The organism is Paenibacillus sp. AN1007 (assembly GCF_040702995.1).
Lineage (GTDB): Bacteria > Bacillota > Bacilli > Paenibacillales > Paenibacillaceae > Paenibacillus.
On the sequence record NZ_CP159992.1, the window covers coordinates 360,857 to 476,199 of the forward strand.

A 115,343-nucleotide genomic window follows, 5' to 3' on the forward strand; every position below is an offset into this window, starting at 1 on the left:
ATGACTTTGTTATGTGAAGAGACGTTTCGTCAAGGGCTGCTCTGTACGACAGAGGCAGATTATCAAATTTTGATCAGCAAAAAATATAAAGTGTCAATTCTGACCAAATCCCCATCCAAAACAGCGGTGGACCTTTCCCACAATCGTAAAAAGCAGTATGTGCTGGAAGAAGGCGTTCCCGTTTCCTTCCTCGTTGAACTCGGAATTATGAATGAAGAGGGACGTGTACTTGCGCGCAAGTATGATAAGTTCAGGCAGATTAACCGTTTCCTTGAGATGGTGCAGGATGTTATTCCTCACCTGCCAGAAGGGCGTCCGCTGACCATCGTCGATTTTGGCTGCGGCAAGTCCTATCTGACCTTTGCCCTCTATCATTATTTGTCTGTACAGCAGCGTCGTTCGCTCAAGATTATCGGTCTTGATTTAAAGGCTGATGTCATTGAACGCTGTAATGATCTGGCTAGACGTCTGCACTATGGTGATCTGAAATTTCTCGTGGGTGACATTGCGGATTATGATGAACTGAATGAAGTGGATATGGTGGTTACTCTCCATGCTTGTGATACCGCTACAGATGCGGCTCTGGAGAAAGCTGTGCGCTGGGGGGCTTCCGTTATTCTTTCGGTGCCTTGCTGTCAGCATGAGCTGTATGACCAGGTTGAATCTTCGGTAATGAATCCGCTGCTGTCCCACGGCATTCTGAAAGAACGTTTCTCGGCACTGGCAACAGATGCGATTCGCGCCAAACTGCTCGATTTAATGGGATATAAGACACAGCTGCTCGAATTTATTGACTTGGAGAATACACCTAAAAACATTTTGATTCGCGCCGTACGTGGTCAGGCGGGTCAAGTGAGTGAGATGTGGGATGAATACACTGCATTCCGCGATTTCATCCATGCCGATCCTTATTTGGAGCGCGCCTGTGCAGACCTGCTTCCGGTTGAGGGAAGCAAGTCCGGAGGAAAAGTAGACAGGGAAAACTTGGAGCGATCTGCCAAGTGCAGCCTCCACTGATCTTGTATTGGGAATGTGATCGATGAGCAAAGGTTGATAAAGATTGAGTAGTAAAACGAGAAGTCGAAGCATCTACCGCATAAGTGGTCTGCAAATGTGAGGAAAAGGACATGCTGGTAAAAGGGTCGTTTAACTCGATGCCAGATCAAAAACAGAGAATTAATGAAATGATGTATCATTAATTCATGAGTGACAGGTCAACGCATAAGTAAAAATGTGTATCTGGAATATCCAATGCGTTGGTGCCGAGTTATTTAATGCTGTTAAATGTGAATATCTTGAATGTGATCTGTGTATGCCTGAATCAGTCAGAGGACAATCAGCATCGGCTGGTACTGTGGAGCATAATTCACAGTGCCAGCTCAGCTGAAAAAAGACAGAAGGACCCGTAATGAGGGTCTTTCTGTCTTTTTTATTGTTTTTGATGAAGAAAGGAGGAGGTGTGGAGTGGAGGAAAAAGAGAAAGTGAATGAAGAAGCAAAAAAAGATAGCAGCAGAGGGGGCGCAGGTCAGCAGGAACTGTTTTATCAGAATGGTGGTCAGGCAGAAGGCAGAGGTTTGGCAGGCCGCTCATGTCAACCCGGACGGTTGGATGAATTACCGGAATACGGGTGCTATTTGGCACATGACTGCAATACATATAACGATACAGCCGGTCCACACAGCCTATGGGTCACAGGACGGGTATCAGATACATCCAGCCGCTGGAGCAGGACGAAGGAAAAGAAAAGCAGGACAGATATGAACCGATCCAATTGGACGGCAGTCTTAGGTATGGGCACCTTGGTTGTATTGCTCGCAGGATGTTTGCGTAGAGGGTTATTCTTTTCGGCTGATGTATACCCCGTTATTTTGATGACCGCGGTCATCGTGAGCATTTCGCTGGTAATGTACATAGAGGGAATGCTGGAAACACAGCCTGCCGGCATGGACATGATACGCTTAGAATTCATGAGGCCGGAAAATCCGCAATTTATCCAGGTGTTATTTCCTTTGGTAGTCATGATGTGTTATGCGGTACATGCCTTGGCCGGCTCGGTAAGTACGCAGGGCAGCATCGATGAAATGCTGCGCTGGAGCCTGCTTGCGATGTTTGCCCTGCTCGCTGCGCTGCTGGCAGCGAGCAGGAATGGTGTGCGGTGGATTGCCTTGGGCTGGCAGCTGGCAGGCGGCCTGCTTGTGCTGAGCGGTATTCTTGCCGTGTGCGGTGTGATGCCGCTGCCTTACGGGATCATGCGCACAGCGGACCCGGAGATCAGCTCCGCCGGCGCTCGGCTCGGCGGATTGCTGCAGTACCCCAATGCGTACGGTGCCGTCGCCTGCATGTACGCATTGGAGCGGCTGACGGCAGCCGCGGGTGTGCTGGCCGGCCGGGCGGTCCCGGCACGCCGGCTCATCGCGGCGGTGCTGCCGCTTATGCCCGCGCAAGCCGCGCTCCTGCTGAGCGAGTCGCGCGGCGCTTGGCTTGCGGCCGGCTGTGCCGCGGCCGCCGCCTTGGCTCTGCAGCGGCGCGGTGCCCGCCTGCCGCTGCTGCTGGCCTTGGCCGCGCCCCTGGCATGCGCGGCCTGGCTGTACCGCCAGCTGGCTGCTGCCCAGCTGGCGCCTGCACCTGTGCCCGGCCTGCTGGCACTGGCCGGGGCATGGGCAGCTGCGCTGCTCGGCACGCTGCTGCTGTGCCGTCTCTGGCACAGCCGCGCCCGTGCTGGCCGCGCCGCTGCCTTGGCGACTACCGTGCTGGCGTGCATCGCCGCTGCACTTATGGCCGCAGCCTCCACCGCCGATCGCTTCGCGGCGGGTGTCGGCACAGGGGCATCCCGCCTGCAGATGTGGCGGGATGCCCTGCAGCTGTGGACCGAGGCCGCATGGCTCGGCCACGGGGGAAACACATGGCGCAGCATGTTCCGCGCCATTCAGTCCTCGCCGTATGTCGGCGGCGAGGTTCACAGCGGGCTGCTCGACCTGGCCCTGGATACGGGCCTGCTCGGCATCGCGCTGATTGCAGGGTGGATGCTCTTCACCCTGCACAGCATGCGACGCTTCGCACCGCGCCTGCTGCCGGCTGTACTTGTCTTTGCCCTGCATGGGGCTGTGGACTTCGACTGGAGCTATGCGCTCAGCTGGATGCTTTTCATCTGGCTTACGGCATGGGCCGCTGCGCTGAGAAGAGAAACAGAGGTAGCGGCACTCTACCCGTACGCGTTCATTAATGGCAGTGTGTCTGCTGCAGCTCCTGCTCCAAAGTCTCTTGTAGATACAGCTTGTGCAGGCTCGATCAATGATGCAGCTTCGCAGCCTGTGAATGCGCTGCAGCAATCTAAGCGATACTCGTACCACCTTACCTTACAAGCAATCCGTTTAAGGCTGGTCCTTGTCCATGCTTCCATTCAAAATTACATCCGTCCCTGTATCCAACTTCTTTCCAGCCCTGCATCACGCCCAATCAGGCGGTATACGGCGGAGTTTCTGCTCGCATGCTGGCTTGGGGGGACCGTCTGGATTACAGCGCATTACATGTGGGCAGCTATACAGTATCGTCAAGCAATTGCGGAGCCAATGGAGACTTCAACAAGTGTCGAATATTTTAAATCAGCATATCACTTGAATCCAGCCCGGCCTGATTTGGCGATTTCCTTTGCGCGAACACTGCCTTATGCAGAAGCTCATTCCATTTTACTGAACGGCTTGTCCTATTCGCCGCAAGATCCTGATCTTTATTTGGAGCTTGGGAAACGGGCATCACAATCAGGCCAAGGGAAACAGGCGGGGACATATTTTATCAAAGCCATCTCCTTAAATCGTTATGAGCAGGAAATTTATAGGGCGGCGGTGCACGAGATGGAACAGATCGCGATGCATGAAATTTCCCATGGAAGAGCCCGGCAGGCGCAGCAGACCGCTGCCGTGGGGGCGCAGATCTACGAGCAGTATAAAAATCTGGCAGCACAGGTCAATGCGGAATATATACGCAGTGATCGTCATTTCCAACTGGACAGTTCTTCTGCCTTATCGGGTGAGAACCTGCGCAGCATTGCTGCAGGTACCTTAATCAAAAATAAGCCTTACAAATCAATTAGATCGTGCATTCGCTGCAATTCACAGAACTGAAATGGCGAGCTGGACCCTGTATGTATTTGAACCTGCTTACCTGCCCGAGCTGCATTTGTTTTGGGATATCATTCGGTGATAACTCCCGATACGTAACGTTCCATGGTCTCTGGCTTTCCCTTTACGATTCATGGTCAAGATATGCTTTGAACAGGCTGACGAGGGAAAACACTGCCCGCCTGTTCCGGTCTTCTTTTTACAGACGATAACCGCCAAAGGCATGTTTGAAGGCTTCATTAAGGGATTCAACCTCTACATCCCACAGTGCCGCAATTTCTGCGCTGACTTCGGTATTCCACCATTCGCACAGTTTTTTACGGTCGCTGCGGTTTTCTCCAATCCAGAGCAGGTTTCCGATGACTTTGGCGTAGTATCGCTCCTCGGCCTGCTTCATGCGTTCTGGCGAAATGTACAATTTCAGCCTTTTGGCTGTACGATACAATTCCTTGCTGCAGGCACGGCGAATGCCTCGGGCAGAAGGAAGGTTTTGACCGGATTGCTTATGTTTGACCGGGGGAGATCCGGGTACAGATTTGAATGACATGTGCTCACGCTCCTCTCCCCATACCATATGCGAATCAGCGGCTGCGGGATACTGTCCCTGTCTCTCAAGTAGCCACGTTCAGGGGCCTGTGATAAAATAAGGACGAACTCCCATGGTGCGGCAGGGCACCGTCATTAAGGAAAAAGAGAGAGGGTTGAGATGGACGTTATTCATAACATTGTCAGCCAATTATTCGACTGGATTCAAAGTCTCGGATACTTCGGCATCATGCTCGGATTAATGCTGGAAGTCATTCCAAGTGAAATTGTGCTGGCATATGGCGGTTTTCTCGTTTCCCAGCATCACATTAATTTCTTCGGTGCGATGATTTTTGGTACAATAGGCGGGGTGCTGGCTCAGCTGTTTATTTACTGGATCGGCCGTTATGGCGGCAGACCTGTGCTTGAACGATACGGTAAATACATACTGATCCAGAAAAAACATATCGATCATTCCGAAGAATGGTTTCGCAAGTATGGTACGGGGGTTATTTTTACAGCGCGGTTTATCCCGGTCGTAAGACATGCGATTTCGATTCCTGCGGGCATCACCAAAATGCACACAGGCAAATTCATTCTGCTCACTACACTCGCTGTTATACCTTGGACTGCATTGTTTATATATTTAGGGATGATTCTCGGAGATCAGTGGAAGCATGTAGATGAGAAAGCGGCACCGTATATTACACCGATTCTGCTTGTTGCGCTTGCTCTTATGATTATTTATTTTGTTATTAAATGGATGAATGTACGTAAAAAGAGAGGAAGTGTGAAGTAATGTCTAAACCTAACTTGTCTCACAAATTCGGAAAAGGCCTGCCTCCGAAGGAATTTATCGCAAGTATGACCAAAAATCAAAGCGAATTTCAATCGAACTATGACAGCTTTGTCTGGGCAAGCGAAGAGGATCGTGAATTTTTTGAGAGTCTGAATCATCGTGACGACCTTCGTGTGCTGATTTTGGCAGCGGATTGGTGTGGTGATGTCGTTCGCAATATTCCGGTTGTATTTCAGGCTTTGGAAATTTCCGGCATCCCGACGGAAGTGCTGATTATGGAGAATCACCCGGAAGTAATGGATGAGTTCCTTACGATGGGCGGACGTTCGGTGCCGATTGTGATCTTTGCAGATACAGGCGGACACGTGCTTGGTCAATGGGGACCCCGTCCGCAGCATGTACAAGAAGTGATGGTGGAGTTCAAACGTCTTAATCCTGACCGTGAAGCTGCAGATTATCAGGACAATATGGCAGAGGCACGCAAAGAGATTCTGAAACGTTACGGTGAAGGAACGGAGTCTCATGCAGTTATCATTCGTGAACTGCGTGAACTGATTTCGGGGCTGTAATTCATATGCTGAACATTCGTACATTTACGCTCGGGCCGCTGCAAACCAACGCCTACCTGTTACAGGGAGAGGACCCGAGTAAAGCTGTTATTGTTGATCCGGGTATGAACCCTGGCCCGCTGCTCAAAGCAATTCAGGATTTGGAGATCGAGGCGATTCTTCTGACCCATGCTCATTTTGATCATATTGGTGGTGTCGAAGAGATTCGTAAGCTGAAGGGATGCCCTGTATATTTGCATGATCTGGAAAGTGACTGGCTGACTACAGCCAAGCTGAACGGATCATTGAATTGGCCGCAGGTAACACCACCGATCGCTGCCGCTCCGGCAGAATTTGCTCTGGATGAGGGTCAGAAGCTGGAGCTGATTGGTCATACGTTTCAGGTGTACCATACCCCTGGACATTCTCCAGGCAGTGTAAGTTTGTTATGCGGGGATGATCTGTTTGCTGGAGATGTACTATTCCGGATGGGCGTAGGTAGAACAGACCTGACAGGTGGACGTGAACGTGATTTGGTGGATTCCATTCAGAACAAGCTGTACCGGTTCCCCGATGAGGTTAAAGTATATCCGGGTCACGGTCCCAAAACGACAATAGGGTACGAGAAACAAAACAACCCTTATGTTCCGGCAATATGATTCGACAGAATATGTGAATTAAGTCTGGACAAGTGTCGGATTTTTCATTAGAATAGCAATTAGTTGTTACAAGCGTTAAGGCATCACTTAACTAAAGCGTTGAATAGATACACCCAAACTCGCGAAGCACGCAGACTGTGGTCCATACCCGGTTTGCGTTCTTTTTTTGTTTTCAGCCGTTTTTCGGCAGAAATCGTAATTATAAAGGCCCAAAATAAGCAGCGCCAGCGAAAGAACATAACAGTGAAGGTTTACATAATAGTTACAGAACAAGAGAACGATTAATTCTAGGTGAACGAGAGTGAGGGAGATCGATGTGGAGAAAATAAACACGTTTCAGCCGAAGCAGCCGCCGGAGTATACATGTCTTGATGATCGACGAATCGAACTGCATTCCGTCATACGTTCCATGATTAAGGAAACAGCTTATCAGAAAGATTACATATGGAATACCAGTCCGATTCATATTTGCAGCCCTGATTCAGCTCATACTGACTCAAGCGGGTCAGTTTTACAAAATAAAAATGCAGATCATTTGGAACCGTTTGATTTAAAAACGGACATGGCGAACAGAGCCCGCAGGCTGCGGCAAAATGTGTGGAACAGCCGTGTGTTGAAAAACGGGGCCCGGAACCAGCGGTGGTTCGACAAACTGCAGGATTACCGAAATGGAGTCTGATTGCCCGAGAAATTGTCGTATGCATTTAATTATTTTTACAAAGATTGAATCCTCAATTGAACGTTTCGGTGGAGCCTGTCGTATAACCTTAAGATTGAGCAGGAAGTGGGTGATCATCATGATGAAAACAGCCGAACTGGAGGAAGTGCGAAGAGCGGCAGAGGGAGACGACAGTGCACTTGCGGCCTTATTGCAGCGCCATTACTCGTTTGTTTATAAATACTTGGTTAAAGTCACGATGGACCCTAACCTCGCTGAAGAGATTGTGCAGGATACGATGGTTCGCTGCATGGAAAACATTCGGCGTTATGATGGTCGTTCAGCGTTTTCCTCATGGATGATCACCATTGCAACCCGGATTTACATTGATCGAACCAGGCGAAGGAAAAGAGAACAGAACTGGCTTGAGCTGATTCGTCATCAGGCGATCCGCCGTTTTCGCTGGCAGCTCGAAAGTCGAAATGAGGAATGGACGGATGTGATGGATGCGATGACGAGGCTTACGCCTGAGCATCGCATTGGTGTGCTGCTGAAACATTATTACGGGTATGGATACGAGGAAATCGGGGAGATGCTGGGCATTCCAGCCGGAACAGCAAAGTCACGGACAGCTTATGGCCTCCGCCAATTGAGAAAGGAGCTGGAATAGAATGAGCAGGCCGAATAATACATCGGAGCAGGAAGTGGTACAGCGATTGCAGCAGTCTATGAAGGCGCTGGACGATGTCTGCGAACCGGCAGATATTCCTTCGCTGGCAGCACTTGAATCTCGTGCCAGAGAGCAAAGACGTATGAAGCGCAGAACCAATATAATTGAAATTCTTTTCTTCTGGCTCACTGCACTGATGGTAATTACTTTGGGTGTGTTGTTATTTCTTTCTTCTCCTGCCGTATACTTGGGGATACAAGTGCTGAGTACAATCATTGCCTTCATTGCAGCGGCGTTCTGGTTTATCCGGCAGCGGAAGGAGGCGGCGCGCCATGAATAAACTTCACTATTCATTGAGCGAAATTCATCCGGTAATGCTGGTGATGCTTGCGCTGCTGCTTTTGTTTCAAGGCACATGGATGTTTCAAGATGCACGTAGTCGCGGCCGCTTTCCTTGGTTATGGGGATTGTGGGGTATTACCAGCGTGCCCGGACCTCTGATGATTTATTGGTTGGTTGTGATTCGTACAGACCGTAAACGACACAGGCGGAAGTAAACATAACAGATGATATGGGAACGAGCAGCTGCGGTTGCGAATATCTTCAGAAAGATTTTGCACAAATATGTTGTTTAAATCTAGTATTCCTAGACATCGCTATTCTTTTCTAGTAGACTATACAAATAAATAATAATGATAGACTACCAGGAGGTTAGACGATGCTGCGATTAGGAGAGAAGGTTGTCATCGTCGCGGATGCGTTTGAGCAGAATCTTCCTGTGGGGGAATATGGATACATCATCGCTTATGACCGGAATCCGGACAATGCGTTCGATTACGTGCTTCGAGTGCCGCTGGTTAATCGGAATTTTTTCGTTCCATCCGGCGACGTCGATCTGGAAGAGGTTCTGCTGAAGCAGGAAGCTGAGCGGGTCGAGCGAGAAGCGTTGATAGATTACGCCCTTGCGACACATAATGAGAGACTGTTTCATCAATTGATGAATGGTGAGCCTCAAGCTGTGGAAGAAGAAGAGGAAACCGCGAATGATGTCATGTCCCAGGCGGATTTTATAAAGCAGGTTAATCTGCGTGCATGGATTTAAACATTAGAATGTTCAGGAGTCGGCTGATGCCGGCTCCTTTTTTGCATTTGCATTGAATTGTCGAACTATCTCACCTATAATTAGAAAAGTTATCTTGAGACTTTAGCCCGTTAAACGAACGCCTTGTTTTCAGTGGATGGTCTCAGGCACAGAACGAATGAAGGAGGCATCCGGTAATGAGTATTTCGAATAATGACGTTCAGCATGTGGCCAAGCTGGCCCGGCTTAATCTGACTGCTGAAGAAGAACAGACGCTGACAGGTCAGCTGAACGCGATCTTAAAATATGCAGAGAAGCTGAATGAACTGGACACGACAAACATTGAGCCAACAACTCACGTTTTGCATGTCAGCAACGTGATGCGTGAAGACGAAACCAAGGAAAGCCTGTCCATAGAACAGGTGATGCATAACGCACCAGAAGAAGAAGACGGGCAGTTTAAAGTGCCTGCTGTTATGGAATAACGGACAATTGGAAGGAGGACAAGTACTGTGAGTTTATTTGAACAATCGCTGCCTGAGTTACATAACAAGCTGCACGCCAAGGAGCTGTCGGTCAGCGATCTGGTGAATCAGGCTTATCAGAATATTGGTGCGCATGATGACAAAGTGAAAGCTTATTTGACATTGGACGAGGAGAACGCCCGCGCCCGCGCCCGTCAGCTGGATGACCGTCTTGTCAGCGGTGAGAAGAAAGGTTTGCTCTTTGGTTTACCTGTAGGCATTAAGGATAACATCGTGACGAACGGACTTCGCACGACCTGTGGAAGTCAATTCCTTCGCAATTTCGACCCGGTGTATGATGCAACGGTTGTCGAGAAGCTTAAGGCAGCGGATACAGTAACCCTGGGTAAACTTAATATGGACGAATTTGCCATGGGCGGTTCCAACGAGAATTCCAGCTTCTCCCCTGTGCATAATCCTTGGGCACTTGATCGTGTCCCAGGTGGTTCCTCAGGTGGATCTGCTGCAGCGGTTGCTGCGGGAGAAGCGTACTTCACACTTGGATCAGACACGGGCGGTTCTATTCGTCAGCCTGCTTCCTATTGCGGAATCGTCGGTTTAAAGCCTACTTATGGACTGGTTTCCCGTTTTGGCTTGGTGGCCTTTGCATCATCCCTCGACCAAATCGGACCACTGACCAAAAATGTAGAAGATTCTGCTTATGTGTTGCAAGCCATTGCCGGTTATGATGCTAAAGATTCGACATCTGCCAAGGTAGATATTCCGGATTACTTGAGCGGACTGACAGGGGATGTCAAAGGATTGCGTATTGCCGTACCGAAGGAATACATCGGTGAAGGTGTAGACCCGCAAGTAAAAGAGAAAGTTCTTGCTGCACTGAACGTGCTGGAGGGACTTGGAGCGACATGGGAAGAGGTATCCTTGCCGCATACCGAATATGCAGTAGCTACCTATTATCTGCTCGCTTCTTCTGAGGCGTCTTCCAACTTGGCTCGTTTTGACGGTGTACGTTACGGTGTGCGTGCGGACAATCCGGAGAATTTGCTGGATCTGTACCACCAGTCCAGAAGTCAGGGCTTTGGTCCGGAAGTAAAACGACGTATTATGCTCGGAACCTATGCACTCAGCTCCGGTTACTATGATGCGTATTATTTGAAAGCTCAAAAAGTGCGCACACTGATCAAACAGGATTTTGATGATGTTTTTGCCAAGTATGATGTCATTATTGGGCCTACTGCTCCTACAACGGCATTTAAGCTGGGTTCTCAAGTGGACAACCCGCTTACGATGTATCTGAATGACATTTTGACGATTCCAGTCAGCCTAGCGGGTGTTCCGGCGATCAGCATTCCTTGCGGATTTGCAGATGGTCTGCCTGTTGGCTTGCAGATTATTGGTAAAGCTTTTGACGAAACAACCGTACTGCGCGTCGCGCATGCGTACGAACAAAATACAGCATTCCACAAGCAGCGTCCGCAGCTGTAGACTGCCCGGAACGGAGGTAAATGAGAAATGTCCGCATCTAAATATGAAACGGTCGTTGGACTTGAAGTCCACGTGGAGCTGCATACCAACTCCAAAATTTTCTGCGGCTGCTCCACCGCTTTTGGAGCCCCGCCCAATACACACACCTGCCCGGTATGTCTCGGACATCCGGGCGTACTGCCAGTCCTGAATCGTCAGGCTGTGGATTATGCAATGAAAGCAGCTATGGCCCTCAACTGCACGATTGCTGATGTCAGCAAGTTTGATCGCAAAAACTACTTTTACCCTGACTCACCAAAGGCGTATCAAATTTCGCAATTTGATCAGCCGATCGGTGAGAATGGCTGGATCGATATTGAAGTCAATGGCGAGACGAAACGGATCGGCATTACCCGGCTGCATCTGGAAGAAGACGCCGGAAAGCTCACACACGTGGATGGCAGTTATGCATCACTTGTGGATTTCAACCGTGTAGGAACTCCGCTGGTGGAGATTGTATCCGAACCGGAAATTTCTTCCCCGGAAGAAGCACGTGCGTATTTGGAAAAACTGCGTGCCATTATGCAGTACTGCGACGTATCGGACGTGAAGATGGAAGAAGGTTCACTGCGTTGTGACGCCAACATCAGCTTGCGTCCGATTGGACAAGAGAAGCTGGGCACTCGTGCAGAGCTGAAAAACATGAACTCCTTCCGCGGTGTACAGCGCGGTTTGGAATATGAGCAGTACCGTCAGGCTGAAATTCTCGATGACGGCGGAGAAGTGGTTCAGGAGACACGCCGCTGGGACGAGTCTCAGGGTAAAACGCTGTCGATGCGCGGGAAAGAACAAGCGCATGATTATCGTTATTTCCCAGACCCGGATCTCGTAAAGCTGCATATTGATGCCGAATGGAAGGAACGCATCCGTGCCTCTATTCCCGAGCTGCCAGATCAGCGTAAAGCCCGGTATACATCAGATTATGGCCTGCCGAGTTATGATGCCGAGGTTATCACTTCCTCCAAAGCCATTGCAGATCTGTTTGAAGACAGTCTGAAATATACGCAGGATGCCAAATCCGTCTCCAACTGGATTATGGGTGACTTGTTGGGTTATCTCAACACTAATAACCTCGAGGTAACACAGGTTCCTTTGACAGGCCAAGGACTCGGCGAGATGATCGGCTTGCTGGAGAAGGGAACCATTAACAGTAAAATCGCCAAAACGGTATTCAAGGAAATGCTGGAGAGCGGCAAGCTTCCGCAGCAGATCGTTGAAGAGAAAGGCCTTGTGCAGATCAGTGACGAGGGAGCGATCCTTGCCATTGTAGAGCAGGTCGTTGCAAACAACCCGCAATCGGTTGAGGATTATAAGGCCGGTAAACAAAAAGCCATCGGTTTCCTCGTAGGTCAGGTGATGAAAGAAAGTAAAGGCAAGGCAAATCCAGCCCTCGCCAATCAACTGCTTGCAGATGTACTGAACCGCTAATCCTTCCGGTGAGGCCGGACAGAAAGAGGCTCGTCCCTGTGACAGCCTCTTTTTTGATATAAAATACTCAGAAGTCCGTTATTCATTTAACGGTTGATCCAGCCTGATGCGAGGAGCTGCTTAACGATGAAAATTCAATCGTTGTCACTGCATGATGAAGACATGTTAGCCCAGTTGTGGAGGCTGCAGCATATGGCTTACCGACTGGAAGCCAAGATTATCGGATTTCAAGACATTCCGCCTCTCCTGGATACGATGGAAACCCTGCAGCACTGCGGAGAAACATTCTACGGAAGTGTTGATGAGCAGGATGGAGAGCTCCTTGGCGCTGTAGCTGTAATGGAGGAAGAGCGGGACACACTAACGATTACTCGTATGATGGTACATCCCAACCATTTCCGCAAGGGGATAGCCGCATCGTTAATGGAGCACGTTTTCAAAGAACATCCTAATCTGTCTCGGTACATCGTTTCCACAGGAACGCTTAATACAGCTGCTGTAAATTTGTATACGAAGTTCGGATTTGAGCCTGTGGAAGCAGCACAGATTGCACCTGGAGTGGAATTAACAACATTTCATAAGAATAGGCTTTAAGCATGTGAACAACTTAGAGGAGGAACTACGACGTTGAGCAATCCTTGGTTTATTGATGAATGGCATATTTTGCTTCGTTTACTGTTGGCAATGCTGCTTGGCGGACTGGTCGGTCTGGAACGTGAGAGATCGAACCATGCAGCCGGGCTTCGAACGCACATTCTGGTTTGTCTGGGGTCTGCACTGATTATGATGCTGTCTATTTATGGATTTAAAGATTTTGCACATGAATTAAATGTACGGATTGACCCGGCGCGTCTTGCTACAGCGGTCATAACCGGTGTCGGATTTTTGGGTGCAGGAACGATTCTTTTCACAGGAAAATCGATCACCGGGCTCACAACGGCTGCTTCGATATGGGTGGTTGCCGCGATTGGTCTTGCTGCGGGTGCAGGATTCTTCTTTGCTTCCATCGTTTCGACCGTGCTCGTCCTTTTAAATCTATGGGTGTTTAACAAATTAGAACTGAGATATCTGCGCGGCAGCAATCTGCATGTCATTACCCTCCACACGTTGTCTGAGCCAGGGACACTAGAGAAGGTATCGTCTTTTATGGAGCAGGAGAAGATCAAAATCCGTAAAATTACAGTGAATGAGCAGGATTTGGCTTTTGCAGAAGTAACCTCTGTTGAACGAAAAATAGAAATTGTGCTGCACGTTCAAGTGCCGCATGAATTTAAAACGATACAGATTGTCTCCAAACTAAGACAGTGGGAACACATGACCAAAGTGTCGATTGAATAAAGGAAATCATAACCCTCCGAGTACAGGAATGGCGGAGGGTTTTTCTTAATATCCATTTTTATTCCAGTTACTCTTCTGGCGCTTTAGGGTACTATCTAACCAAATGCATGATGAGGGGAATCGGTCATTTTCCGATGGAAGGAGCATGTTATGAAGAAGCGTCATCCGGGCAGCAAAGGAACGGGAAAAACGAGACAAACAAGAAAGCATAGAAAGCCCAAAACGGTACAGAAAAAAACACATAAGTTTATTGCCGGGCTGCTGAGTGCCATCATCCCAGGTTTGGGACATATCTATTTACGTCTGTATATGCGGGGGTTGACTTTTATACTGCTGGTATTACTTGATTTGTCTGCTCTTTTGTATTTCTCGTCCATTGGCATACAGATAAATGTACCTCTGTTAATTTTGCTGGCTCTCTGTATTCCGGTCATTTATTTCTACAATGTCTATGATGTGCTGCAGTCGGCTGATTGGGTGATGATGCGCAGGCGCCGGGCTGTAACCCAAGCAAATACGGACAAGCCGCTGTCTGGTGAGCGTTCTGAACGGGAACGAGTGATGGTGTGGGAGCGAGGCATTTCGTTTGGGCTCTTGTTAATTGTGGGAGGATCACTGATGGTGCTGTTTTTCCGGAAACCACGCTGGTTTCAAGAGATTATTGCGATGTACGGCGGATATGCTTTTGCAGTGCTGATGATCGCAGGCGGCTTGCTGCTGTTTGGCCGGGAATTCTGGGTTATGCTGCGCAGGAAGAGAACATAGGGAACGGATAGGGATGGAAGGAGGGAAAGGAATGAACCTTAAAATCCGGGTTGGACGTTTTACGGCTGCAGTCTTGATCGCGGTCATTGGTGTATTGCTCATATTGGATAAACAGTGGGGGACGGACTACCTCTACGAAATAGTGGATTGGTGGCCATTTTTACTTGTGGCACTTGGTGTGGAATGGATTATTTTATTCCTATGGACACGTAGAAGAGGCAGTCGAGATTCAGATCGTTCAGCCCAGTCGGATGAACGTCAAAAGATTCGTTTCAGACCGGATGCCAAAGGCATTCTGACGTCTTTAATTTTGACGGCTTCTGTATTTATTGTGACTGAACAGGATCACTACATGCATCTATGGAACCGGGTTAGTCTGAATTTGGGGGCTGCTTCAATGGACTACAGTCAGGCTGCCGGATACAAGGAAGAGAAAGAAACGATTGGAGTACCTGTTGGTATGGATACTTCGAACATCGTCGTTGAAGGTGTGAACGGAGATATTTCGCTGCAGCGCGGAGATACGGATGAGATTCAAGTGAAAACTGTTGTATGGGTAGACCAAACGTCTGATGTGCAGGCCAAGGCGGTCGCGGCAGCTTCTTTTGTAGAGGCCGAAGGGACCAAGGTCATTCATATTAAAGCGACAGGCAAAGCGTATGGTGAAAATGAAAAAACGCAGCCGCGTATGAATATGACAGTTATCGTTCCAGACGACCGCCGCTTCAATCTCGATATTCGGACATCCAATGGCGCGATATTGTTGAATCGTCCTGAAGCCATTAGTACCATCTTTGCCGAGACGGGCAACGGGCGAATTCGTATTACGAATGCGGTCGGCGATATTAAGGGCAAAACACTGAATGGCGACGTGATCATTGCCAAGGCGATCGGGAATGTGGACATGGACAGCAACCGCGGGGATATGAAGGCACGTGGCGTTTCGGGAGATGTGAATTTGACTACACAAGTAGGCAGTATCAGCATTACTGACTCATTTGGTGAGTTCACAGCTGATACCCGGAACGGCAATATTACGCTGGATGGTGCCAATCTGGGCGTTAAAGCTCAGTCCCTCAATGGCAGTATTAACATCGTCTCTACCAAAGTTGGCGGAGATTGGGATGTGTACAGTGCAGTTGGAGCAATTAACGTTATGATCCCCGAGCGCGGTGATTATAGTTTGACCGGCTCCAGCAGTTACGGTGATTTGCGGACGGATATGCCGTTTAACGTCAAAAACAAAACGATTGAAGGGCAGCTTGGTGAAGGAGAATACACAATTAAAATTGAAGGAAACAGTGATCTTGCAGTGCAGCGTAATCCTGACGTTCCCGTACCTGAAACGAATCGCATCGAAACAAGCGAAACGAATGCGGATGGGCAGCAGGAGACGGATGGAGGGACAAATCCCCAAGGGAACACAACGGAAGTTCCCACATCGCCGCGTTGACAATAAACTTGCAATCGCCGTACAATAAATATACACTGGCAAGGTTACATGACGTGAAAGAGCGTGTTTCGTTGTGAACGGCCGGAAATAACACTCTGTATGGAGGGTGGAGAGATCCCTTTTTCAAGCAGAGAAAGAAAGGTAAGGCGGTGGGCTTTATGGCAACACGTGTCCAACATGCGTTGGAGCAGCTCAAAACGACCGGTGTCCGTATTACACCCCAGCGTCATGCCATATTAAACTATCTGATGGAATCGATGGGGCATCCGACAGCCGATGAGATTTACCGGGCACTTGAACCCCAATTTCCAAGTATGAGCGTGGCGACAGTATATAACAATCTGAAAATGTTTCTGGAAGCAGGTATGGTCCGGGAACTGACCTACGGAGATAATTCAAGCCGTTTTGATGCCAATGTCACGGATCATTATCATGTGATATGTGATCAATGCGGCAAGATTGAAGACTTCAGCTATCCTTCGTTAAAGAGTGTTGAGCTTCAGGCAGAATCGAGTACGGGATTTGAAGTACATGGTCACCGATTGGAAGTATATGGTGTGTGCAAAAGTTGCAGGAACCAATAGAGATGATTTACAATATTGACGTGTGGAATTCAGTATGGATTCTTCACGTTTTTTATTTATAAAGGTATTGGAAGCAGGCGGCCTTATGGTTAATCAATAGTTTTGGGATCTTACTATCATGAATGGAATTTACGGAGGTAGTCGTTTGGGTAGAAAAAGTATATATACGCGTCGTAAACGACGTTCATTTTGGCCGGGATTGCTTGGAGCCTTTCTCGTGGCTGGCGGAGCTTATTGGCTGATTACCAGCGTTTGGTTGAATAAAGTCTATGAAGACCCGGATTGGCTCGGTAGAAATCAGCCTATTTTTGTAGATGGACAGCTTATGGATGAGGAAGCTTCAGGTAAAGGTGAGCAGCTTAAACTGCCTGTAAAAGTACTCCAGGAAACGATTGATCCAGGCATACGATATGAGCCGGATTCAGGTGATATTATTATTGCTTCTCCGGAGCGCGTGCTTCATATGAAAGAAGGCAGCAACCAAGCTGAACTGAATCATCGAGATTATCCGCTGAATGTAAAGCCGGAGGTAAAGTCTAATGAAGCGTATATTCCCCTTCAACCGCTGAAGGAGGTATACGGGCTGGCCGTTCAGGAGGACCCAACAACAGGAGCCGTTATTTTGATGCGGGGTGGAGACACGATCCAATACGCAGCTGTAGATACCTTGTCATCGAAAGAAGATCAAACCGTCCCGTTGTATAAGCGTGGAGCTGAGTCTTCACCTATACTTACAGATATGCAGCAGAACACAAGAGTAAGGGTATGGCAGACGGGGAAAGATCAGAGTTTTGTGCAGATGGATAATGGATATGCCGGATATGTAGATAATGATCATCTCGTTCTGGGCGAGAAAAAGACGCTGGACACACCGAAGTTTACACCCACTGCGGCGGAGAAAAAGTGGAAAAACAAACCTGTGAATCTGGTATGGGAAGCTGTATACAATCGTCAGCCTGACGTAAGTTCCATTGGGAAAATGCCTGGGGTTAATGTAGTAAGCCCAACATGGTTCCATATTACAGATGGGAATGGGACAGTGAAAAGCAAAGGGAATGCATCTTATGTGAACTGGGCCCATCGTTCTGGAATGGAAGTATGGGGGTTAATGGACAACAGTTTTGATCCGGAAATCACCAAGGAGGCGCTATCTACTTACGCTAAGCGTACACACATCATTGAACAGATGCTGGACTATGCCGGAACGTTCCGGCTGGACGGTATAAATATCGATTTTGAGAATGTGCATACCGAAGATGGACCGAATGTGACTCAGTTTGTACGTGAAATGAAGGCGATGGCCCGTATTCATGGATTGATGTTATCTGTGGATGTTACGCCAAAATCGAATAGCGAAATGTGGTCTGCCTTTTTAGATCGTCGCGGATTAGGCGCGTTTGCCGATTATATCGTGGTGATGGCGTATGACGAGCACTGGGCTGCCAGTCCAAAAGCTGGCTCGGTAGCCTCACTCCCTTGGACGGAGTCTTCGATGCGGCGCATACTAGAAGAAGATGACGTTCCTTCGGACAAGCTGATTATGGCTGTACCTTTGTACACACGGATTTGGACCGAGAAAGCGAATGAACAGGGAGAGATCAAGGTATCCTCCAAAGCAGTAGGTATGAACAGCGTTCAAGAACTGATTCGGGAAAAGAAGCTGAAACCTGTACTGGATCAGGCAAGCGGACAAAACTATGTGGAGTACAAGGAAGACGGTGCCGTCAAAAAGATCTGGATTGAAGATGTGGTATCCCTGCAAGCGCGGGTGGAGCTTATTGCTTCGTTAAGACTCGGGGGTGTGGCTGCGTGGAACAGAAGTTTTGCCAATGCCTCGGCATGGGAAACACTCAAACAAGCAGGTTACTCTAAATAATTTTTGAACTCATCATACACATCATTGGCAGTATGGAAAAAGCCCCGGTAGTGGATACCGGGGCTTTTTATGTTACAACTGCTGTGCCAGTGTGCATTGATAACGGATACGCTTACAGGATGTAAATTGCGCATCATGTGCATTGCTGGATACCCTGCAGCCGATCTGGAGGGAAGTTCAGACATCAAGTTGTGGGTCGATGAAAAACAGGACAGTGGAAGAAATACAAAAACGGGATTTCAGAGTGAAGCGCAGTTACTTGGAAGTTGCGGCGGGTGGACTAGATGCCTCCAAAGGTTGACTCATCGTGTTTGCTTTGTTTGGATCCATCGTCAGAATCGTATGACAAAACATGCAGCGATCCGTTTTACCCAGCATTTTGGTTAACTTGCCGCATTCCGGACAATCGACCTGTACAGCACTGGTTGAAAGCATGCCAGCCCAGAAATAAATGATTAAACTGCCAAGCATGGCAATAAGGCCAATTACGAGGCCGATGGCAGCAATGACCTTTCCGGCATGTCCCCAGAACACAATTCCTGCCGTCCCGAGTATCATTAGACCCATCCCTAACATGGTTAACAGTAATCCCCAAGTGCGAAAAGCATTAATTTTAGCTGATTTAAAAATCATGAAAAATGCTCCTATCGTATGAGTAGTATTGGACCCGAAAAAGAAGGAAACGCTGTACTTCATGTAGAATTACATTATAACTGACTTGGCGACATTCTGCCATGAATTGTATAAATTGTATGGAGGGAATCGTGGAATTAAAGAACCTTGCTTTTTTGTCTGAACAGTCGGAAGAGACAGGGGCAGTTGGGGCTATCGCTTATTCCCACCCGGGAGAGCGATTCCACGGCTCCCTGATTCAGGATTTTGACTTGCTTGTACTAATTGTGCATAACACAGATCAGCCTATGTCAATCGTCGAACACTACAGATATGGGGATCTTCGTTATCAGTTGATCTATGCAAGCCGTTCCGATCTGCAGACGACGGCAGTTACCGGAGAACATTATAATCTCATGCAGTGTCTGATAGAAGGAGAGATCATCTGGGAAACGGATCATGAGATTAGTTATCTGCGGGAGGAACTGTCTTCATTCGGAAATGAGCTGCGTGAACAAAAGCTGTTTCATGAGTTTACCCGTTTTTTGAAAATGTACGTTGAAGCAAAACGCCATATACAGCAGGGGCATGTTGTGGACGCTTATTATGATGCACTTGAGGCATTGGGAAATTGGGCAAGGATCGTGCTTATTGAGCAGGGGATATATCCCGATCATGCCGTCTGGACTCATGTTGAGCAGTTGGATCGCGCTTTGTGGAAACTGTACCAGGAGCTGACGGTAAGTTCGGAGACGTTGGAGCAGCGTGTTGAGCTGGTACTGCTTGCCTGTGAATTTTCCGTTATGTCCAAAATGGGAGAATGCTCCGAGCTTCTGCTGCGTGTAATAAGAAGTCGCAAAGAGCCATGGAGCATTAATGAGCTTGTCCATCATCCTCAATTAAGGTTTGTTCGTAATGACCTGCCTTTGATTCTTCGTAAGCTGGTGTTTCGTTCTATTGTAAAAGAATCAGCAGGTTGGCCTTCTCTGGAAGGAGAAGGACGGGAAATACGTTATTGGATGGAGACCTGAACCACTCCATTGATCGAATATGTGAAGCTGTGTATAAAGGAGGGGAAACCTTCCTTTTTTGTTTATTTAATAATTTATATATTTAGTGTTGACTCTAGTTATCGTAATATGGTACATTATATTTCGTTCCCCAAATGAGTTGATTCGTGAAAATGATAAAACACATTTGGATGCGGAATGAAGAAAATTAAGTTTTAAAAAAGAATTTTTTAAAAAAGTTCTTGACGAAAACAAACGAAATGTGTTACATTATTCAAGTCGCCGCTGAAACGCGGTAAGACAATGAAGAGGTAAACAAATCATGTTTGATCTTTGAAAACTGAACAACGAGTGAGTAACGATCTTGCTTGCAAGATCGACGCTGAGAAATCGGTATACGTCTTCGGACTGTATGATTTCGAAAGTGAAAATGAGATTTTTAATCTCGTCAGATTCAAAATGAGCTATTCGCTCTTTTCAATACCCCGATGGGTTCCGCAGCGTTTAACCACGCTGACGAAATTCATCTTTATTGGAGAGTTTGATCCTGGCTCAGGACGAACGCTGGCGGCATGCCTAATACATGCAAGTCGAGCGGACTTGAAGAGAAGCTTGCTTCTCGGATGGTTAGCGGCGGACGGGTGAGTAACACGTAGGCAACCTGCCCTCAAGCTTGGGACAACTACCGGAAACGGTAGCTAATACCGAATACTTGTTTTCTTCGCCTGAAGGAAACTGGAAAGGCGGAGCAATCTGTCACTTGGGGATGGGCCTGCGGCGCATTAGCTAGTTGGTGAGGTAACGGCTCACCAAGGCGACGATGCGTAGCCGACCTGAGAGGGTGATCGGCCACACTGGGACTGAGACACGGCCCAGACTCCTACGGGAGGCAGCAGTAGGGAATCTTCCGCAATGGGCGAAAGCCTGACGGAGCAATGCCGCGTGAGTGATGAAGGTTTTCGGATCGTAAAGCTCTGTTGCCAGGGAAGAACGCTTGGGAGAGTAACTGCTCTCAAGGTGACGGTACCTGAGAAGAAAGCCCCGGCTAACTACGTGCCAGCAGCCGCGGTAATACGTAGGGGGCAAGCGTTGTCCGGAATTATTGGGCGTAAAGCGCGCGCAGGCGGTCATGTAAGTCTGGTGTTTAATCCCGGGGCTCAACCCCGGATCGCACTGGAAACTGCGTGACTTGAGTGCAGAAGAGGAGAGTGGAATTCCACGTGTAGCGGTGAAATGCGTAGAGATGTGGAGGAACACCAGTGGCGAAGGCGACTCTCTGGGCTGTAACTGACGCTGAGGCGCGAAAGCGTGGGGAGCAAACAGGATTAGATACCCTGGTAGTCCACGCCGTAAACGATGAATGCTAGGTGTTAGGGGTTTCGATACCCTTGGTGCCGAAGTTAACACATTAAGCATTCCGCCTGGGGAGTACGGTCGCAAGACTGAAACTCAAAGGAATTGACGGGGACCCGCACAAGCAGTGGAGTATGTGGTTTAATTCGAAGCAACGCGAAGAACCTTACCAGGTCTTGACATCCAACTAACGAGGCAGAGATGCGTTAGGTGCCCTTCGGGGAAAGTTGAGACAGGTGGTGCATGGTTGTCGTCAGCTCGTGTCGTGAGATGTTGGGTTAAGTCCCGCAACGAGCGCAACCCTTGATCTTAGTTGCCAGCACTTCGGGTGGGCACTCTAAGGTGACTGCCGGTGACAAACCGGAGGAAGGTGGGGATGACGTCAAATCATCATGCCCCTTATGACCTGGGCTACACACGTACTACAATGGCCGGTACAACGGGCAGTGAAGCCGCGAGGTGGAACCAATCCTAAAAAGCCGGTCTCAGTTCGGATTGCAGGCTGCAACTCGCCTGCATGAAGTCGGAATTGCTAGTAATCGCGGATCAGCATGCCGCGGTGAATACGTTCCCGGGTCTTGTACACACCGCCCGTCACACCACGAGAGTTTATAACACCCGAAGTCGGTGGGGTAACCGCAAGGAGCCAGCCGCCGAAGGTGGGATAGATGATTGGGGTGAAGTCGTAACAAGGTAGCCGTATCGGAAGGTGCGGCTGGATCACCTCCTTTCTATGGAGAATCGTCTTCTGCAATGAAGACATTCAAATTTAAAATCTAGCCAGGTCGGCTAGTTGCTCACTCGTTGCTCAGTTTTGAGAGCTCAAACTCTCAATCATCTCGTTTTTTCGACGGACACCGATGGTGAACGGCCCGAAGAAACCGATTTGTTCTTTGAAAACTAGATATCGAAACGAAACAAACGCGAATTAGAACATTCCTTTTAGGGATGAATGCTGGCTCGGTTCAAGTAACCGAACAACAATCATCCGAGCTGAACTTGTGTCAACAAGTGAAAGTGTTTTTAAGGTAGATTGCTGGAGCGAGTGATCGAAATGGAGCGACTTTTGGCTTTGAACGAAGTTCAAAACAAGGGAAGCGACAGCTCGAACACGAGCGACTTGGTTAAGCTGCTAAGAGCACACGGAGGATGCCTAGGCGCTAGGAGCCGATGAAGGACGTGGCGAACAACGATACTGCCTCGGGGAGCTGTAAGCAAGCTTTGATCCGGGGATGTCCGAATGGGGAAACCCAGCTGGGGTAATATCCAGTTACTCACAACTGAATACATAGGTTGTGCAGAGGCATACCAGGGGAACTGAAACATCTAAGTACCCTGAGGAAGAGAAAACAATAGTGATTCCGTCAGTAGCGGCGAGCGAACGCGGAGAAGCCCAAACCAAAGAGCTTGCTCTTTGGGGTTGTGGGACGTCTCACATGGAGTTACAAAGGAGTCAGTTAAACGAAGAGGTCTGGAAAGGCCCGCCAAAGAAGGTAAAAGCCCTGTAATTGAAAGTTGATTCTCTCCGAGACGGATCCCGAGTAGTGCGGGGCACGTGAAACCCCGTATGAATCCGGCAGGACCATCTGCCAAGGCTAAATACTTCCTAGCGACCGATAGTGAAGCAGTACCGTGAGGGAAAGGTGAAAAGCACCCCGGAAGGGGAGTGAAATAGAACCTGAAACCGTGTGCTTACAAAAAGTCAGAGCCCTATGTTGCGAACTTGTTCGTCAACAGGGTGATGGCGTGCCTTTTGTAGAATGAACCGGCGAGTTACGTTCCCGTGCAAGGTTAAGGTGAAGAGCCGGAGCCGCAGCGAAAGCGAGTCTGAATAGGGCGAATAAGTACGTGGACGTAGACCCGAAACCGGGTGATCTACCCCTGTCCAGGGTGAAGGTGCGGTAACACGCACTGGAGGCCCGAACCCACGCACGTTGAAAAGTGCGGGGATGAGGTGGGGGTAGCGGAGAAATTCCAATCGAACTCGGAGATAGCTGGTTCTCCCCGAAATAGCTTTAGGGCTAGCCTCGGAAAACAGAGTCGTGGAGGTAGAGCACTGATTGGGTGCGGGGCCCGCAAGGGTTACCAAGCTCAGTCAAACTCCGAATGCCATAGACTTACTTCCGGGAGTCAGACAGTGAGTGCTAAGATCCATTGTCAAAAGGGAAACAGCCCAGACCATCAGCTAAGGTCCCCAAGTGTGTGTTAAGTGGGAAAGGATGTGGAGTTGCACAGACAACCAGGATGTTGGCTTAGAAGCAGCCATCATTGAAAGAGTGCGTAATAGCTCACTGGTCGAGTGACTCTGCGCCGAAAATGTAACGGGGCTAAACACACCACCGAAGCTATGGCTTGATGCTTGCATCAGGGGTAGGGGAGCGTTGTATAAGGGTTGAAGGTGTACCGTAAGGAGCGCTGGACATTATACAAGTGAGAATGCCGGTATGAGTAACGAAAAGATCAGTGAGAATCTGATCCGCCGAAAGCCTAAGGGTTCCTGAGGAAGGCTCGTCCGCTCAGGGTAAGTCGGGACCTAAGGCGAGGCCGAAAGGCGTAGTCGAAGGACAACAGGTCGAAATTCCTGTACCACCGTAAATCGTTACGAGCGATGGGGGGACGCAGTAGGGTAGTGACGCAGGCTGATGGATGCCTGTCCAAGCAGTGAGGCTGATGTGTAGGCAAATCCGCACATCGTAAGGCTGAGCTGTGATGGGGAGTGAAAATTACAGTAGCGAAGGTCATGATCTCACACTGCCAAGAAAAGCCTCTAGCCAGATGAAGGTGCCCGTACCGCAAACCGACACAGGTAGGCGAGAAGAGAATTCTAAGGCGCGCGGAAGAACTCTCGTTAAGGAACTCGGCAAAATGACCCCGTAACTTCGGGAGAAGGGGTGCCCCGGTAGTGTGAATAGCACGAGGGGGCCGCAGTGAAAAGGCCCAAGCGACTGTTTAGCAAAAACACAGGTCTGTGCGAAGCCGTAAGGCGAAGTATACGGGCTGACGCCTGCCCGGTGCTGGAAGGTTAAGGGGAGTGGTTAGGAGCAATCCGAAGCTGTGAACCGAAGCCCCAGTAAACGGCGGCCGTAACTATAACGGTCCTAAGGTAGCGAAATTCCTTGTCAGGTAAATTCTGACCCGCACGAATGGCGTAACGACTTGGGCGCTGTCTCAACGAGAGATCCGGTGAAATTTTAATACCTGTGAAGATGCAGGTTACCCGCGACAAGACGGAAAGACCCCATGGAGCTTTACTGCAGCTTGATATTGAATTTGGGTACGATCTGTACAGGATAGGTGGGAGCCTTTGAAGCATGAGCGCCAGCTTGTGTGGAGGCACCGTTGGGATACCACCCTGATCGTATCTAGGTTCTAACCTGGTGCCCTTAGCGGGTACGGGGACAGTGTCAGGTGGGCAGTTTGACTGGGGCGGTCGCCTCCTAAAGAGTAACGGAGGCGCCCAAAGGTTCCCTCAGAATGGTTGGAAATCATTCGAAGAGTGCAAAGGCATAAGGGAGCTTGACTGCGAGACCTACAAGTCGAGCAGGGACGAAAGTCGGGCTTAGTGATCCGGTGGTACCGCATGGAAGGGCCATCGCTCAACGGATAAAAGCTACCCTGGGGATAACAGGCTTATCTCCCCCAAGAGTCCACATCGACGGGGAGGTTTGGCACCTCGATGTCGGCTCATCGCATCCTGGGGCTGAAGTAGGTCCCAAGGGTTGGGCTGTTCGCCCATTAAAGCGGTACGCGAGCTGGGTTCAGAACGTCGTGAGACAGTTCGGTCCCTATCTGTCGTGGGCGTAGGAAATTTGAGAGGAGCTGTCCTTAGTACGAGAGGACCGGGATGGACGTACCGCTGGTGTACCAGTTGTTCCGCCAGGAGCACCGCTGGGTAGCTATGTACGGACGGGATAAGCGCTGAAAGCATCTAAGCGTGAAGCCCCCCTCAAGATGAGATTTCCCAGTATGTAAGACCCCTTGAAGACGACGAGGTAGATAGGCTGGGGGTGGAAGTGCAGCAATGCATGGAGCTGACCAGTACTAATCGGTCGAGGGCTTATCCAATAGCAGGTTTTGAGTCGCGTGAGTTTCGTTTCGAATCTAGTTTTCAGAGAACAACACTCTGAAACATATTCCCTGATAGCTCAGTTGGTAGAGCACTCGACTGTTAATCGAGTTGTCACAGGTTCGAGTCCTGTTCGGGGAGCCATGGAGAGGTGTCCGAGCTGGCCGAAGGAGCACGATTGGAAATCGTGTAGGCGTCACAAGCGTCTCGAGGGTTCGAATCCCTCTCTCTCCGCCACAATCTTTTTAGCAAGGCCCGTTGGTCAAGGGGTTAAGACACCTCCCTTTCACGGAGGTAACAGGGGTTCGAATCCCCTACGGGTCATAGTTATCTTAATAACTAAAGCTTGAGATGAGAGAAGCATCTCATCAAAAAAAGACTTGATTTTAATATCAGGTTTGTGGTAAGATCATAAATGTGTTATTCGGAGGCTTAGCTCAGCTGGGAGAGCATCTGCCTTACAAGCAGAGGGTCGGGGGTTCGATCCCCTCAGCCTCCACCATATAATATTTATAATGACGCGGGGTGGAGCAGCCCGGTAGCTCGTCGGGCTCATAACCCGAAGGCCGCAGGTTCAAATCCTGCCCCCGCAATTTAACTTTCCTAACCGAAAGTGATCTGGAACCGTGGTGTAGTTGGCCTAACATGCCTGCCTGTCACGCAGGAGATCGCGGGTTCGAATCCCGTCGGTTCCGCCATTTAAGATTTAACATGAGGGAAGCTGTTCACTAGATCTGCTGTATGGCACTGATGCCCTAGATAAGGTGTAGCAACTCAAGCTTTAACTTTATTGCGGCTCGGTAGCTCAGTCGGTAGAGCAGAGGACTGAAAATCCTCGTGTCGGCGGTTCGATTCCGTCCCGAGCCACCTTTATAGAAAACTTAATATGCCGGTGTAGCTCAACTGGTAGAGCAACTGACTTGTAATCAGTAGGTTGGGGGTTCAAGTCCTCTCGCCGGCACCATGTAATCCTGGAGGATTAGCGAAGTGGCCAAACGCATCAGACTGTAAATCTGCTCCCGTACGGGTTCGGTGGTTCGAATCCATCATCCTCCACCAGTTTTTAGGGGCATAGTTTAAAGGTAGAACAACGGTCTCCAAAACCGTTGGTGTGGGTTCAATTCCTGCTGCCCCTGCCAATTATAATTTAATGAATGTATTCTATATGGCGATCGTGGCGAAGTGGTTAACGCACCGGTTTGTGGATCCGGCATTCGGGGGTTCAATTCCCCTCGATCGCCCCTTTGTTATCTAATGGGGATTAGCCAAGCGGTAAGGCAACGGACTTTGACTCCGTCATGCATAGGTTCAAATCCTATATCCCCAGCCATTACGCGGACGTGGCTCAGCGGTAGAGCATCGCCTTGCCAAGGCGAGGGTCGCGGGTTCGATTCCCGTCGTCCGCTCCATAATAAGGCGCCATAGCCAAGTGGTAAGGCACAGCTCTGCAAAAGCTTTATCCCCAGTTCGAATCTGGGTGGCGCCTCCAGCATATTTTTAGTATATGCACACAGCAAAATAAGCCGGCGTGGCGGAATGGCAGACGCGCTCGACTCAAAATCGAGTGGGAAACCGTGGAGGTTCGAGTCCTCTCGCCGGTATTAATAAAAGAGTTCATTAGAGACTATCTCTAATGAACTCTTTTTTATTATGGCTTTAGCCAGTTGAGTGCGTGAAACGCGCGAAACAAAAAACCACCCGCTATGCGGGTGGAGGGATGAAGGGTTTGACCATTATGACCATTCCAATACAATTGAGATGTTCAGGCTCAAAAAGAAAGGAATGGTCATTCATGGCAACCAAGAGCTACAGCCTAGCTCACACAAAGTGGATGTGTAAGTACCACATTGTGTTCACCCCGAAGTATAGACGGAAAGAAATCTATAATCAAGTGAGAAGAGATTTAATCGAAATCTTTAAACGTTTGTGCAAGTACAAAGGAGTCGAAATCATAGAAGGTCACATGATGCCCGATCATGTCCATATGTTAGTAGCCATCCCTCCAAAAATTGCGGTCTCCACGTTTATGGGATATCTAAAGGGAAAAAGTTCGCTCAAGATCTTCGAAAAACATGCCCAGCTTAAGTATAAATACGGAAATCGAAAATTTTGGGCCGAAGGGTACTATGTGAGCACAGTGGGTCTAAATGAAGCAACCGTAAGAAAGTATATTCGTGAGCAAGAAGCACATGATCAGGCGGTAGATAAGCTGAGTGTAAAAGAATACGAAGATCCATTCAGCAGTAATCGAAGCAAAAAGAAGTAAAACCAGTTTACTGGTAAGTGAAAGAGACAAATTACACTGAGCCTGAACAGCCCTGCTGTCAGGCTAGCGTCTTTAGGCGCAGTTTGGCAACAGGGGGTTATACCCCAAGAGCAAACCACCCGTTGGACGGGTGGTCCTGATTTGGTTTTAGTACCTGATTCAATTAGGTCGTATGAACATAAAATTGCTATGGGGTTCAGGGTACTATTGTGAAATTTTAAAAGTCTCGACTAGATGATGGAAATGATTTTATTGGAGGTCTGCCCACACTTGAAAATCGAACTGATGAAGTTCTTATAGATGCCTTATACTTGCATTTTTCGGACGAAGCAAGATCGCTATTAGTTGTGAAAGAGAAATAAGTTTTATCAACCATACCTGTTCATTTAAATATTTTATTTAGAAAGATGATGGAAAATATTTAAATAAATAATAATATATTGTATAATATGAAATAAGAACGACACGTTTTAAAATTTGGTTTTTGTTGTCGATAAATCCTTCACCATGAGTGCCTCATTAATTCCTTTCACAACAAGATGTACTTGCTGCTCTTCATCATCTCATGAACTTCGAAGCGCAATTTTAGTTTGGTCCGGATATCTTTGAAGTATCAAAACGGAGGTATACCTTAATGCAAGGTAACATGTTATATCATAAGTATTTGAAACCGATGTCCGAATATTATGGGAAGATGGAGATTAGTGACAAGGCATATACCTATGAACTAGATGAAGTTCCAGATACATATACATTGAAAACAGAAATTGATTCTGTATGGAAGTATTACCACTTCAAAGGGGAAAATATACCAGATCAAGGTTGGAAAATTCACATAACAGCATTATTAGAGGAATGTCAGGATGTTCTAAAGAAGGTTGCACGGATATGCATAGAGATTAATATTGATTTCAAGCATTTAAAGGATAGACAAAGCTTCTTTGAACTGAATTCAAAAAATGCGAATCGCGCTTCTTCCGGTAAGTTTATAACAATCTATCCTAGGAGCAATGAAGTATTCCTTGAATTGTTAGAAACACTTTCCTTAGCTACTCAAGACTTTAAGAAAGGACCTTATATTCTTAGTGATAAGAGATGGAAAACCAGCAATGTATTTTATAGGTATGGAGGATTTAGACGTATACTCAATGAATCCGGTCAACATTGTATCAGGGATAAGAAAGGTAATTTAATTGAGGATCAAAGGACTCCCTTTTATCATGTTCCTGACTTTGTGAAGGATTTCGACGATTATCTCAATTCTATTAATAATTCAGGAGATATGAAGACTGAAAATTTAGCAAGGTATAAGATTGAAGCAGCAATCAGCTATAGTAACGCTGGCGGAGTGTATCTCGCTACTCGAAAAAAGGATGATTTGAAGGTTATTATTAAGGAAGCCAGACCAAATGCTGGTTTAGATGGGGTTGCTCAGGACGCATTAACAAGGCAAAAAAAAGAGTATGATGCTCTGAGCAAGCTTAAAGATGTATCTGGCGTTGTCAATATAATCGATTATTTTAAGGAATGGGAGCATTATTTTTTAGTTGAGGAATTTATTGAAGGACAAGATTTAAGGAAATGGCTTGCGCAAAAATTCCCCTATTTCGGTAATAAGGATGATCTGAGAAACCACGCGAATCACGTTAAGAAGATATTGCTGCAGATATTCGCCATAATAGACGAATTGCATAGTCATGGTGTAGCTATGGGTGATTTGCAACCAGCGAATATAATGCTAGCTGAGGATCTGACCGTTAGTATCATTGATTTTGAAACCGCTGCTCCTGTACATTCTGAAGAAAAGATGAGTATGGGCACACTTGGATTTGTATCTCGGGAGATGAAGGTTAGTGGTGCACGAGATTGGTTTGCTTTAAAAAGGCTCTCCAGGAATTTAGCTCTTCCTGTCTTGACCTCAGAGGATTTAGAAGGATATCTTCAATATAACCATCTCAGTTGGATTAGAGAAAATTATGAAGCTCCCTTTTATAATTTCATTTTAGATATGCAGGATAAATGTGATCAAAGAATCAATGCTTACCAAAAGTATAGCCCTAAAGATATTGATTTGAATGATCGGACAATTGACCTCAACGTAAATTCTATCTTAAGTAAGTTAATATGTGGCGTTCAAGATAACTTAACAAGTGATGAAAGGCTCATTAATGGTGACATCCGACAATTTGAGATGATTGATGGGAAATATAACTTCTTAACTGGAGGAAGCGGCGCGGCCTTTACTCTACATAAAAATAACATCAGCACGATTGAAATAGATAATTGGATAGAAAATTATTTATTAGAGAATGTATCACAAATTGAAGACAATGGATTATTAACAGGGAAAACAGGAACTTGGGCTTTACTTTATGATAAAGGCTGCAAAGAAACGGTATTATATGAATTAAAACTTCTTAGAGACAATATTCATCAATCAAACATTTCTTTACGGTCAGGTCTTTCAGGAATTGGATTGTTCGTGATTAGTTTATATCTTGAAACTGGTAATAGTGAACATTTGCAATTTGCTAAAGAGATAGAAGAATTAATTGAAATTAATAGAGTCAAGGCTGGATCGTTAAAATTTAATGATTGGATGGCAGTGGAGATAGGCGCAATTGATGGATTATCTGGTGTATCTCTGTTCTATTCTGCACTTTATTCAGTTACCTATGATCAGAAATATTTGAATCAGGCGGAGTCATTGATCCAAGAAGATCTGGAAAAAACCCAAAAAGATAATGCGACGGGTGTATTACAAACTTTGGACAAAAGAAATCGCCTATTACCATACCTTTCAGGCGGATCTATTGGAATTGCACTATCTATATGGTACTTAAATCATGTGAGTGGACAAGATCTTTATAGAGAAGAGATGGATGCTATTTTACAATTATCAAAGACAATTTCCACAATCAGTGGAGGCCTATTTGATGGAGCAGGCAGCTTCCTATTACTTCCTCCCATGGTGAAGTGCGTTGAGCAGCGCAAGAAAATGATCAGCGAAATTCTAAATTTACTTAATATATTCTTAATTGAGAAGAATGGATATTATGTATACCCAGGACAATTTTCGTATAGATTAGCCGATGATATTTATACAGGAAGCTCAGGTATAATATTAGCACTAATGGGGATTGTCAAAGAAAACCCCGTTTACTGGATGCCTTTGGTAAATTCAGATGAATTTCTGGAAAGAACAAAATTCAACAACATGGGGATTCCGCTGAACATGATTGCAGAATGAATGCCTTAAATTCGAAATAGGAGGTGAGAGGATGAATGAAGTCTTGGAACTGCAAAAATTAGCACATGAAGCAGATGGTAAAGGTGATACGGTAGAAGCAATGATCACAACAACAATCGGACCGATAACTACTGTTATCACAACAAATTCCACAATCAGTATTCATAACTGCTAGATGTAAATCTTAAATTCTAAAAAATGGAATCAAATCTAAGAGGTACTTTTCACAGGAATCACATCTGTTAATAAATCCGTTAAACCAAAGAATACAAAAATATACTAATAGCGCTTATGAATCTCCGCGCTATACTGAGGCTGGATTAAAACCCAGCCTTTATTATTGTAAAGAGTTGTTTTTTTAAAAGGCTAGTATTGTTACTATCGTGTATGCTGATTTTTTTAATATGGATCTTAACTGATACGACTACAGCTAATTCATCTTTTCCCGAGAGTGCACTCACTGGATAAAACTAAGAAAGTTTATGAAATTAATCCTTCAAAAGTATTATCGGTAAACAAGATGGAAAACAGGCCTCAATTGTTCAACCTTTCTTACAGAAAGTATGGAGTGGAGCAAGTCACTCCCTATCATTTATAACAGTGCAGCTCTCAGCTCACCTACGAATTGATATTTAGCGATACGAACAAACGGCTGTGAATGAGCTCACTTTTATTAAGCATGTATATGGTCGACCCGATGTTCATCCTAAAGCCATTGGGCTGAGCATAGGTTTTCTGAAACAGCACTCTTGAGGATTCCATATCTCATAGGTTGTTTTTTTTTACATTTAAATTCATCCTCACCCGATTTGAAGTTAGTTAGGTTATTGATGCGCATGATGAAAGGATATTATTGAAGCATTGCGTGAGAGAAATTTTTATTCACACTGGATAAGGGTTGACGTATATACTGATTAGGTCTATTGTAGATATATTAAGTCTATAATATAAAAGGAAGTGAAGAAGCTGACAACTCGACCGTTTACAGCAAACGCAGATATGCTATTTGACCTCGATGTGTGGGAACAAGCGTGGAAGGACCGACCAAGAAGTTCAAGATATAAGCCCAAAAGTGCCCCGTTTGATACAGAGGAAGCCTTCGAGCGATGGGCGAGGAATTATCATGACCAGTCGTTTACGGAGGAAGGCAGAGATCGTTCAGCACGCATCATGGGCTGGATTGAGAATCAGGGAGTCACATTTGAGGGGGCTTCGATATTGGACGTGGGAGCAGCTTCTGGTATATTTACGATCCCATTTGCAGCAAAAGGGGCTTCGGTCACGGCAGTTGAACCATCCCCGCTGCTTGTCTCGCTAATGAAGGAAACCATCCCCGCTGACTTGGAAAAAGACATCACGATTGTATGTGAGCGATTTGAAGAAATATCGATACAGGATAAAGGCTGGGAGAAGCAGTATGATATCGTGTTTGCGTCGATGTGTCCGGCCATGTCGGATTGGGAAACAATTGAGCAGGCCATTAACTGTGCCCGAAAGTATGTGTATATCAGTTTGATCGCAGGTGCCAAAGAGCATACGCTTATGGATGAGCTGAGAGTGGTGCTTGGTGTGCATGCTCCTTACAAGGCAGGCGATATGGCATTCCTCCAGCAGCTGCTTTACCTTAAGGGATATTCATATACGATGATTATTACAAGAGAAGTAAACGATTTTGAGATTCGGACAGAGGAATTGATCCAAAAACTGCCTGAATGGCTGCATACCTATGAAATGCCAACGGATGCAGCAGCATTAAATAAAGCTGAAAAATACATCCGTGACACTTACCCAGACGGCGTGGTCTCCTTCTCGCGAGGAGCAAGGTTTGGTAAAATGCTGATACAGCTTGAACAAGCTCATATGAAAACAGTGCCTCCAGTCCAAAGGTAATGCAGCTTCCAGCATATGGCGTCCTATTCCTGATTCATGACTTGGTTGGTCTGCGGCATGCCTGAAACTGGCATGAGGCCCTAAATCCATGATTCTGATGAGTAATAACAAATATCTCTTGCGATAGAACACTAACCTCTCACAGCCCGTTCAGAATGTTTCTTATGCTCCCGGTACCTCCCGGGAGTCATTCCCTCCCACTTTCTAAAGGAACGAATGAAGTTTTGCGGATTTGTATAACGAAGCCGTTCGGCAATTTCCTTTACTGTCCAGTCACTTTCGTCCAGCCACTTTTTTGCAATGTTTAACCGGTATCTGGTTAAATATTCGCTGAAAGAAGCCCCGGTCTCTCTCCGGAAAACGCTGCTTAGATAGTTGGCATTGTAATGAAGCCGTATCGCACATTCATCGAGCGTGAGGTCTTTGTCATAATCCTGCTGGATGATGGCGATGATCTTCTCTGAAATGTGCTGATATTGTGCGTACTGCCTTTCTTTGAAAATGTGAATGATTGGCAGAATCACCTGATGATTAAACCAATGCTCGATCTCAGCTGCATATTGCAAAACGTGAAGCTCACGGAAAAGAGAACGGTGACCTTGACAGATTTGTCCGAACGGAATACCGGATTCCTGAGCCAACTGCAGGATACGTGTCAACAGCCGCATCAGAGCGGTCTGATACTCTCCCGGAGCACATTCCATTGAAAAGAGGGTGTTGAGCATCTCGGTCAGTTGTATGGCGGCAGCGGTCTCGTCCGCCTGTTGAATCGACTGAAGCAGTGAATATTCAAGTGTCTCCGGATAAATCATTAGCCACGCTGTTGAAGCGAGGTCATGCTGTTCGTATTGAATAATAATGCCTGTCCCAAGCCGCAGCCGATGTGTCAATGCTTCCATCGCTTCATTGTATGCCTGAGGAATATGGTTCATTAAAAGGTGTGGCTGGCTCAGGCCGATACTGACCTTCAAGTCCAGCACCTCATGTATCTGCTGCTGCAGCTGTTCGGTCAGCAGCAGAAGCTGCTTACAGAACGTCGTCTTATCTCCTTCATTTGTGCCCACCACCGTTACAATATTTTGCTCCACAACAATGGGGAGCATTTGTTGTTCAGGTTTAATGCTTTCCTGAAGTATGTTTTGAAGCGCAAATAAAAGAAGAGATCGATCTTCCATCGTATATCTTTTGTGATTCAAAAGTTCAGGCTGTATTACAGCAACGGCAGTATGCTTCCATGCCTCAAGCTGTAAGGTATAACCTTGTTCACGTAATGAGTCATGTAAAGTATTCAAGTGGATCCTGCCTTGAAGCAGCTGCATCATAAAGTACGTGCGAATCTGGCCCTGCTGCTGATTTAATGTCGATTCCAACTGGGAACGAGCATTGGATAACCGAGTGACACCCAATCGAATCTGTTCCAGCTCATCGGGTTGTTTCACTATTTTTTGATTCGGCAGAACGGTATGCCCATTCCCGATAATGATCATATTCTCGCCTAATTGAGCAAGAATGCGCCTGATAGGGGCGAGCATTCGTCTAGAGCCCAGCCATGCGAGCAGCAGCGAAATCAAGAGCAGTGCTGTACTGAGATACAGCGTCTGGAACCCGATCTCGATATATTCCTTGGTCAGTGTGTTCTCAGGGGAGATGAGAATATATGTCCAGCCCTTTAGTGTAGGAGAACTGTAAGTTATCGAATAATCTGTATTGGCAAACCGCACTTCACGCTCGGCAAACGCTTCTGAATAAGTTACAGGTGTTAACATTTTAATGGTTTCACCGTTTGTTTGATCCTCCATACTTATAGCAGATAAAGGTTGTCCAATATAGGATGCATCCGGGTGAGTGATGATCCGCTGCTCTCGATTTATAATGATTAAACGAGAAGAAGCAAATTCAGTTGCGGCAGATTGTCCCAGCGGATTTTGCATGAAACATGCCGGAATTCCGGCGACCAGCGCTGCATTGGAAGATTCTTTTACATCAGGAATAGTTCTTGCAAGCGTAATATGATAATTGCAAGCTGGGTCGGAAGCCTGCTCACTGGAGATGCGCTGCTCGTTATCCTTCTCATTATTAAATATGGACGAGGGTGCAAGCTGCCATCCAGAGGTTAATGTGTCTGCAACCAGCTCTTTCATCGGGAGGGATAACGGAAAGCGGGTGTTAGCATAGAAGCCGACATGATCAATAAGCCAATCTTGAGACTGGTTGACCAGTATAATATCCAGCAAAGGTTCCCATGACTTCATATGCTGAAACTCTGTCTGTATCACGTCCGCCCGCAGCCGGCCAATCCGCTGATCCGGATTCGGGGCCGAGAGGGAACGGAGTGTGATTGGAGAGCGTACAGCTTGATCCAACATATAACTAACCGCAGCGAGCTTATGTTCCACATTGGACTGCAGCTGTTCAAGCAGCTGCTGATTGGTTTGTGTTCGATGCAGCTCACTTTGGTTGGAAGAGTAAATGAAAGCAGCAATTCCCGTCAACAGGATCGGCACGATACTTAACAGCAGCCCGAAGATAATCATTTTCTGAAGATAACTTATTGTTCGCACAGGTCCACTCCTTGATTCCTTGATGTGATAGAGGTTTCTTCTATATTTTAGTAAACGCTTTCAATTAGAACAATCTAAATTTTGTTTATTTGGATAAAAAAGTAATTATCGAAACAAAAAACATGTGATGTACGTCGTTAGAGAGACAACGGCGTTTTTCCTACTAAGCTGACGGCCTTCCGTGAAGGGACATCGGTTTATGGGTAATAATCAGTATCCGAAGGGCTTTATCATGGTGCGAATATACCGGGTCTGGCCTACGGACAGTCCAAGGTCCAAGCGGATCCCCGACCTGAGTCTAGGTTCAAAAACCGTCCGCAGTCTGTTTTGAAAAGTCGCAGAATCCCCTAGAATAAGGACATAAGGTTAAACAAGAAACACAGCAGCAAACAAGCAAGTCAGAAACAAATGATTGATTCAACCGATGCAGGAATGAAGTGAACAACAAGCAGGATGAAGTTGATAATTAAAATGCTAACGGGAAGGGCGGTGAACAACAATTATGAGAATGAACAAGGGAAATGGCTGGGCAATCGTACTGATTGCACTTGGTGTACTGCTTCTCTTCGGAAAGTTAACACCTCTGCTTGGACATCTGATGGGTTACCTGATTCCGGTGGTGATGATTGCACTGGGGTATTACGGAGTTAAGCGAGGAAACGTAACGCTGGGATGGATCGTTCTAATCATCGGTATCGTATCTCTGCTGGGTAAACTTTCTTGGCTGATGGGACCAATTATCGCAATTGGATTGATTATCTTCGGTGTCTCGATGCTGAGCAGCAATCGCAATCCTCGTCGCCGCTATTGAGCAAGGCTACGATCAAGTAAAAGGAGGGACAGAACATAATGAGTGTATTTCGTCGAATGCGGGATATTACCGTAGCTAGTCTGAACGAACATCTGGAGCAAAGTCAGGACCCCGTTAAACTGATTGATCAGTTCCTGGTCTCGACCCGCCAAGACATTGGAGAAGCAGAGAAGCTTCGACACCAATATGCAAGCCATACAAGACAGATGAAACAGCAGGCAGATCAAGCTGCCGCAATGGTTAGCAAACGAGAAGAACAGGCATCCATGGCTTTGAAGGCAGGTGAGGAACATCTCGCCAAGCTGGCCCTGCAGGAGAAAATTCTCCATGAGGAAAAAATGGATCAATACAATGAATTGTACACACAGAGTGCTGCAGCACTGCAGGAACTCGATGATCAGATCAATCAATTGAAGGCAGAGTATCAGAATGTGTACAGCAAACGCCAGTATTATTACGCTCGTATGCAGACGATCCAGCTGCAGCAGCGAATGAATCAGCGAGGAAACTACAGTGGCCAGAACGTGCCCGGTATCTTTAACAAGCTGGATGATCAAGTCTCCGATTTGGAGTATGAGGCACAGAGTCTCCGGGATATCCGGCGAATGGGTCAGGATGATTCGGGATTATCCGGAAGCATGTCATCCTCTGCACTGGACAAAGAGCTGGAGCGCTTGAAGCAAAAGCTCAATAACGATAAAAAGGAGTAGTCACATGAATAAATTATACCGCTCAACGCGTAACCGTATGCTGACAGGTTTGATCGGCGGCATATCTGAAAATCTTGGATTTAGTACCACGCTGCTTCGGATCATTTTCTTCATCAGCATCTTCGCAACGGGTGGTACATCTCTATTCATCTACTTCATCGCGGCATTGGTCGTACCCAAAGAACCACACTACGCAGATCCATACGTATATGGTTCCGATCACAGAAGAGGTTATAAGTAAACGAAAGGAGTAAGCACATGAGCAAACTATACCGCTCAACGCGTGACCGAATGATGACCGGTCTAATCGGCGGCATATCCGAAGCGATTGGAATGGACTCTACGCTGCTGCGGATCATCTTCGTCATCAGTATCTTTGCAACCGGGGGCACAACATTGTTAATTTACTTCATCGCCGCTCTCGTGGTACCGAAAGAGCCGTTTCCGCCATATGATCCATATGGTTACGGCCCAGGTACCGGCCCTGGCAGAGGGTATGGCGGTTATGACCATCAGGCACCAAGAGATCCTTTTAACAACAGTCAACATCAACCGGGTCCCGGCTTTGGACCTGGCCCTGGATACAACAGCAGACCGCAGCCCGGCCCGCGTCCCTATGATAACAATGCTTATGGAACAGGAAGCCAGCACGAAAGTGAACTGGATTCCATGATGAAAGATATTGAGAAGAAGGCACTGAAAAAAGAGGTTGAAGAGCTTCGCCAAAAACTATCTCGTTACGAGAAGGGAGAAAAGTAAAATGGGAGTATTTAAACGAATTAAGGATATGACAAAGGCATCTGTAAATGATATGTTGGATAAGGTTGAAGATCCGATTGTAATGTTGAACCAGTATCTGCGTGACATGGAGGCCGAGATTCATGAGGCTGAGGTTACTGTGGCTAAACAGATGGCTAATGAGCGTCGTATGAAACAGCGTCTGGATGAAGCAGAACGAACTTCGGTACAGCGCGAGTCTCAAGCTGAAGCTGCTCTGACGAACGGTCAGGAAGAAGTAGCCCGCAAATTGCTGGAAGAGAAAATCTATTTTGATCAAAAAATTGAGGAGTACCGTGAACTGCATGCTCAATCGGAAGCACAAGCGAAAGATCTGCTGCAGCAGCTGCACGACATGAAAGACGAGTTCTACAAAATGCGCAACAAACGCAATGAGCTTGTATCCCGCGCACAGATGGCCAAAGCCAAGAAACAAATGTCTTCGATCAACAGTCTGCATTCCATCGAAAGCGGAAGTGCCTCCCTTGGATTCCACCGCATGGAAGAGAAGATCATGCAGCTTGAAGCTGAGGCTGACGTAGCACGTGCACCATACCGTAATACAGGATCGACATATACGAATCCGGTTGATCTGGAGAAACAGTTCAAAGTAGATCAGCAGCTTCAGGCTCTGAAAAACAAAATGGGCAGTGGTTCCAAAAACGAAGCAGGCGATACTTCTAAAGAATAACTGTTCGCTTGGTAGACAATATGATATTCTATAGATCGTGTATTATGTACGATTCGTAGAGCAAAAGTTAAGCCATACAGGATGTTATGCCTGCTATGGCTTTTCCGTCGAATGAAGATGATAAACTCACAGAGGAGGTGCGGCAGCCATGAGTAAACGAAGTCACTGGATTGCAGTCATCATTATTGTGGTTGGTTTTTTGATGCTGTTTAACCGAAATATGAACCTGCTGACGGCTGCCGCACTCGTTCTGTTAACATTGGGAATGCTTCAGGTTCGAAAAGGGGAAACACATAAAGGTTATCGTTATCTCGGTGTTGGCGCTGCGCTGCTGCTGCTGGATAACTTGATGATTGTATTTCTAATTGTACTAGCATCTCTGGCTTATTTTTATTCCAAGAACAAAAAGATTCATCTGAAGGAAGGCGTCATGAAAAAACAAAATTTCATGGCTCGATATTACTGGGATCAGTCCTCCTGGAGGCTGCGCAGTATGAGTCTGTGGCACGCCATTGGCGAGGTCAATGCAGATCTGTCTCTTTCCATTCCTGAGGAGAAACATACCATTGTGCTGCTTCAGGGTGTAATGGGGAATGTGCGTCTGACGCTGCCTGAAGATTACGGGGTAGAGATTGAGGCATCAGTACTGTTTGGCCGAATTAATCTGCTGGGCGAGCAGGATAGCGGCATGATGAATAATTTGGTTTGGAGAACACCTGGGTACGAATCCAGTGAACATAAAGTAAAATTTGTAATTTCTTATATTGTTGGCGACCTTAACATTCATAATCCGTAGTAATAAGAAACGTTGAAGAAAAGGAGGAATCCCGGATGAGGGACAGAAAACATACCGATATGGTTACCCGAAGCATGCGCGAAGGGATCCTCCTTGTATTCATTGTGTTTGCGGTCATTTTATATGTATTGTATACATATGGTTACCTGGCTCCATTTGCAGGCTGGCGTCATCTGATTCAATCAGGGCTGGCGCTTCTGCTGCTGCTGATTGGAATCGGTGCCGTCTTCGGATTTTATCAGAGCTATAGGGTCAAACGAAGGCTTGAATTATTAACGGAGACTCTGCTGCAGTGGGAAAAGGGATCCCTTTCCCGTACCGTGCCCGACCTCGGTCAGGATGATGTAGGCCGGCTTAGCGAACAGCTTGGCCGAATCGGCAAAAAGTGGGAAGATCAGGTATCTTCTCTCCAAAGGTTATCGACCAACAATGCACAGCTGGCTGAACAAGCGAGAATTACAGCAATCGTCGAGGAAAGACAGCGGCTGGCAAGGGAACTGCATGATGCGGTATCACAGCAGCTGTTTGCGATCTCGATGACAGCCACGGCGGTAGGCCGAAAGATGGAGAAGGATTTTGAACGAGCACAGCGTCAGGTTGCCTTGATTGAGGAAATGGCTTCAGTAGCCCAGTCCGAGATGAGGGCGCTGCTGCTGCATCTGCGGCCGGTCTATCTGGAAGGCAAACATCTGGAGCAGGGGCTGCGTGATCTGGTGATGGAACTGAAGACCAAAGTGCCGATGGAGATCGTGCTGGAGATGGATGAAGATATTCATTTGGTCAAAGGGATTGAAAATCATCTATTCCGGATCATTCAGGAAGCGATGTCGAATACGCTTCGTCACGCGAAAGCGGAGAAAATGGAGATTCGACTGCAGCGCCGGATGGATGCAGTTCGCGTATTGATTCGGGATGATGGACAGGGATTTGATCTGGATGATCAGAAGCAGGCTTCTTATGGATTGGCAAATATGCGTGAACGTGTTACGGAAATCGGGGGAGCAATTCAATTCGTGACAGCACCTGGCAAAGGAACACGAATTGAGATCACAATCCCTGTGATGAACGATGAAAGCGAGGTAGAACATGTCAATGGAACCGGAAATCGAAACGGAGACGGAAGCGGAAACATCGATCAGAGTACTGCTCGTGGATGATCATGAGATGGTGCGTATAGGCCTTGCCGCTGTGCTGGATACCGAAGACGGTATCGAAGTGATCGGCGAAGCTGGAAGTGGAGAGGAAGGCATTCGGCTTGCTCAGGAATATAAGCCGGATGTGGTACTGATGGACCTGGTTATGGATGGCATGGACGGCATTGAAGCTACTCGCCAAGTACTCAAAATTAACCCGGAATGTAAAGTCATTGTGCTGACCAGTTATCTGGACGATGAGAAAATGTATCCGGTTATTGAAGCGGGTGCTTTCAGTTATCTGCTCAAAACATCCAGAGCTAATGAGGTGGCTGATGCAATACGGGCAGCTGCTCGGGGACAGTCCGTTCTGGAGTCGCAGGTTGCGTCCAAAATGATGAACCGGTTTAGACAGCCGCAGGCCGCAGCACCTTTACATGAGGAGTTGACTGATCGGGAGATGGATGTGCTGCGTTTGCTGGCACAAGGCAAGTCCAATCAGGATATTGCGGATGAACTGATCATCGGAATTAAGACGGTGAAGTTCCATGTAACGAATCTGCTTGCGAAACTGGGGGTAGACGACCGGACACAAGCAGCGATCTATGCCTATAAGAATGGACTAGCGGAGTGAAGAAAGCTTGAAATATAAAGGAATATGCAGTGTGGATGTAATAGAAAGCTCGGTCTGCCTAAACTGGCGGAAGAGCTTTTTTTGTTGTGCCAAAATACATAAGCTTGTGTAGGGGTATAGGTCCAGTTGGAAGAGGGCATGCTGTTGATAGATTCATAGAATGAGAGAAAGAAATGGGGGAGTTCATTTGTTAAGTCGTTGGATGAATACAGCCATTATTGCGACAGCTATTATAATTTTAATCGGGGTTACACAGGTATATACAGAGAATGCGGCGGCAGGAAGGAGCTTATCCAAAGCGGCAGGACTGGAGCAGCTGCTGCATACAGCGGATGATGTGATAGAGCATGCAGATCAATGGGTAATTAAATGGCAAGCTGAAGGTAAAGGTGATGCTCGCGCCCAAGCGGCAAAGCTTGCTGTTAGCTTGGGGCTGGCAGATCCTGTTCAGATTCTTCAAACCGGGCACCATGTGTATCGCAGTGAGGGCACGGTCGGAGTCTCCGGGTCTGCTGTAGAGGTGTTGTTAAATGCGGCAGATACAGAGGAAGATCGATATTATATCATCGTTCAGCTGTTGGGTGGAAAGAAACTGGATCGTCAGAGGCTGCTGACGCTGCATGAGCAGGTGGGAGAAATAATGGCTGAATCCGGATTGCAAGCAAGCTGGAATATGTCTGTGCAGGGAATGCTGCCTACCAAGGATGCATCCAAGGCATCTATGGGTGATGCAGATAAAAAGACTGGTGAACCGTTTGCGGGGATTGAAGCAAAGCTCTTCCGTGAGCTGCACATGATGGAAGTGGAGCGTTATGAGGATACAGACACGAAAAGTGTTTCGTATCAGGCGGCTGAGCTGCCCCTGCAAGTTCAAAGTGGTCCGCATATGTTAAATATGCAGCTTGCCGTACATCAGATCAGTGGGCAGGGGGATACTCGGGTAACTGTAGGTTTTCCCGTCATTACGATTGAATATTGAATGATGGGGGTAGCGATACAGGTAATGATAGAAATAATGCTGCAGCATGTAGTGCATTCAATCTGGTGGATATGCTAAAATGGCATCACATCGAAGAAGGAACTTACTGGTAATTATCAGTTGGTTGTCAGAGGCTGAGCATCTCATTACATAGTTCGGGAAGCGGATCAGGAAGGTCTTCCCGGAAGAAAGAGGGACCTACATGGACATTAAACAGATGCAAAATGATGTGCAGACACCTGGTGCAGTTTTTTTCATTTTTGGAGCAACGGGCGATTTGGCCCGCCGGAAGTTGTTTCCGGCCATCTACAGTTTATACCGTGAGGGCAAGCTTGCCGAAGACTTTGCGGTTATTGGCGCAGCGCGCCGTCCGAGGTCCCAGGAACAATTCCGGGACGATCTGCTGGAATCCATCCAGGAATTCTGCCGTTATCCGGCGGGGGATTCAGAGGAATGGAATGCTTTTGCCGAGCATTTTGAATACAAATCATTGGATATTAACAACGTGGAGGGGTTCCGGGAGCTACGGGAGCAGACCGAACGGCTGGAAGCCAAATTCAAGACACCGGGAAATCGGCTCTTTTATCTGGCTCTGGCACCGGAGTTATTTGGCAGTGTGTCCTACAGTTTGAGAGATGGCGGTATGCTGGAGGGTGAGGGATGGAATCGTCTGGTGATTGAGAAGCCATTTGGATATGATCTGCCCTCGGCCGAGAAGCTGAACGCACAGATCCGCGAGGTATTTAAGGAAGAGGAAATCTATCGGATTGATCACTATCTGGGCAAGGAAATGGTACAAAATATCGAGGTAATCCGCTTCGGGAATGCCTTTTTTGAACCGCTCTGGAACAATAAACATATCGCCAACGTTCAGATTACATTAGGTGAGACGGTTGGGGTGGAAGAGCGAGGCGGGTATTATGACCATTCCGGTGCACTGCGTGATATGGGACAAAATCATATGCTGCAGATGCTGACCATGATTGCGATGGAACCGCCAAGTCGTCTGTTCCCGGAGGATATCCGCGATGAGAAGGTGAAGGTGCTTCGTTCCCTGCGGGAGTTTACCTCCGATGAAGATGTACGTAACAACGTTGTACGGGCTCAGTATACGGAAGGGGAATACCGAGGCAAACAGCTTCCGGGATATCGTCAGGAAGACAAGGTTGATCCGGAGTCGAATACGGAGACTTATTTTGCTGCACGCGTATTTGTAGACAACTTCCGCTGGGCTGGTGTTCCTTTTTACATTCGGACAGGCAAACGTCTACCGGTGAAAACGACGGAGATCGTGGTTGAGTTCAAATCGATGCCGAATAACGTATACCTCGGGAAAAAATATAAGCTGGAGCCGAATCTGCTGGTGATTCGGGTAAATCCGATGGAAGGCATTTATATCAAGATCAATGCCAAAAAGCCGGGCTCGGATTCCGAGATTCAGCCCTTGGCAATGGATTTCTGCCAGAGCTGCATGATTGGAATCAACTCGCCCGAAGCTTATGAGCGCCTGCTGCATGATGCAGCAGAAGGCGACTCCACGTATTTCACCCGATGGGATGAAGTGGCGACAGCCTGGTCTTTTGTCGACCGGATTGCTGCCGCTTGGGGGCGGAATCAGGGCGAGCTGCACACGTATCCAGCAGGAACGTGGGGGCCTGAAGCAACAGCCAAGCTGCTGGAGCAGGACGGTTTCCACTGGTGGCCGGTGAATGGGCAGGATGAAGATAGTGTCGTTTGGCATGTGAATGGTTAAGAGCATGAGGAAATTAACCATAAGAGAATTCAAAAATTAGGGGCTAAATACTGCTTTTCAGGGGAGGGTATCTTTGAAGGACTCTGTGTAAATCTCCCTTTAGATTAACTATATGCTTTGGAAATGAGCCTTGGAAAATCGCATGAAAGATGCGGTTTTTCGGGCTTTTTCAGTTGAGATTGATTGGCGATTCACGGATGGACTAAAGGTTACATAAGAAGGAAATAAATAATTAAAATTAAGTTGTTGACAAAAAGTAAGTGAATAACTTATACTCAACACATGAGTTAAAGAGCTGCGCAAATGACCTGCTGCGTTCGGACAAAAAACATCAGAATCTGAAACAGGGGAACATTCATGAGATAAAAGGTAAACCAGTGAAGGGGTTTGCGAGCAGATAGAATCATGAAAAAAATTTCGCATAATATCTTTAATCTAAGAATACTATTTTGTAAATATCGAATGGAGGAAAAAGAAATGATGTTGGATGTAGGGTTGTTGTTGATTCGTTTGGTAATTGGTTTGTCATTTATGGCACACGGAGCACAGAAGCTGTTTGGGTGGTTCGGGGGTTACGGGATCAAAGGGACAGGCGGCTGGTTTGAATCGATGGGCATGAAACCTGGCGCGGTAGTTGCTTTGCTGGCAGGGCTTGCCGAATTCGGCGGCGGGTTGCTATTGGCTCTGGGCCTGCTGACGCCGGTAGGCGGCGTTCTGATTGCACTGACGATGGTGATTGCTATCGTGAAAGTACATGGCGCTAACGGGTACTGGTCTACACAGAACGGATTCGAGTATAACCTCGCCATCCTTGTGGTGGGTGCAGCTCTGGCTCTGACAGGCGGCGGGCAATATGCGCTGGATGCACTGATTTTCTAAAATCGAATGATCAGTAAAGAATGAGAGGAACCTGGATGCCAGCTGCATGGCAGAAGGGTTCTTTTTTTGCGAAGAAAAGTGTTGAATTGGTGGAACGTAATCGGTTATTTTCGGCACAGATTATGGTACAATAGGAGAGTTGAATTGAGAACGAGTGAAGAAACATGAATGGAAGCACCGATCTGAAAGGATGAACTCCATTGTAAATGTGTAAAATGAATTTATCGTGTACCCCTGAAGATGAGGAATACATGCGAGTTTATAATCAACCGGCTTAGCCGGGTGGCATAAAGTTTAACGTATTAAAGTTATACCAAGAGAACCTATGGACCGGCGCTGACCGGATTAACGTGAACGAACGAATGAAAGGGATAGACGCTATGAGCAAAGCTGCAAATAACATTCTTCAACAAGAAGTGGACAAACGTCGGACGTTTGCCATTATCTCTCACCCCGATGCGGGTAAAACGACTTTGACCGAGAAGCTGCTGTTGTTCGGGGGCGCGATTCGCCTTGCAGGAACGGTTAAAGCCCGGAAAGCGAGTAAACACGCGACAAGTGACTGGATGGAAATCGAGAAACAGCGGGGGATCTCGGTTACGTCTTCCGTGATGCAGTTCGATTATCTGGGTCATCGGGTTAACATTCTGGATACACCGGGCCACCAAGACTTCAGTGAAGATACGTACCGCACACTGACGGCTGCCGACAGCGCGGTCATGCTGATTGACGTGGCAAAGGGTGTCGAAGCACAGACCATTAAATTGTTCCAGGTATGCGCGAAGCGCGGTATTCCCATTTTTACGTTTATCAACAAGCTTGATCGTGAAGGACAAAGTCCGTTTGATCTGATGGAAGAACTGGAGAACGTACTGGGTATTCGCTCCGTTCCAATGAACTGGCCGATTGGTACAGGGCGCGATCTGTGCGGTGTATATGACCGGATGAAAAATCAAGTGGAATTGTTCCAGGGTGACGATCACTCGACCATCAAAGTACAGAAGGTAGATGGTTATAAAGATCCGATTATTCGCGAGATGGCAGGCGAGTACCTTCATGATCAGCTGTGTCAGGAGCTTGAGCTTCTGGATGTCGCGGGTGACCCGTTTGATATGGAAAAGGTACAAAAGGGTGAACTGACACCGATTTTCTTCGGCAGTGCCATTAACAATTTCGGTGTACAGACGTTCCTTGAGAACTTCCTGGAGCTGGCTCCGAAGCCAGAACCGCGCCGCAGTACAGCGGGCGAGATTGAGCCGACGAATGAGAAATTCACCGGATATGTATTTAAAATTCAGGCAAATATGAACCCTGCGCACCGCGACCGAATCGCGTTCCTGCGGATTGTATCGGGCAAGTTCGAACGCGGCATGAGCGTTAAGCATAACCGCGTAGGTAAAGAAATCAAGCTGTCTCAGCCGCAGCAGTTCCTGGCTCAGGATCGGGATATTGTTGAAGAGGCGTATGCAGGCGACATTATCGGTCTGTTTGATCCGGGCATTTTCCGGATTGGAGATTCACTTAGTCAGAGCAGTGAAGTGGTATTTGATGAGCTGCCAACGTTTTCGCCAGAGATTTTTGCCAAAGTAACGGTTAAAAATGCACTGAAACACAAACAGTATCAAAAAGGGATCGATCAACTCACGGAGGAAGGTACCATTCAGGTGTTTAACACGGTGAGCTTTGATGAGACCATCCTGGGCGTAGTCGGTCAGCTCCAGTTCGAAGTATTTGAATACCGAATGAAGGGTGAGTACGGGGTAGATGTGCAAGCTGCAGCGGATGCAGTACCAGTTTGCCCGCTGGATCGTGGACGAGAACTTAGACCCGAGCAAATTCCGGATTAACTCAGCTCTGGTAAAGGATAAAAAAGGAAATTACGTTGTACTCTTCGAGAATGAATATGCGATGAGAACAGCAATGGACAAAAACCCGACAGCGAAGTTTCTGGAAACGGCGCCTTAATGTCAGCTTGATATAATGAAATCCCTCCGCCGGTTGGTGGAGGGATTGTTTGCTTTTACCCTTACCTATTTGGCGGGATTGATCCTGCCGGGTTAGGGGAGCTTTTTTGCAGACGGAACAAACGGTGTGATGGTCACTTCACCCGCTATGCTTCGATTATCGAAGGGGTTGAACGGGAATGGTGTGCAGATGCTCCTGCGCAATTTGAATCAGCTCATCCTGCTTGGCAGGTTCGGTGTTTTTCCAGATCATTTCAAAAATGGCGCCAAGTCCGGGCAGTGCTGCTTCGGGTCCATCCACGGAACCTTCAATCATCTCCCGGAGCTGGTCATCACTTTTATCATGAACCTTATGAACAATCGCTTCACGCAGGCTTAATGTAATGGGCATCGCAATTCCCTCCTCGGTTTATTCGGCTGCTGTATTACTGTTCCCTGTGAGGGGCGAGCGCATTCAAGTTTCTCCGTCTTTGTGGTATACTACGAAGGATTATTTACGCTGGCATCGTACTGAGAGCAGGTGCGCCATGCCGTAATGCAGCGGGAGGTTAAATACCCTGATGGCAAAGAAACAATATGCCGTAATTGGCATGGGACGATTCGGATCAAGTGTAGCGAATGCACTAAGCGGCATGGGATTTGACGTGCTCGCCATTGATGCGAACGAGCAGCGGACCCAGGAGATGTCCAATGTGGTGACCCATGCGGTATCGGCCGATTCAACAGACGAAGAAGCGCTGCGGGCGCTTGGCATACGGAATTTTGACGTTGTGGTTGTAGCCATTGGCGAGGATATTCAGGCGAGTATTCTGACAACGCTGATTTTGAAAGATATGGGTGTACCTGTACTGATCGTGAAAGCGCAGAATGAGCTGCATGGCAAGGTGCTGCAGAAGATCGGTGCGGATAAAGTGATCTACCCGGAACGGGATATGGGTCTGCGTGTAGCGCACCACCTGACGTCACCCAACATTTTGGATTACATTGAATTATCTGAGGATTACAGCATTCTGGAGATGAGAGCGTCCGAGCAGATGATTGGCAAAAACCTGCTGGAGCTGAACATTCGTGCCCGATTTGGCTGTAACGTCATGGCGATCAAGAGCAGGGGTTCAATGAACATCTCCCCTTATGCCGAGGATCGGATTGCAGACGGGGATGTGCTGGTAATTGTTGGACACAAAGATCATCTGACCAAGCTGGAGCTGGCCTATCCGAAATGATAATGAACAAACGTCATTTCGCGGATGGAGAGCAGGGTTTCACGCAGTTTGTGAGCAGAGTGCTTTTAGTTGACTAATAAGCCTCAAGTGGGAAGGATGGAACGATGGATATTGTATCACCGCAAAATACACGTGTAAAAGAATGGGCACAGCTGCTCGAGAAAAAGCATCGGACCCGTCAACATAAATATGTAATCGAAGGTATTCATCTTGTACAGGAAGCGCTGCGCGCCGGGGCTGATCTGGAGTGTATCGTATATGACGGGGAACAGGGGGTACCCGTTGAACTGTCTGGTCTGGAGAATCCATTGAAGCGAGTTGAGTGGGTTAGCGTGTCTCCTGCCGTTATTGCCAAATGTACGGATACGATGACACCTCAGCCTGTATTTGCAATTGTACGCAAAAGCAAAGAGCCGCTGCAGAGCCTGATTGCGGAGCCGCAGGGACTCGTTGTTGTACTGGATGGTGTGCAGGACCCCGGCAACGTGGGCACGATTATTCGCAGTGCGGATGCAGCCGGAGCAGCGGGGGTTGTTCTTGGTGCTGGTTGTGCGGATGTATATAATCCCAAAACAATTCGATCAACGATGGGTTCACTTTTTCATTTGCCCATTGTGGAGGGAGAATTGCAGTCGCTGCTTCCTGAGGCAAAAGCCGCAGGTGTGAGGCTGGTCAGCACCTCTTTGCAGGCAGCGTATTCGTGCTACAGTTATGATTTTACCCAGCCGGTGTGGCTTGTCATTGGCAATGAAGGCAAAGGCATCTCAGGCACCACGGCACAGCTCGTCGATGACGCAATTACGATTCCGATGCAGGGACAAGCCGAGTCGCTCAACGCTGCGATGGCGGCCACAATTTTGCTGTTTGAGGCGATGCGGCAGCGGATGGGGTAAAGAGTCGATGATGTTTTAAAGTATGGGCATGTTCAGTAAATCGGGCCGTTTCCGGTCTTTTAGCTGTTTTAGAAGGGGTTCCGTTTTCAGGACAGAATGTAAATGTACGGTTTCGAAACAAAAAACTAGACAGAGATTAATATTGGGTTGTTTTATTTCCTACTCATTTCACTTTATTTAATAGGCTTAGTGAGGAGGGAGATAGGAATGGATAATCTAATTCAATGGCGCACCAGACATCACTCATTAAAAATAGAGCTGCTAAGACTTAGCAGCAAAATTTTAGAATCAAATAATCCAGACGACATATTATTTTATCAAGAACTGTGTGAAAAGTATGCTTATCATTTGAAAAAGATAGAAAATGAGTGCTTCCAAGCTGTAGGAGTCAAGATGTGTTCGTGCAGCTTTAACCCTGAAAACTGTAGTTAAATAACAGCCCTTCCTTCAGTGGAAGGGTTTTTATGTGGTTATTATTTGACAAGGAAACATCACTTTCCTATTACAGTACAATTTAAAAGGCCTATTAGAACGGAGGAGGATGGAACAGAGAACATGGTTACTGGTTTTGATGTAAAAACGCTTACTGGAATGATTCTGTAATTCTATTTTACCTTTACCTAACAAAGCAGCCTACTCAAGGTTGTTTTTTTTTCTTTATTCTCACTTTGTATTCTAGAGGGATTCTCATGCATTCTATCCCATCTAATAGATGAAGGAGTGATTTTTCTTGAATGATGGCACTGGGGAAATAGTTCTAATTCCAAATACTACTGCTTCAATATATGAGGACAGTGATGAAATCCCATATGGTGTAAAAATGGTGGGTGCGCTCAATTATTGGAATCAAGGATTTACGGGGAAAGATGTTGTTGTTGCAGTTATTGATACGGGATGTCAGATGGATCATCCGGACCTAAGGAACAGCATTATAGCAGGGAGAAACTTTACGCCAGATTTTGGAGGGGACGTTGGTAATTACGGAGACACACTGTTCCATGGTACTCACGTTGCTGGTATTATCGCGGGTTCTCTTAATGATGAAGGTATTGTTGGAGTAGCACCTGATGCCAAACTGCTGATTCTTAAGGCTATTTCTGAGAGCGGTGAGGGAACATACGATAATCTGATTAAGGCAATCGACTACGCTGTACAGTGGAGAGGGGACACTGGCCAAAGAGTACGAATAATCACCATGTCACTAGGGGGAAGCAAGAACCATAGGGGGCTGTATGAAGCCATAATGCGTGCGATTGATGAGAATTCTGGTGATTTGTGCTTCAGGTAATTCAGGAGACAATGACTTAGATACGGACGAGTTTATGTACCCAGGATACTACGAGGAAGTTGTACAGGTCGGTGCAGTAGATTCGGATCGTTTATTGGCCCCATTTTCGAACTCAAACGATCAGATTGATTTATATGCACCTGGGGTGGGGGTGATATCAACCATTCCAAAATCGCGATATGCCGAGATGTCCGGGACCTCAATGGCGGCTCCTCATGCTGCAGGAGCTGCTGCTCTATTAATCAACAAGTTTGAGCTGCTCACATCAAGACAGATGTCGGAATCCGAACTATATGAGGCTCTTAGGCAAAATACAGATCAGTTTGGTGATGCAGCATATGTCTGGTACAGCAGGTTTACACATGTTGAACATCCGGAGAACATTGAACAAGTGATCGGTGTCATTGTTGAAGATGGTGTAGAAAAGCAATATGAGATTGTTAATGATTCCGTACAGATGATTAACGAAGCAAAGGTAATTGATACAGCTGCGAAGGAAGAGGCGATTACACCACAAGATAACTGCTTTATTCATGGCAATTGGTGTGGGCCTGGTTGCAGTGGTCCAAGCGCACCAGTTGATGCAACAGATCGCTGCTGCATGTACCATGATAAGTGTTATGAAACCAACGGGTATTTCAGCTGTGAGTGTGATTCAAACGTTCTGGCATGCTTGAGAGGAGTCTCAGGTTTTGCAGCGGGGATCGTTAGAGCTTACTTTATTGCTGCACAAGTGGCCGGTGCGTGTTCTTGAGATTAGTCGAATAAACTCATTATGATGTTTAGTGAAATGACCGAATCCTTAAGTAGGATTCGGTCATTTCACTTCGATTAATTTATGGACCTAAGATCAAGGTGCCGAAAAACATATACAAGGGGAACAGTAACAGCGCCAATATATTGAAGATAATAAGTGTAGTATCTGTCTTCGTATGACCTCTCTTTTGTGCAAAATAAACGGCCAATAAGCCTATGGGCGGGAGGATAAATGTTGATTTGATACCGATACCGTCAAGAAATTGATCATAATGAATAAATAAGCCATCCATACAAAACAGAACAACGGCTGCAAGGAATGCTGCACCAGATACAACGCGTAATTTATTTGAACTCAAGTCTGAATCACATCCATTCACCTAATTTAATGTGAAATTAAATTGAAGTACTAGAACAATATATATAGATTTTACCATTATTTCAAATAAGATAAAAGAAAGCGTTTGATATCATTTGACAATCCGAAGCGGATGTCAAATATGCCAGTGATCTATGGGGAATTTGATGTTTATTAAACCGTTGGCGTATTTCGGATAATTTGAATTGATAAAGGTTTTAATTTCCATCAGTGATCGACCGATACCAAACGTGTTGAGAAGTTAGTCCATCATCTGTTTTTTAACTCACTTCCCCGATCTGTATGGAACACTAGATTTGGCCTAAATCACCTTTTAGCCAGTCTTTTTTTTGAAGCAAAGACTCGAATACCTTCAAGATAATGGAACCTGTCGCAGGATGGGAGATTATTATCTTGGAGGTGTTTTCATTTAAAATGCAAATATGAAATTAAATCGAACGATATCTAATGTTTAAACCAATATACAGTGTAAGGAGAAAGGGGATGGAAAATGAGTGAAGAGAACGAGTACATAACATTAGTGAGGCAGACCTTGGCTGGCGACCATGAAGCTTATGGAGAATTATATGAGAAAACAGTGACGGATGTATACCGCGCGGTTCGCTTTCTGGTTCGTGATGTGGCTGATGCGGATGATCTGGTGCAGGAGATTTACATTCAGGCCTATGGATCTCTGGCACGATATGATACGGGGCGTTCTTTTCGGTCATGGTTAATGGGAGTCAGCATGCGGCAGGTCAAAAATTACCGCCGTAGGAAAATGATGCAGTTCAGGTTCAAGCAGCGGATTGAACAGTTGGATAAAGATACAGGGAGGGAAGTAGATTTTTCATCACAGCTCGTCCGTAGATTATCGAATCAATCTTTACTGGAGCACGTCCAGCGGCTTCCTTACAAGCTGCAGCAGGTGGTCACCCTGCATTACTTGAACGAGTATACACAAGAAGAAGTCGCTGACATTTTAAATATCCCGCTGGGTACAGTCAAATCCCGAATTCACGCAGCACTTACCAAGCTAAGACAGAAGCATCAGCTGCATTCCGAACTTGCGAGAAAGGTGGATCATGCGAATGAAATTGGATAAACAGTTACGGTCGGCGTATCAGGAGGAAACGAAGAATTGGAACATCGGTGAGGGGGTTAAACTGAACGTGATGAAGGCTGTTCAGAAGAATGCGTCTGGCGTACGCAGTATCAGAAAGTGGCGGGTGACTATAATACTTGCGGCAGTACTTCTTATTCCCACAGGAGCCTATGCGGGGTATACATATCTTGCAGATGGAATATATGGTTCACAGGACAGGGTTACCTCTCTTGGTGGGAATACAGCGGATTACGAGCGGTTGGAAGCTAAGCTGCAGCAGGCAAAGGCTCATTTTACGGAAAACGAATTTGATTTGTACATGGGGCTGCTCAAACAATTTGGACAAATGGCATTCATTCACGCTGACGCTCAAGGTAAGATGAATCCAGAACAATGGAGTACAGCAGAACAGGAAAAGTTTAAAGGGTTAGCGGCTGAACTCCAACCGTTCTTTGATAAGCTGGAATCGCTGGAAAATAAGTCTTCCAGAGCTATACCGGTTTCACCGAGGCTGATGGACGAGGATACGTTCTGGACGGATCAGTTTGCAAAGGCAGAACAGCAGTTTACGAAGGAGCAGTATGCTGGCTTTAAATCAGTCCATGAACAGATGAAAAAGTATGAAACGATCACGAAAGACCCGGATGGCAATTATTACATGGATCGTTTGTCCGAGAGTCAAAGGTCTGATTGGGATCAATTAACAGAGCGGATGAGTGTATATTTGGAAAATCTGGGTCTAGATGTACGCTGATGCACAAAGAACAAAGAACTAACCTAAACCTGATCTCTTCCTCTCATCCTCAGTCTATACTGGTGCGGTGTGGTACCAACTACATTTCGAAATACTTTGCAAAAATAAGAGGGACTGGAGATGCCGACACGGTGGCCAATCTCGGGAATGGATAAGGAGGTACGGCCAAGCAGCACACAGGCTTGACGAATTCGTGCGGCCTGGGCATATGCAATGATGCTGGTGCCGGTTGCTTTTTTAAACAAATGAGACAAGTGATATACGGACAGATGCAGTTCATCTGCAACATGTTCTAAGCGAAAAGCTTCCGCATAATGCTGCTCAACCCACTGCATAGCTGCTTCGGCATGGGGGTCGATGATTCCTGATGGACCTGCTGCAGCGTTTGACGAGTACTGATCCAGGGGATGAGCTGCTGTTCTCCATAACCAGCGAAGCTGCGTCAGTACATCCAGTACAAAAAGGCAGGCATCTTCAGAGGCTTCGTAGGGTAACAAGTCCGGATACTGTACGCCGAAATGTTCCAAATGTTGAACCAGTTGAGAGTCTGGCAGCAGAGAGAGTGGCTGTATGGAGTGCTGCTCGCTGAGAAGGTGTTGAGTAAAATGATGCGTGGCGGTGAAGTGCGGCCAATATTCATGCAGCAGGTCAAGCTCCACCATAAGAACGGTGCGAACGAACGGGTGATCTTTCGATACTTGGATCTGCACATGATGCAGCTGGAAGGGCCGGAAAATCATGAGCATCCCTGGTTCCAGTGGAAAAACATGTCCCTCGGTTATTAATTGTCCGTAACCGTCATGGATATAGGTTAATTCCAACTGAGAGTGTGCGTGAAATACTTCACGAAAAGCGGTATAGGTTGTACGTCGGCACATCAAGCGGAATTGTTCGGCATGGATATGAGACATGTTATGTCACCTCCCTTTGATCGCAAGATGTTTCTATTTTATCACAGAATAAGCGCATAAAAGCGCTTTATTCTGAGGTAAGGTGAAGAGACCAAAGGAGGAATGATGATGATTAAAGCAGCTGTTATTGGCGCTGGTGCGATCAGCAGTGCACATATTGAAGCATATATGAAATTCCCGGAGCGATGCCAAATCACTGCTGTGGTTGATTTGTACGTTGAAAAAGCTCAAAAACGAGTCGATGAATATGGACTCCTGAATACGGAAGCGGCTGCGGATTATCACGATCTGCTGGAGGCCGATATTGACCTTGTATCGATCTGTACACCTCCGTATACCCATGCTTCCATCGCATGTGAATTCTTGAGGGCAGGCAAGCATGTTTTGGTGGAAAAACCGATGGCTTCTTCATTGGAAGAAGCAGACCAGATGCTGAAAGCAGCGCAGGAGAGCGGCAAACTGTTGTCTATTGTTGCCCAAAATCGGTTTACCACTCCTATGATGAAGCTTAAAAATGTGCTGGACAGCAAGCTAATGGGTCCTATTCTCCATGTTCAGGTAGACTCTTACTGGTGGCGGGGGCATAGCTATTATGATTTGTGGTGGCGTGGGACCTGGGAAAAGGAAGGCGGAGGATGTACACTTAATCATGCGGTGCATCACATCGATGCCCTGCTCTGGATGATGGGGCCGCCCATCGAAGTACAGGCGATGATGGCCAACACGGCACATGATAATGCCGAGGTGGAGGATATTTCGATGGCAATGCTTCGATTCGGCCAAGGAGCAGTTGGTATGATAACAAGTTCCGTAATCCATCACGGAGAGGAGCAGCAGATCATTTTCCAAGGGAAAGAAGCTCGGGTGTCTGCACCTTGGAGAGTGACTGCATCGATTTCACGCAGCAATGGATTTCCCGAACCTAATTCGAAGCTTAAGCAGCAGCTTCAGCAGCTGTTTGATGAACTGCCTGAAGTCCTGCATTCTGGTCATGCCGGGCAGGTTGACAATGTACTGCATGCCGTAGAGAAAGGAACGCCGCTTATTGTCGATGGAGAGAGTGGGCGTAATACCTTGGAATTAATCATCGCCATCTATAAGTCAGCAAGTATAGGGGAGAAAGTGGCTTTACCCATACGATCAGACGACGTGTTTTATTCCAGAGAAAGTATGATGAAGCATGCTGTTCATTTTTATGAGAAAAAACTATCTGTTGAAAATTTTGATGACATGGGTATTACGCTTGGACGCAGCTTGGATACAGAATAGAATGAGACAGATCACTTTATATGACGCGAAGCATCATGAACAGGGAATGAAGATGTGAAGATTGATTAAGAGGCCGCTGTATCTACAGAACAGCGGTTTTTTAATATGTTGGAACAATAAGAAAGTAATGCTCTTCATGCATGATTGCTAAGGAGGAATATCATTATGAAATGATGTTGAGGTGATCTATATTTTTATGGATAGGGCAAGCAGTGATCAATGAGAACTTTCGAAGTAGAACGTAGAGGTGAAGAAGGATGAATACTAATTTAGTAGATCCCTACGAATTAAACATACGCAAAGCTCTCGATAAGATTTTACCCGGTGCATATGATAACATTGAAAAAATAGGGGGGGTTCCAACCGAAATCAGAAAGAATATACTTGAGATATTAATTAAGTATGCATGCGAGAGTCAGAATGTAACTGCGATTATGTTAGCAAGGGATCGAATAAAGAAGATACCTTCGAGCTGTTTATCCTGCATTTTTTTGGAAGCATCGGATGCAGTAATTGATTTTCAAGACGAGTGGGAGTACCGCAGATTGTTAGAATTAGTAAAAGAAGCCGTACCAGATTTGCTTACATTATTTATTGATCGAGGTTACTCTCAAAGGAGATTGAAGTACGAGAAGCGGCAGAAGATTTTCTTTAATTGATGTCCTGATAGGAGTGGTTAAAATGACTAAACAATCGGAAGCATTTATGCGTCAAATGTTAGAGTTTCTACCATCAACAGAGGCGTCCTACACAGAATCCGTTGTATTTAACGGTGAGGTGCTGGAAACGGTTATAATTGAGGATGTTTTTATGCCTGTAATCATTGAACTTATAAGACAGGAAGAAAATATCGATCTAATAGAACAAATTTTTGAATATTTTGAAGAAGTTTCGAATGATGAAGACGCTCACTTGATAAATATATTTTCAATCACGGCATTGGAGATTCTCGGTAACGAAGAAACCATTTTACGAACTGCCCAGAAATACATGGGACCTAGAACGAAAGAGCTTCAAAAAGAGGCAGATCGAGCTTTGGGAAGAAAAGTCTAGCTGCATAGACTGCAGCGAAACGGAATAGAAGGGGATTCCCTTGATCTATAGTTTATTTTTTGGAGAAAAATAGAGGATGGGCAGCAGATGTTGAAGGTAAGAAAGTTCAAGCTATGATGTTGAAGGTAAGAAAGTTCAAGCTATTTTGAATAATCAAAAGTGGAGGGAACAAAGGTGAGTTCTTCTAATAGTGGTGACATTAAGGTTTTTTTATTGACTTTGGAAAAAAATTCATATCCAATGAGTGCTTGTAACGAGGATGATATTACGAAATTAAAAAACTTGAGCCCAACCCAAAAACTTCCCTTAACCTATGTGGAGTTTATGTCTAAGGCAGGTAATGGTATTCATTTTCTGAAAGGTACCCACTATACGATGAAGGTTATATCCGAACTTAAGGAGTGGGCAGTTGAACTTCTGGATGAAAATAATTTCTCGCGAAAATTAACGAACAATCAGTTTGTATTTATGATGCATCAGGGATACATGTTCTGGTACTTTAATTTGGATGAAGGAGATAATCCACCAGTGTATCATTATGATGAATGTATAGATAATCTGACTGAATTCAGAAAGGTTAGTGATACGCTCTCAGAGTTTTTGATGTCATGGTATGACTAAAACATACCCAAAATACATGAAACCATATATGGAATGATTATTCTTATTACATAACAAATCCCAAGTGCCAAGTTGAAGCATTTGGGATTTTTTAAAACAAAGTATTGTATCGGTGACCCATTGAAAAAAATCTACAGCCACTTCTCCGCCCATCGCTCCACAGCGCTTAAAGCTCGCCCCAGCTCGGTTCCTTTACGAGAAAGCATATACTCTGTTCGAACGGGACGTTCCGTAATTACATGCCGGACGACCAATCCCTCTTCTTCCAATTCCTTCATACGCTCATTAAGTACACGTTTGCTCAAATCGGGAATATAAGCATGAATTTCACTGAAACGTTTGGGTTCCTCCATCAATGCATGGATAATTAAAGCTACCCATTTTCGGCCAATGATCTGATAAGATTGTTCCACCTTCTCGCATATTTGCTTGGCATTCTCATCATCGTTCATAACAGTACTCCTTTGGTTTAGTGTTACTTGTAATATACTTAGTATACTTATTGTAACCTTCTTGTCCACAGTGTATATGTATGAAATGTCACATTCCAATTGCTATTAAACTTACCACATAAAGCGTTAACATTCAACTGAACCCCTGTAAACACTGGAGTTCACAGCTTTGACACGAATGTTGACGAATTGTGACGACGGGTGTAATATGGGTAACGTTAATTCTAGTGGTTACAATTTATAACCTCGATAAAATAAAGGATCGTGGTTGTGGAGAGAAGGAATGTTCCCATGGTTGGATTCGGGCAGTATATATGAACGGAGGCAAGGCGGGCAGCATACCCACTTATTCCGTCTTTTGTCATGCTTGGATTTGACCATTTTGCAACATCATATACTATACTGCACAGATCATAGGAGGCACTCCAATGGATGCAATGACATTTGTCCTGTTCGGGGCAACAGGCGATTTAGCCAAACGTAAAATTTACCCTGCATTATACAATCTGTACGTAGATCAGAAAATGCCGAAGGCGTTCTCCGTCATCGGACTCGGACGTCGCGAACTGTCGGATGCAGATTTTCAGGCCAATGTAGAAAAGTCACTGCAGGAATTCTCCCGTCAAAAACCGGAGGAAGCTTCACAAGTGCGTGATTTTATCGGAGCTTTCCGTTACTGCTCGCTGAACAACACCAAGATTGAAGATTATAATCGACTGCTTCAACTTGTACAGAAGCGTGAGCAGGAACTGAATATTCCGGAAAATCGCATGTTCTACATGTCGGTGGCACCCGAGTTTTTTGAGCCAATCGCGCTGAACATTCAGGAAAGCGGCCTGGGCAGTACGAAAGGCTGGAAGAAACTTATCATTGAAAAGCCATTTGGACATGATTTGCAATCCGCTCGTGAACTGAACGAGAAGCTGAGCAATACGTTTGCGGAAGAAGAGATTTATCGCATTGATCACTTCCTCGGCAAACCGATGGTGCAGAACATCGAAACACTGACGTATGCCAATCCGGTCATTCAGGCACTTTGGTCTAACCGTTACATTGCTAATGTACAGATCACGGCGAGTGAAACTGTAGGGGTTGAGGAACGAGCTGCATATTACGATCAAAGCGGCGCGCTGCGTGACATGTTCCAGAACCATATGCTGCAGCTGTTGATGATGATTGCACTGCATCTGCCAAAACGCTGCACACCGCAGGAAATTCAATATAAAAAGAAAAAAATTGCTGAGTCACTGCGACCTTTGACCAAAGAAAATGTAGCTTCTCAAGTGATTCGCGCCCAATACGGTGCTGGTGAGCTTCAAGGCACACCAGTTGTTGGCTATCTGGACGAGCCAGACATTCCGGCAAATTCTCAGAATGAGACATATGTGGCCGCAAGACTATGGCTGGACGATCCATTCTGGAGCGAGGTTCCATTCTATATTCGTACGGGCAAACGCATGGCGGAGAAATCAACCCGAATCGTCGTTGAATTCAAGGCTCCACTTAAAACAGGCCATGAGTCCGAAAATACGATGGCACCAAACTTGTTGACACTGGAGATCGGTCCAGGAGAAAGCATCTCCCTGCAATTAAATGCGAAGAACCCACTGAACCACGGTGAGGTGGAACCGATGCATATGACCTTTAACTCAGGAGAGCGCAAAGTACCTGAAGCGTATGAAAATCTGATCTTTGACGCGATGCGCGGAGACTCCACCTTCTTTGCACACTGGAACGAAGTGGAGCTGGCATGGCAGTGGGTACAGCCGATTCAGGAAGCATTTGCGGCAGGAAGCATTCCCCTGGATACGTACAGTGCAGGTTCGAACGGACCAGAATCAGCAGATCGTTTGACTGCAGAGAATGGATTCCACTGGTGGTAAGATCAAACTGATTGCAAGCTGCAAGTTATATCATTAAGCCCTGCATCATTTTTACTAACATTATACCGTTTCAATTTTGCATAAGTCCTTTCGACTTTCGCAGCCGAAAGGCCGCAAACATTTTCTATATAGATCGCAGTTACATCACGATTTGCACAAAGGACCTTTAATCCATGGAGTGGAGGGGACGGAATCAATTCTGTAGAAACGAAGTGTTCGCCTTTGTATTCCAATTTTCCCATATAACAAATAAATCCGAAAAATTGGAATACAACAGCGATCGGAAGAATGATCCGTAACCGGAACGGTTGGTGCAAATGCGGATGTGTGCTGCAACCTGATTTACTTAACACTAAACAATCGCATAACAGGAGGATTTTATTATGAAACTCGGACTTATCGGACTCGGAAAAATGGGCTTGAACCTGGGCAGAAACCTGATTGATCACAAACATGAAGTGGTTGCCTTTGACCTGAACGCAGAAGCGGTTAATGAAATGAAAGAATATGGCGCACAAGGCGTATCCTCGTATAAAGAAATGGTTGAATCCTTGGAATCTCCACGTGTACTGTGGATCATGGTTCCTCACAATGTCGTGGATGCCGTGCTGGCTGAAGTAAGCCCGCTGCTGTCCAAAGGTGACATTATTATCGAAGCCGGAAACTCCCACTACAAAGAGTCCATCCGTCGTTACGAAGAGCTGAAACCACAAGGCATTCACTACATGGATGCAGGTACATCCGGCGGTATGGAAGGCGCACGTAACGGTGCATGTTACATGATCGGCGGAGACCCGGAAGCATGGGCGATCGTTGAGCCGGCATTCAAAGATACTTCCGTGGAGAACGGTTATCTGTATGCAGGTAAAGCGGGCAGTGGTCACTTCCTTAAAATGGTGCACAACGGAATTGAATACGGTATGATGGCTTCCATCGGTGAAGGTTTCGACGTATTGGAGAAAAGCGGATTTGACTTCGACTTCGAAAAAGTTGCCCGCGTGTGGAACAACGGTTCCGTGATCCGTTCATGGCTGATGGAACTGACGGAGCGTGCCTTCTCCAAAGACGCCAACCTGGATGAAATCAAAGGCGTAATGCACTCTTCCGGCGAAGGCCGCTGGACCGTTGAAACGGCATTTGACCTTCAAACAGCTACACCGGTTATCGCTTTGTCCTTGCTGATGCGTTATCGTTCCCTGGAAACAGATACGTTCACGGGTAAAGTCGTTGCGGCACTGCGTAACGAATTTGGTGGACATGCGGTTGAGAAAAACTAATCTTTTTGTGCATCAATTATTGTGAAATGTAAACCTTTCGCCTGTGCAGATGGCTCATCTGCTGCGGGCGGAAGGTTTTTTTATATTGGAACGGCCCGACTGATACATCCTGCGGATTTACCGGTCAAACCGATCCAATGCAGGGTTCGCCTTGGTGCGCGGTAAAATGCATTATCAGACACCAGCTCTCTGCGTTCGGCGTCCTCATGGGACATCTCCAGCGACCCCAAGCCAGGCTAAGGGGGCGCTGTCCTTCTTTTTCAGGACAACGCCGCATAAAGATAACCTATAAGCCTATGGCTCATCCCGCGGGGGAGGGACGCTCCAATGATGCGAAAGAGATGGAGAAGCCGAAGAAGGCGGCAGAAGGCGCCTAGCGGCAAACGCAAGGTATGGTTAATTGTTTTGCTCCTAGCTATATTTTGTTTGATGCAGGGTTTTGCGTATGTGGATAAAAAAATGAAGCCGCCCATTATGCATCTGGCCAAGATCCGAGTGAAACAGATTGCAACGGAGGCGATTAATAAAGCCATTACGGCACAAGTCGCTGAAGGGAAGACAACAGAAGGGTTAATTGACTGGAAAACCGATTCAAAGGGCAAAGTTTCGGGCTTTATGCTGAACTATAATGAGCATATGCGAATCACCGCAAGTACGATGAATGTCGTGCAGTCCACACTTCAGAACGTGCATATGTTAAAAGAGAAAATTCCGCTGGGTCAAGCTCTGGGCAGTCCGGTTATGGCCTCCTTCGGCCCGAGCATACCGGTTCGAATTGAACCTCAGGGAGCGGTGAAGGTAGACCTGAATACCCGCCAGCAAAATGCAGGCATTAACATGATTCTTGTCGAGGTCTATATTCATATTATTGCCGAGGTAGCCGTTGTCGTTCCTTTCGACATGGAGCCGGAGATCGTGGATACAGAAATCCCGATATCATATCTGCTCGTTGTTGGTGACGTGCCCATGTATTATTACGATAATCAGGGCAGGCCGGTCGGAAGCAACGGCAGTAATGCACCCGCAATTGCACTGCCGTCAGGTCAAGGAGGCGTATCAAGCGGAGGAGGCAGTGGTCACACGGGGAATGGGAGCGGTACTAACAGCGACAATGGAAGTGGTGCTGGCACAAACCATGGCGGCGGGACATCCAATGATCAACCGCAGGTTCAACCTCAGATTCCGCAGCAATCACCAGGAAGCAGTACACAGCCCAGCGGACTGGAGCTTGAACTGGATGTTCCTGATCTGAATGGCGGCTCGCAGTCCGGTCAAAGCGGGCATCCATGACAACATTAAATGAACCGCAGATGGCCGATTTTCTTTCGATCGTAATACGACACAGGCAGTCAAAGTGAGTGTTTTAGGCTGCAGCACAACGATATTACACCAAAAGGAACCTCACAATTTAGAGGTTCCTTTTTTAGCACGTGTTTAAGATCGGATTGATGCAGCAGCATGCTGCTGCATCAGAACATCAAGTCAGAACGAAGGTTACTTCCCAATTCGTTCAAACTTTTGTTTTCAATTTCTAGTTAGTTGGACATTCGAATGCACAGGTTTGCTGATCGCCTTATTTACTCTTCTTGTTCCTCTGGCTCCGTTCTTCCTGTTCCCAATGTCTAAGCAGTGGATAAGGATCGAACGACCACTCATGCAGTCCGCTATCGCGATAGATCCCGTAGTGAAGATGCGGCGGGAATTTCCCTTGTGTCCCCGGTTTGCCGTAGCCTGAGCTTCCAACCCATCCTACCACCTGACCAGGAGTAACAACATCCCCGATTTTAACACCTTTGTCAAAGCCCGACAGGTGAGCGTAATAGTGATAATGATTATTCAGATCACGAATGCCGATTCGCCAGCCTCCAAACGGATTCCAGCCTTTAATCTCCACAATGCCGTAACAGGTACTGCGAACGGGCAGACCATGGGGAGCGAATATGTCCGTTCCTTCATGAATACGATACCCTCCCCAGCTTCGCTTGGTTCCCCATGTACTGCGGTACGAATAATTGGTGCCTAAGGGAACAGGGAACGCATGTCCAAAAAGATCGAGATGATCAAAATGCTCATATAATTTCGCGAATTGCTGGATTCGCTGCACGGCTCTCGAATTGTGGTAATATTCCCAGAGTCCTATACCAAAATCTTCCTGCTTGCTTCCGTACTGCTGCATGATGGATGCCATGCTGTACAGCACATCCAGATCGTTGTTCGAGTCAGCAATACCGTCTCCCGATCCATCGCGACCTTTTCCGTTGAAAAAAAGAATGGAATTGGGATGCTGGTCTGTCTCATCCGGATTCAGCCATCCTCTCCAGGCCGGAGCAGTCATAAAAATACCGGTCAACCGCTCGGGATGTTTGCGGTCTTTTGGATGTGCGCGTGTAATGGTCCGTTCATATTGATCTATGGCGGCCAGTCTGTACCATGGAATCTGAGTCATTTGACCAATGCTTTCATACAGGTGGCGGCGTGCAGTAAAAATATCGGCTGGTTTGGGCTCCGCAGCCTGTGTTTGTGTATCCTTATGTGCAGTCGTCTCACCGTAAACATCAGCAGGTAGGAATGGGAGAAGCAGAGCGCCTGCGAGTATAGTTCTGATGCATAAGCCATAAGTGTTGCGAAGTATCCAGTGCTGTTGCACAGGGAAGCAGCCCCTTTCCGTTAAGATGATGCACTCGTGCCCGATAAATCAAGCTATAACCTAGCGTTCTTCAAAAGCTGCGTTTTTATCCATATCCACGCGATTGCACAAGATGTTACAAATGGGGGTTTTTCCAAGCCTTTCATGGTATAATATGTTCCGAGCAACAGCCTAACTTCAGTAGAAAGAAGGTTTATGCATTGGCTAAACGTGTTAAAGAACCGAAACCGGACTGGATTCGGATCAAATTGACAACCGGAGATAACTATCAGGAAATTAAAAACATGATGCGTTCCAAAACACTGCATACGGTATGTGAGGAAGCACGTTGTCCGAATATTTATGAATGCTGGGCGAATCGAACAGCCACTTTTATGATTTTGGGTGATATCTGCACAAGAGCCTGCCGTTTTTGCGCGGTGAATACGGGTCTGCCTACCGAACTTGATTTGCAGGAGCCGGAACGTGTAGCAGAAGCAGCAGAGCAGATGAATCTGCAGCACTGCGTCATTACAAGTGTGGCCCGGGATGATTTGAAGGACGGGGGAGCTGCGATTTTCGCCGAGACTGTAAAAGCCGTACGGAGACGTTTGCCGCTGTGCAGCGTGGAGGTGCTTATTCCGGATTTCATGGGTGATCGGGATTCACTTCAGATTGTTATGGATGCCAAACCGGATATTTTGAACCATAACATCGAAACCGTTGAACGGTTGTCAGACAAGGTTCGTGCCAAAGCGAAATATAAACGTTCACTGGAACTGCTTGCTCGTGCCAAAGAGATGCAGCCGAACATCCCGACAAAATCAAGCATTATGCTGGGTGTAGGTGAGGAATATAATGAAGTTTTAGCAGCGATGGATGATCTTCGCGCGGTGAACTGTGACATTCTGACGATTGGTCAGTACCTGCAGCCATCCGAGAAGCATCTGTTTGTTGAGAAGTATTATCCGCCTGAAGAATTTGCGGCTTTGAAAGAGGAAGGGTTGAAGCGTGGGTTCAGTCACGTGGAATCGGGTCCGATGGTACGCAGTTCTTATCATGCGCATGAACAGGTGAAATCAGCGAATCAGCATGCGGGACAGGCGGCAACACACGCATGATGGAGGAGTCCGGATTGGAACAGGATAAAAATAAGGATGAACAGCAGCTGGACCAGCAGCAGATGCAGGAGACTGTGCAGGAAACCGTTCAGGAGAAACCGAAAGCACCTGTAATCGTACAGGTTGGCGGCAAAAATTATGAGATTGTTCAGAACCACAAAGAGGGCTGGAATCCTGAAGTGTTTCGTGACCGGTACAGCGAAGTGCTGGAGCGCTACGACTATATTATTGGTGATTGGGGATACAGTCAGCTGAGGCTCAAAGGCTTTTATCGAGACAATCACCCGAAAGCCACAAAGGATTCGACGATTTCTTATCTAGTGGATTACATTAACGAATACTGCAACTTTGGCTGTGCATACTTTGTACTCCAGAAGTGCAAAGAGCAGCCCCAAGCAAAAGCAAAAAGCGGTTCCTGAGAAGGACCGCTTTTTTGATGCGTGAACAAAAGTTTTGTTTTTGGTTAGTCAGATGTGTTGTCTAGTCAAGAAAGGCAGTGCGTACGCGGTTCCAGAACGGATAAGGCCGAAAGCGCGCAAAGCTGACCTTTTGTTCGGAAACCTGACAGCGAACAGAGATCAGGTCTTCTACCATGACATTGACGTGATCAATCGTCAGCAGCAGACGCTGATCTTTGCGTGAGAAAATATCACAATGATGATGCTTGGGCAAAATGACTGGTGAACCGAGTGTCCGGTACACGCGATTGTTAATGGAAGCAATCTCCGCAATCTGGATGGCTTCAATCGTTGGATGTACCATGGCCCCGCCAAGCGCCTTGTTGTATGCTGTACTCCCAGAAGGCGTGGATACACAGATACCATCGCCCCGGAACATTTCAAAGGTAACGTCGTTGATATCGACCTGAGCTACAACTGTACCATCTACACCTTTTAACGTAAATTCGTTAAGCGCAATATAAGAGGCATTGCCCGACTTTTTACGAATCTCCAGTTCCAGCAATGGATACTGCACAATGCGCGGTTTGAGGAGATCGGGATCGCCTTTACCACTCATAAGTCTTACCAGTTCCCGTAATTCTTCTTTCTTCCAATCGGCATAGAAGCCGAGATGGCCTGTATGGACCCCAACAAAAGCAATGTCCGGGATGCGGTCGATGAAATTGTGAAACGCTTGAAGCATCGTCCCGTCGCCTCCGATGGAGATGACAATCTCCGGCGATTCTGCATCCAGTTTGAACCCTTCTTCCTTAGCCAGCGCGTGAAACTGCTGACTGAGATCAATCGATAACTGGTCTCCGCGGTCTTGAACATAGTATCTCAAGATGAAAGCTCCTTTGTGGTCATTATACTACCGATGATAATCAATTCCGAGCCAGAACACAACGTCAGATTGAACTTCAGGGCAAACTATTTGGACAAGGCTCTATTTTTTGATCCGTCTGGAGATCAGATGTGAACCGATCAAGGAGAGACACAGCAGGATGAAGAGGATACAGGTAAACACGGTTATTCCAGCTGTCACGATGAATTTCCAGTCTATTGTGTAATTAGAGAGTGATGGCAGGAATGTGTTCTCTAAAAATGCAGGTGAATCCGCACCGCCTATTAGAATAGGCCACAGTACCATGACGATCAGTGGTGCAGCAGCAGCATGAATAGCTCGGGCCAGCAGAAATGGTCCGTATCGCATTGGCGTACTGCTTAACACGCTCATAATCTGTGCATGAACAGAGAGTCCGCCCCACGAAAGTACAAAGGAGGCGGCGGCAACCTTGAAAATAAGAGGTGTGGAGAGGGCGGCGGCACCAGCCTCCTTGGCTCCAAGAGTTACCTCAAACAAACCACCTACCAGGCTGTGTGACAGGGAAGGCGGCAAACCCGCGAGATGCAAACCTTGTTCGGTCAGTGTGTATAATATGCCAAGCGATCCGGTTTGGACCAATAATTCCATAATGACAGAGAAGAATACAACAAGGCCTCCTACGATAATAATAAGTCGAAGGGAAGAGGATACGGCGTGCCGCAGCAGTTCACCAAATGTCCGTCCATCCGCCTGCCTTGCTTCATGCATTGCATAAATGGCGCGCAGGAAACGGCTGTGATGCTCTTCTTGTACAGTAGGGGACTCAGAAGGCTGGGGTGAAGCGCCACGCCCATGAAATCGCATCAGCACACCCACAAGAAAAGCGGCAGCATAATGGGAAGCTACAAGAATTGGGGCTATGGAGGTATTATGAAAAAAACCGACTGAAACTGCGCCGATCATAAAGATTGGATCAGATGAAGTGGTGAAAGCAACTAGACGTTCTCCTTCTTCTCGTGTGACCAATTTCTGTTCCCATAATTGTGCCGTTAATTTGGCTCCGGTGGGGTAACCGGATGCACAGCTTACTGCAAAAACGAAGCCGCCGCTTCCGGGAACACGGAATAAAGGACGCATAAGCGGATTAAGCAGTGTTCCCAGAAAATGCACGATGCCAAAACCAAGCAGCAGCTCGGACAGCACCAGAAAGGGAAACAGGGAGGGAAATAAAACATCCCACCAGATCGATAGTCCTCTCACACCTGCATGCCAGGTCTCTGCGGGATACAGAGCCATCAGGATACAAAAGATCAGGAGAGCGAGTGTAATCATAATTTGCAGGATGCGCTGAGGAACAGCCATGAATTTCTCTCCTTTATCATCAGGATGTATGATCCGTAATTGAGCAGGGGCTTTTGCCATCAATATATGAAAAAGATCGGACAAACAGTACAAAATAATCATGGGAAAGCGCTTGCAAAAGTGGCTGTGTTTTTGAATGATGTATGCTAAAATGGTAAAAACGCCTGAACGTCACCTAATTGTCATAAAGGTGGAATCAATAAGGATGGAGTGATGATCATGAGTCTTGTCGCCGGAGTCTTGGTCTGTGCATTTGTGTATGTTATACGTGCCTCGCTGGTGCGTACCGAAGAGGAAGATTGGCGAAGTTATTAACCGGATATGTGATGCGCCTGCCTGAGGGTTGGCGCTTTTTTTTATGATTTCTAGCTGTGAAGTCCTTGATACATAAGGCTCTGTTCTAATCTGATCCTTCATGTAATATAGGACTTTTTGTTTTTTTTTGATAGAATGAAGATGCTGGCCTTGGAGGCCATGTGTAGTGGTCTGCTGTCTAACATGTTCATGTGACGTGTTTTATATTGCAACATTCGACATTCGAAAGGGGGAAGAAGTATGAATCCCAACTTAAGTATTTATGACAATCTAGGGGGCGAGCAGGGGGTTCGAGCATTGGTTGAAGCTTTTTATCCAATCGTGATGCAGAATGAACAGCTGGCTCCGCTCTTCCCGGAAGATATTCGTCCGGTGATGGACAAGCAGTATATGTTCCTATCTCAATTTTTTGGCGGACCGGCGTTATTCTCTGAGGCTTATGGCCACCCGATGATGCGTGCGCGTCATATGCACTTTGAAGTGACCGTTGAGCGGGCAGAGGCATGGCTTGCCTGTATGAATCAGGCATTAACGCAAGTTGGCGTAGAGGAGCCGCTGCATTCGTTTATTTTGAAGCGTTTATCTGGGCCTGCGCACCATTTTGTGAACACGCCATAGTTCCAAATATACAAGAAGCCTGACGGGAGAGGGATGGAACAAGTGGAATTAGAACCGCTGTATAAGGTGAAGGTGACATGTCATTATTGCGAGACTGAATTTGAAACCTCACGTGTAAGACCAAGCTTGAAACGGCCTTACCGGACAGATTCTGATTTTTGTGCATATTACAAACATGAGAATCCTGATTTTTATGTTGTTCGGATCTGTCCCTCGTGTGGATTCGCCTCAACCGAGAATTCAACGGTTAATCTGAATGAGATGCAGCGCAAAGCGTTTATCGAACAGATTGGGAACCGCTGGGTGAAACGGGATTATAGCGGCGCAAGAAACCTGGAGCAGGCACTTGCTGCATACAAGTTGGGTTTGCTGTGTGCCCAGGTGATTCAGGAGAAAGAGCGTGTTGTTGCTGGCCTGCTGCATCACATTGCCTGGCTGTACCGGTATATGGAGGATCATGCGCAGGAACGGCGTTTTCTTGAGTTCAGCCTGGAGGCATATGTCAAGGTGTTTGAACGAGAGGGCACAGGCGGCAATGAAGCAAAATTGCTGTATCTGCTCGGAGAGCTGAATCGCAGAGTAGGAAAGTTCCATGAAGCAGTTCAGTGGTTTGGCAGAGTCATTCATGACAAGCGAATTACAGATGCAGCGATGATCCGTGCTTCCAGAGAACAATGGGCTTTACTGCGCGAACAGATGATATCCGGCAAAATGGAACTGCCGCAGGAAATGCTGGAAGCGGACAAAGAGGCTGCGAAGCGCAGCCCCCTTTAAGATGATTTCAAGGCATATTATCGGACTGGACGACTGGACAACAGATAATCATTATCCGTGTCTACCACAGTCATGCTGCTGTTACAGCAGGGGAACACAAGCAGTTTCTTTTTTCCTTCACGAATACGAATGAGTTCCTTAGGTTTCAGGGGCAGCAGTACATTGCCTGCATCGCAGAACGGGCACTGCTGTACATAAATATCCCCCATAATGACATCATAGGGCCAGCTGTTCTCAAAAGGGATCATTCAGATGTGCCTTCTTTGTCAGAAGCTTTGGCGGCTTCTTCTTTGGCCAGTTCTGCAATCTTCTGCATGAGAATATGTTGAGGCATATGCATCAGGTGTTCCAGAGGCACACCCAGAGATGCTGCTAGTTTGACGGCTGTTTCAGCCGATACTTGTAAAGGTTTCATAACGTTTACCTCCTGAAAAGTTGCTGCATTATTTCTTATTTCTCTAGTATAGAGATACGATACGTATAAAACCAGTTTTTAATTCAAATCCCATATTGAATTTACTGAAAGAGGTGCCTTATTCGATGAAAATGCCATTACATCCTGTTTGGGATCTGGAGTCCATCTTTAGTGGAGGTTCTTCTTCTGAAACATTTGCCGCGTACTTAACCGAATTGGAAAAGGATGTCCGAAAGCTGCAGGAAACGCTGAATCAGACGGCTGCTCCAGCGACACTGGAAGATACAGCAGCGTTTGATCCTGTTCTTCAACTGCTGCAGAGCTGTTATATGCGAATCTCTGAAGGGTCTGCGTTTGTATCCTGCCTGTCGGCGCAGAATCAGCAGGACAAAAAAGCCGCTCAGCTTCAAGGCACGATCAGTTCCATCGCAGCCATGCTGAACAGCAGCAAGTCCAAATTCGATAATACACTTAGCGAAACCCCGGATGATGTGTGGGAGCAGTGGCTGGCACGGCCTGATATGAAGCCGCTGGCCTTTGTATTGAACGAGAGTCGTACACAAGCAAAAGAAAAGCTGTCACCGGAATTGGAAGGATTTGCTTTGGATCTCGCTGTAGATGGTTATCATGGCTGGGGCAAATTTTATAATACCATCGTAAGTAAGGTAAACATTCCGTTTGAACAGGACGGAGAGACAGTCATGCTGTCTGCAGGACAGGCGGCCAACAAGCTGAGTGACAGTGATCGTGCAGTACGTGAACAGGTCTATTCTGCATGGGAGCAGGCCTGGACTGACGTAGAGGATTTCTGTGCAGATACATTGAACCATCTCGCAGGTTTTCGTCTGAAATTGTACGAGAAGCGAGGGTGGCATGACGTGTTGAAGGAACCTCTTGCCATCAACCGGATGTCCCGTCAGACACTGGATACGATGTGGGATGTTATTAACGGAGCGAAGCCGGTACTTGTGAAGTATCTGGAGCGCAAAGCAGAACTGCTGGGTGTGGATAAGCTGAGCTGGAGCGATGTAGAAGCACCGGTAGGCAGGTCTGCTGGAAAAGTAACATATGATGAGGCAGCTCAGACGATCGTTGAGCAATTTTCCAAATTCAGCCCTAAGCTGTCCAGCTTCGCCGAGATGGCTTTCGAGAAACGCTGGATCGAGGCAGAAGACCGTCCGGGTAAGCGTCCAGGGGGATTCTGTACTTCACTGCCTCTGAGTAAAGCAACCCGTATTTTTATGACCTTCTCGGGTACAGCGTCGAATGTATCTACACTCGCGCATGAACTCGGTCATGGTTATCATCAGCACATCATGGAAGAACTGCCTGCACTGAATCAGCGTTACGCAATGAACGTGGCCGAAACTGCCTCGACGTTTGCTGAGATGATTGTTGCCGATGCCTTGGTGCAAACAGCGAAGGATGAGCAGGAGAAGCTGGCGCTGCTGGAAGACAAAATTCAGCGAAGTGTTGCATTTTTTATGAACATCCACGCTCGTTTCCTGTTTGAGAATCGCTTCTATGAGCAGCGCAAAAAAGGGTTGGTCAGTGCCGATGAGTTGAGCAGATTAATGGCAGAGGCACAAGAAGAGGCATTCTGCGGCGTTCTTGCGTCCAATCATCCGCATTTCTGGGCATCCAAACTGCATTTCTATCTGACAGGTGTTCCTTTCTATAATTTCCCATACACCTTCGGATACATGTTTAGTGCAGGGATTTATGCTCGGGCTCAGCAGGAGGGCACGGCATTTGCGGGGAAATATGATGATTTGCTGCGTGACACGGGACGAATGACTGTGGAAGAATTGGCTCAAAAACATTTGGGTACAGACCTGACACAACCGGACTTTTGGCAAAATGCTGCGAATCTGGTCATTGCCGATATTGAGCAATTTTTAGAGATGACCGAGACGACAAAATAATATAAAAGAAACTGTATCCATGAACTTTTCATTCATGGATCAGTGCCGCAATGGATGCCCAGGGCATTCGTTGCGGCTTTTTTATTGGCTTCTTTTTTAGATGATATGGAAATTTTGTCGTAAATGAATGGAAAAGCTCGCTTTAAGGAAGATAAATGGCAATTAATTGTGCAAAATATAGTAAAAATTACCCAATAATGTTTTAATTTGTTGAGGAAGCAAAAGTGATGTCATATAATGAGGCGTAAGTCCTTGCTGTATAGGACCATAATCATAATAGGAGGAGTGGTATCGTGAAAATGGAACAGCTTTCATTAGCAAGACAGTTAGATTTGGTATTCAAAGAGCTGGATGAAGAGTTATCAGGTTTAGATTCAGGAGTAGTTTTTGTGCAAATACGAAATAACGTCATTGGGAAATTTGGAATTCGACATAATCCGTTAACGGGACGGGATGGACGAATAGAAAGGGAGGGAGAGGGGCTCAATAATACCCAACGATCTTCTTTTCGTGCCATGGCTCTGGAGACGCTGAAGTTCAAGCGCCGCTGGACACATGGAGAGATCCATTACGACTTTACGATAAGACAAGGTATGATTATGGTTGATGCTTCCATGGAATCCAATTACAATATGGCGAACCTGATGATTCGCTATCCTAGAACCAATACATATCTGGATTCCGGTACAGGATCAACATCCTAACGAGAGCAAATAAAGCGGCACTTCCGAAGAAGGCCGCCATTCATTACTAACTGCACTCAAGCAATAATTACGAGCTTACGAACGACCCGATAATTGCTGCTCAGCGATTTGTACCAGACGTTTTGTGATGTATCCACCCAGAGATCCAGTCTCACGGGAAGTATAGTTACCGTAGTAACCATCTTGCGGGATTGTTACACCCAGCTCTTGAGCAGCTTCCATTTTCAACTGCTGCAGTGCTGCATTCGCTTGAGGAACGACCAAGTTGTTGGAGCGGCTTCCGCCACCTTGATTTTGACTTCCGTACATATGTCTCACCTCCTTGTGGGTTGGTGATGTTAGTATGGGTTGAGAATGAGGAAATATACATGATATGGCGTAAGGGAATAAATGGATAATCATTCAAGGGCATGTTAACTAAAAAAGCCGATCCATTAAGGATCGGCTCGTTTAATTCAGGTACGAAAATATGAATGGAGAAGGTACATGGTATCCTGCATGAAAGGATTACTCAACTAATGGGCGGGATAACCTCGATATGTGAAATCAGTTCTACAGGCTGATCCGGTTCGAGCCGAATCAGTCCCGTTATCTCATCACTCAGCGGCAGATTCGGTGCATCCGGCAGCCAGGTGTAGGGTTCGATGCATAAAAATTGATCCGATTCACCTTTGGTATACAGCACCCAGTGTTTGAAATAAGCTTCATCCACTGAATATTTCAGCGTATATCCATCTTTTCTCCGCAAATGAGCAGCGGCTGGTTGACCTTCCGCAGCACGAAGAAGCGTATCCCAATTTCGGCCCTGCATGCTTATGCCTTCGCTAATAGAGGACCATTCATCATGCAGCGCTTCTAATTCGCCTGTAGGCAGCTGCTCTTCATTTTGCGCGTATAGTCCGGAAACCGGCAGCTGCAGCGTCCAGTCTGCGGGTTGGCCGTCCAGCAAAAACCATGTATGATACCCCATTCCGAAAGGAGCAGGTGTTGAACTCAGATTGGTGACACGCAGCCGCTGCGTCAGTACGGCGTTCTGCAGGCTGAACGTCATCTCAAGCTTCAGCGGGATGGGGAACTGTGCCATCCAGTGCTCTTCGTTTTGGGTCAGTAATTCAGTCGTGATCGCACAACCGTCTTCATCTTCTTCAATATCACTGACACACCAGGACTGGCTGCGATGGAGACCGTGAATATGGTTATCATGCGCCGTATTCTGATCGAACTGATAACGTACGCCTTCATACTCGAATTGTCCCCGGTGAATACGTCCAGGCGGTATGAGCAGAGGAACCCCAAAATGATAAGGTTTCTGCAAATAAAAAGCCAGATCGTCTTCGTCCGGACGACGAACAATGTCCCGGTTCTGCACCAAATCGCGAATCGAGATGATGTTATTTCCCAGACGAGGCAGCAGAGTGATTTCCAATTCACGGCTATGTAGGATATACGTGTCGTAACCATTCCATTGACCTTTGGTCACTTGTTTCATATCGATGCTCCTTTTCCCACTCGAAATCTGTCTGCAGGCAGTAATGCTGCTGCAGGCGTGTCATTGTAATCATGCCAACTTTTATTGTGATATTCTGCGGGCTGGTTCCAAAAGCCTTCACAGAATAAGCAATACCATCATAACAGATTTTTAAGGATCAGGAAAAAACGCATGCCATTTTGACATTCAGGCTTGAGCGCATTAAGATGGAATTCTAGAAGTCTTTAAGAACTGAATGAATTTAAAGCGATGACAGGGATAAGTAGACAAAGAGTACTCTCTTCAGAAAGCCAGTGGTTGATGTGAACTGGTGAGAACTCTTTTTTGAATGGACCCTTGAGTGTATGGCTGAACGGGTAAAGGCTCTCACAGAGCGTCCACAGTAGGTTATGCCGGTTATTCCACGTTACGGAACAATGAAGGCTTTTCTTTTCCGATATGCTCCTGCATGTCAGAGCAGCGGAGGGGATAGCGAATAAGGGTGGCACCACGGTCTCACGTCCCTTGCGGATGTGGGGCTTTTTTGCGTTCGCAGAGCGAAGATAGGCGGCAGTTTGAAGTTAGAGGCTGCATGCGCAGCGACTATGAAATCAGGGAGGCATCTGAAGATGAAAACAGTATTATCAGGTATTCAGCCAAGCGGTAAGCTTACTTTAGGAAATTACATTGGCGCTATCAAAAATTTTGTGAAATTACAGCATGACTACAAGTGTCATTTTATGGTTGTGGACCTTCATGCGATTACGGTACCGCAGGAACCAGAAGCACTGCGTGAACAATCCGAAGCTGTAGCGGCGCTCTTTATCGCTGCAGGCATTGATCCATCCAAATCAAACGTATTTTTGCAATCTCATGTGCCGCAGCACGCGGAACTTGGATGGTTGATGACAACGCTGACCTCTATGGGTGAGCTGGAACGGATGACGCAGTTCAAAGATAAATCCTCCGGCAAAGATTCGGTAGGTGCTGGTTTGTTCGTATATCCATCCCTGATGGCTGCAGATATTTTGCTGTATAATGCGGATCTTGTCCCGGTTGGAGAAGACCAGAAACAGCATCTGGAGCTGACTCGTGATCTGGCGGGCCGCTTTAATCATCGTTACGGGGAGTATTTCACCATTCCTGAACCTTATATTCCACAGGTAGGCGCCCGTGTCATGTCACTCGATGATGCATCCTCCAAGATGAGTAAAAGTAATCCGAATGCTGGCAGTTATATCGCGCTGCTGGACCCGCCGGATGTTATTCGGAAAAAAATCAGCCGTGCCACGACAGATTCTGGCCGTGAAGTTGTGTATGATCCGGCAAATAAACCGGAAGTCAGCAATCTGATGAGTATTTATGCAGAGTGTGCAGGTATGACACTGAATGAGGTTGCAGCACGTTATGAAGGTAAAATGTACGGGCCGTTCAAAAAGGAATTGGCTGAGGTGGTTGTATCTGTAATTGAACCGCTGCAGGCGAGATATAACGAAATTCGCGAATCTGGTGAGCTTGCAGATGTACTGGAGAATTCGGCACGCCGTGCGGAAGAGGATGCTGCGAAGACACTTGATGCGGTGAAAGAACGAATGGGCTTTGTTCCTAGACGCAAGTAAGGGAAAAGTGGCTAGAGCTTAACGTCAGTTAGTTGGTTTCAAATAAAGGATATAAATAATGAAGAATATCAATCATTTATGATGTGAAAAAGAGGAGGCAGATGAATTCATCTGTCTCCTCTTTCTTTGAATGTTGAATGGATAACGTTAATTTGATGTGAGCGGCGCCTATGAGGCCGAAGTGGATTCGGAAGCCGAGCGAGCTTCCAGACGTTCTTTTTTGGCCCGAATGACAAATCCCCATACGATGTTAGCCATGGACAACACAAACAGCAGGAAAGCCAGCCAGCCGTTGTAAGAAATCGTGATCGCTGTAACCGTTAACAAAACAATCGAAGAAAATGCAAACCATAAGGATAAACCTTTACTCATTGGGAAAAACCTCCATGTACAAATTTAATGAATTTTCGTATAACCTGAAGCGTGCGAGCCATAATAATCTTGCAAGCTTGCAATACATTACAGACACAGATTGAAAGGAGATTTTAAATATGGCTCAAGGATCTCGCTCTTCTAACAACTTGGTGGTACCTCAAGCGACAGCAGCCCTGCAGCAGTTGAAAATGGAGGCTGCACAGGAACTGGGTGTAACCATTCCACAAGACGGCTACTATGGTAACTACACTTCCCGTGAGACTGGATCTTTGGGTGGGTACATCACCAAACGTCTGGTACAAATCGCTGAGCAGTCTCTGGCTGGGTCTGGCAAATAATTTATATACCAAAGCAGTAAAGCCCGGGGCGATATCGCCCCGGGCTTTTCCCGCGCAATCATTCCTATCTCTGATTGTGCCCTGCAATCCACACTGCGTCAAGGGCGAGCAGATAAAAGTTTTTTATCCATTTTTTCATCACTCAGCCATCCTACGTACGTATCAATGGTTTCAAAGTTCCGATCCATGACGACTACAGCGACAAAAGGATACTGCTTTCGGTGTCGATAGCGGACATCTGCCCAGCGAACTTTATATCCGGATGGCAGTTCCTCTACCTCTGCCACAGCATAAGAAGTGAAGTAGAGAAATGCACTGACCTCTGGCGCTTTACGTGAAGCCGCAACCGCAGCATGGGTGGAAGAGGTGGCATGGAGACTCCAGGTCAGCTCGGACCCATCCATTTTGCCGAGTTCATAGCTTCCATCCTTATTCGTTTTGACGACATGCCAGCGGCTCCATGAGATCGTTGGAATGACGATATATTTAGCTGATTCCGGACTGTTATCCATACGTCTGACCTTTCGAACCACCAGTGCGCGAGCGATTGTGCGCCATATATAATACACGCCAATCAGGATGTACAGCGCAGTAAAAAGTGGGCCGGGCGCAAACAGGTCAAAGGCCCATAACAAAATAGCAATAACGTGAGTTGTGAACAAAAATGGATCAAAAATATGAATGATGTTCCAGGCAATCCAGCGTTCGGTAAAAGGTCTTGCAGCCTGGGTCCCATAGGTATTGAACAGGTCAGTGAAAACATGTACGCCAACAGCTACGGCAGTCCAAAGGGCTACATGGCCGAGTGAAACTCCCGAAAAGATCAATCCGATCACACCTGTAATCAGCAGAATCCATAACAGCAGAAACGGCAGGGAGTGGGACAAGCCCCGATGATTCCGAATATACAGTGAATTACTTTTAAAACGCAGTGCAGTATCAATGTCGGGCGCCTGGGAACCGACAATGGTGCCGACCATGACTGCGGCTGCGAGCATAGGATTCGCTGCAACGACAGGATCAATATAGGCGAGACCAGCCAGACCAATGCCCATGACAAAATGTGTAGAGGTATCCATAAACGTCTCCTTTATAAGGTGTATCGTCTTCAAACATTCTTCTCTATCTAGGTGATACCCATATCTAGTGTATATTATCCGCCTGCGAAGATGCAAAACATGCTGAGCTCTGGTAACAATCTGCCCAATTCCCAACAAATGTACGAACATTGTCAAACTATTTCCCAGATTGCTGTGATAAAATTTATATCGGAAGCGGAGTGAAAAGAATAAAACATTCCGTCATGAGACGGGCGTGTTACGTATCAGACTCTTCGTACACCGAGATATGCCGATAAGGAAGTATTATTTTATACATATGTATCCCTGGGCTGAAGTGATAACGCCATAAATGAAAGACAATGTATTTAATAAATTACCGGGCGTGAACGGTTACAAGGCACAAGGGCTGCAGTCGAACAGAGGATTTATTTTGCTAAACAATGTATGCGTATTCACCATTTATTGTTGGGGGGAAGGGAAGAAGATGCAGATCATTAAGAAATACAAATGGACATGGATATTGCTGGGCATTGCACTGATTATGGCGGTATATTTAATGTGGAACACGGCGTTTGCCAGCAAGGAGAAATTACCCGAGATTCGCGAAATTCAATCGTTCTCAATGGAAAATGTGGACGGGAGTACCGTATCGCTCGCGGATACACAGGGCAAAGTACGATTGTTCTACTTTTATTTTACCAGCTGCCCTGATGTGTGTCCGATTACGACATTTACGCTGTCTCAGGTGCAGGACTTGTTGAAAGAGGATGGAACTTTTGGAGACAAAGCTTCCTTTGTATCCATTTCCTTCGATCCGAAAGTAGATACGAGGGAGAAAATCAAAACGTTTGCTGACCGTTTCCATGCGGATTATTCCGGCTGGTATTTCCTGCGAGGAGATATGGATCAAACGAAAAAGTTCGCCAAAGAATCGTTTCAGATTTTGATTGAAGGAGAGAACCAGGATGATTTTGCCCACATGAATATGATTGGTCTGGTGGATGAGAATAACCAGCTGCGCAAGGTATATAACGCCTTTAATACAGAAGATGTACAGCCGGAAGCCATTGCCGATGACATTCGCAGGTTAATTAAAGAATAATAAATGCATCGTAACGAATGGTTTATTATCGAATTCGATTCATGTATTAACAACAGCGATCAGATAGTAAATGAAGAAAGGCTGTGTCCGGTTAACTTAACCGGACACAGCCTTTTGTTTCTCAAGTTTAGTACGAAGGTTGGTCGGGATACCGGATATGCTCCTCCAGTCCAGCCTTCTCCAATTGGGAAATGATGTATTCATCAGGTGTACCTTCGACCCCTGCGTACCCACGTCTTGTGTACATTTGTACTGCATCGGGAAAAGCATCCCGCAGTACACCTCTTATTTTTTTGCCGGAGCTGTCATTATCCATGAACAAATATACATCATCATACCCCACCTGCTTAAGCAGCGCCTCCAGTTTGAGTGAGTTCAGCGTTCCAAACGTACACAGAATATTGATCTCTGGTCCAACCAGACGTTTAAGTTTGCTGCGATCATTCTTACCTTCAACAATGACATGAATAGGCATCTTATTCCCCCCTGATTCGAGAGCTGTTGTCGACATTCCCCGGGAAATGTTACAGCGGAAATCGACGGAATGTACATATAGTGTATCTGGAAATGAGGGAATGATGCAAAGTTTAAATGATCTGTATTATATGCTGGCAGCCAAATTAGAGATACTGAGCGGAAACGGGTTAACCAAGAATGCTTTTGGCATCGGAAGATGACAGGGATGCACCATGTCTGGACGTATAATATGGCAGCAGCAGAATACCAATCATTAGCAAAATAAAGGCAATAAAGTAAGGGGATACGCCAAGCCTCAGCTGTCCTGCTGTAATCGGACCAATAAAGGAGCCAATAGAGGTGGCAATCGACTGTAACGAGAAAATACGCCCAAGCTTTCTGCCGCCGCTTAAATGGATAAAGAGAGTAGCCATGGCGGGGAAAATGATGCCTTTGGACATCCCGAGCACAAATAAGATAATCGATAACGAAACCTGCGGTATGGCTGCCATAACAAAAAAGCTTAAGGACATCAGCAGCACGCCAGCTACCAAACGAAGTTTCGGCGAATAACGGTTCAGGAACAGCATGCTGAGTGTGAAAAGCGCACCTATGCTGATGATTGAAAATAAGAGTCCGGTAGACATCATGGATGAATGCCCGCCGCCTCGCAGAGGCAGTTCAAAGAACAGAATGCCTTGGGCACAGGCAATGACCAGAGGCAGGATGAAATAGCGCCACGACACGGGCAGGAACACTTTGGTGGAGTCTTTGGCTGTATGACTGAGCTCATTCGGGCTGGACGTCGCCGTGGCAGACTTCGCTGGTTCCGTTAACGGCTGTGGCTGACGGACAAGACCGCGCGGCATCGTCAGCAGTGCAATGACACCTGTCAAAATGAGCAGGTAGCCGAGACTGGAGAAGGTGGCGGAAAAACCCATCGCACCTACGATAACTGCACCTGCGGCCGGTGACACCACAGAAGCCAGCGTGTGCACAACGCCGTGACCGGACATGTATTTGCCTTGTTTAACCGGATCTGTAGAGAGCTGAGCAAGCAGAGCCAGACATGCCGGAGACAGAAAAGCCAGTACAAATCCGCTGATCGAACGCAGCGCGAGCAGCTGCCAAGGCGTATGAACATGGGCCTGCAGAAGCAGGATGATGCCTGCACCTACCAGGCTGAATACGATATATCGGCGGCTGCCGTGTTTATCAATCTGTGTCCCGGCAATCAGATTACCGGGCAGATGGGTTAAGGAATAGATACCCATCATCCAGCCGATGAAGGTTGGAGCTGCACCGAGCGATATGGCAAAAGGCGTCAGAATGGGATACTGGGCGTGCAGATCGAACACAGCTAGAAACAGAAACAGGTATAGCCAGATGGCCGTTTTCACTAGAGCCCCTCCTTGTTAGGCGATGCCTGCTGATATACAGGTCTGGAACGTGTTCACGTTCGTCGGACAGATCCTCATGGTACTACTTGTACGCCTGTAAGGACGAACTTAGACCGTTTATTTTTGCCGGAGAGGGCTTAGCTGACAGGAGGTTCGGAAATCATGTATAATATTCGGGAAGTCAATAATGAACTCTAATACGGAAGGTGTAATCATGAACATAGAAGTGATCAAAGAGTTTGTGATGCAGAACTGGCTGGTGATCGTCGTTGCACTGATCATTTTGTTCTTTGTTCTGAATGTGGTCAAAACGATGTTAAAATGGGCGATTGCTATCATCATTATTGCGGCTCTTCTGATATACAGCGGCATCTCCATTGAACAGATCAAAGAGACCGTCACAGACGTGCAGTCCAGCACGATGGACACACTCAAGAAAGAAGCGACAAGCATCATGCTGAAGGAAGCTTCCAAAGCAACCTATGCGGCGGGGCAAAATGGTGAATTTACGATTACCAGCCCTAACGTGGAGATTAAAGGGAACACGAAGTCTGACAAAGTTGATGTGACGTTCCGCGGGATTTCAGTTGGCGAATGGAAGCTCGACAACGAAACGATCCGAACATTTGTCGAACAGGCACAAAAGAACAAAACAGCACCTGCTTCGTAGTTAAAGGAGGAATAAAGACGTGCTGCAAACATGGCTGGACAGCCTCAAGGAGTTAAATGGCATTACCATTTTGCTGCTGCTGATCGTAGCGGCTTCCTTACTGCAGGGATGGTCCAGAGGAGCTTCACGTTCCGCGGGAAGACTCTTTGGTTTCCTTATGGACGGTATTATGGCGGTCATCGGTATTTTATTATCCATCGGATTAACCTTATGGCTTGCGCCATACGTGCAGCAGTGGTTGTCTGCGCATGCCGCAGCTATGCCTAACCGTGAGTTGAACCGATGGGAGCAGTTGTATTATACGCTGGTTACAGCCATTGCAGATTTTCCGCTGATGCGGTTTGCCGTATTATTTGTACTGAGTTATGGCATCATTCGCATGATCCTTGGTTTCTTATCCTCCTTCTTGTTCCGCAGAAGACATTCAGGTCATGAACCAGACAAACCTAAAGGCATGATCAGCCGTCTGACAGGTGCGGTCATTGGTACAGTTATCGGTTCGGTCCGCGGAATGATTGTGATCGCGGTATTGTTCATGATCGTCAGTCTTTATCCGGGCAGCATGTTCAGTCGGTATGTGGAGGCCTCACCGATCTATATGCAGGGAGCCAAATCAGTTATTGAGCCGTTGTCCGGTACGTTCATCAAGGACAAGCTTCCGGTATTTACCCAGGCCGTTCAGAAGGAACTGGGAGGTATTCTGCAGCGGAAGTACGAGGTGATCGATCATAATATTCCGGCAGATATTGAACAGGCTGCGCAGGAGATCGTCAAAGGGAAAACGACGGATGAAGCGAAAGCGAGAGCTCTGTACGATTGGGTAGGTACCCGGATTCAATACGACTACGGGAAAGTAGATGATTACGAACAGAAGGGGATATGGCATGAGCAGACCCCTCAGAATACATTTGATACTCGCAAAGGGGTATGCATCGATTATGCCCGCCTCTATGCGGTGATGGCACGTTCCCAAGGTATTAATGTCAGGGTGGTTACAGGTTTGGGATATAACGGTCAGGGAGGTTACGGCCCTCATGCTTGGAACGAAGTATATTTGAGTGATTCCGGGAGCTGGGTTCCGCTTGATCCAACCTGGGCGATTAGTGGAGACTGGTTTAATCCTCCCAATTTTGCCGACACCCATGTGAAAGATCAGTCCGCTTGATTGTAAGCCAGACAAGGTTCTGAATATAACGACACTTCCAGGTGATCATGCCGGGATTATCCGGCAGCTGCGCTTATGTATCAAAGTCATGAAAGAGGTAGGATGAATGAAAAAGCATTCCAACGAGAAGGATGAACTTGCGGACAAACGGCGGTTTAGTTACCGGATGAACGTATTTTTCTTTGCTTCTTTTGTCATATTTAGTGTGATTATTGTGCGCTTGGCCTATCTACAGTTTGTAGAAGGTCCCGAGCTCAGTCAGGAGGAAGCGAGCAACATTACAAAGGATGTACCGCTTGCTCCTGTGAGAGGAACGATCTATGATTCGACGGGCACGGTGAAGCTGGCATACTCCAAACCGATCCAGTCCTTGTATCTCACATTGTATAAAAACTACGGGGATGTGGAGGGGAAGCCGAACCCCAAAATTGGCGAAGTTCAGGACATGGCCAAGCGTCTGAATGAAGTCTTCGAAAAGTATAAAGCCAAAGATTCCGAATCTTTGACTGTGGATAAAATCATTGAAGAGATGGACTTGAATTCACGCAAGGCGAACGGTTTTATGCCAAGGCTCATCAAGAGTGATTTGTCCGAAGGAGAGGTGGCTTATTTCCTTCAGCATAAGGATGAATTCAAGGGCATCCAGATCATAGAAGAAAGTGTACGTTACTACGATCCGGACACAGTAGCTGTTCAATCCATTGGTTATTTGAAAAAATTCAAAAGCTCCAAAACATTGAACAAGTATAAAGAAGTGGATGAAGCGAATAAAACACAGACCGATCCAGGCTTGGTGTATACAGAGAATGAGTTTGTCGGATTCGATGGACTTGAGCTTCAGTATCAGGATAAGCTGCGAGGTAAAAGTGGTTATACGTCGGTTGATGTTGATCTGCGCAACCTGCCCGAAGGTGTAGCAGGTACAACACCGCCGCAAAAAGGATACGACCTGATCTCCAGCATCAACAAAAATGTGCAGGTGAAAACCGAGCAGGCGATCCTGGATCAACTGAGCTGGCTTCATCGCAATCCGGTATCAGGCAGACTGCATCCTAATGCAACCACCGGATTTGCCGTTGCCATGGAAGTAGATACAGGTAAAGTAGTGGCAGCTGCCAGCATGCCTGATTATGACACGAATGTGTGGAGAACGGGCAGTATAAGCAATGAAGATTACGATAAAATCAAATATATTTATCAGAACGGTACAATTCGGGGGTTCCTGCCTAGTGATTCTAGAAAAAGGGCTGAATCCGTTGTATTGCTCGGTTCAACGATCAAGCCGCTCAGTGTCCTGATCGGATTAAAAGAAGGATTCTTTACGACTAACACGGTGTATAACGACCGGGGTTCAACCACATTCGGCGGAGACAACCGCCGCGTACAGAACTCTTCGGGTCACGTCTACGGTCCGATGCGTCCACATGATGCCATTCGTCATTCCTCTAACGTATTTATGATCGACGAGATTGGTAAAAAGCTTTATGCCCAATATGGAGCTAAGGGCGTTGGCGTGTGGGATAAGTACATGGAGCAGTTTGGACTCGGTGTGAAAACAGGAGTCGATCTGCCCAATGAATGGCCTGGGCGTAAAGAATATTTAGAAAGCGATGAAACATCCCTCACCAAGCTGGTATATGCCTCCTTTGGACAGCAGGGTAAATATACAACGATGCAGCTGGCACAGTACACAACGATGTTAGCGAACAAAGGAAAACGAATGCAGCCCCAGTTCGTGAAGGAGTTCCGGGATTCAGAAGGTAATGTTGTTGAGAAGGTGAAACCGAAGGTACTCAGCACAGCAGAATTCAGTGATGCATACTGGAATGAGGTACAGCGTGGTATGGCCACCGAGGTTTCTTCCTTTGGCGGTTTCCCTTATGATTTTGCCAGAAAAACAGGTACGTCGACACAGAGTATTGGAGGCAGACCGGTGGATAACGGGGTGTTTATCGCATACGCGCCTCGTAACAATCCGAAGCTGGCTGTTGCTGTCATGATCCCTGAAGGGGGCTTCGGCTCCAGCAGTGCGGCTCCGGTTGCAAGGGCAATCTTTGATGCTTACGATCAAGAGTTCGGCCTGGACGGCATCCCTAAAAAAGATAAAAACAAAGAAGCAGACACGAGTACACAATAATCCGGTAGTGAGACACTGCAGGCAGAAGAAGGCCCTCAGAATAATCTGATGGGCCTCTTTTTGTTGAATTTTATGTAACCTAATGATTCGCAGTACGTTATATACAGAGGGAGTACAGCAGATTACCGTATTCAACGTTTAAAAATGAGCATCGATGCCATACGTTTGGCACTGCCATTATTACAGAAATGTAACCAAAAATAGAAGGACGTTACAGTTTGCTTTTGATAAACTTAAGAGGAGAAAATATGTCGATTCGGTCTGTTCTGACGTTTTAACATGATTATAAATATATTACTTTTTTAGGAACGGAGAGAGCAGCACATGTTTAAACGATTGAAAAACAAACCGCCGAATGAAAATGAACGTGTGGTTGACAAAGCTTCGACAGCCAGACTGAATATGTTTTTTTTCGCGGCATTTGTGATATTCAGCATCCTTATTTTTCGACTGGCGTTTGTGCAGTTTGTAGAAGGACCTGAACTGACGTATATGGAGTCTACCCGGAATACAAAGGATATACCGCTTGCTCCGGTACGGGGTCCGATCTATGATGCGACCGGCAAGGTGGCGCTTGCTTATTCGGAGCCGGTGCAGTCCCTGTATGTTTTGTTATATGAAGATTATCGCAATGATGATCGCAGGCAGGAAGCCGAGGAGTTGGCACAGGAGCTTGCCGATATATTCAAACGATTCAATCCGGGAGATGAGACGCAGCCGGATGCGGAGGAAATTGTCAAACGGCTGGATCTCAATCATCAGAAGACGTTTGGTTATGTACCAAGACTAGTTAAGTCTGATCTGTCGACCGAGGAAATCGCTTTTTTTATGGAGAAAAAAACGGAGTACCCCGGCATCATGGTTCTGGAAGAAAATGTACGCCGATATGACCCGGATCGGGTTGCCGTACAAGTTATTGGTTACACAAGAGAATTCAAACGTGTTCCAACAACAATGAAGCAGTACCAAACCATTATGAAGCAATCTGCCTCTCAACGTGACCCGGGTCTGGTGTACTCACAGGATGAGAAGGTTGGATTTGACGGTCTGGAACTGCAGTATCAGCAGGAGCTTCGCGGGCGAAGCGGATATCAATCCATTGACATCGATTCCCGGAACCTGCCTACGGGTACGATGGAGTTGACTCCACCGGAGAAGGGATACAGTCTGGTCTCCACGATCAATAAGGAGATTCAACTTGCGGCACAGCAGGCTATTACCGATGAATTGCGGAAACTACCTAAAGCTATCACGGGTTACGCTGTAGCGATGGAAGTGGATACAGGTAATGTCGTAGCGATGGCCAGCATGCCGGATTACGATCCGAATGACTGGGATTATGACAAAATTAAATATGTATTCCGCAACGGGACAACAGAGTCCTTCCCTCCGAATGATAACAAACCGCGTCATGCTGAATCCGTTGTGCTGCTTGGATCGGTTATTAAACCGCTGAGCGTACTCATCGGACTGAAAGAGGGACTGTTCACTGCGGGAGAGACGTACCCTGATAAAGGGTATGCTGTACTTGGCAAAGATGGACGACAAGTGAAAAACTCTCACTCGGCGTATAACGGAAATATTACGGCACGCAGAGCCATCGAAAAATCTTCCAATGCATTTATGATTGATATGGTGGGTAAGCGGTTGTTAAACCAATATGGTGGAACAAAAGCCATTGAAAAATGGGACGAATACATGAAGAGTTTTGGTTTAGGTGTGTCCACAGGCATTGATCTGCCTAATGAATTTCTTGGCCGACTGGAGTATAAGGAAGATCATGAGTCGGCTCTAACACGCCTGGCGTTTGCATCATTTGGCCAGCAGGCGAAATATACGACGATGCAGCTGGCCCAGTACACTACCATGCTTGCGAACAAAGGCAAACGATTGGAGCCTCATCTGGTGAAGGAAATTCGAGATGCAGATGGCAATGTGGTGAAGAAGTTCAAACCAAAAGTGCTTAATGAGGTGAAGTTTGCGGATGCACACTGGAACGAAGTGCATAAGGGCATGGTGACCAAAGTAAGCTCATTCGACGGATTCCCTTATGATTACGCCAGAAAAACGGGAACATCCGAGCAGGGAGCCGGACCGAATAAAAAGGAGAACGGGGTCTTTATTGCCTTTGCTCCGCGGGAGAATCCGAAGCTGGCTGTAGCCGTTGTCGTACCGGAAGGCGGGTTTGGATCGGTCAGTGCTTCACCTATAGCACGTAAAATTTTTGATGCTTACGATGAAGTGTATGGACTGGATGGTATTCCGAAGGGCAAAAAGGACCAGAAGCAGGAGTAGGATTAAGGATAAGCTTTATAAAGATGGTGCAGTTCATTTAAAGGACAAAGCTGGTTTAATTTGATGCGGCTGCATATAAACCTCAGGACAGGCAGGGGAAATTATCCCTTGCCTTTTGTTTTGTCATCAGATAAAATTTGCACAAGGGAAACATTATTAGACGAGTTTAAAAGTTGATACCTTGTACAACTTAATTAGTTGAGGACAAATGTTGTAGTAGAGGGAAAGGGGAGGCTGGAATTGTTAAAGGTGAAGATGAGGAGTATTCAACGTGGATTCATTACTCTGGCATGTATTGTGCTGATTATCGTGCTGACAGCTTGTTCAAGCAATCCGGGAACAAGCGGGAATGGGAAAGTGCAGGTCACAGCAACGACAGGAATGATCGCGGATGCAGCAAGAGAGGTAGGCGGAGCATACGTTGAGGTTACCGGCTTGATGGGACCCGGGGTAGACCCGCATCTATACAAGGCATCTCAAGGAGATATCCGCAAACTGGAGCAAGCCAAAGTGATCTTCTACAACGGCCTGCACCTGGAAGGCAAAATGACAGACATTTTAGAGAAAATGTCTAAAAGTAAGCTGGTCACTGCAGTTGCGGAGAAAATTCCGACAGAAGAGCTCCATTCCGGCCAAGCGACAGGTGGAACGGAATATGATCCCCATGTCTGGTTTAACGTTAAGCACTGGATGCGTGCGGCAGAAGCGGTTCGAGACACGCTGATCGAAGCAGATCCGGAACATGCAGAGCAGTATAAGACACAGGCACAAGCATACCTGGAGAAGCTGGAAGCTCTGGATGCGGAAGTGCGGGAGAAAATTGGGCAGATTCCCGAGTCAAGCCGGGTATTGGTTACAGCCCATGATGCATTTGGTTATTTTGGCCAAGCCTACGGGATTAAAGTGATGGGGCTTCAAGGCATCAGTACGGCAGCGGAATACGGTGCCAAGGATGTAAGCGAACTGCGGGATTTTCTGGTGGAGAACAAGATTAAAGCTGTGTTTATCGAATCAAGCGTGCCGGCGAAAGCGATGGAAGCCATCATAGCCGGCGCAGCTGAAAAGGGCCATAACGTAAGTATAGGCGGGGAACTGTTCTCAGATGCCATGGGAGCCGAAGGTACTGAAGAGGGCACCTACATTGGAATGGTGCGCCACAATGTCGAAACCATCGCAGCGGCGCTGAAATAATAATTCATCTGGAGAGAGGAGAATGACGTTGATGAGTGATATAAATGTGAAACAGCAGCCAATAGTGAATACGTCCAGTGATCGGCTTGGACAAGGAACGAAGAATCCATCTTCTCCTCTTATTGTAAGGAATCTGGCTGTGGCTTATCACAAAAAGCCGGTGCTCAGTAATGTAACTTTTGATGTTCCCGAGGGACAGCTGATTGGCATTCTTGGGCCAAACGGAGCCGGTAAATCCACATTAATCAAAGCCGTTCTGGGACTTGTGCCCAAAATGCACGGTGACATAGAAATTTTCGGACAGTCCTATCGTGAAGCACGCCGGCGTATCGGCTATGTTCCGCAGCGGGAGTCCGTAGACTGGGATTTCCCGACGCATGCGTTAGATGTAGTTATGATGGGACGATACGGGCATCTGGGCTGGTTTCGCCGTCCTGGTAAAAAGGAAAAGGATATGGCGGCTCACTGCCTCGAGCAGGTGGGTATGGGAGATTATATGTATCGGCAGATCAGCCAGCTGTCAGGAGGTCAGCAGCAGCGTGTATTTCTAGCGCGGGCTTTGGTGCAGCAGGCAGATCTGTATTTCATGGATGAGCCGTTTGCTGGCGTGGATGCTACGACGGAGAAAGCGATCATCTCGCTGCTGGAAGAACTGAAAAAGCAGGGGAAAACGGTGCTGGTTGTCCATCATGATCTGGCCACAGTAGAAGAATACTTCGATCATGTACTGCTGCTCAACGGTCGTATGGTAGCAGCTGGAGCTACAAGCGAAGTATTCACGCCCGATTCATTACAGGAGACGTACGGAGGCCGGATTGCAATGATTGGCAGCCGGACGGAGAAAGGTCAGGTGTAACCTATGTGGAACTGGATCATTTCCATTCTGTCAGATCCGAACACACGCTGGATCCTGCTTGGCTGTCTGCTCCTTGGGTTCAGCAGCGGTATCATCGGTTCGTTTACCTTTCTTCGCCGCCAAAGTTTGATGGGTGATACCCTTGCCCATGCGGCACTGCCCGGCATATGTATTGCGTTTATGATGACAGAAACCAAGTCGATTGGATTATTTCTGCTCGGTGCGCTCCTCTCGGGAATTATGGCGACTTTCGGTGTTTCCTGGATAACCCGATATTCACGGATCAAACAGGATGCTGCCATGGGCATTGTGCTGACGGTATTTTTCGGAATCGGTGTGGTGATGCTGACACGTATTCAGCACAGCGCCAGCGGAAGCCAGAGCGGACTTGACAAGTATCTCTTCGGACAGGCAGCATCTATGGTGCTTACGGATGTGTATGTGATGGCCGGGGTATGTATTGTACTGCTCATCGCCTGCCTTGTCTGGTTTAAAGAATTCAAACTGGTGAGTTTTGACCCGGGTTTTGCAAGAGGCATGGGCCTGCCTGTAGGCGTGCTGGAGCAGTTGATTCTGCTGCTCACCGTCATTGCCGTAGTGGCTGGAATTCAAGCGGTTGGCGTGGTGCTGGTTGCAGCGCTGCTGGTGACCCCGGCAGCGGCGGCAAGATGCTGGACGGATTCTCTTGCACTGATGGTGCTGCTGTCTGGACTATTCGGTGCACTCAGTGGTGCAGCAGGCACGGTGTTCAGTACGTTTGTCCCTAATCTGCCAACTGGACCGGTAACGGTGCTGGCGGCAACATTGCTGTTTGCCGGATCTGCTCTGTTCGCACCAAGACGCGGATTGTTTGCACGCAAGCTGCGGAGCATGCAGGCGAAGTCTGCTTATATGCGCGAAGAGAAGGCTGGGCTGCAGACCCTCGCTGCGCAGCCCCGAGCACAGAAACGGGGGGAGATGTAAATGGCATCGTTCTGGATTATTTTAACGGCAGTATTCGTTTCCTCCGCCTGCGCAATTCTGGGTTGTTTCCTCATTCTCCGACGTATGGCTCTGGTCGGTGACGCGATCAGTCACGCGGTGCTTCCGGGAATCGCGATTGCATTTCTGTGGAGTGGGTCCAGAGATTCGATGTGGATGCTGCTGGGGGCAGCGGTGTTTGGACTGCTGACGGTATTCTTCATTCAGAGCCTTCAGGCCGGAGGACTGTCTTCGGATGCGTCCATCGGTATTGTATTTACAGCACTCTTCGCTGTGGGGGTTATCCTGATTAGTCTGAATGCACAGCATATCGATCTGGATCTGGACTGTGTGTTGTTCGGTGAGATTGCTTATGTGCAGTGGGATACTTTAACGCTGCGGGGAATGGATGTGGGGCCGAGGGCGGTGTGGATGCTGGGCATTACGCTGCTTGTTATTCTCATCGTGATTGGGCTGTTCTACAAACAGTTCAAATTATGTGCCTTCGATCCGGCCTTGGCAGCAGCTTGCGGCATCCCGGTTGTGCTGTTCCATTACCTGCTCATGGGGCTGGTATCCATGACGTCGGTGGCTTCTTTTGAAAGTGTCGGCTCTATTCTTGTCGTAGGTATGTTAATTGTCCCGGCAGCGGCAGCTTATCTGCTCACGGATCGGCTGGGCCAAATGATTCTGTATGCTGTGCTGATTGGTGCGGCTTCCTCTGTTGGCGGTTACCTGATGGCTTACGCGATGGATGCTTCCATTGCAGGATGTATGGTGGCTGCAGCAGGCATATTGTTTGTACTCGCGCTGCTGCTGTCTCCAAAACACGGTATCGTGTTTCGTTATGTACGTCGTAAATATGCGGCAAGGTAAATGCAAACAGAAGCATCAATCGGCATGGGGTACACCCCGCGGTTGTGCTTAACCTGCACAAATCAGTTTATTCAAGTGACCGCCTGCTTGGCAGGCGGTTTTTGGTAACCTTTTTTTCAACAACAGCTGCGGCGAAGCGTCAAAGATCCGAATACAGGTTACTTTGTTGCATATGGATGATCTGTGGTAAAATGGCGTTAGCTGTGACGTCCGGGGCGTCCGCCATTAGCGGATACCGGGCGATCTTGTTGTTTTAGAGAGAATATGGAGAAAGAGAGTTTCAATGGAAGATAACATGGAGAGAGAAATACTGGAGGAGGATTTGCAGCATGAGTGAATTGAAATACAAACTGCTTGCCCTGGATATGGATGGCACGTTGCTGAATGATAATCATGAAATTACACAGGAGACGGCCAAGTGGATTCAGATTGCGATCCGGCGCGGGGTGCACGTGTGCTTGTCTACGGGAAGAGCGGTATACCACGCCATGCCTTATGCGGTACAGCTCGGACTGGAAACACCGATGGTGACCGTCAACGGCAGCGAGGTCTGGAAAGCACCGCATGAGCTTCATATGCGTCATCTGATGGACCCGAGTCTGATTCGCAAGATGCATGAGATTGGGGAGAAATACAACAGCTGGTACTGGGCATACTCCGTGGAGGAGCTGTTTAACCGAGATCGCTGGACGGACAATATCGAAGGATTGGAATGGCTGAAATTTGGATTCACCACTGAGGATGATGAGGTTCGTCATCAGATTATGATGGAGCTGCAGCAGATGGGTGGTCTGCAAATGACCAATTCGTCTCCTGTAAACATTGAGGTGAACCCGGAGAACGTATCCAAAGCTACCGGTGTATCCGAAGTATGCCAGCTGCTGGGCATCAACATGTCCGAAGTGGTTGCTGTGGGCGACAGTCTGAACGATCTGGCTGTCATTGAAGCGGTTGGTCTGGGTGTTGCTATGGGCAATGCACAGGAGCAGGTGAAACAAGCGGCAGATTTAATAATTGGAAGCAATAATGAGGATGGCATTGCTCATCTGATTCGTGAACATATTTTGAAGGGGGAGTAACCTTTGCTCGCAACCGTTGGCTGGATTTTAATTGTACTGCTGTTTGCAGTAGGTATGGCAGGTACGGTGTATCCGATTCTGCCGGGTGCAATCGCGATTTTCTTCGCATTTCTGGTCTACGGCTGGTTTTTCAGCTTTGATCCGTTCGGGGTCTGGTTCTGGATTATACAGATCCTCATTGTGGTAGTGCTGTTCGTGGCAGATTACGTCGTCAGTGCTTGGGGGGTCAAAAAGTTTGGCGGCTCCAAGCTGTCTACAACGCTGAGTACCATTGGTGTGATCATTGGTCCGTTCGTGATTCCGGCGTTTGGACTGGTTCTGGGACCTTTTCTCGGTGCATTTATCGGGGAGATCATTGGCGGTTCTTCACCTTCCAAAGCTTCCAAAGTTGGATTTGGTTCTGTCGTCGGGCTGTTTACGAGCACGGTGATGAAAATTATTTTGCAGCTTGTGATGATTGTTCTATTCATTATTTGGGTGGTTCGATTCGCCTAGAATGTCAGGTTAGCTAGCTTAGGTCCGGAGAGGTCCGGTGTGGGGGAAAGAAGGGGAATTCGTTTTGTCTAAGAAGGAAACATTTATTAAAGGTACGCTCATATTGGCGGCTGCAGCATTGATTGCAAGGGTACTCGGTCTGGTGCAGCGCGTGCCGCTGGAGCATATTCTCGGGGATATCGGTAACGCATCGTTCACGATCTCCAATACGGTGTATTTAATGCTGTTAACTGTGGCAACGGCGGGCATACCGAGTACGCTGAGTAAGATGGTTTCGGAACGCTACGCGCTCGGACGCGCAGGGGAAGCGCAGCAGATCTACCGTGCAGCCCTTATTTTCGCGGCAGTGGCCGGTGTCGTCATGTCTGTTCTGTTATGGTTTGCGGCACCATTCTATGCCACCCATATTTCCAAAGTACCGGAATCCGTGAGTGCCATCCGTGCGCTTGCTCCGGCCCTGCTGCTCTTCCCGGCGATCGCGATGATGCGTGGTTATTTCCAGGGACGCGGTAATATGACGGCAGGTGGTATCTCGCAGATCGTAGAGCAGTTTGCGCGCGTAGGCGTAGCGATTATTGTGGCATTTGTAATGCTGCAGTGGAATTACGATGATCAGACGATTGCAGCCGGGGCATCTTTCGGTGGTGTATTTGGCAGTATCGGCGCATTTGCTGTGATGCTGTACTTCACATTGAAGCTCCGCAAAAGTGATCGTGCGGCACAGCTGCATTATGAGCGGGCAGAGCAGCTGCCGATGCGCGGCATCTACACCGATATTTTTAAACTTTCAATCCCGATAGTGTTATCTTCTCTTGCTGTTCCGGCAATTAACTTTATCGACTCCTCTCTCGTCGTTCCGCTGCTTAGCGGACAGATCGGTGTGGGAGAAGCGACAGGAGTACTCGCAATTCTGGGTGCGAAGGCTCAAAGTATTGCAGGTATTCCGCCAATTCTGGCAATCGCGCTTAGTCAGTCTCTTGTGCCTGTCATTTCGGCGGCCTTTGCCCGTAAAGATGAGATTCACCTGAAAAATCAGGTGACGCTGGCCATGCGTATTTCTATCCTGACCGGGATGCCAATTGTGATTACGTTGTGTGCAGCCGCTCATTCGGTAAACGGATTGATATTTACAAGTCCGGACGGTACGCCGATTATTGCATTGCTGACGTTCGGTACCATCTTCCAAATTACCATGATGACGACGAATTCCATCCTGCTTGGGGTGGGTAAACCACGAATCACGATGATTAGCGTAGCGGCAGGTATTATCGTGAAGCTGATTGCGAGTCTTATCCTGGCGCCGATCTTTGGCATTTACGGGATTATTATCGCAACGGCGCTGTGCTTCCTGGTCATCACATATTTGAATCTGCGTGTACTGCGCAAAATTGTGGATTTCTCGATTATGGGAGATCGCTGGCTTGGATTTATGATTACGGTGCTGTTGGCGGCAGGCATTGGATTTGCAGCCAACTGGAGCGGGAATCAGATCTTTGGTGCTTTCCTGCCTGCACGCGTATCGTTCCTGGTCACCTGTATGGTAGTGGGGGTGCTGGTCGTTGTGGTGTATCTCGTGCTGATGGTTATGCTGCGCGTCCTGCGTAAGGACGAGCTGGGCAGTTATCCACGAATTTTGCAAAAAATTCTTCGTCCACTTATGCGTCTACAGCGTGGTGCCGGGCAGCGTGGATAATTCGTTATTTTGGCAGCGTAGGCTGTGTACCAGCCTTTGATTTATTAAAGCGCGGTCTGCTCCTGCAGCGGACTGCGCTTTTTTTCTTTTACGCGCTGCGTTGTTATTACATCAGATATGGCTTTCTTAACGGTGAATATTGAACTTGCTGCGTCGGGTGTTTTGGATTTTGTAATGTTGTCTTTTTGTGGTGGTATCAGGTGTACCGTTTTGCCTGCAGGTTTGTACGTTTTAACTTGTATTTCGCACGAGTGCAAGTGCTGCTTCCTTTTGGATGGAATTCATGTTATTTTTGCTCCGATTGTTAGTGAGTAATTTCCTGCACATCATGGGCCAAAGCCGTTTTTAACATGCCGTACCGATGCTCATGACTCATCTCGAACAGCCAAGGTCTGCGGGGCGAAGTAAGGTATCCAAGACAATCGCGTGTTTGAAGCCAGTCATGTCTTGTAATCGGTTCATAAGGGGTATCGCTCCAGACAGTGAGCAGCTCTGGCGAGTACAGCCTCTGACCTTCCGGCAGCCATTCCTCATTCAATAAGGCTGCGGCATACAGGTTATGATCCTTGGGTCCACTGTGATGCTTGGTGAACAGACCCGGCCAATATTCCGCCCGTGAGCCGCCGTGAGGAACGGTGCGAGCGAACTCCAACACTTGCTGCAGGACCTGTTCTACACCGAATAACAGGGCATACAAGACTTTGCCGAACTGGATGCGTTCATTTAATTTGCCAAAATGTTCGATGACCCGTCCGGTGAGTCCACCTCCTTGTCCGAGAGGGAAAACGATATGGTTCAGCCCCGCCAGATTGTGCAGATGAAAAGCAGGTTTGGAAAGCACTTCTTTTTGAAAATACGGATGCTGTACCACCCGGCTCTCAATATAGTTCTGCTCATTAATAATTAACGCCACACTGAGAATGGAACTGCAGCGTTCCAGCCAGAAGCGCTCCCAGAATGGGGTCATAAATGCCGATACGTGAAAATGGGACAGCAGATGGAAGCAGCTTCGGCCAAGCCGCCGACTGTGCATATACAGCTGCAGCTGTGGATATGCATCTTGAAATATAAGAGCATTGCACCGCTCCAGCAGGCGATACATATGCCCACGAGCCTCCTGGTTCTGCAGATTATGCATCAGGTCGCTGTGCAGGTCGGTCATATGATATCCGCCGTTGCGGGATACCATGTGCGCAAGCAGTGCCCAGTGCAGTTCGGGATACTGCTCGTAACATTCCAAGTAAGCAGCCGTACGTGTCACATTACTGCGATTCTGCTGCTGCGTTAAGGTCTTGATTTCTTCAAGAATGATACAGTCTTCTTCACATACCAGTGCACTTTGCGCCTGAATGTTCCGCGAAGGAGAGGGTCTGCCTGCTGCGGGCAGCAGCCGCTCAACTTCAACCTGCAGAGCCGCTGCTGTGTCTGCCTTCCAGTTCAGGTCACGTGAAGGATGTCTAAGCTGGGAGGATGCATGCCAGGCCGCCTGTTTACCGCGCCATACTTCCCGGGCTGCTCCGGGGATCGATCGAACGATCTGCAGGATAGAACCTGTGTGCTGGTTATCCGAAGAGTCACTTCTGGTGGAAGTCATGAATGGACACCCTTTCATGAGAAACTGTTTGATATGCCAGAACTTGTGGTTATTCTAAGTATGCGCTGAACATTTGACTTCCAATCACCAATTTGCTTCACTTAGATGGAGACAAGGTACAGAAAGGGAGATGTGACAATGGAACAGATTACATCCAAACCGGAATTTGATGTAGCGATTCAATCGCCGCGTTTGACAGTGGCCGTATTCAAGGCAGACTGGTGTGGGGACTGCAAATACATCGATCCGTTTATGCCTGAGGTGGAAACGAAGTATTCACGTAATCTTACACTCATTGAAGTGGACGTTGACCAGGTAGGTACAGTGAGTCAGGAACAAAATATTTTGGGCATCCCAAGCTTCGTAGCTTACACGGACGGACGGGAATTAGTGCGTTATGTGAACAAACTGCGCAAGTCGAGAGAAGAGATCGAACAGTTTCTGGACCGTGCAGTAGAGGTATACAATACGATTCACAAGTAAGGTAGTTAAGGATACAACCCAACCCTTATATGTTGGAAGATTGTTGAGCATAATTTAGAAAATAAAACTCCAATATTTAGGGTAGATGATTAGAATGTTTGTGAAGCGTTTATCAATTTTTTGCAAAAACATGGCTGTCAATTAAGCTCTAATCTGGGCTTAAGACAGCCTTTTCTGTTCTAATAAGACAATCACAATTTTTACATAATATAAATCTGCCAGCCTTATAGAGCAGTGCAATCTCATGCAGCTCTCAGGAACGGCTGGGCTCGGCTTCATGAAAAAGGGGGGGGCGGCCGTATGCTGCCGTATCGAAATCCCTTCAAATTTTTCCAAGAGTTTAGTATAATGACCTGCGGGTCAAAATGGTATCAGACGTTAACATTTTGTCACAAAGCGCTGCGTCAATGAGGAATTTATCCGGTATAATGAATTTAGTTGTGAAATTAGTGTCAAAGTGCAGAACAAGCACTGCATAAGTATCGTACTAGTGCTGCTAAGCAGCATACAAGTACCGGATAAACAATGCAGCTGATTTTGTACTCAAGCAATGAAGTTAATAACATCATCAAGCGAAGAATTCCTTTCGCCAATCTAAACCAACAGCGGGTGAGAAAAAATTGAAACACTTAACATTGTTTAAATGGTTAACCGTATTAACCTGTCTTGTGATGTTCCTGGCTACCTTTGGCGGCGGGATCGTAACCAAAACAGAATCGGGCCTTGGCTGTGGTACACAATGGCCTTTATGTAACGGAAAACTCGTGCCAGCTCATACTGTTGCCTCTCTGATCGAATATTCCCACCGTGCAGTCAGTGCACTGGCAGGACTGTTGTCCATCGCTTCGTTTGTGGCCTTCTTACGATTTGGCAAGCAGCGCCGGGATCTGCAGCTGTTCTCTTTCCTAACGCTTTTGTTTGTCATCATTCAGGGAATTATGGGGGCTTTTGCGGTTGTATTCTCGCAATCGTCGGCGGTCATGGCCCTTCACTTTGGATTCGCGCTAATTGCCTTCGCAAGTTCGTTAATGATGGCTCTCGGGATTCGGCAGGAAGCGAGATATGGAGGTCTGGAACGTCTGAACCAATATCCTCGCGTCAGCAGGGGATTCCGCAATTTGGTCTGGTTTTCAACTATTTATACGTACCTGGTGGTATATACCGGAGCATTCGTGAGCCATACGGACTCAGCCGGAGGTTGTTCCGGATTCCCCCTTTGTAACAGACAGATCGTTCCAGAGCTCTCCGGCGGGGTAGCTGTTGCGTTTGCCCATCGTCTGGCAGCTGTATCACTTGTTATTGTTATTGCTATTCTGGGGCATTTTGCTTATCGTAAACACCCTGATAACCGTGAACTGCGGACACTTGGTGTACTATCTGTAGTCTTGATTCTGTTACAAGTGGTCATCGGTATGTTCATGATGTGGACGATCAGCCGCCCAGAGGTTTACATGTTTGTGGCGCTGGCACATATGCTGGACATTGCCATACTCTTCGGGATTTTGACCTATATGAGTTTCCTTGTGTACAAGCTCCATCGACCGGTTAACCGGTTCTAAAAGGTTTTTTCGCTACAAATAGTGATGCTGTATAATGCATCAATAACTGTACTGGATTTTGCTGTAAAGTCCACCATCCGGTGATGTACATCATTGGATAGGTGGACTTTTGTTTGATGTTTGAGGCTGCAGGGCAACCTAAACGAAGCTGTAATGATGATGGAATTCGGGAACTTTTGCTTCGGCCTTCAGCAGTTGATCAGCTGTGACGATATATATTTTGTAGGATCAGCGAGAAAGAGGAGGGCATCTATGCTGCGAACTTTACTTGGTGAAAAGCCCCGGGTTAATCAGGGATTATTGAAGGAAGCTATGGATACTATGGCATTTACGCTGGAATCTTTTGAGCGGCAGATGCATGTGGATCATGACCCGAATCATGACTATCGGAAATTGTATGTATGGACTCAAGGACTGATCTCCTCGTTGGATGAACTGGAGCAGAGCTGTTTTGCTGCAGCCCATTTTCGTCAAAAAGTGGTGGCCGGTTCCACGGAAGATATGAGTGCAGCGGAAAAAGCGGAGTATGCTCGTTATGTTTATTTTTACAAAGACGCGTTCATAAGATGTTTCGCGATTTTGGACAAATTGGGCACCGTATTAAATGAAATTTTTCAATTGAATACGTCCAAAACGAAGGTGCATTTCTCGTATTATACCGTTCTGAGGCAGTTTGATTATCACCGGGAGCATCATGCATTGGCACTGCAGCTCATTCAGATTAAGGATAAATACCGTGAACCGATGAGCCGTCTGCGTAAGCGGCGTAATATGGAGATACATTATATGAATTCTGAGATGCAGGATGATTTGTGGCAGCTGCATCAAACGATGCAGGGGAAGGTGAAGCTGGAGGATCTGGATCAGCATCTGCTTGAGATGCAGCAGGGTGTGGATATGGTCTGTGAAACGCTGCATACAGCGTATCGATACATCAATAAAATTTGGCGTAAGCAGGGTGCGAGACGTTAATGGCATGACAGACTCCGAAAATAATACCATTTGACAAATCGGAATAGTTTGACTATACTGAGTTCCAGATCGAAACATACATGGAATCGTGTCTGTAATTAAGCATTTAATGCAGTTCGCTCATTATATATGATGAACTACATGAACCTATATAATTCTACAACTGTATATTTCTCTTATCGAGAGTGGCGGAGGGACAGGCCCGATGAAGCCCGGCAACCGATCTGCGATGATGGACTTTAATGTCTCTTATTTCAGGTGTTAGGTGCTAATTCCTACAGAATCATGAAGTGTGATTTTGGCAGATGAGAAGGTCATTTCACGTGAAGAGCCGTCTTTGTATCTGCAAAGGGCTCTTTTTTTGTGCTAAAAGGGGAGTTTTCCCTTCCTTCGGGTAAAGATATATGTAGGTGATGGGGAAGGAGCAGTACTATTGATTGAACTGGTTGGATTAACCAAAACATATGGCAAACGCGGGAAAACAACTACAGCGTTGTCAGAACTCAATCTGAATATCCAAAAAGGTGAAATATTCGGTGTGATCGGTCACTCGGGTGCGGGGAAAAGTACGCTGATTCGCTGTATCAACTTGCTCGAGCGGCCGACCGAGGGTGAGGTTTGGGTCGATGGCATTAACCTGACCGAGCTGAGTAAAAGCGAATTACAGCAGCAAAGACGCAGGATTGGTATGATCTTTCAGCATTTCAATCTGTTGTCTTCTGCAACGGTTTACGATAATGTTGCTTTCCCGTTAAAACTGGTGAACACCCCCAAGGAAGCGATTGATCGCAAGGTGAAGGAAATGCTGGCACTGGTTGGTCTGGAGCAGCACAGCAGTAAATATCCGGCACAGCTGTCTGGCGGACAGAAGCAGCGGGTAGGTATAGCGAGAGCTCTGGCAAGTGATCCGAGTGTACTTCTCTGCGATGAGGCAACCTCGGCACTTGATCCGCAGACAACGAATTCGATACTGAAGCTGCTTATGGATATCAACGAAAAGTACAACTTGACCATAGTACTTATTACACATGAGATGCATGTCATTCAGAATATCTGCGATCGGGTGGCGGTCATTCACCAAGGCGGCATTGTGGAACAAGGACCCGTGACAGAAGTGTTCCTGAAACCGCAGCATGCGATTACCCGGGATTTCGTCTCACGTGACAGCGAAGGCGGACTGGCACTCGAAGAAACGGTCTTAAACAGTGCCGGAACCGAACTGCCAACAGGCGTATCTTCCAAACTAGTCAAAGTATCCTTTCTTGGAAATAAAACGTATGAAGCGATTTTGTCGAGAACCGTTCGCAAAACGGGTGTGGATTTTGCCATTCTGCAGGGCACCATCTCTACGATCAAGCAGGTTCCTTATGGGCAGCTGACGGTACGTTTTGAGGGTGACTTCCCTGCGATTGAGCAGACTTTGTCTGAATTAACCGCAGAAGGACTTGATGTGGAGGTGCTGCGATAATGGATTTTTCCAAAGTACGCTGGGAAGAGGTTGGCACGGCCTCCATTGAAACCCTGCAGATTTTGGCGGCAGCAGGTTTATTTACCGTTATTCTAGGTCTCCCGCTGGGGGTAATCCTGTTTATGACGAGCCGCTCGGCATCAGCAAAATCAAGAATAACCTACATCATATTGTCCGTCATTGTAAATATTTTGCGCTCTGTACCTTTCATCATATTAATTGTTGCAATTATCCCTTTCACCCGTTCATTAGTGGGTACTGCAACCGGAGTGTTAGGTGTAATTCCACCTCTAGTTATCTCGGCCGCTCCGTATTTTGGCCGTCTAGTAGAAAATACACTTCGTGAAGTGGATCGCGGTGTCATTGAAGCGGCACAGGCAATGGGGGCATCCACAGGACAGATTGTCAGACGGGTACTTCTGCCCGAGGCTTTACCTGGCTTGCTAGCTGGAGTTACGATCACGATCGTTACATTGGTATCCTACACAGCTATGGCGGGTATGGTTGGCGGTGGAGGATTGGGAACACTGGCGATCAATTATGGGTACTACCGTTACCAGTATGAAATTATGATCATTTCCGTAGTGTTCATGATTATTCTGGTCCAGCTTTTGCAGATGGTTGGCGATCGTCTGGTTATCTATTTCACCAGGAAATAAACAGATAGATGAAAATATAATGCGAAGGGGTTTTACAGATGAAAAAATGGTCTATTGTGCTTCTGAGTCTAATGCTGATTGCAGTGCTTGCTGCTTGCGGCAACAACAAGAAATCGGACAGTGGTGCGGATAACTCCGCAGGCGCTCCGCGTACCGTCGAATTGAAAGTTGGTGCTTCACCTACACCTCATGCTGAAATTCTGGAAAGCATCAAACCTGAACTTGAAGCTCAAGGTATTCGCCTGCAGGTTGTGACGTTTAATGACTACGTGCAGCCAAATCAACAGCTTGCTGATGGTAAATTGGATGCGAACTTCTTCCAGCACCAGCCTTATCTGGACACGGAGAACAAAGAGCGCGGTTTTAATCTGGTTGCTGTAACTCCGGTTCATGTTGAACCTTTTGGCGGCTACTCCAAAAAGATCAAATCTTTGGATGAACTGAAAGATGGCGCCAAAGTAGCCATTCCGAATGATCCTTCCAATGGTGGACGCGCAATGCTGCTGCTGGCGAAAAAAGGTCTAATTACACTCAAAGACGATACGAACATCGCATCAACCAAACAGGACATTACAGCAAACCCTAAAAATCTGGATATCATTGAATTGGATGCAGCCATGATGCCTCGTCAGCTGGATGAAGCCGATCTCGTCTTTATCAATGCGAACTATGCACTGGAAGCAAACCTCAATCCGTCTAAAGACGCTTTGCTGATTGAAGACCTGCAGGGAAACCCTTATGCCAACATTTTAGTATCCCGTGACGATAACAAAGATGCAGATGCGATCAAAAAACTGGCAGAAGCACTTCATTCCGAAACGGTGAAAAAATTTATTAAAGAACGTTACCAAGGAGCAGTTGAACCTGCATTTTAAGGTGAAGTTCAGATCATAACTTATAAGCCCCACATGTTCTTACAAAGAGCATGCGGGGCTTTCTTATTGGGTTGGATTACCATTTGTGAACTGCTTTCGGGCTGCAAGTTGTGAGAGGGAGATAAATCTTTTATACTGGATGAGTGACTGCTCTTTGAAGAGGGGGATGAACGTGAAGGGAAAGATTGCCCTCATAACGGGAAGTGCCAAAGGTCTTGGTAAAATGACGGCCCTCAGTCTGGCGGATCAGGGATGCCACATTGCGCTTAATTATGTGCACAGCCGTTTGGAGGCTGAAGCACTGCAGGCTCAGATTACTGCCAAAGGGGTTCGCTGTACAGCCATTCAGGCCGATATATCGAAAGCAGAAGAGATTCACGCGCTCGTTGATGCAGTACAAACGCAGCTGGGACATATTGATATTTTGGTGAATAACGCCGGTCCGTTCGTGCGGGAACGCCGGGTCTTTGCAGATTATTCCGAAGCAGAAGTGCAGATGCTGGTGCAGGGCAACCTGCTTGGACCGATGATTCTGGATCAGCTCGTCCTGCCCGAGATGCGCCGCAAGCAGTGGGGCCGTATTATTCATTTTGGGTTCAGTCATGCGGGTGAAGCAAGATCTTGGCCTCATCGTGCTGTCTATGCTGCTGCGAAGGTAGGTTTGGTTTCGTTTACGAAAACTCTTGCCGTGGAAGAAGCGCCTTATGGGATTACAGTGAACATGGTATGCCCTGGAGATATACGCGGTGCGAACAAAGAGAAAACAATCGATGACATTGCAGGCATCACGGATAAGGAAACGCCGAGAGGACGACCTGGCAGCGGAGAAGATATTGCGCGAGTGATTACGTATCTGTGCCTGGATCATTCGGATTTCATTACAGGTAACATTATGGATGTGTCTGGAGGGCTTGATCCCATTCGGCCTACAATTTAATAAAGCATCAAAAAAAAGAGCCCTCCGCTTCTTCGAAGCGAAAGGCTCTCTGATCTTTATTTCGTGAAGGATTGATTAGAATACTTGTACAACTTCTTGTACACCCTCAACTTCTTCGAGGAGGGCACGTTCAATCCCGGCTTTTAAGGTAATGGTGGAGCTTGGGCAGCTGCCGCAGGCACCGACCAGTTTCAGCTTAATGATGCCATCCTCCACGTCGACCAGTTCCACGTCACCGCCATCGCGCTGCAGGAACGGACGAAGTTTATCAAGCACATCAGATACCTCATCATACATGGTGCTTTGTGCGTTTTCGCTCATATTGTTCAACTCCTTTCCTCCCTTTATTATATTACAAACGACCATAAATTAAAATGGTCAAACAAAGCAGGTGAACTGAAATGAGACCAATTATTGAATTTTGTGCTAACAATATGCATTTTGGCACCGATGAAGTCATGGATCAGCTGGATGAAAATCCGGACTATGATGTGATTGAATACGGCTGTCTGACCAATTGCGGTCAATGTTATCTGACACCTTTTGCCTTGGTTAATGGTGAAGTGGTCGCCACGGACAAAGTAGAGGATTTATATAACGCCATTCTCGCCAAAATAGCTGAAGCGGATGCCTGGGACGCGCTGGATCTCGACTAACCGAGATGGCGTTTGGACATCCAGAGCACACCGCTTTTCAAAATACGAGGCACACGTCCCATCATGGACGTTTTGCCCATCAGCCCAAATCCAGCCTTTTTGCCTAGCGCGCCGAGTGTGCCGCGAAGCTTCAGAGGCTGCGGATTGGGCTTTTCGCCTTTCCAGAGAGCATGCTGAATATGAGCGATCTGTTCACCCTGAACCTCTGCAGCCTGACCGCTTGGTGCATAAGGCACGCTGGCACAGTCACCGACGACATAAACATCGGTATACTCCGGAATTTGATAATATTCGTTTAATACGACACGGCCCTGAGGGTCCTTGGTTACATCAAGGTCTTGAACGACTTTGACAGGTTGGATGCCTGCCGTCCATACAACAGCATCGGTCTGAATCTGTTCATCGCGGTTGTAGATCGCGTTTGGCTCCACCCGTGAAATGGCGATATGTCCCCGGGCCTCAACCTGATGCTCGCTGAACCATTCGTGAACATAAGCAGAGAGACGTTGAGGGAATGCAGATAATACGCGCTCACCGCGATCCAGGATACTAATATTCAGATCGGGTCTGCTTTCGCGCAATTCGGCAGCCATCTCAACACCACTCAAGCCACCGCCCACAATGTGAACATGTCCATAAGCCTTAACTTCATTAAGACGCAGATACGTCTCACGTGTTTTGCTGAAGCTTTGAATCGTGCAGCTGTATTCCTCGGCACCGGGTGTATTGTGAAAACGATCTGTACATCCCAGGCCAATCACGAGTTTGTCATATTCCAGAGGTTCCTGACCTTCGAATTCAATCTGACGCTGCTCCAGATTAATGGCTGTAACCTCACCGAAACGGTGTGTTACTTTCTCATTTACCGGAAAATGGATACGCAGGTCGTAATCCGATACTGTTCCTGCTGCGAGTGCGTAATATTCGGTCTTTAATCCTTGAAAGGGGCTGCGGTCCACCAGTACAATTTGCGTATCTGACGGGATTTTACCTTCCAGAAGTTCCTTGATGATCGTGAGGCCGCCATAACCGCCTCCAAGAATGACGAAATTTTTCATGACTCGGCTTCCTTTCTGCATCAGTCCCATTGCTGGGACCTTAACCTGCGGAGCAGCTATGCCTTCACATAGCTGCTCCGTGTGTTGTTTTTAGTTTCAAGTTAATTTAAATAATCAAGAATGAGACAATGAAAATTTTAAATATGAGATCACAGTTAAGCATCACTCTGTATAAAACGTCTCCCTGCTTGTAACAAAGTTTCGTTCTTTGATGAGTGATGCTTGTGCTGCTGTGACGTTTGCCTCGTATCGAAGCAATCGGTCAAGTCTATTCGTAAACTTGAATTTCATTGTAGAATGTATCACGTTCTACTGGAATACGTCCTGCACCTTTAATAAGCCATATGAGCTCTTTACGAGTAAGGCCTTCAGGTGTGAGAGCACCTGCGGCATGACTAATCCGTTCGCGAACAATCGTGCCATGTGCATCTGAAGCACCGAATCCAAGGGCAACTTGAGCCAGCTGTGGACCGATGTTAATGAAGTATGCTTTGATATGATCGATGTTATCCAGCATCAGTCGGCTGATCGCTATTGTTTTGAGATCCTCATAAGCCGAGTTGCGACGCATAATGCTTGCGTTTTTACTTTTTGGCTGCATGGAAAGCGGAATAAAGACCATGAATCCGTTGGTCTCGTCTTGCAGTTCACGAATCTGCACCATATGATTGACGCGGTCCTCATAGGATTCGATCGATCCATACAACATCGTCGTATGTGTACGCATGCCGAGTTCATGAGCTGTGCGGTGCACCTCAAGATAACGATCCACGTTGGCTTTGTCTACACGCATTTTTTTGCGATATTCATCCGAGAGAATCTCAGCGCCGCCACCAGTCAATGTTTTCAGACCTGCTTTCTGCAGCTCCTGCAGAACTTCTCTGATACTAAGTCCGCTAATCCGGGTGAAGAAATCAATCTCTGCCGCAGTGTAAGCTTTCAGCGTAACATCCGGATATTTCTCGTTTAAAGCACGCAGGGAATCGACATAATATTGAAAAGGAACATGGTTGTTGTGTCCACCTACGATATGGAACTCACGCACGCCTGGATGAATATGCTGCTCCACATAGTCGATCATTTCCGGACCGGATAACGTATAAGAGCCTTCTTCGCCCTGGTCTTTGCGGAAATTACAAAATGCGCAGCGAGCTTCGCATACGTTGGTGAAATAAAGGCTCATGTTCTCGATGAAATAAACTTTCTTGCCGTTCTTCCGCAGATTGGCCTCATTGGCCAGCTGGCCCAAAGTCAGCAGATCATCTGTTTGATACAGATACACGCCGTCTTCTACGCTCAGCCTTACGCCGTTCTGCACTTTCTCAACGATTTCAGCCATTCTTTTGTCGGTGAACGGTGTTACCAATGTAGACATGCTGTTTCCTCCTGTTCTTTACCGGAATTCGAGTTGTGGTGTGTTGAACCATTAAACAGAAATACATAGCAAAGATGCGGTCAACTGCCGCCTTCCTGTGAAAGACTAACTCTTATTACCCGGTGCAGCGTGTGCTGCAATCGAAAAGTTTATTTTTTCAAAAGGAGTCAAAGTGACTCTATATGCATTGGGGACTGAGAACCAGTCTCGAAATGTGAAAAAAATTACAACTCCATATATGACCAACATCCGAATAAGTCATGACGAAATATTGACATTTTCAGTGAGACCACCTATCCATTATAAACCTCGTGCCGCAGGGGTTCAATACACTGGGAAGAAAAAGGAGTTCAGGGCGAACGCGGAAACGGGTAAACATAACTTGAGCCCCTTGACGGGGTGGAGTATAATTTAAGTGTAGATTCAATGAAAAGGAGAGTGACCTGGCATGATTAGTATCAGCGAAACGGCTGCAGACCGATTGAAAGAGATGCTTGCACAGCAAGAGACACCTGGAATGTTCCTGCGTCTAGGCGTAGCACCGGGCGGTTGTACCGGATTTTCGTACGCCATGGGCTTTGACGATAAAGAGTCCGATGAGGATATATATATGGACATTCAAGACATGAAAGTGGTTGTAGAGAAAGAAAATGTGAAATATTTGAATGGACTCGAGATTGATTTTGAAGAATCCGGCATGTCCGGCGGCTTCACCATCCATAACCCGAATGCGGTTGCGACATGCGGCTGCGGTTCATCCTTCCGTACACGTGAAGAAGCGGGTGTACCGGATAAAGATTGTTAATCTGTTGTTTAGTGTGATTTCAGCGTGTTTGATGATCATCTAAAAGTAAAAAGGGTATAACGATTTAGGTGCATTTCCGGCGAAAAGGCTTCGCCAGGAAGTGTGCCTTTTTTATTTTTCTAGTATTGACATTTTGTTCCATGGGCAGGTATATTATTTTGTGCAAACGTTTGCAATATATAAGATGCATGCAGCACTTTAGATCAGAAATGCAGCGGAAAAACATAGTTATATAAGGTGTTTAATTCTCTCTATTAATGCAAACGTTTGTTCAAGAGGAACTCTTTGTTTAGACGGCACGAGATTGTAGTTTGTTTCACGCAGGATTCCAGAGGAGAGGAGGCACGAGAGCAGGCTTATTTTCAAATTCAAACAAAGGGTTCTAATAACTTTCAAATGAATTACAATTCACGGTCCCCACAGGGGCAACAGATGAGGGAGGAAAAACATGAAGCTTGTGCGCAGACTTGGCGCATTCCTGTTGGCATTATCCATCGTCATTTCCACACAACCCGCAGCAGCTTATGCCGAAATCTCCGCTTCCCATGTGTACCATAACCATATGCCGAATTTCTGGGCTTACTACGACACATCCAAGTATGCTTCCACACCTGTAGGATCACCGATTCGATACACCTATGACGGGCAGGTTATTGATCTGAAAAAGAACCCTCCGGCAGCCTATCCCTATTTTCTGCCTGGTGGTGCACCGATGCCGCATGATGATCTAGTCGACTATTATACCCATCATGCCAAAACCGGAGCCTATCTCAGCTGGCCCTGGCAGACAGCAGGCGATTTGAAAAACAACCATCCCGCCGCAGGCATGCAGGTAACGATGTCAGGCTCCCTACTGAACAATGTGGACAGTTTTATGTATACCAATAATGTAAACGGTTACAACGATAAAGCTTGGGGAGCACCCTGGAAGAACGCGTACAATAACTTGAAAACGACCAATGGAGAGCGGACGATGGACCTTGTTCATTTTTCCGGGCATCACTCCATGGGACCACTCGCCGGCAACGAATATTTGCTCAAGGACTTGATATACCAAAATGCCGTCATGGCTCAACCCTTTTTCCTGGGGGACAGCTTTAAGTCTTCCAAAGGCTTCTTCCCGACCGAGCTTGGCTTCTCGGAACGCATTATTCCGGTTCTGGATCAGCTTGGCATTGAGTGGTCTGTGATTGGCAACAATCACTTTTCGCGTACGCTCAAGGACTATCCGCTGTTAAACGATCCAGGCAAGGATACGATGGTATCTCCACCAAACCGTGCCGATCTGCAAAACACCAGCGATGTTGGATCATGGGTGTCTGCACCGATGTTTAACGAAAAACAGGTGGTGTACAACAAGTACCCCTTTGCATCCACACCACACTGGGTACGGCATGTGAATCCCGAAACCGGAGCAGAGAAGAAGATTGTTGGCATTCCTGCAGCTCAAGCGGAATCGTGGGAAGAAGGGTATCAAGGATCGGTAAAGGCAGATGCACTCAAACCATTTGAAGGGCTGGTGGATCAGAAGCAGTTTTTTGTCATTGCCCATGACGGAGATAACTCTTCAGGACGTGCAGGCTCTGAGGACACCTGGCGCAATGCAGGGAATGTGACCTATGCACAGCCCGGGGTAAAAGGAGAAAGTATCAACGAATATCTGCGTACCAATACGCCCAAAGCCGAGGATGTAGTCCATGTGCAGGATGGCTCCTGGATTGACACGCGTGACTCTTCCTCTGATCCGACATGGTATCACTGGCGTCTTCCTTTTGGCATCTGGAAAGGACAGTTTGATGCGTTCAACAAGGCCACGGGCCTTAATCTGGAGCCGAAGAAGAATCTGGACGGGGTTCAGGAAGGCATGACGGTATCCTTTGAATACGGTTATCACTATCTGGAGCGTAATTTTGCGTTGGAGCAGGCAGCGCTGAATTATGCAAAGACAGCCGAGCAGATGTGGCTGGATGCCAACCCGAACCATTGGAAGCCAAGCACTGCGCTGGATCGGGAGATCACCTATGAAGGCAATCAGCTGAATCCGTGGATGATGGCATACCCCTTCAAGGGAGACCCGGCGAACAATTACAAGGGCGGGGCGAATCCGGCAGAGCTGAGCTGGTACTTCCTGCTGCCTGCGCTGGATTCGGGTTTCGGATATTATGATGAAAATGTGGATGACGGCGTGAAGCCGACACTGTCGTTTAATCAATCCCTGTTTTTCTCCAAACCGTATGTAGAAGGACAGCTATCCAAGGATCGCACAGGCCCGTCGGTTTGGTGGCCGCAGCGTTATCCTTACAATCCAGGCAGTGCTAATGTCAGCAAGGCAGAAGGCTGGACGCTTCATTATTTTGACAATACGTTTGGTATCTACACCTATGCTTATGACGTGAGTGGGATTAGCGATATCAAGGTGAAGGTGCGGACTCATCGGGATAAACAGGCGGATGCAAAGGATAACACGTTCCGTGTATATGATCCGGCAGCGCTCAAAGCCAAGGGTGTAACCAACATTGATCCGGCCAAAGTGAGCCCTTGGCAGGAATATTCGATGATCAAACGTGATTTGAAGCCTGACATCAATGGGGTGGCTTGGCAGCCAAGCAGCACAGATATGTTTAAACGTGTACCTGCTCAAGAAATTGGAGATATGTATTATACCTATTTCAACGATTTCCGGGATCAGCTGGTCGACTATTATATCGAGGCGGTAGACGGTAACGGCAATGTGACTCGCAGTGAAATTCAGACGGTATATGTAGGTACGGGAAAATACAAGAAAGATGCCTCCGGTAAAGTGGTAGAGGACGCAAACGGAACAATCCAGGGAACACACCCGTTCCTCGTGGTGGATCAGACGCCGCCTTCGGCCCCAGCCGGTGTCAAAGCCGCACGCGTAACGGATCGAAGTGTTACTCTCCAGTGGACAGCTTCCACCGATAACGTGGGTGTGGAGGGATATGACATTTATCGGGACGGCACCAAAGTGGGCAGTTCGCAGACGACGGAGTACACAGATCGCGGACTTGAACCGGCAAAAACATACACGTACAAGATCCAAGCAAGAGACAAGGCAAATAACGTCTCTGCTGCCAGTAAAACTTTGGAAGTGCAGACACTCGTCGCAGATATCGAACCGCCGACAGCACCAACCAATGTGGTATCCCCAAGTTCAACCTCATCCGCTGTAACCTTGGAGTGGTCAGCGAGTCAGGATAACTACGGCGTTGCGAGATATGATATCTACCGTGACGGAAGCAAGGTTGGAGAGTCAACCCAGTTGACGTATACCGATACATCTCTTGCTCCCGCAGCAAGTTATGTATACTTCATCAAAGCAGTGGACGCTGCAGGCAATGTTTCGGCATCCAGTGAGCCGATTACGGTGAAGACCAAGGAAGGCAATGTCGTCACCATTTATTACAAACAGGGTTATACCAATCCGTACATCCATTATCGTCCGACGGGCGGGACGTGGACGACGGCTCCGGGTGTGAAAATGCCAGCAGCCGAAGTGGCAGGTTACACTAAAATGACAGTGAATGTAGGCACAGCTGCGGGGCTGGAGGCAGTTTTTAACAATGGCAGCGGGACATGGGATAACAACGGAGGGAAAAACTATCAGTTTCCGCTGGGGGTAAGCACCTTTAATGGAGGCGTCATCACCCAAGGTGCACCACAAGCAGATACGACTCCGCCAAGCGTACCGGCAAATCTGACGGTAACCTCGAAGGCTTCTGATCGTGTGGCGCTGGCTTGGAATCCTTCAACGGATAATACAAGTGTGACGGGATACGAAGTATTTCGGGATGGCGTCAAAATTGGCATAAGTCCCACACCTGCATATACGGATACCGGATTGAAGGCTGCAGCGTCCTATATGTATCATGTTATTGCGTATGATGCAGCGCAGAACAAATCGGCGGCAAGCACGGAACTACGTGTGACGACGGATGAAGCACCAAAAAGCAGCAGTGTCACTGTCTATTATAAGCAGGGTTATACACAACCCAACATTCATTACCGCCCGGTGGGCGGCATATGGACGATACCTCCAGGTGTGCCAATTCCACCGTCCGAACTGCCCGGTTATCATAAAATTACAGTGGATGTAGGCACAGCTGCCGGACTGGAGGCCGTTTTCAACAACGGAAGCGGTATCTGGGATAACAATGGGGGAAGAAACTATATATTCCCTCTGGGAGTAAGCACTTATCATGGGGGTGTCATCACCCCGGGAGCCCCTGAGGGAGCAGCTTCAAGTACGGGGGACAGCCTCTCGGCCTTTTTACCCGTGGAATTCACTTATTTCTCACCTTGGAAGATGGGACGCAAGAGCGCCTGAATGGGAGGAGCAGGATCAAGAAGGCTGGAAATTCTAATTTATACGAATGCCTCAAACTGCAGTTCAGAAGATTGGATTGGAAAAAATAGAGTGCTCTGTTCAGGTGATGAACAGGGCCTTTCTACTCTTTTTACCAGAGTTTGATCCAAAGCATGACCCATGTTTTTCATTTTGATCTTAAACATAATCCTGCAGTGCAGCTTTTCTACATAAAAGAAGAACATGTTGACAAGTTTAGTTGTAACTATTATAGTTACATTATAGAGTTTAGGAGAACGTTCCTAGCCCAAAAAGAAACAAACTTTTACATCGGAGGAGAGATTTTAATGAAGATCGGAATTATTGGTGCAGCAGGTAAAGCAGGTAGTGTCATTTTAAAAGAAGCAGCAGACCGCGGACACGAGGTAACCGCTATTGTGCGCAATGCATCCAAATTGGAAGACAAGAGCCTGAAGGTGCTGGAGAAAGATGTGTTTGACCTTACTGCAGAGGATGTTCGAGGTTTTGACGTTGTTGTTAATGCATTTGGCGCACCAGCGGGCAAAGAAAACCTGCATGTGGAAGTGGGACAAGCTCTCATCAACATTCTGAAAGATACTCCAAACACGCGTCTGATCGTTGTGGGCGGCGCAGGAAGCTTGTTCACGGATGAGTCCAAAACACTACGTGTTGTTGATTCTCCAGGTTTCCCTGATGCGTACAAAGCAACAGCCTCCAACCAGAGCAAAAACCTGCAGGACCTGCAAGCGTCCTCCGGCATTCAATGGACGTTTCTCAGCCCGGCTGGATTCTTCAATCCGGAAGGCGTGCGTACGGGTAAGTATCAGTCAGGCAGTGATGTGATTATGGTGAACAGTGAAGGCAACAGCTATATCAGCTATGCTGATTATGCGATTGCACTTGTGGACGAGATCGAGAATTCACAGCACATAAATGAACGCTTTACTGTAGTTGGCGAAGCGAAGTAAGATATTAGTACTAAGTGCTGCACAAACGAACAAACAAACGGACACTGAGCTTAGATAAACAGTGTCCGTTTTTGTTGATTTGAAATTGTAACGGACGGCCCATAGACATGGATTAACAGCTCCTGGCAATCCATGTTGAATGATCGAAGAGACCAGTACAAAGAGACAAATGTAAATACAGCATATAACATTTTACTTCAAGGCAGTGGATATTTATTGGCGCTTTGGCATCTTGCTCTCATCCATGTAGAGTAGATTCCAGCGGTGACCGTCCAGATCGGCAAAACCTGCACCGTACATCCAGCCTTCCGTTTCGCTTGGCTTGCCAAACACGCTTCCTCCTGCACGCTCCACGTTCTGAATAAAGGAGTCGACTTCTTCTCTACTTTTGGCACCAATGGAAATAATAACTTCTGCACTATGAGAAGTATCCGCAGCTGTGGTGCCTGTAAATCTCTCAAAGGTTTCAATTGGAAACAGCATAATCGTGGTTTGGCCTATGGAGATCATGGCTCTCTCGCTGCCAACGTTCATCGCTTGGAATCCTATTGCGTCGAAAAAAGCAGCTGCCCTTTCAACATCTTTGACTGGCAAGTTAAACCAGATATCCTGTGACATCGCTGCAGCCTCCTGGAATCGTTTTTGATCTTACTATACTCTATTTTGGAAAGAAGCATGTACTTCTTATAAGGAAGCAGCGACTAAACCGGGCATGAATATTGTTAGGATCTTTGTATTTCCATAAGTATTTCTTTACTTATGCAAGGGGCGGAGCGTATAATCCGGTGAGATATTAGAGAACAAATGAGACATAACAGAGATGAAAAAGAGAGGGTACGTTTCATGAATAACGGATTAATTAATGCCATTATTGCGTATGTCATGTGGGGGATTCTCCCGCTTTATTGGAAGCTGTTTAATGATGTGCCGGCTGGTGAAATTTTGTCGCACAGGGTCGTATGGTCGTTTGTATTTATGGGGATACTGGTCGCCATTCAGCGCCGCTGGAGTGATGTGAAACGGATCTGGACCAGTCGTACGCTGCTGCTGTCCCTAACTGCCAGCGGACTGCTGATTGCGATCAATTGGCTTATTTTCATCTGGGCAGTGAACAACGGTCATGTCGTGGAAACCAGTCTTGGTTATTACTTGAATCCTTTGCTGAATGTGCTGCTTGCGGTTGTTTTTCTTCATGAAAAACCAAACCGGGGTCAATGGCTGGCTATTGCTATTGCAGCGGTTGCGGTGCTGATTATAGCGATCGACTACGGACGTTTCCCGTGGATTTCGATTTCGCTGGCGGCTTCCTTTGGTTTATATGGACTTGCGAAGAAAAAGATCAAGCAGGATGCTTCCGTAGGTTTGCTGTCAGAGACAGCGGTTGTTCTGCCTATTGCATTAGGTTACTGGATATACCTCGGCCTTGCTGGCCAAACAACGGCCTGGACGCTGCCTGCACCTATGTTTTTTGAACTGCTGCTTTCCGGTGTGGTGACAGCCCTGCCGCTGCTGTTTTTTGCTCGTGCAGCTGCCCGCATGTCGCTGTCTACGCTCGGATTTGTACAGTACATCGGCCCAACCATTATGCTGATCCTGAGCATATTTGTGTTTAAGGAGTCCGTTTCACTTGTGCTGCTGGTTGGTTTTGCTTTAATATGGACAGCTCTGGTTGTCTATGCTGCTTCATCTATGCGAGCCGCCAAGCTGGCTAAGTCCGTGTAATAACAGAAATGGTTGTAATACTAAAAAGAAGTAATAACAAAAACGAATGGTAATAACGGTCTTCTCATCCTTGATGATGGGAGGGCTTTTTTTTACCATCGTCTAAGATGAGAAGAGAATTAGGAAAATTCTTTTATTTACAAATTAAGGAACGCATGTTCTAATTGTAGAGATTGAGTTTTTTCGAACGGCGGTGGATGTTTGGAGTGAGGGAGCAGCAAAGTATTGTATTCGTTGTGAGTGTTTCGATCTTACATAAAAACAGGATGCTTATCATCAAAGAGAACAAGGCATCCGTGCGGAATAGGTGGAATTTTCCCTCAGGCAGAGTGGAGTACGGGGAAGATATACTGGATGCGGCACGTCGGGAAACCAGAGAAGAGACGGGATATGAAGTCAGATTAACAGCTGCCACAGGAGTTTACAATTTCAGAAGCAGTACCGGACAGCAGGTGGTTCTGTTCCATTTTATTGGCGAGATCATTGGCGGATCTCTGCAGCCGGATGCCTCAGAAATTGCTGATGCGAAGTGGGTTACGCCCGAAGAACTGCTCAGCCCGAATGTACTGGAGCTGCGTGATCGGGAAGTAATGCTGCAGATTGTGGATAATGTCATATTCAAAAAAGAGTATCCATTAGCGCTTTACCAGCGCCAAATATAGAAACGGAGTCATGCGACATGAAGTCCTCTTATTTAACACGTCCCTTTTATTATTTGTGGACAACTCAAACGGCAGCAAACGCCGCAGATGTACTTTATATTATGGCCTTAACGGTGATGGTGCTGGATCGTACCAACTCGCTTATATCTGCGGCACTTTTGCCTTTGATGCGGAGCGGAGCTCAAATGTTAAGCAGTCTGGCCGCACCTCTGTTGATTCAGCGTTTTAAGCTGTCCAGCCTGCTTTTATTGTCACAAACCGGACAGTTTCTGCTGTTTGTCGTTCTGGCTGTGTATTTGCATGTTAATGGAGATGCCTCCTCATTGGTCCTCGTATTTTCGCTTGTATTTGTGATGTCGTTTCTGGATGGCTGGACTACTCCTGCTCGCAATGCGCTGATCCCGCGGCTGGTGACACATGAGCAGGGGTTACTCAAAGCCAATGGACTCATGAGCGTCAGTGATCAAGTTGTACAATTTGCTGGATGGGGACTAAGCGGTATCATCGTGGCATGGATCGGGTCCAGTTCAACCCTGCTGGTTACTGCTGTTATTTATGGTTTGGCAGCGGCGTTTACACTCGGCGTCAAAGAGCCAACCCATGCGGAGATGACCGGGAAGGATCTGTCAGCTGGAAGCTGCAGCGGAAGTGGGTACAGGCAGATGGCATACGTTAACGGAAGGCTGGAAAATGATATGGAAAACACCCCGTCTGCGGGTGCTTACGTTTATGGATATGATCGACATGCTTGGCGGTTCAATCTGGGTGGGCGCGTTCACACTGGCTTTTGTTCAAGCTGCACTTGGGCAAAGTGAAGAATGGTGGGGCTTCATTAATGCGGCCTATTTTGCCGGAACGATCGGTGGAGGTTTGCTGGTGCTTGCACTCGCCAGAATCATTGGACGCCGCTATTTCGGAGTGATGATGTTAGGGATGGCGGGGTATGGTGTACTGACTGCCGTCTATGCACTGAACTCACAGCCGTATGCTGCCCTAATTCTCGTCATGCTGATGGGGCCATTCGCCGAGCTTGCCATGATTAACCGACGTACGTTGATTCAGAGCAGTGTGGCTAGCTCGATACTTCCCAAGGTTTTATCTGCGCAAGCCTCGATGATGCATTTTGTATTCTGCATTTCTTTGCTTGGGATGGCCTGGCTTGCTGAATATATCGGGATTATAAACCTCTATCTGTTTGCAGCCGGATTGACGATATTAGCGATTGCTGCTGGTTTGCTTCATTATCGGGCTTTTCAGGATAATACAGTTCAACGTCAAACGACGCACTAGAGAGGAGAAGGACAATGGTTAGCGATGATCGGATGCATTCCAAACGTGGTCGTTTCGTGCTGCAGGGAAATCGGGTTCGGTTGATATCTTCATTTCTTTTTTCCATCATTATCGGTGTGGTCTATGCTTGCTTGATCGTAAACGAAACAACCATGGGGTATATCCATAACATATTACCGAGTACAGATGGTCCGGATCTCTATCAATATCTTCCAATCATTGTTCCGGCAGCTGTCTTTTCGTATTTGGTACAAAGAAGACATATGATTTTTATTGAAAATATTTCATTCAGCTGTATTCAAGCGATCACTGCTTTCCTCAGTCTGGCTGCATCTCTTATGGTTGTTATGATATTCTTTTAAATCCTGAGCTTTCTCCATGAAGCTCCCACCAGTGACCCAAGTACTCAATACATAAGGGAGTGCGGCAGTGCAGTTTAACGGCAAAAGGCGCCATCCCTAAGGAAGAGCGCCTTTTATTTTGTATTCACTGTCCGGTGAAATACCGAAGCACGTTTTAGAAGCCCTTGCTTAAGGAGCGGCGCGTAGTGGAGGGGGCGGGAGTGATTCTGAAGAAGCGAAGCGCTCGCGTTTGCCCTCGGATTTCCCCCAATTGAAGGGGAAATCAAAAGAAATCCGAGGACAACCAGCGATCGCAAGAACACCCCGCCCCCGGAACGTCCCCCCGCAGCGTCCTCCCTCAATGTTTTATCTGCCTCCGTGGAATACCGAAGCACGTTTTAGAAGCCCTTCCTTAAGGAGCCGCGCGTAGTGGAGGGGGCGGGAGTGATTCTGAAGAAGCGAAGCGCTCGCGTTTGCCCTCGGATTTCCCCCAATTAAAGGGGAAAATCAAAGCAAATCCGAGGACAACCAGCGATCGCAAGCACGACCCGCCTCCGAAACGTCCCCCCGCAGCGTCCTCCCTCAATGTTTTATCTGCCTCCGTGAAATACCGAAGCACGTTTTAGAAGCCCTTCCTTAGGGAGCCGCGCGTAGTGGAGGGGGCGGGAGTGATTCTGAAGAAGCGAAGCGCTCGCGTTTGCCCTCGGATTTCCCCCAAT

108 protein-coding genes, 15 tRNA genes, 2 rRNA genes, 1 pseudogene, 1 riboswitch and 1 other annotated feature (1 of these 128 cut by a window edge) are annotated in these 115,343 nt (G+C 47.1%); of the genes and pseudogenes, 103 read left to right on the forward strand and 23 right to left on the reverse strand.

What is annotated here, in order from left to right; all coding sequences use genetic code 11:
• Positions 1–1,017 carry the 3' portion of an SAM-dependent methyltransferase gene (locus ABXS70_RS01495; protein ID WP_342552782.1) on the forward strand. Its footprint begins 225 nt before the window's first position, so the window shows 1,017 of its 1,242 coding nt (coding positions 226–1,242); its start codon lies beyond the left edge, outside the window; its stop codon occupies positions 1,015–1,017.
• Between the two features lie 447 nt (positions 1,018–1,464).
• Positions 1,465–4,122, forward strand: a complete 2,658-nt coding sequence (locus ABXS70_RS01500) for an O-antigen ligase family protein (RefSeq protein WP_366293430.1) — start codon at positions 1,465–1,467, stop codon at positions 4,120–4,122.
• 196 nt (positions 4,123–4,318) lie between these two features.
• Here the strand turns inward: ABXS70_RS01500 and ABXS70_RS01505 are convergent, their stop codons facing one another.
• Complete coding sequence (locus ABXS70_RS01505; RefSeq protein WP_342552780.1) at positions 4,319–4,666, reverse strand: dehydrogenase; 348 nt, start codon at positions 4,664–4,666, stop codon at positions 4,319–4,321.
• 159 nt (positions 4,667–4,825) lie between these two features.
• Between ABXS70_RS01505 and ABXS70_RS01510 the strand changes: the two genes are divergently transcribed.
• The 17 genes from ABXS70_RS01510 to ABXS70_RS01590 all read left to right on the forward strand — a co-directional run bounded on the left by ABXS70_RS01510 (position 4,826) and on the right by ABXS70_RS01590 (position 18,512).
• Positions 4,826–5,443: a DedA family protein gene (locus ABXS70_RS01510; RefSeq protein WP_342552779.1), complete on the forward strand. Its 618-nt coding sequence runs from the start codon at positions 4,826–4,828 to the stop codon at positions 5,441–5,443.
• Positions 5,443–6,012, forward strand: coding sequence for a thioredoxin family protein (locus tag ABXS70_RS01515; RefSeq protein ID WP_342552778.1), 570 nt, complete (start codon positions 5,443–5,445; stop codon positions 6,010–6,012). The genes ABXS70_RS01510 and ABXS70_RS01515 overlap by 1 nt, the downstream gene beginning before the upstream one ends.
• Before the next feature lie 5 nt (positions 6,013–6,017).
• A complete protein-coding gene (locus ABXS70_RS01520) occupies positions 6,018–6,650 on the forward strand; it encodes an MBL fold metallo-hydrolase (protein ID WP_366293435.1) in 633 nt (210 codons plus the stop codon).
• A 316-nt stretch (positions 6,651–6,966) separates the two neighbouring features.
• Complete coding sequence (locus ABXS70_RS01525; RefSeq protein ID WP_366293438.1) at positions 6,967–7,329, forward strand: hypothetical protein; 363 nt, start codon at positions 6,967–6,969, stop codon at positions 7,327–7,329.
• Positions 7,330–7,450: 121 nt separating this feature from the next.
• Positions 7,451–7,978: an RNA polymerase sigma factor SigY gene (sigY, locus tag ABXS70_RS01530; protein WP_366296505.1), complete on the forward strand. Its 528-nt coding sequence runs from the start codon at positions 7,451–7,453 to the stop codon at positions 7,976–7,978.
• 1 nt (position 7,979) lies between these two features.
• Positions 7,980–8,318, forward strand: coding sequence for a YxlC family protein (locus ABXS70_RS01535; protein ID WP_342552775.1), 339 nt, complete (start codon positions 7,980–7,982; stop codon positions 8,316–8,318).
• On the forward strand, positions 8,311–8,535 hold the full coding sequence (locus tag ABXS70_RS01540; RefSeq protein ID WP_342552774.1) for a sigmaY antisigma factor component: 225 nt from the start codon (positions 8,311–8,313) through the stop codon (positions 8,533–8,535). The genes ABXS70_RS01535 and ABXS70_RS01540 overlap by 8 nt, the downstream gene beginning before the upstream one ends.
• Positions 8,536–8,696: 161 nt before the next feature.
• On the forward strand, positions 8,697–9,080 hold the full coding sequence (locus ABXS70_RS01545; protein WP_342552773.1) for an ATPase: 384 nt from the start codon (positions 8,697–8,699) through the stop codon (positions 9,078–9,080).
• A gap of 176 nt (positions 9,081–9,256) precedes the next feature.
• Entirely contained in the window at positions 9,257–9,544 is a 288-nt protein-coding gene (gene gatC / locus ABXS70_RS01550) for an Asp-tRNA(Asn)/Glu-tRNA(Gln) amidotransferase subunit GatC (RefSeq protein WP_342552772.1), read from the forward strand.
• A 27-nt stretch (positions 9,545–9,571) separates the two neighbouring features.
• Positions 9,572–11,029: an Asp-tRNA(Asn)/Glu-tRNA(Gln) amidotransferase subunit GatA gene (gene gatA / locus ABXS70_RS01555; protein ID WP_366293443.1), complete on the forward strand. Its 1,458-nt coding sequence runs from the start codon at positions 9,572–9,574 to the stop codon at positions 11,027–11,029.
• Positions 11,030–11,056: 27 nt separating this feature from the next.
• On the forward strand, positions 11,057–12,496 hold the full coding sequence (gatB, locus tag ABXS70_RS01560; protein WP_342552770.1) for an Asp-tRNA(Asn)/Glu-tRNA(Gln) amidotransferase subunit GatB: 1,440 nt from the start codon (positions 11,057–11,059) through the stop codon (positions 12,494–12,496).
• Positions 12,497–12,622: 126 nt separating this feature from the next.
• Positions 12,623–13,090 (forward strand): GNAT family N-acetyltransferase, encoded by a 468-nt coding sequence (locus ABXS70_RS01565; RefSeq protein WP_342552769.1) that lies wholly within the window; start codon positions 12,623–12,625, stop codon positions 13,088–13,090.
• Positions 13,091–13,123: 33 nt separating this feature from the next.
• Positions 13,124–13,834 (forward strand): MgtC/SapB family protein, encoded by a 711-nt coding sequence (locus ABXS70_RS01570; RefSeq protein ID WP_366293448.1) that lies wholly within the window; start codon positions 13,124–13,126, stop codon positions 13,832–13,834.
• A 150-nt stretch (positions 13,835–13,984) separates the two neighbouring features.
• Positions 13,985–14,599, forward strand: a complete 615-nt coding sequence (locus ABXS70_RS01575) for a hypothetical protein (RefSeq protein WP_342552767.1) — start codon at positions 13,985–13,987, stop codon at positions 14,597–14,599.
• 31 nt (positions 14,600–14,630) lie between these two features.
• On the forward strand, positions 14,631–16,052 hold the full coding sequence (locus tag ABXS70_RS01580) for a DUF4097 family beta strand repeat-containing protein (protein WP_342552766.1): 1,422 nt from the start codon (positions 14,631–14,633) through the stop codon (positions 16,050–16,052).
• Positions 16,053–16,210: 158 nt separating this feature from the next.
• Complete coding sequence (gene perR, locus ABXS70_RS01585; protein WP_342552765.1) at positions 16,211–16,636, forward strand: peroxide-responsive transcriptional repressor PerR; 426 nt, start codon at positions 16,211–16,213, stop codon at positions 16,634–16,636.
• A gap of 145 nt (positions 16,637–16,781) precedes the next feature.
• On the forward strand, positions 16,782–18,512 hold the full coding sequence (locus ABXS70_RS01590) for a glycosyl hydrolase family 18 protein (protein ID WP_342552764.1): 1,731 nt from the start codon (positions 16,782–16,784) through the stop codon (positions 18,510–18,512).
• Positions 18,513–18,767: 255 nt separating this feature from the next.
• On the opposite strand, the gene ABXS70_RS01595 is transcribed toward ABXS70_RS01590, so the two are convergent.
• Positions 18,768–19,145: a DUF2614 family zinc ribbon-containing protein gene (locus ABXS70_RS01595; RefSeq protein WP_342552763.1), complete on the reverse strand. Its 378-nt coding sequence runs from the start codon at positions 19,143–19,145 to the stop codon at positions 18,768–18,770.
• Positions 19,146–19,276: 131 nt separating this feature from the next.
• Between ABXS70_RS01595 and ABXS70_RS01600 the strand changes: the two genes are divergently transcribed.
• The 22 genes from ABXS70_RS01600 (at position 19,277) to ABXS70_RS01705 (ending at position 32,959) form a co-directional block, all read left to right on the forward strand.
• Entirely contained in the window at positions 19,277–20,155 is an 879-nt protein-coding gene (locus ABXS70_RS01600) for a nucleotidyltransferase-like protein (RefSeq protein ID WP_342552762.1), read from the forward strand.
• Between the two features lie 508 nt (positions 20,156–20,663).
• Positions 20,664–22,218, forward strand: a 16S ribosomal RNA gene (locus ABXS70_RS01605).
• Between the two features lie 391 nt (positions 22,219–22,609).
• Positions 22,610–25,552 (forward strand): 23S ribosomal RNA (locus tag ABXS70_RS01610).
• Together the 16S and 23S rRNA genes with 15 tRNA genes alongside form the textbook arrangement of a ribosomal RNA operon.
• A 69-nt stretch (positions 25,553–25,621) precedes the next feature.
• Positions 25,622–25,697 (forward strand) — tRNA-Asn (locus ABXS70_RS01615).
• Position 25,698: 1 nt separating this feature from the next.
• Positions 25,699–25,790: transfer RNA gene (locus ABXS70_RS01620), tRNA-Ser, on the forward strand.
• A 15-nt stretch (positions 25,791–25,805) separates the two neighbouring features.
• A tRNA-Glu gene (locus ABXS70_RS01625) sits at positions 25,806–25,877 on the forward strand.
• A gap of 102 nt (positions 25,878–25,979) precedes the next feature.
• A tRNA-Val gene (locus ABXS70_RS01630) sits at positions 25,980–26,055 on the forward strand.
• 17 nt (positions 26,056–26,072) lie between these two features.
• Positions 26,073–26,146, forward strand: a tRNA-Met gene (locus tag ABXS70_RS01635).
• Between the two features lie 27 nt (positions 26,147–26,173).
• Positions 26,174–26,251: transfer RNA gene (locus ABXS70_RS01640), tRNA-Asp, on the forward strand.
• A 96-nt stretch (positions 26,252–26,347) separates the two neighbouring features.
• Positions 26,348–26,420: transfer RNA gene (locus ABXS70_RS01645), tRNA-Phe, on the forward strand.
• A 21-nt stretch (positions 26,421–26,441) separates the two neighbouring features.
• Positions 26,442–26,517, forward strand: a tRNA-Thr gene (locus ABXS70_RS01650).
• 9 nt (positions 26,518–26,526) lie between these two features.
• A tRNA-Tyr gene (locus tag ABXS70_RS01655) sits at positions 26,527–26,612 on the forward strand.
• A 6-nt stretch (positions 26,613–26,618) separates the two neighbouring features.
• Positions 26,619–26,692 (forward strand) — tRNA-Trp (locus ABXS70_RS01660).
• A 29-nt stretch (positions 26,693–26,721) separates the two neighbouring features.
• Positions 26,722–26,794: transfer RNA gene (locus tag ABXS70_RS01665), tRNA-His, on the forward strand.
• Between the two features lie 14 nt (positions 26,795–26,808).
• Positions 26,809–26,883 (forward strand) — tRNA-Gln (locus ABXS70_RS01670).
• Between the two features lie 4 nt (positions 26,884–26,887).
• Positions 26,888–26,962, forward strand: a tRNA-Gly gene (locus tag ABXS70_RS01675).
• A gap of 6 nt (positions 26,963–26,968) precedes the next feature.
• Positions 26,969–27,042, forward strand: a tRNA-Cys gene (locus tag ABXS70_RS01680).
• A 33-nt stretch (positions 27,043–27,075) separates the two neighbouring features.
• Positions 27,076–27,154 (forward strand) — tRNA-Leu (locus ABXS70_RS01685).
• Between the two features lie 191 nt (positions 27,155–27,345).
• The gene (gene tnpA / locus ABXS70_RS01690) at positions 27,346–27,819 is read left to right on the forward strand and encodes an IS200/IS605 family transposase (protein ID WP_366293454.1); all 474 of its coding nucleotides are present in this window, start codon (positions 27,346–27,348) and stop codon (positions 27,817–27,819) included.
• Between the two features lie 634 nt (positions 27,820–28,453).
• Positions 28,454–31,069, forward strand: coding sequence for a class III lanthionine synthetase LanKC (lanKC, locus tag ABXS70_RS01695; RefSeq protein WP_366293457.1), 2,616 nt, complete (start codon positions 28,454–28,456; stop codon positions 31,067–31,069).
• 31 nt (positions 31,070–31,100) lie between these two features.
• Positions 31,101–31,244: a class III lanthipeptide gene (locus ABXS70_RS01700; protein WP_342552760.1), complete on the forward strand. Its 144-nt coding sequence runs from the start codon at positions 31,101–31,103 to the stop codon at positions 31,242–31,244.
• Between the two features lie 782 nt (positions 31,245–32,026).
• Complete coding sequence (locus ABXS70_RS01705) at positions 32,027–32,959, forward strand: methyltransferase domain-containing protein (protein WP_342552759.1); 933 nt, start codon at positions 32,027–32,029, stop codon at positions 32,957–32,959.
• Between the two features lie 131 nt (positions 32,960–33,090).
• Here ABXS70_RS01705 and ABXS70_RS01710 read toward each other — a convergent pair whose 3' ends face one another.
• On the reverse strand, positions 33,091–35,520 hold the full coding sequence (locus tag ABXS70_RS01710; protein WP_342552758.1) for a helix-turn-helix domain-containing protein: 2,430 nt from the start codon (positions 35,518–35,520) through the stop codon (positions 33,091–33,093).
• A 502-nt stretch (positions 35,521–36,022) separates the two neighbouring features.
• Here ABXS70_RS01710 and ABXS70_RS01715 point away from each other — a divergent pair.
• The 12 genes and pseudogenes from ABXS70_RS01715 to ABXS70_RS01770 all read left to right on the forward strand — a co-directional run bounded on the left by ABXS70_RS01715 (position 36,023) and on the right by ABXS70_RS01770 (position 46,648).
• Positions 36,023–36,331: a hypothetical protein gene (locus ABXS70_RS01715; protein WP_342552757.1), complete on the forward strand. Its 309-nt coding sequence runs from the start codon at positions 36,023–36,025 to the stop codon at positions 36,329–36,331.
• A 38-nt stretch (positions 36,332–36,369) separates the two neighbouring features.
• Positions 36,370–37,041, forward strand: a complete 672-nt coding sequence (locus tag ABXS70_RS01720) for a PspA/IM30 family protein (protein WP_342552756.1) — start codon at positions 36,370–36,372, stop codon at positions 37,039–37,041.
• A gap of 4 nt (positions 37,042–37,045) precedes the next feature.
• Positions 37,046–37,282, forward strand: a complete 237-nt coding sequence (locus ABXS70_RS01725) for a PspC domain-containing protein (RefSeq protein WP_342552755.1) — start codon at positions 37,046–37,048, stop codon at positions 37,280–37,282.
• Positions 37,283–37,299: 17 nt separating this feature from the next.
• Positions 37,300–37,800 carry a PspC domain-containing protein gene (locus ABXS70_RS01730; protein WP_342552754.1) on the forward strand — a complete coding sequence of 167 codons (501 nt, stop codon included), beginning with the start codon at positions 37,300–37,302 and terminating at the stop codon, positions 37,798–37,800.
• A 1-nt stretch (position 37,801) separates the two neighbouring features.
• A complete protein-coding gene (locus tag ABXS70_RS01735; RefSeq protein WP_342552753.1) occupies positions 37,802–38,509 on the forward strand; it encodes a PspA/IM30 family protein in 708 nt (235 codons plus the stop codon).
• 148 nt (positions 38,510–38,657) lie between these two features.
• The gene (gene liaF, locus ABXS70_RS01740) at positions 38,658–39,305 is read left to right on the forward strand and encodes a cell wall-active antibiotics response protein LiaF (protein WP_342552752.1); all 648 of its coding nucleotides are present in this window, start codon (positions 38,658–38,660) and stop codon (positions 39,303–39,305) included.
• Between the two features lie 35 nt (positions 39,306–39,340).
• Complete coding sequence (locus ABXS70_RS01745; protein WP_366293464.1) at positions 39,341–40,462, forward strand: sensor histidine kinase; 1,122 nt, start codon at positions 39,341–39,343, stop codon at positions 40,460–40,462.
• Positions 40,398–41,072 (forward strand): response regulator transcription factor, encoded by a 675-nt coding sequence (locus ABXS70_RS01750; RefSeq protein ID WP_342556443.1) that lies wholly within the window; start codon positions 40,398–40,400, stop codon positions 41,070–41,072. The genes ABXS70_RS01745 and ABXS70_RS01750 overlap by 65 nt, the downstream gene beginning before the upstream one ends.
• A 187-nt stretch (positions 41,073–41,259) precedes the next feature.
• The gene (locus ABXS70_RS01755) at positions 41,260–42,051 is read left to right on the forward strand and encodes a YwmB family TATA-box binding protein (protein ID WP_366293467.1); all 792 of its coding nucleotides are present in this window, start codon (positions 41,260–41,262) and stop codon (positions 42,049–42,051) included.
• Positions 42,052–42,253: 202 nt separating this feature from the next.
• The gene (zwf, locus tag ABXS70_RS01760) at positions 42,254–43,804 is read left to right on the forward strand and encodes a glucose-6-phosphate dehydrogenase (RefSeq protein WP_342552749.1); all 1,551 of its coding nucleotides are present in this window, start codon (positions 42,254–42,256) and stop codon (positions 43,802–43,804) included.
• Positions 43,805–44,284: 480 nt separating this feature from the next.
• Entirely contained in the window at positions 44,285–44,683 is a 399-nt protein-coding gene (locus ABXS70_RS01765) for a DoxX family protein (protein ID WP_342556442.1), read from the forward strand.
• A gap of 380 nt (positions 44,684–45,063) precedes the next feature.
• Positions 45,064–46,648 (forward strand): annotated as a pseudogene (locus ABXS70_RS01770) (peptide chain release factor 3).
• 156 nt (positions 46,649–46,804) lie between these two features.
• Here the strand turns inward: ABXS70_RS01770 and sspI are convergent.
• Complete coding sequence (sspI, locus tag ABXS70_RS01775) at positions 46,805–47,038, reverse strand: small acid-soluble spore protein SspI (protein ID WP_184183075.1); 234 nt, start codon at positions 47,036–47,038, stop codon at positions 46,805–46,807.
• 169 nt (positions 47,039–47,207) lie between these two features.
• Here sspI and ABXS70_RS01780 point away from each other — a divergent pair, with 169 nt between their 5' ends.
• The 5 genes from ABXS70_RS01780 to ABXS70_RS01800 all read left to right on the forward strand — a co-directional run bounded on the left by ABXS70_RS01780 (position 47,208) and on the right by ABXS70_RS01800 (position 50,805).
• Positions 47,208–47,870, forward strand: a complete 663-nt coding sequence (locus ABXS70_RS01780; RefSeq protein ID WP_342552747.1) for a TrkA family potassium uptake protein — start codon at positions 47,208–47,210, stop codon at positions 47,868–47,870.
• Positions 47,871–47,974: 104 nt separating this feature from the next.
• Positions 47,975–48,763 (forward strand): RNA methyltransferase, encoded by a 789-nt coding sequence (locus ABXS70_RS01785; protein ID WP_366293471.1) that lies wholly within the window; start codon positions 47,975–47,977, stop codon positions 48,761–48,763.
• 207 nt (positions 48,764–48,970) lie between these two features.
• On the forward strand, positions 48,971–49,195 hold the full coding sequence (locus tag ABXS70_RS01790) for a hypothetical protein (RefSeq protein ID WP_342552745.1): 225 nt from the start codon (positions 48,971–48,973) through the stop codon (positions 49,193–49,195).
• Positions 49,196–49,493: 298 nt separating this feature from the next.
• Positions 49,494–50,051, forward strand: coding sequence for a S8 family serine peptidase (locus tag ABXS70_RS01795; protein ID WP_366293474.1), 558 nt, complete (start codon positions 49,494–49,496; stop codon positions 50,049–50,051).
• Entirely contained in the window at positions 50,020–50,805 is a 786-nt protein-coding gene (locus tag ABXS70_RS01800) for a S8 family serine peptidase (protein ID WP_366296508.1), read from the forward strand. The genes ABXS70_RS01795 and ABXS70_RS01800 overlap by 32 nt, the downstream gene beginning before the upstream one ends.
• An 82-nt stretch (positions 50,806–50,887) precedes the next feature.
• Here the strand turns inward: ABXS70_RS01800 and ABXS70_RS01805 are convergent, their stop codons facing one another.
• Positions 50,888–51,166 (reverse strand): hypothetical protein, encoded by a 279-nt coding sequence (locus ABXS70_RS01805; protein WP_342552742.1) that lies wholly within the window; start codon positions 51,164–51,166, stop codon positions 50,888–50,890.
• Positions 51,167–51,676: 510 nt separating this feature from the next.
• On the opposite strand from ABXS70_RS01805, the gene ABXS70_RS01810 reads away from it, so the two are divergent.
• Together ABXS70_RS01810 and ABXS70_RS01815 are read left to right on the forward strand one after the other, a co-directional pair.
• Positions 51,677–52,270 (forward strand): sigma-70 family RNA polymerase sigma factor, encoded by a 594-nt coding sequence (locus ABXS70_RS01810; protein WP_342552741.1) that lies wholly within the window; start codon positions 51,677–51,679, stop codon positions 52,268–52,270.
• Positions 52,257–53,024: a DUF3600 domain-containing protein gene (locus ABXS70_RS01815; protein ID WP_342552740.1), complete on the forward strand. Its 768-nt coding sequence runs from the start codon at positions 52,257–52,259 to the stop codon at positions 53,022–53,024. Before ABXS70_RS01810 ends, ABXS70_RS01815 begins: the two co-directional genes overlap by 14 nt.
• Before the next feature lie 23 nt (positions 53,025–53,047).
• Here ABXS70_RS01815 and ABXS70_RS01820 read toward each other — a convergent pair whose 3' ends face one another.
• The gene (locus ABXS70_RS01820; RefSeq protein WP_366293478.1) at positions 53,048–53,935 is read right to left on the reverse strand and encodes an AraC family transcriptional regulator; all 888 of its coding nucleotides are present in this window, start codon (positions 53,933–53,935) and stop codon (positions 53,048–53,050) included.
• Positions 53,936–54,043: 108 nt separating this feature from the next.
• Between ABXS70_RS01820 and ABXS70_RS01825 the strand changes: the two genes are divergently transcribed.
• The 4 genes from ABXS70_RS01825 (at position 54,044) to ABXS70_RS01840 (ending at position 56,878) form a co-directional block, all read left to right on the forward strand.
• Entirely contained in the window at positions 54,044–55,204 is a 1,161-nt protein-coding gene (locus tag ABXS70_RS01825) for a Gfo/Idh/MocA family oxidoreductase (protein ID WP_342556441.1), read from the forward strand.
• Between the two features lie 257 nt (positions 55,205–55,461).
• Positions 55,462–55,863: a hypothetical protein gene (locus ABXS70_RS01830; protein ID WP_366293481.1), complete on the forward strand. Its 402-nt coding sequence runs from the start codon at positions 55,462–55,464 to the stop codon at positions 55,861–55,863.
• Positions 55,864–55,885: 22 nt separating this feature from the next.
• Complete coding sequence (locus ABXS70_RS01835; RefSeq protein ID WP_366293484.1) at positions 55,886–56,257, forward strand: resolvase; 372 nt, start codon at positions 55,886–55,888, stop codon at positions 56,255–56,257.
• Positions 56,258–56,431: 174 nt separating this feature from the next.
• Positions 56,432–56,878 (forward strand): SMI1/KNR4 family protein, encoded by a 447-nt coding sequence (locus ABXS70_RS01840; protein ID WP_366293487.1) that lies wholly within the window; start codon positions 56,432–56,434, stop codon positions 56,876–56,878.
• Positions 56,879–57,009: 131 nt separating this feature from the next.
• Here ABXS70_RS01840 and ABXS70_RS01845 read toward each other — a convergent pair whose 3' ends face one another.
• Positions 57,010–57,330, reverse strand: a complete 321-nt coding sequence (locus tag ABXS70_RS01845) for a helix-turn-helix domain-containing protein (RefSeq protein ID WP_342552736.1) — start codon at positions 57,328–57,330, stop codon at positions 57,010–57,012.
• Positions 57,331–57,758: 428 nt separating this feature from the next.
• Here ABXS70_RS01845 and zwf (ABXS70_RS01850) point away from each other — a divergent pair, with 428 nt between their 5' ends.
• The 3 genes from zwf (ABXS70_RS01850) to yunB all read left to right on the forward strand — a co-directional run bounded on the left by zwf (ABXS70_RS01850) (position 57,759) and on the right by yunB (position 61,780).
• Entirely contained in the window at positions 57,759–59,213 is a 1,455-nt protein-coding gene (zwf, locus tag ABXS70_RS01850; RefSeq protein WP_366293490.1) for a glucose-6-phosphate dehydrogenase, read from the forward strand.
• Between the two features lie 383 nt (positions 59,214–59,596).
• On the forward strand, positions 59,597–60,490 hold the full coding sequence (gene gnd, locus ABXS70_RS01855; protein WP_342552734.1) for a phosphogluconate dehydrogenase (NAD(+)-dependent, decarboxylating): 894 nt from the start codon (positions 59,597–59,599) through the stop codon (positions 60,488–60,490).
• A gap of 327 nt (positions 60,491–60,817) precedes the next feature.
• On the forward strand, positions 60,818–61,780 hold the full coding sequence (yunB, locus tag ABXS70_RS01860; RefSeq protein ID WP_342552733.1) for a sporulation protein YunB: 963 nt from the start codon (positions 60,818–60,820) through the stop codon (positions 61,778–61,780).
• 283 nt (positions 61,781–62,063) lie between these two features.
• Here yunB and ABXS70_RS01865 read toward each other — a convergent pair whose 3' ends face one another.
• The gene (locus tag ABXS70_RS01865; protein ID WP_342552732.1) at positions 62,064–63,137 is read right to left on the reverse strand and encodes a M23 family metallopeptidase; all 1,074 of its coding nucleotides are present in this window, start codon (positions 63,135–63,137) and stop codon (positions 62,064–62,066) included.
• A 200-nt stretch (positions 63,138–63,337) separates the two neighbouring features.
• Here ABXS70_RS01865 and lipA point away from each other — a divergent pair, with 200 nt between their 5' ends.
• Positions 63,338–64,237 (forward strand): lipoyl synthase, encoded by a 900-nt coding sequence (gene lipA / locus ABXS70_RS01870; RefSeq protein WP_342552731.1) that lies wholly within the window; start codon positions 63,338–63,340, stop codon positions 64,235–64,237.
• Positions 64,234–64,656 (forward strand): YutD family protein, encoded by a 423-nt coding sequence (locus tag ABXS70_RS01875; RefSeq protein WP_342552730.1) that lies wholly within the window; start codon positions 64,234–64,236, stop codon positions 64,654–64,656. The genes lipA and ABXS70_RS01875 overlap by 4 nt, the downstream gene beginning before the upstream one ends.
• 61 nt (positions 64,657–64,717) lie before the next feature.
• Here the strand turns inward: ABXS70_RS01875 and ABXS70_RS01880 are convergent, their stop codons facing one another.
• Positions 64,718–65,521, reverse strand: coding sequence for an NAD kinase (locus ABXS70_RS01880; protein WP_342552729.1), 804 nt, complete (start codon positions 65,519–65,521; stop codon positions 64,718–64,720).
• A gap of 102 nt (positions 65,522–65,623) precedes the next feature.
• Positions 65,624–66,865: a sporulation integral membrane protein YlbJ gene (gene ylbJ, locus ABXS70_RS01885; protein ID WP_342552728.1), complete on the reverse strand. Its 1,242-nt coding sequence runs from the start codon at positions 66,863–66,865 to the stop codon at positions 65,624–65,626.
• Between the two features lie 555 nt (positions 66,866–67,420).
• Between ylbJ and ABXS70_RS01890 the strand changes: the two genes are divergently transcribed.
• Together ABXS70_RS01890 and ABXS70_RS01895 are read left to right on the forward strand one after the other, a co-directional pair.
• Positions 67,421–67,798, forward strand: coding sequence for a globin (locus ABXS70_RS01890; RefSeq protein WP_342552727.1), 378 nt, complete (start codon positions 67,421–67,423; stop codon positions 67,796–67,798).
• A 33-nt stretch (positions 67,799–67,831) separates the two neighbouring features.
• Complete coding sequence (locus tag ABXS70_RS01895; protein ID WP_342552726.1) at positions 67,832–68,572, forward strand: DUF2225 domain-containing protein; 741 nt, start codon at positions 67,832–67,834, stop codon at positions 68,570–68,572.
• A 17-nt stretch (positions 68,573–68,589) separates the two neighbouring features.
• On the opposite strand, the gene ABXS70_RS01900 is transcribed toward ABXS70_RS01895, so the two are convergent.
• Both ABXS70_RS01900 and ABXS70_RS01905 read right to left on the reverse strand, forming a co-directional pair.
• Positions 68,590–68,820, reverse strand: a complete 231-nt coding sequence (locus ABXS70_RS01900) for a hypothetical protein (RefSeq protein ID WP_342552725.1) — start codon at positions 68,818–68,820, stop codon at positions 68,590–68,592.
• Positions 68,817–68,987 (reverse strand): YycC family protein, encoded by a 171-nt coding sequence (locus ABXS70_RS01905; protein ID WP_342552724.1) that lies wholly within the window; start codon positions 68,985–68,987, stop codon positions 68,817–68,819. The genes ABXS70_RS01900 and ABXS70_RS01905 overlap by 4 nt, the downstream gene beginning before the upstream one ends.
• Positions 68,988–69,112: 125 nt before the next feature.
• On the opposite strand from ABXS70_RS01905, the gene ABXS70_RS01910 reads away from it, so the two are divergent.
• Both ABXS70_RS01910 and ABXS70_RS01915 read left to right on the forward strand, forming a co-directional pair.
• Positions 69,113–70,912, forward strand: a complete 1,800-nt coding sequence (locus ABXS70_RS01910; RefSeq protein WP_366293501.1) for a M3 family oligoendopeptidase — start codon at positions 69,113–69,115, stop codon at positions 70,910–70,912.
• A gap of 290 nt (positions 70,913–71,202) precedes the next feature.
• Positions 71,203–71,616 carry an O-methyltransferase gene (locus ABXS70_RS01915; protein ID WP_342556440.1) on the forward strand — a complete coding sequence of 138 codons (414 nt, stop codon included), beginning with the start codon at positions 71,203–71,205 and terminating at the stop codon, positions 71,614–71,616.
• 75 nt (positions 71,617–71,691) lie between these two features.
• Here ABXS70_RS01915 and ABXS70_RS01920 read toward each other — a convergent pair whose 3' ends face one another.
• Both ABXS70_RS01920 and ABXS70_RS01925 read right to left on the reverse strand, forming a co-directional pair.
• Entirely contained in the window at positions 71,692–71,925 is a 234-nt protein-coding gene (locus tag ABXS70_RS01920) for an alpha/beta-type small acid-soluble spore protein (protein WP_090919627.1), read from the reverse strand.
• Positions 71,926–72,127: 202 nt separating this feature from the next.
• Positions 72,128–73,105, reverse strand: a complete 978-nt coding sequence (locus ABXS70_RS01925) for an aldose 1-epimerase (protein WP_342552722.1) — start codon at positions 73,103–73,105, stop codon at positions 72,128–72,130.
• 240 nt (positions 73,106–73,345) lie between these two features.
• Positions 73,346–73,613, forward strand: a binding site (T-box leader).
• Positions 73,614–73,713: 100 nt separating this feature from the next.
• Between ABXS70_RS01925 and trpS the strand changes: the two genes are divergently transcribed.
• Positions 73,714–74,703 carry a tryptophan--tRNA ligase gene (gene trpS / locus ABXS70_RS01930; protein WP_342552721.1) on the forward strand — a complete coding sequence of 330 codons (990 nt, stop codon included), beginning with the start codon at positions 73,714–73,716 and terminating at the stop codon, positions 74,701–74,703.
• A gap of 168 nt (positions 74,704–74,871) precedes the next feature.
• Here trpS and ABXS70_RS01935 read toward each other — a convergent pair whose 3' ends face one another.
• On the reverse strand, positions 74,872–75,075 hold the full coding sequence (locus tag ABXS70_RS01935) for a hypothetical protein (RefSeq protein ID WP_342552720.1): 204 nt from the start codon (positions 75,073–75,075) through the stop codon (positions 74,872–74,874).
• 119 nt (positions 75,076–75,194) lie between these two features.
• On the opposite strand from ABXS70_RS01935, the gene ABXS70_RS01940 reads away from it, so the two are divergent.
• Entirely contained in the window at positions 75,195–75,416 is a 222-nt protein-coding gene (locus ABXS70_RS01940) for an alpha/beta-type small acid-soluble spore protein (RefSeq protein WP_056702318.1), read from the forward strand.
• Positions 75,417–75,514: 98 nt separating this feature from the next.
• On the opposite strand, the gene ABXS70_RS01945 is transcribed toward ABXS70_RS01940, so the two are convergent.
• Positions 75,515–76,495 carry a metal-dependent hydrolase gene (locus ABXS70_RS01945; protein WP_342552719.1) on the reverse strand — a complete coding sequence of 327 codons (981 nt, stop codon included), beginning with the start codon at positions 76,493–76,495 and terminating at the stop codon, positions 75,515–75,517.
• Between the two features lie 466 nt (positions 76,496–76,961).
• On the opposite strand from ABXS70_RS01945, the gene ABXS70_RS01950 reads away from it, so the two are divergent.
• On the forward strand, positions 76,962–77,579 hold the full coding sequence (locus tag ABXS70_RS01950) for an SCO family protein (protein ID WP_366293508.1): 618 nt from the start codon (positions 76,962–76,964) through the stop codon (positions 77,577–77,579).
• Between the two features lie 127 nt (positions 77,580–77,706).
• Here ABXS70_RS01950 and ABXS70_RS01955 read toward each other — a convergent pair whose 3' ends face one another.
• Positions 77,707–78,054, reverse strand: a complete 348-nt coding sequence (locus tag ABXS70_RS01955) for a toprim domain-containing protein (protein WP_366293511.1) — start codon at positions 78,052–78,054, stop codon at positions 77,707–77,709.
• A 169-nt stretch (positions 78,055–78,223) separates the two neighbouring features.
• On the reverse strand, positions 78,224–79,435 hold the full coding sequence (locus ABXS70_RS01960; protein ID WP_342552716.1) for an MFS transporter: 1,212 nt from the start codon (positions 79,433–79,435) through the stop codon (positions 78,224–78,226).
• Positions 79,436–79,622: 187 nt separating this feature from the next.
• Here ABXS70_RS01960 and ABXS70_RS01965 point away from each other — a divergent pair, with 187 nt between their 5' ends.
• The 11 genes from ABXS70_RS01965 to ABXS70_RS02015 all read left to right on the forward strand — a co-directional run bounded on the left by ABXS70_RS01965 (position 79,623) and on the right by ABXS70_RS02015 (position 92,852).
• On the forward strand, positions 79,623–80,105 hold the full coding sequence (locus ABXS70_RS01965; RefSeq protein WP_342552715.1) for an ATPase: 483 nt from the start codon (positions 79,623–79,625) through the stop codon (positions 80,103–80,105).
• A 19-nt stretch (positions 80,106–80,124) separates the two neighbouring features.
• Positions 80,125–81,270 (forward strand): transglutaminase domain-containing protein, encoded by a 1,146-nt coding sequence (locus ABXS70_RS01970; RefSeq protein WP_342552714.1) that lies wholly within the window; start codon positions 80,125–80,127, stop codon positions 81,268–81,270.
• A gap of 106 nt (positions 81,271–81,376) precedes the next feature.
• Positions 81,377–83,407, forward strand: a complete 2,031-nt coding sequence (locus tag ABXS70_RS01975) for a penicillin-binding transpeptidase domain-containing protein (RefSeq protein ID WP_366293516.1) — start codon at positions 81,377–81,379, stop codon at positions 83,405–83,407.
• Positions 83,408–83,731: 324 nt separating this feature from the next.
• Positions 83,732–85,702 carry a penicillin-binding transpeptidase domain-containing protein gene (locus tag ABXS70_RS01980; RefSeq protein WP_342552712.1) on the forward strand — a complete coding sequence of 657 codons (1,971 nt, stop codon included), beginning with the start codon at positions 83,732–83,734 and terminating at the stop codon, positions 85,700–85,702.
• A 234-nt stretch (positions 85,703–85,936) separates the two neighbouring features.
• Positions 85,937–86,893 (forward strand): zinc ABC transporter substrate-binding protein, encoded by a 957-nt coding sequence (locus tag ABXS70_RS01985; protein ID WP_342556439.1) that lies wholly within the window; start codon positions 85,937–85,939, stop codon positions 86,891–86,893.
• 31 nt (positions 86,894–86,924) lie between these two features.
• Positions 86,925–87,749 carry a metal ABC transporter ATP-binding protein gene (locus tag ABXS70_RS01990; protein WP_342552711.1) on the forward strand — a complete coding sequence of 275 codons (825 nt, stop codon included), beginning with the start codon at positions 86,925–86,927 and terminating at the stop codon, positions 87,747–87,749.
• A 3-nt stretch (positions 87,750–87,752) separates the two neighbouring features.
• Positions 87,753–88,712 (forward strand): metal ABC transporter permease, encoded by a 960-nt coding sequence (locus ABXS70_RS01995; protein WP_342552710.1) that lies wholly within the window; start codon positions 87,753–87,755, stop codon positions 88,710–88,712.
• On the forward strand, positions 88,713–89,585 hold the full coding sequence (locus ABXS70_RS02000) for a metal ABC transporter permease (protein ID WP_342552709.1): 873 nt from the start codon (positions 88,713–88,715) through the stop codon (positions 89,583–89,585).
• 329 nt (positions 89,586–89,914) lie between these two features.
• A complete protein-coding gene (locus ABXS70_RS02005; RefSeq protein ID WP_342552708.1) occupies positions 89,915–90,664 on the forward strand; it encodes a Cof-type HAD-IIB family hydrolase in 750 nt (249 codons plus the stop codon).
• 54 nt (positions 90,665–90,718) lie between these two features.
• Positions 90,719–91,159: a DUF456 domain-containing protein gene (locus tag ABXS70_RS02010; protein WP_342556438.1), complete on the forward strand. Its 441-nt coding sequence runs from the start codon at positions 90,719–90,721 to the stop codon at positions 91,157–91,159.
• A 64-nt stretch (positions 91,160–91,223) separates the two neighbouring features.
• Positions 91,224–92,852 carry a polysaccharide biosynthesis protein gene (locus tag ABXS70_RS02015; RefSeq protein WP_342552707.1) on the forward strand — a complete coding sequence of 543 codons (1,629 nt, stop codon included), beginning with the start codon at positions 91,224–91,226 and terminating at the stop codon, positions 92,850–92,852.
• Positions 92,853–93,156: 304 nt separating this feature from the next.
• On the opposite strand, the gene ABXS70_RS02020 is transcribed toward ABXS70_RS02015, so the two are convergent.
• Positions 93,157–94,446, reverse strand: a complete 1,290-nt coding sequence (locus ABXS70_RS02020) for a DUF2515 family protein (protein WP_342552706.1) — start codon at positions 94,444–94,446, stop codon at positions 93,157–93,159.
• A gap of 138 nt (positions 94,447–94,584) precedes the next feature.
• Here ABXS70_RS02020 and ABXS70_RS02025 point away from each other — a divergent pair, with 138 nt between their 5' ends.
• The 7 genes from ABXS70_RS02025 to ABXS70_RS02055 all read left to right on the forward strand — a co-directional run bounded on the left by ABXS70_RS02025 (position 94,585) and on the right by ABXS70_RS02055 (position 101,399).
• Positions 94,585–94,929, forward strand: a complete 345-nt coding sequence (locus tag ABXS70_RS02025; RefSeq protein ID WP_342552705.1) for a thioredoxin family protein — start codon at positions 94,585–94,587, stop codon at positions 94,927–94,929.
• Positions 94,930–95,549: 620 nt separating this feature from the next.
• On the forward strand, positions 95,550–96,488 hold the full coding sequence (locus tag ABXS70_RS02030; RefSeq protein WP_366293525.1) for a heme A synthase: 939 nt from the start codon (positions 95,550–95,552) through the stop codon (positions 96,486–96,488).
• A 252-nt stretch (positions 96,489–96,740) separates the two neighbouring features.
• Entirely contained in the window at positions 96,741–97,460 is a 720-nt protein-coding gene (locus tag ABXS70_RS02035; protein ID WP_342552703.1) for a Cthe_2314 family HEPN domain-containing protein, read from the forward strand.
• A gap of 173 nt (positions 97,461–97,633) precedes the next feature.
• A riboswitch (SAM riboswitch) is annotated at positions 97,634–97,772 on the forward strand.
• Positions 97,773–97,893: 121 nt separating this feature from the next.
• On the forward strand, positions 97,894–98,928 hold the full coding sequence (locus ABXS70_RS02040) for a methionine ABC transporter ATP-binding protein (protein WP_342552702.1): 1,035 nt from the start codon (positions 97,894–97,896) through the stop codon (positions 98,926–98,928).
• Entirely contained in the window at positions 98,928–99,587 is a 660-nt protein-coding gene (locus ABXS70_RS02045) for a methionine ABC transporter permease (RefSeq protein WP_342552701.1), read from the forward strand. The genes ABXS70_RS02040 and ABXS70_RS02045 overlap by 1 nt, the downstream gene beginning before the upstream one ends.
• Positions 99,588–99,625: 38 nt before the next feature.
• Positions 99,626–100,462 carry a MetQ/NlpA family ABC transporter substrate-binding protein gene (locus ABXS70_RS02050; RefSeq protein ID WP_342552700.1) on the forward strand — a complete coding sequence of 279 codons (837 nt, stop codon included), beginning with the start codon at positions 99,626–99,628 and terminating at the stop codon, positions 100,460–100,462.
• A gap of 172 nt (positions 100,463–100,634) precedes the next feature.
• The gene (locus tag ABXS70_RS02055; RefSeq protein WP_342552699.1) at positions 100,635–101,399 is read left to right on the forward strand and encodes an SDR family oxidoreductase; all 765 of its coding nucleotides are present in this window, start codon (positions 100,635–100,637) and stop codon (positions 101,397–101,399) included.
• A gap of 75 nt (positions 101,400–101,474) precedes the next feature.
• Here the strand turns inward: ABXS70_RS02055 and ABXS70_RS02060 are convergent, their stop codons facing one another.
• A complete protein-coding gene (locus ABXS70_RS02060; RefSeq protein ID WP_053783253.1) occupies positions 101,475–101,720 on the reverse strand; it encodes a NifU family protein in 246 nt (81 codons plus the stop codon).
• A gap of 80 nt (positions 101,721–101,800) precedes the next feature.
• Between ABXS70_RS02060 and ABXS70_RS02065 the strand changes: the two genes are divergently transcribed.
• Positions 101,801–102,055, forward strand: coding sequence for a YuzB family protein (locus tag ABXS70_RS02065; RefSeq protein WP_366293532.1), 255 nt, complete (start codon positions 101,801–101,803; stop codon positions 102,053–102,055).
• Here ABXS70_RS02065 and ABXS70_RS02070 read toward each other — a convergent pair.
• Complete coding sequence (locus ABXS70_RS02070; RefSeq protein WP_342552697.1) at positions 102,052–103,113, reverse strand: NAD(P)/FAD-dependent oxidoreductase; 1,062 nt, start codon at positions 103,111–103,113, stop codon at positions 102,052–102,054. The two genes, ABXS70_RS02065 and ABXS70_RS02070, sit on opposite strands and share 4 nt — an antisense overlap.
• 268 nt (positions 103,114–103,381) lie before the next feature.
• On the reverse strand, positions 103,382–104,488 hold the full coding sequence (mqnE, locus tag ABXS70_RS02075; protein ID WP_251509123.1) for an aminofutalosine synthase MqnE: 1,107 nt from the start codon (positions 104,486–104,488) through the stop codon (positions 103,382–103,384).
• Between the two features lie 448 nt (positions 104,489–104,936).
• Between mqnE and ABXS70_RS02080 the strand changes: the two genes are divergently transcribed.
• From ABXS70_RS02080 to ABXS70_RS02090, 3 genes are all read left to right on the forward strand, one after another.
• Positions 104,937–105,293, forward strand: coding sequence for an iron-sulfur cluster assembly accessory protein (locus tag ABXS70_RS02080; protein ID WP_342552696.1), 357 nt, complete (start codon positions 104,937–104,939; stop codon positions 105,291–105,293).
• A gap of 448 nt (positions 105,294–105,741) precedes the next feature.
• On the forward strand, positions 105,742–109,641 hold the full coding sequence (locus ABXS70_RS02085; protein ID WP_366293537.1) for a carbohydrate binding domain-containing protein: 3,900 nt from the start codon (positions 105,742–105,744) through the stop codon (positions 109,639–109,641).
• Between the two features lie 326 nt (positions 109,642–109,967).
• Entirely contained in the window at positions 109,968–110,609 is a 642-nt protein-coding gene (locus ABXS70_RS02090; protein WP_366293540.1) for an NAD(P)-dependent oxidoreductase, read from the forward strand.
• Between the two features lie 213 nt (positions 110,610–110,822).
• On the opposite strand, the gene ABXS70_RS02095 is transcribed toward ABXS70_RS02090, so the two are convergent.
• Positions 110,823–111,227 carry a VOC family protein gene (locus ABXS70_RS02095; protein ID WP_342552693.1) on the reverse strand — a complete coding sequence of 135 codons (405 nt, stop codon included), beginning with the start codon at positions 111,225–111,227 and terminating at the stop codon, positions 110,823–110,825.
• A gap of 225 nt (positions 111,228–111,452) precedes the next feature.
• Between ABXS70_RS02095 and rarD the strand changes: the two genes are divergently transcribed.
• From rarD to ABXS70_RS02120, 5 genes are all read left to right on the forward strand, one after another.
• The gene (gene rarD / locus ABXS70_RS02100; protein ID WP_366293544.1) at positions 111,453–112,331 is read left to right on the forward strand and encodes an EamA family transporter RarD; all 879 of its coding nucleotides are present in this window, start codon (positions 111,453–111,455) and stop codon (positions 112,329–112,331) included.
• A 206-nt stretch (positions 112,332–112,537) separates the two neighbouring features.
• Positions 112,538–112,993, forward strand: coding sequence for an NUDIX domain-containing protein (locus ABXS70_RS02105; RefSeq protein WP_342552691.1), 456 nt, complete (start codon positions 112,538–112,540; stop codon positions 112,991–112,993).
• Positions 112,994–113,010: 17 nt separating this feature from the next.
• Positions 113,011–113,808: an MFS transporter gene (locus ABXS70_RS02110; protein WP_366293548.1), complete on the forward strand. Its 798-nt coding sequence runs from the start codon at positions 113,011–113,013 to the stop codon at positions 113,806–113,808.
• The gene (locus tag ABXS70_RS02115) at positions 113,723–114,283 is read left to right on the forward strand and encodes a hypothetical protein (RefSeq protein WP_366293551.1); all 561 of its coding nucleotides are present in this window, start codon (positions 113,723–113,725) and stop codon (positions 114,281–114,283) included. The genes ABXS70_RS02110 and ABXS70_RS02115 overlap by 86 nt, the downstream gene beginning before the upstream one ends.
• Positions 114,284–114,297: 14 nt before the next feature.
• Positions 114,298–114,645 carry a hypothetical protein gene (locus ABXS70_RS02120; protein WP_342552689.1) on the forward strand — a complete coding sequence of 116 codons (348 nt, stop codon included), beginning with the start codon at positions 114,298–114,300 and terminating at the stop codon, positions 114,643–114,645.
• Positions 114,646–115,343: the final 698 nt, after the last annotated feature.

Excerpts from the sequence above, each read along its gene's own strand:
- ABXS70_RS01540 (WP_342552774.1), top strand. The coding sequence starts at position 8,311 with ATGAATAAACTTCACTATTCATTGAGCGAAATTCATCCGGTAATGCTG.
- ylbJ (WP_342552728.1), bottom strand. The coding sequence starts at position 66,865 with ATGGCTGTTCCTCAGCGCATCCTGCAAATTATGATTACACTCGCTCTC.
- ABXS70_RS01580 (WP_342552766.1), top strand. The coding sequence starts at position 14,631 with ATGAACCTTAAAATCCGGGTTGGACGTTTTACGGCTGCAGTCTTGATC.
- ABXS70_RS01990 (WP_342552711.1), top strand. The coding sequence starts at position 86,925 with ATGAGTGATATAAATGTGAAACAGCAGCCAATAGTGAATACGTCCAGT.
- mqnE (WP_251509123.1), bottom strand. The coding sequence starts at position 104,488 with ATGTCTACATTGGTAACACCGTTCACCGACAAAAGAATGGCTGAAATC.
- ABXS70_RS02120 (WP_342552689.1), top strand. The coding sequence starts at position 114,298 with ATGGTTAGCGATGATCGGATGCATTCCAAACGTGGTCGTTTCGTGCTG.
- ABXS70_RS01920 (WP_090919627.1), bottom strand. The coding sequence starts at position 71,925 with ATGTACGGAAGTCAAAATCAAGGTGGCGGAAGCCGCTCCAACAACTTG.
- ABXS70_RS01745 (WP_366293464.1), top strand. The coding sequence starts at position 39,341 with ATGAGGGACAGAAAACATACCGATATGGTTACCCGAAGCATGCGCGAA.
- lanKC (WP_366293457.1), top strand. The coding sequence starts at position 28,454 with ATGCAAGGTAACATGTTATATCATAAGTATTTGAAACCGATGTCCGAA.
- ABXS70_RS01730 (WP_342552754.1), top strand. The coding sequence starts at position 37,300 with ATGAGCAAACTATACCGCTCAACGCGTGACCGAATGATGACCGGTCTA.
- sspI (WP_184183075.1), bottom strand. The coding sequence starts at position 47,038 with ATGCCCATTACATTAAGCCTGCGTGAAGCGATTGTTCATAAGGTTCAT.
- ABXS70_RS01995 (WP_342552710.1), top strand. The coding sequence starts at position 87,753 with ATGTGGAACTGGATCATTTCCATTCTGTCAGATCCGAACACACGCTGG.
- ABXS70_RS01735 (WP_342552753.1), top strand. The coding sequence starts at position 37,802 with ATGGGAGTATTTAAACGAATTAAGGATATGACAAAGGCATCTGTAAAT.
- ABXS70_RS01505 (WP_342552780.1), bottom strand. The coding sequence starts at position 4,666 with ATGTCATTCAAATCTGTACCCGGATCTCCCCCGGTCAAACATAAGCAA.
- ABXS70_RS01515 (WP_342552778.1), top strand. The coding sequence starts at position 5,443 with ATGTCTAAACCTAACTTGTCTCACAAATTCGGAAAAGGCCTGCCTCCG.
- ABXS70_RS01910 (WP_366293501.1), top strand. The coding sequence starts at position 69,113 with ATGAAAATGCCATTACATCCTGTTTGGGATCTGGAGTCCATCTTTAGT.
- ABXS70_RS02005 (WP_342552708.1), top strand. The coding sequence starts at position 89,915 with ATGAGTGAATTGAAATACAAACTGCTTGCCCTGGATATGGATGGCACG.
- ABXS70_RS01925 (WP_342552722.1), bottom strand. The coding sequence starts at position 73,105 with ATGAAACAAGTGACCAAAGGTCAATGGAATGGTTACGACACGTATATC.
- ABXS70_RS01785 (WP_366293471.1), top strand. The coding sequence starts at position 47,975 with ATGGATATTGTATCACCGCAAAATACACGTGTAAAAGAATGGGCACAG.
- ABXS70_RS02070 (WP_342552697.1), bottom strand. The coding sequence starts at position 103,113 with ATGAAAAATTTCGTCATTCTTGGAGGCGGTTATGGCGGCCTCACGATC.
- ABXS70_RS02035 (WP_342552703.1), top strand. The coding sequence starts at position 96,741 with ATGCTGCGAACTTTACTTGGTGAAAAGCCCCGGGTTAATCAGGGATTA.
- ABXS70_RS01810 (WP_342552741.1), top strand. The coding sequence starts at position 51,677 with ATGAGTGAAGAGAACGAGTACATAACATTAGTGAGGCAGACCTTGGCT.
- rarD (WP_366293544.1), top strand. The coding sequence starts at position 111,453 with ATGAATAACGGATTAATTAATGCCATTATTGCGTATGTCATGTGGGGG.
- ABXS70_RS01965 (WP_342552715.1), top strand. The coding sequence starts at position 79,623 with ATGAACTCTAATACGGAAGGTGTAATCATGAACATAGAAGTGATCAAA.
- ABXS70_RS01830 (WP_366293481.1), top strand. The coding sequence starts at position 55,462 with ATGAATACTAATTTAGTAGATCCCTACGAATTAAACATACGCAAAGCT.
- zwf (WP_366293490.1), top strand. The coding sequence starts at position 57,759 with ATGGATGCAATGACATTTGTCCTGTTCGGGGCAACAGGCGATTTAGCC.
- ABXS70_RS01895 (WP_342552726.1), top strand. The coding sequence starts at position 67,832 with ATGGAACAAGTGGAATTAGAACCGCTGTATAAGGTGAAGGTGACATGT.
- ABXS70_RS01845 (WP_342552736.1), bottom strand. The coding sequence starts at position 57,330 with ATGAACGATGATGAGAATGCCAAGCAAATATGCGAGAAGGTGGAACAA.
- zwf (WP_342552749.1), top strand. The coding sequence starts at position 42,254 with ATGGACATTAAACAGATGCAAAATGATGTGCAGACACCTGGTGCAGTT.
- ABXS70_RS02115 (WP_366293551.1), top strand. The coding sequence starts at position 113,723 with ATGGATATGATCGACATGCTTGGCGGTTCAATCTGGGTGGGCGCGTTC.
- ABXS70_RS01955 (WP_366293511.1), bottom strand. The coding sequence starts at position 78,054 with ATGCCTATTCATGTCATTGTTGAAGGTAAGAATGATCGCAGCAAACTT.
- ABXS70_RS02045 (WP_342552701.1), top strand. The coding sequence starts at position 98,928 with ATGGATTTTTCCAAAGTACGCTGGGAAGAGGTTGGCACGGCCTCCATT.
- ABXS70_RS01935 (WP_342552720.1), bottom strand. The coding sequence starts at position 75,075 with ATGAGTAAAGGTTTATCCTTATGGTTTGCATTTTCTTCGATTGTTTTG.
- liaF (WP_342552752.1), top strand. The coding sequence starts at position 38,658 with ATGAGTAAACGAAGTCACTGGATTGCAGTCATCATTATTGTGGTTGGT.
- ABXS70_RS01905 (WP_342552724.1), bottom strand. The coding sequence starts at position 68,987 with ATGAAACCTTTACAAGTATCGGCTGAAACAGCCGTCAAACTAGCAGCA.
- gnd (WP_342552734.1), top strand. The coding sequence starts at position 59,597 with ATGAAACTCGGACTTATCGGACTCGGAAAAATGGGCTTGAACCTGGGC.
- ABXS70_RS01520 (WP_366293435.1), top strand. The coding sequence starts at position 6,018 with ATGCTGAACATTCGTACATTTACGCTCGGGCCGCTGCAAACCAACGCC.
- ABXS70_RS01825 (WP_342556441.1), top strand. The coding sequence starts at position 54,044 with ATGATTAAAGCAGCTGTTATTGGCGCTGGTGCGATCAGCAGTGCACAT.
- sigY (WP_366296505.1), top strand. The coding sequence starts at position 7,451 with ATGAAAACAGCCGAACTGGAGGAAGTGCGAAGAGCGGCAGAGGGAGAC.
- ABXS70_RS01565 (WP_342552769.1), top strand. The coding sequence starts at position 12,623 with ATGAAAATTCAATCGTTGTCACTGCATGATGAAGACATGTTAGCCCAG.
- tnpA (WP_366293454.1), top strand. The coding sequence starts at position 27,346 with ATGGCAACCAAGAGCTACAGCCTAGCTCACACAAAGTGGATGTGTAAG.
- perR (WP_342552765.1), top strand. The coding sequence starts at position 16,211 with ATGGCAACACGTGTCCAACATGCGTTGGAGCAGCTCAAAACGACCGGT.
- ABXS70_RS01575 (WP_342552767.1), top strand. The coding sequence starts at position 13,985 with ATGAAGAAGCGTCATCCGGGCAGCAAAGGAACGGGAAAAACGAGACAA.
- ABXS70_RS01815 (WP_342552740.1), top strand. The coding sequence starts at position 52,257 with ATGAAATTGGATAAACAGTTACGGTCGGCGTATCAGGAGGAAACGAAG.
- ABXS70_RS01545 (WP_342552773.1), top strand. The coding sequence starts at position 8,697 with ATGCTGCGATTAGGAGAGAAGGTTGTCATCGTCGCGGATGCGTTTGAG.
- ABXS70_RS02050 (WP_342552700.1), top strand. The coding sequence starts at position 99,626 with ATGAAAAAATGGTCTATTGTGCTTCTGAGTCTAATGCTGATTGCAGTG.
- trpS (WP_342552721.1), top strand. The coding sequence starts at position 73,714 with ATGAAAACAGTATTATCAGGTATTCAGCCAAGCGGTAAGCTTACTTTA.
- ABXS70_RS01720 (WP_342552756.1), top strand. The coding sequence starts at position 36,370 with ATGAGTGTATTTCGTCGAATGCGGGATATTACCGTAGCTAGTCTGAAC.
- ABXS70_RS01875 (WP_342552730.1), top strand. The coding sequence starts at position 64,234 with ATGATGGAGGAGTCCGGATTGGAACAGGATAAAAATAAGGATGAACAG.
- ABXS70_RS01900 (WP_342552725.1), bottom strand. The coding sequence starts at position 68,820 with ATGATCCCTTTTGAGAACAGCTGGCCCTATGATGTCATTATGGGGGAT.
- ABXS70_RS02080 (WP_342552696.1), top strand. The coding sequence starts at position 104,937 with ATGATTAGTATCAGCGAAACGGCTGCAGACCGATTGAAAGAGATGCTT.
- gatC (WP_342552772.1), top strand. The coding sequence starts at position 9,257 with ATGAGTATTTCGAATAATGACGTTCAGCATGTGGCCAAGCTGGCCCGG.
- ABXS70_RS01780 (WP_342552747.1), top strand. The coding sequence starts at position 47,208 with ATGGCAAAGAAACAATATGCCGTAATTGGCATGGGACGATTCGGATCA.
- ABXS70_RS02025 (WP_342552705.1), top strand. The coding sequence starts at position 94,585 with ATGGAACAGATTACATCCAAACCGGAATTTGATGTAGCGATTCAATCG.
- ABXS70_RS02090 (WP_366293540.1), top strand. The coding sequence starts at position 109,968 with ATGAAGATCGGAATTATTGGTGCAGCAGGTAAAGCAGGTAGTGTCATT.
- ABXS70_RS02000 (WP_342552709.1), top strand. The coding sequence starts at position 88,713 with ATGGCATCGTTCTGGATTATTTTAACGGCAGTATTCGTTTCCTCCGCC.
- ABXS70_RS02020 (WP_342552706.1), bottom strand. The coding sequence starts at position 94,446 with ATGACTTCCACCAGAAGTGACTCTTCGGATAACCAGCACACAGGTTCT.
- ABXS70_RS02085 (WP_366293537.1), top strand. The coding sequence starts at position 105,742 with ATGAAGCTTGTGCGCAGACTTGGCGCATTCCTGTTGGCATTATCCATC.
- ABXS70_RS01725 (WP_342552755.1), top strand. The coding sequence starts at position 37,046 with ATGAATAAATTATACCGCTCAACGCGTAACCGTATGCTGACAGGTTTG.
- ABXS70_RS01700 (WP_342552760.1), top strand. The coding sequence starts at position 31,101 with ATGAATGAAGTCTTGGAACTGCAAAAATTAGCACATGAAGCAGATGGT.
- ABXS70_RS01950 (WP_366293508.1), top strand. The coding sequence starts at position 76,962 with ATGCAGATCATTAAGAAATACAAATGGACATGGATATTGCTGGGCATT.
- ABXS70_RS01750 (WP_342556443.1), top strand. The coding sequence starts at position 40,398 with ATGGAACCGGAAATCGAAACGGAGACGGAAGCGGAAACATCGATCAGA.
- ABXS70_RS02110 (WP_366293548.1), top strand. The coding sequence starts at position 113,011 with ATGAAGTCCTCTTATTTAACACGTCCCTTTTATTATTTGTGGACAACT.
- ABXS70_RS01510 (WP_342552779.1), top strand. The coding sequence starts at position 4,826 with ATGGACGTTATTCATAACATTGTCAGCCAATTATTCGACTGGATTCAA.
- ABXS70_RS02060 (WP_053783253.1), bottom strand. The coding sequence starts at position 101,720 with ATGAGCGAAAACGCACAAAGCACCATGTATGATGAGGTATCTGATGTG.
- ABXS70_RS01890 (WP_342552727.1), top strand. The coding sequence starts at position 67,421 with ATGAATCCCAACTTAAGTATTTATGACAATCTAGGGGGCGAGCAGGGG.
- ABXS70_RS01790 (WP_342552745.1), top strand. The coding sequence starts at position 48,971 with ATGGATAATCTAATTCAATGGCGCACCAGACATCACTCATTAAAAATA.
- ABXS70_RS01975 (WP_366293516.1), top strand. The coding sequence starts at position 81,377 with ATGAAAAAGCATTCCAACGAGAAGGATGAACTTGCGGACAAACGGCGG.
- ABXS70_RS01940 (WP_056702318.1), top strand. The coding sequence starts at position 75,195 with ATGGCTCAAGGATCTCGCTCTTCTAACAACTTGGTGGTACCTCAAGCG.
- ABXS70_RS01835 (WP_366293484.1), top strand. The coding sequence starts at position 55,886 with ATGACTAAACAATCGGAAGCATTTATGCGTCAAATGTTAGAGTTTCTA.
- ABXS70_RS01945 (WP_342552719.1), bottom strand. The coding sequence starts at position 76,495 with ATGGATACCTCTACACATTTTGTCATGGGCATTGGTCTGGCTGGTCTC.
- ABXS70_RS01595 (WP_342552763.1), bottom strand. The coding sequence starts at position 19,145 with ATGATTTTTAAATCAGCTAAAATTAATGCTTTTCGCACTTGGGGATTA.
- ABXS70_RS02095 (WP_342552693.1), bottom strand. The coding sequence starts at position 111,227 with ATGTCACAGGATATCTGGTTTAACTTGCCAGTCAAAGATGTTGAAAGG.
- ABXS70_RS01980 (WP_342552712.1), top strand. The coding sequence starts at position 83,732 with ATGTTTAAACGATTGAAAAACAAACCGCCGAATGAAAATGAACGTGTG.
- ABXS70_RS02010 (WP_342556438.1), top strand. The coding sequence starts at position 90,719 with ATGGCAGGTACGGTGTATCCGATTCTGCCGGGTGCAATCGCGATTTTC.
- ABXS70_RS01820 (WP_366293478.1), bottom strand. The coding sequence starts at position 53,935 with ATGTCTCATATCCATGCCGAACAATTCCGCTTGATGTGCCGACGTACA.
- ABXS70_RS01800 (WP_366296508.1), top strand. The coding sequence starts at position 50,020 with ATGAGAATTCTGGTGATTTGTGCTTCAGGTAATTCAGGAGACAATGAC.
- ABXS70_RS01715 (WP_342552757.1), top strand. The coding sequence starts at position 36,023 with ATGAGAATGAACAAGGGAAATGGCTGGGCAATCGTACTGATTGCACTT.
- gatB (WP_342552770.1), top strand. The coding sequence starts at position 11,057 with ATGTCCGCATCTAAATATGAAACGGTCGTTGGACTTGAAGTCCACGTG.
- ABXS70_RS01535 (WP_342552775.1), top strand. The coding sequence starts at position 7,980 with ATGAGCAGGCCGAATAATACATCGGAGCAGGAAGTGGTACAGCGATTG.
- ABXS70_RS02065 (WP_366293532.1), top strand. The coding sequence starts at position 101,801 with ATGAGACCAATTATTGAATTTTGTGCTAACAATATGCATTTTGGCACC.
- yunB (WP_342552733.1), top strand. The coding sequence starts at position 60,818 with ATGATGCGAAAGAGATGGAGAAGCCGAAGAAGGCGGCAGAAGGCGCCT.
- ABXS70_RS01765 (WP_342556442.1), top strand. The coding sequence starts at position 44,285 with ATGTTGGATGTAGGGTTGTTGTTGATTCGTTTGGTAATTGGTTTGTCA.